At 65.2% G+C, this 111,679-nt stretch carries 105 protein-coding genes, 1 tRNA gene and 1 pseudogene (2 of these 107 cut by a window edge); 51 read left to right on the top strand and 56 right to left on the bottom strand.

Annotated features, from left to right (window positions below; genetic code table 11):
• The 4 genes in view from LV82_RS02575 to LV82_RS02590 are tightly spaced (at most 57 nt apart) and all read left to right on the top strand, a layout consistent with a single transcriptional unit that may run on beyond the window.
• Nucleotides 1-526, top strand: the end of a protein-coding gene (locus tag LV82_RS02575) for a M16 family metallopeptidase (protein WP_245873058.1). The gene continues 800 nt to the left of window position 1, outside the view; 526 of the gene's 1,326 nt are visible here — the last part of the coding sequence; its start codon lies off the left edge, out of view; its stop codon occupies nt 524-526.
• Nucleotides 523-1,845: a M16 family metallopeptidase gene (locus tag LV82_RS02580; RefSeq protein WP_104069111.1), complete on the top strand. Its 1,323-nt coding sequence runs from the start codon at nt 523-525 to the stop codon at nt 1,843-1,845. The genes LV82_RS02575 and LV82_RS02580 overlap by 4 nt, the downstream gene beginning before the upstream one ends.
• A gap of 57 nt (nt 1,846-1,902) precedes the next feature.
• The gene (gene mutL / locus LV82_RS02585) at nt 1,903-3,795 is read left to right on the top strand and encodes a DNA mismatch repair endonuclease MutL (protein ID WP_104069112.1); all 1,893 of its coding nucleotides are present in this window, start codon (nt 1,903-1,905) and stop codon (nt 3,793-3,795) included.
• On the top strand, nt 3,792-4,940 hold the full coding sequence (locus LV82_RS02590) for a DNA recombination protein RmuC (protein WP_104069113.1): 1,149 nt from the start codon (nt 3,792-3,794) through the stop codon (nt 4,938-4,940). Before mutL ends, LV82_RS02590 begins: the two co-directional genes overlap by 4 nt.
• Here the strand turns inward: LV82_RS02590 and LV82_RS02595 are convergent.
• From LV82_RS02595 to LV82_RS02605, 3 genes are all read right to left on the bottom strand, one after another.
• Nucleotides 4,925-6,067: a saccharopine dehydrogenase family protein gene (locus tag LV82_RS02595; RefSeq protein WP_104069114.1), complete on the bottom strand. Its 1,143-nt coding sequence runs from the start codon at nt 6,065-6,067 to the stop codon at nt 4,925-4,927. The two genes, LV82_RS02590 and LV82_RS02595, sit on opposite strands and share 16 nt — an antisense overlap.
• Nucleotides 6,068-6,133: 66 nt before the next feature.
• On the bottom strand, nt 6,134-6,868 hold the full coding sequence (locus LV82_RS02600) for a response regulator transcription factor (RefSeq protein ID WP_104069115.1): 735 nt from the start codon (nt 6,866-6,868) through the stop codon (nt 6,134-6,136).
• Nucleotides 6,865-8,793, bottom strand: a complete 1,929-nt coding sequence (locus LV82_RS02605) for a hybrid sensor histidine kinase/response regulator (protein ID WP_104069116.1) — start codon at nt 8,791-8,793, stop codon at nt 6,865-6,867. The genes LV82_RS02600 and LV82_RS02605 overlap by 4 nt, the downstream gene beginning before the upstream one ends.
• A gap of 227 nt (nt 8,794-9,020) precedes the next feature.
• Here LV82_RS02605 and LV82_RS02610 point away from each other — a divergent pair, with 227 nt between their 5' ends.
• The 8 genes from LV82_RS02610 to LV82_RS02645 all read left to right on the top strand — a co-directional run bounded on the left by LV82_RS02610 (nt 9,021) and on the right by LV82_RS02645 (nt 17,735).
• Nucleotides 9,021-10,988, top strand: a complete 1,968-nt coding sequence (locus LV82_RS02610; RefSeq protein ID WP_104069117.1) for an AMP-binding protein — start codon at nt 9,021-9,023, stop codon at nt 10,986-10,988.
• Nucleotides 10,989-11,043: 55 nt separating this feature from the next.
• Nucleotides 11,044-11,862: an ABC transporter ATP-binding protein gene (locus LV82_RS02615; RefSeq protein ID WP_104069118.1), complete on the top strand. Its 819-nt coding sequence runs from the start codon at nt 11,044-11,046 to the stop codon at nt 11,860-11,862.
• A gap of 38 nt (nt 11,863-11,900) precedes the next feature.
• Complete coding sequence (locus LV82_RS02620; protein ID WP_104069119.1) at nt 11,901-12,887, top strand: branched-chain amino acid ABC transporter permease; 987 nt, start codon at nt 11,901-11,903, stop codon at nt 12,885-12,887.
• A gap of 3 nt (nt 12,888-12,890) precedes the next feature.
• Nucleotides 12,891-13,151, top strand: a complete 261-nt coding sequence (locus tag LV82_RS02625; RefSeq protein WP_104069120.1) for a hypothetical protein — start codon at nt 12,891-12,893, stop codon at nt 13,149-13,151.
• Nucleotides 13,152-13,237: 86 nt separating this feature from the next.
• A complete protein-coding gene (locus LV82_RS02630) occupies nt 13,238-14,314 on the top strand; it encodes a branched-chain amino acid ABC transporter permease (protein WP_104069121.1) in 1,077 nt (358 codons plus the stop codon).
• A 70-nt stretch (nt 14,315-14,384) separates the two neighbouring features.
• Nucleotides 14,385-15,665: an ABC transporter substrate-binding protein gene (locus LV82_RS02635; protein ID WP_104069122.1), complete on the top strand. Its 1,281-nt coding sequence runs from the start codon at nt 14,385-14,387 to the stop codon at nt 15,663-15,665.
• 67 nt (nt 15,666-15,732) lie between these two features.
• Entirely contained in the window at nt 15,733-16,551 is an 819-nt protein-coding gene (locus tag LV82_RS02640) for an ABC transporter ATP-binding protein (protein WP_104069123.1), read from the top strand.
• A 14-nt stretch (nt 16,552-16,565) separates the two neighbouring features.
• Entirely contained in the window at nt 16,566-17,735 is a 1,170-nt protein-coding gene (locus tag LV82_RS02645; RefSeq protein ID WP_104069308.1) for a phenylacetate--CoA ligase family protein, read from the top strand.
• Nucleotides 17,736-17,765: 30 nt separating this feature from the next.
• Here the strand turns inward: LV82_RS02645 and ychF are convergent, their stop codons facing one another.
• Nucleotides 17,766-18,863, bottom strand: a complete 1,098-nt coding sequence (ychF, locus tag LV82_RS02650) for a redox-regulated ATPase YchF (protein WP_104069124.1) — start codon at nt 18,861-18,863, stop codon at nt 17,766-17,768.
• Nucleotides 18,864-19,039: 176 nt separating this feature from the next.
• On the opposite strand from ychF, the gene trpA reads away from it, so the two are divergent.
• The gene (trpA, locus tag LV82_RS02655) at nt 19,040-19,831 is read left to right on the top strand and encodes a tryptophan synthase subunit alpha (RefSeq protein WP_104069125.1); all 792 of its coding nucleotides are present in this window, start codon (nt 19,040-19,042) and stop codon (nt 19,829-19,831) included.
• Nucleotides 19,832-19,836: 5 nt separating this feature from the next.
• Here the strand turns inward: trpA and LV82_RS02660 are convergent, their stop codons facing one another.
• Nucleotides 19,837-20,613 (bottom strand): ZIP family metal transporter, encoded by a 777-nt coding sequence (locus tag LV82_RS02660; RefSeq protein WP_104069309.1) that lies wholly within the window; start codon nt 20,611-20,613, stop codon nt 19,837-19,839.
• Nucleotides 20,614-20,761: 148 nt separating this feature from the next.
• On the opposite strand from LV82_RS02660, the gene LV82_RS02665 reads away from it, so the two are divergent.
• Entirely contained in the window at nt 20,762-21,925 is a 1,164-nt protein-coding gene (locus LV82_RS02665) for an alpha-hydroxy acid oxidase (protein ID WP_104069126.1), read from the top strand.
• Nucleotides 21,926-21,952: 27 nt separating this feature from the next.
• On the opposite strand, the gene LV82_RS02670 is transcribed toward LV82_RS02665, so the two are convergent.
• The 3 genes from LV82_RS02670 to LV82_RS02680 all read right to left on the bottom strand — a co-directional run bounded on the left by LV82_RS02670 (nt 21,953) and on the right by LV82_RS02680 (nt 26,476).
• A complete protein-coding gene (locus LV82_RS02670) occupies nt 21,953-22,969 on the bottom strand; it encodes a dynamin family protein (RefSeq protein WP_104069127.1) in 1,017 nt (338 codons plus the stop codon).
• A gap of 20 nt (nt 22,970-22,989) precedes the next feature.
• Nucleotides 22,990-24,996 carry a dynamin family protein gene (locus LV82_RS02675; protein WP_104069128.1) on the bottom strand — a complete coding sequence of 669 codons (2,007 nt, stop codon included), beginning with the start codon at nt 24,994-24,996 and terminating at the stop codon, nt 22,990-22,992.
• Between the two features lie 589 nt (nt 24,997-25,585).
• Complete coding sequence (locus tag LV82_RS02680) at nt 25,586-26,476, bottom strand: AraC family transcriptional regulator (protein WP_104069129.1); 891 nt, start codon at nt 26,474-26,476, stop codon at nt 25,586-25,588.
• A gap of 163 nt (nt 26,477-26,639) precedes the next feature.
• Here LV82_RS02680 and LV82_RS02685 point away from each other — a divergent pair, with 163 nt between their 5' ends.
• The 4 genes from LV82_RS02685 to LV82_RS02700 all read left to right on the top strand — a co-directional run bounded on the left by LV82_RS02685 (nt 26,640) and on the right by LV82_RS02700 (nt 29,617).
• Nucleotides 26,640-27,590 carry an SDR family oxidoreductase gene (locus tag LV82_RS02685; RefSeq protein WP_104069310.1) on the top strand — a complete coding sequence of 317 codons (951 nt, stop codon included), beginning with the start codon at nt 26,640-26,642 and terminating at the stop codon, nt 27,588-27,590.
• A gap of 161 nt (nt 27,591-27,751) precedes the next feature.
• Nucleotides 27,752-28,321, top strand: a complete 570-nt coding sequence (locus LV82_RS02690) for a carboxymuconolactone decarboxylase family protein (protein WP_104069130.1) — start codon at nt 27,752-27,754, stop codon at nt 28,319-28,321.
• A gap of 48 nt (nt 28,322-28,369) precedes the next feature.
• The gene (locus LV82_RS02695) at nt 28,370-29,020 is read left to right on the top strand and encodes a DsbA family oxidoreductase (RefSeq protein ID WP_104069131.1); all 651 of its coding nucleotides are present in this window, start codon (nt 28,370-28,372) and stop codon (nt 29,018-29,020) included.
• A 3-nt stretch (nt 29,021-29,023) separates the two neighbouring features.
• A complete protein-coding gene (locus tag LV82_RS02700) occupies nt 29,024-29,617 on the top strand; it encodes a TetR/AcrR family transcriptional regulator (protein WP_104069132.1) in 594 nt (197 codons plus the stop codon).
• Nucleotides 29,618-29,718: 101 nt separating this feature from the next.
• Here the strand turns inward: LV82_RS02700 and LV82_RS15275 are convergent.
• The 3 genes and pseudogenes from LV82_RS15275 to LV82_RS02715 form a co-directional block, all read right to left on the bottom strand.
• Nucleotides 29,719-29,817: pseudogene (locus LV82_RS15275) on the bottom strand (SDR family NAD(P)-dependent oxidoreductase); the annotation flags it as partial.
• A gap of 323 nt (nt 29,818-30,140) precedes the next feature.
• A complete protein-coding gene (locus LV82_RS02710; RefSeq protein WP_104069133.1) occupies nt 30,141-31,067 on the bottom strand; it encodes a DUF2971 domain-containing protein in 927 nt (308 codons plus the stop codon).
• Between the two features lie 145 nt (nt 31,068-31,212).
• A tRNA-Ser gene (locus tag LV82_RS02715) sits at nt 31,213-31,302 on the bottom strand.
• Nucleotides 31,303-31,475: 173 nt separating this feature from the next.
• Between LV82_RS02715 and LV82_RS02720 the strand changes: the two genes are divergently transcribed.
• The 3 genes from LV82_RS02720 to LV82_RS02730 all read left to right on the top strand — a co-directional run bounded on the left by LV82_RS02720 (nt 31,476) and on the right by LV82_RS02730 (nt 33,333).
• Nucleotides 31,476-32,099, top strand: coding sequence for a 50S ribosomal protein L25/general stress protein Ctc (locus LV82_RS02720; protein ID WP_104069134.1), 624 nt, complete (start codon nt 31,476-31,478; stop codon nt 32,097-32,099).
• 117 nt (nt 32,100-32,216) lie between these two features.
• Nucleotides 32,217-32,903, top strand: coding sequence for an aminoacyl-tRNA hydrolase (pth, locus tag LV82_RS02725; protein WP_104069135.1), 687 nt, complete (start codon nt 32,217-32,219; stop codon nt 32,901-32,903).
• 58 nt (nt 32,904-32,961) lie between these two features.
• Nucleotides 32,962-33,333 (top strand): DUF2237 family protein, encoded by a 372-nt coding sequence (locus LV82_RS02730; protein WP_104069136.1) that lies wholly within the window; start codon nt 32,962-32,964, stop codon nt 33,331-33,333.
• A gap of 23 nt (nt 33,334-33,356) precedes the next feature.
• Here LV82_RS02730 and LV82_RS02735 read toward each other — a convergent pair whose 3' ends face one another.
• On the bottom strand, nt 33,357-33,548 hold the full coding sequence (locus LV82_RS02735; protein WP_104069137.1) for a hypothetical protein: 192 nt from the start codon (nt 33,546-33,548) through the stop codon (nt 33,357-33,359).
• A 179-nt stretch (nt 33,549-33,727) separates the two neighbouring features.
• Nucleotides 33,728-36,448 carry a preprotein translocase subunit SecA gene (gene secA / locus LV82_RS02740; RefSeq protein WP_104069138.1) on the bottom strand — a complete coding sequence of 907 codons (2,721 nt, stop codon included), beginning with the start codon at nt 36,446-36,448 and terminating at the stop codon, nt 33,728-33,730.
• Nucleotides 36,449-36,644: 196 nt separating this feature from the next.
• Here secA and LV82_RS02745 point away from each other — a divergent pair, with 196 nt between their 5' ends.
• Genes LV82_RS02745 through mutT form a run of 3 tightly spaced genes read left to right on the top strand, consistent with a single transcriptional unit; the run spans nt 36,645 to nt 39,293 of the window.
• On the top strand, nt 36,645-37,490 hold the full coding sequence (locus LV82_RS02745) for a peptidylprolyl isomerase (RefSeq protein ID WP_104069139.1): 846 nt from the start codon (nt 36,645-36,647) through the stop codon (nt 37,488-37,490).
• A 29-nt stretch (nt 37,491-37,519) separates the two neighbouring features.
• Nucleotides 37,520-38,890 (top strand): bifunctional glutamate N-acetyltransferase/amino-acid acetyltransferase ArgJ, encoded by a 1,371-nt coding sequence (gene argJ, locus LV82_RS02750; RefSeq protein ID WP_104069140.1) that lies wholly within the window; start codon nt 37,520-37,522, stop codon nt 38,888-38,890.
• Nucleotides 38,871-39,293 carry an 8-oxo-dGTP diphosphatase MutT gene (gene mutT, locus LV82_RS02755; protein ID WP_104069141.1) on the top strand — a complete coding sequence of 141 codons (423 nt, stop codon included), beginning with the start codon at nt 38,871-38,873 and terminating at the stop codon, nt 39,291-39,293. Before argJ ends, mutT begins: the two co-directional genes overlap by 20 nt.
• 255 nt (nt 39,294-39,548) lie before the next feature.
• On the opposite strand, the gene infB is transcribed toward mutT, so the two are convergent.
• The 6 genes from infB to pip all read right to left on the bottom strand — a co-directional run bounded on the left by infB (nt 39,549) and on the right by pip (nt 46,638).
• A complete protein-coding gene (gene infB / locus LV82_RS02760) occupies nt 39,549-42,080 on the bottom strand; it encodes a translation initiation factor IF-2 (RefSeq protein ID WP_104069142.1) in 2,532 nt (843 codons plus the stop codon).
• On the bottom strand, nt 42,077-42,706 hold the full coding sequence (locus LV82_RS02765; RefSeq protein ID WP_104069143.1) for an RNA-binding protein: 630 nt from the start codon (nt 42,704-42,706) through the stop codon (nt 42,077-42,079). The genes infB and LV82_RS02765 overlap by 4 nt, the downstream gene beginning before the upstream one ends.
• Nucleotides 42,707-42,729: 23 nt before the next feature.
• On the bottom strand, nt 42,730-44,412 hold the full coding sequence (gene nusA, locus LV82_RS02770; protein ID WP_104069144.1) for a transcription termination factor NusA: 1,683 nt from the start codon (nt 44,410-44,412) through the stop codon (nt 42,730-42,732).
• Complete coding sequence (rimP, locus tag LV82_RS02775; protein ID WP_104069145.1) at nt 44,413-44,985, bottom strand: ribosome maturation factor RimP; 573 nt, start codon at nt 44,983-44,985, stop codon at nt 44,413-44,415.
• 159 nt (nt 44,986-45,144) lie between these two features.
• A complete protein-coding gene (tspO, locus tag LV82_RS02780; protein ID WP_104069146.1) occupies nt 45,145-45,609 on the bottom strand; it encodes a tryptophan-rich sensory protein TspO in 465 nt (154 codons plus the stop codon).
• Nucleotides 45,610-45,669: 60 nt separating this feature from the next.
• Nucleotides 45,670-46,638 (bottom strand): prolyl aminopeptidase, encoded by a 969-nt coding sequence (pip, locus tag LV82_RS02785; RefSeq protein ID WP_104069147.1) that lies wholly within the window; start codon nt 46,636-46,638, stop codon nt 45,670-45,672.
• Nucleotides 46,639-46,700: 62 nt separating this feature from the next.
• Here pip and ubiG point away from each other — a divergent pair, with 62 nt between their 5' ends.
• Nucleotides 46,701-47,456 (top strand): bifunctional 2-polyprenyl-6-hydroxyphenol methylase/3-demethylubiquinol 3-O-methyltransferase UbiG, encoded by a 756-nt coding sequence (gene ubiG, locus LV82_RS02790; RefSeq protein ID WP_104069148.1) that lies wholly within the window; start codon nt 46,701-46,703, stop codon nt 47,454-47,456.
• Here the strand turns inward: ubiG and LV82_RS02795 are convergent, their stop codons facing one another.
• Genes LV82_RS02795 through LV82_RS02810 form a run of 4 tightly spaced genes read right to left on the bottom strand, consistent with a single transcriptional unit; the run spans nt 47,457 to nt 49,788 of the window.
• Complete coding sequence (locus LV82_RS02795) at nt 47,457-47,933, bottom strand: MarR family winged helix-turn-helix transcriptional regulator (protein ID WP_104069149.1); 477 nt, start codon at nt 47,931-47,933, stop codon at nt 47,457-47,459. It abuts the gene before it with no gap.
• Nucleotides 47,933-48,772: a carbon-nitrogen hydrolase family protein gene (locus LV82_RS02800; RefSeq protein ID WP_104069150.1), complete on the bottom strand. Its 840-nt coding sequence runs from the start codon at nt 48,770-48,772 to the stop codon at nt 47,933-47,935. Before LV82_RS02800 ends, LV82_RS02795 begins: the two co-directional genes overlap by 1 nt.
• A 3-nt stretch (nt 48,773-48,775) precedes the next feature.
• Nucleotides 48,776-49,033 (bottom strand): glutaredoxin 3, encoded by a 258-nt coding sequence (grxC, locus tag LV82_RS02805; protein ID WP_104069151.1) that lies wholly within the window; start codon nt 49,031-49,033, stop codon nt 48,776-48,778.
• 38 nt (nt 49,034-49,071) lie between these two features.
• On the bottom strand, nt 49,072-49,788 hold the full coding sequence (locus tag LV82_RS02810; RefSeq protein WP_104069152.1) for a ComF family protein: 717 nt from the start codon (nt 49,786-49,788) through the stop codon (nt 49,072-49,074).
• Nucleotides 49,789-49,819: 31 nt separating this feature from the next.
• Here LV82_RS02810 and LV82_RS02815 point away from each other — a divergent pair, with 31 nt between their 5' ends.
• Nucleotides 49,820-50,665 (top strand): methyltransferase domain-containing protein, encoded by an 846-nt coding sequence (locus tag LV82_RS02815; protein ID WP_104069153.1) that lies wholly within the window; start codon nt 49,820-49,822, stop codon nt 50,663-50,665.
• Nucleotides 50,666-50,715: 50 nt separating this feature from the next.
• Nucleotides 50,716-51,795: a ferrochelatase gene (gene hemH / locus LV82_RS02820; RefSeq protein ID WP_104069154.1), complete on the top strand. Its 1,080-nt coding sequence runs from the start codon at nt 50,716-50,718 to the stop codon at nt 51,793-51,795.
• A gap of 72 nt (nt 51,796-51,867) precedes the next feature.
• Here hemH and LV82_RS02825 read toward each other — a convergent pair whose 3' ends face one another.
• Both LV82_RS02825 and LV82_RS02830 read right to left on the bottom strand, forming a co-directional pair.
• Nucleotides 51,868-52,053, bottom strand: coding sequence for a hypothetical protein (locus tag LV82_RS02825; RefSeq protein ID WP_104069155.1), 186 nt, complete (start codon nt 52,051-52,053; stop codon nt 51,868-51,870).
• A gap of 137 nt (nt 52,054-52,190) precedes the next feature.
• Nucleotides 52,191-52,799 carry a L,D-transpeptidase family protein gene (locus LV82_RS02830; RefSeq protein WP_245873047.1) on the bottom strand — a complete coding sequence of 203 codons (609 nt, stop codon included), beginning with the start codon at nt 52,797-52,799 and terminating at the stop codon, nt 52,191-52,193.
• A 184-nt stretch (nt 52,800-52,983) separates the two neighbouring features.
• On the opposite strand from LV82_RS02830, the gene dalA reads away from it, so the two are divergent.
• Entirely contained in the window at nt 52,984-53,493 is a 510-nt protein-coding gene (gene dalA, locus LV82_RS02835) for a divisome-associated lipoprotein DalA (protein WP_104069156.1), read from the top strand.
• Nucleotides 53,494-53,515: 22 nt separating this feature from the next.
• Here dalA and LV82_RS02840 read toward each other — a convergent pair whose 3' ends face one another.
• From LV82_RS02840 to hslO, 7 genes are all read right to left on the bottom strand, one after another.
• A complete protein-coding gene (locus LV82_RS02840; protein WP_104069157.1) occupies nt 53,516-54,013 on the bottom strand; it encodes a L,D-transpeptidase family protein in 498 nt (165 codons plus the stop codon).
• A gap of 73 nt (nt 54,014-54,086) precedes the next feature.
• On the bottom strand, nt 54,087-55,313 hold the full coding sequence (locus LV82_RS02845; RefSeq protein WP_104069158.1) for a class I SAM-dependent RNA methyltransferase: 1,227 nt from the start codon (nt 55,311-55,313) through the stop codon (nt 54,087-54,089).
• Nucleotides 55,310-57,142, bottom strand: coding sequence for an ABC transporter ATP-binding protein (locus tag LV82_RS02850; protein ID WP_104069312.1), 1,833 nt, complete (start codon nt 57,140-57,142; stop codon nt 55,310-55,312). The genes LV82_RS02845 and LV82_RS02850 overlap by 4 nt, the downstream gene beginning before the upstream one ends.
• Nucleotides 57,143-57,239: 97 nt before the next feature.
• Nucleotides 57,240-57,836, bottom strand: a complete 597-nt coding sequence (locus LV82_RS02855; RefSeq protein ID WP_104069159.1) for a LysE family translocator — start codon at nt 57,834-57,836, stop codon at nt 57,240-57,242.
• Between the two features lie 50 nt (nt 57,837-57,886).
• On the bottom strand, nt 57,887-59,029 hold the full coding sequence (locus tag LV82_RS02860; RefSeq protein ID WP_104069160.1) for a CCA tRNA nucleotidyltransferase: 1,143 nt from the start codon (nt 59,027-59,029) through the stop codon (nt 57,887-57,889).
• Entirely contained in the window at nt 59,026-59,655 is a 630-nt protein-coding gene (locus tag LV82_RS02865; RefSeq protein WP_104069161.1) for a CoA pyrophosphatase, read from the bottom strand. The genes LV82_RS02860 and LV82_RS02865 overlap by 4 nt, the downstream gene beginning before the upstream one ends.
• Complete coding sequence (gene hslO / locus LV82_RS02870; protein WP_104069162.1) at nt 59,645-60,643, bottom strand: Hsp33 family molecular chaperone HslO; 999 nt, start codon at nt 60,641-60,643, stop codon at nt 59,645-59,647. The genes LV82_RS02865 and hslO overlap by 11 nt, the downstream gene beginning before the upstream one ends.
• A gap of 102 nt (nt 60,644-60,745) precedes the next feature.
• Here hslO and LV82_RS02875 point away from each other — a divergent pair, with 102 nt between their 5' ends.
• Nucleotides 60,746-61,204: an NUDIX domain-containing protein gene (locus LV82_RS02875; RefSeq protein ID WP_104069163.1), complete on the top strand. Its 459-nt coding sequence runs from the start codon at nt 60,746-60,748 to the stop codon at nt 61,202-61,204.
• Here LV82_RS02875 and LV82_RS02880 read toward each other — a convergent pair.
• Nucleotides 61,180-62,460 carry a PP2C family protein-serine/threonine phosphatase gene (locus LV82_RS02880; RefSeq protein WP_245873048.1) on the bottom strand — a complete coding sequence of 427 codons (1,281 nt, stop codon included), beginning with the start codon at nt 62,458-62,460 and terminating at the stop codon, nt 61,180-61,182. The two genes, LV82_RS02875 and LV82_RS02880, sit on opposite strands and share 25 nt — an antisense overlap.
• 159 nt (nt 62,461-62,619) lie before the next feature.
• Between LV82_RS02880 and LV82_RS02885 the strand changes: the two genes are divergently transcribed.
• Nucleotides 62,620-62,979, top strand: coding sequence for an Hpt domain-containing protein (locus tag LV82_RS02885; protein WP_104069164.1), 360 nt, complete (start codon nt 62,620-62,622; stop codon nt 62,977-62,979).
• 12 nt (nt 62,980-62,991) lie between these two features.
• Here the strand turns inward: LV82_RS02885 and ilvA are convergent, their stop codons facing one another.
• Nucleotides 62,992-64,239 (bottom strand): threonine ammonia-lyase IlvA, encoded by a 1,248-nt coding sequence (gene ilvA / locus LV82_RS02890; RefSeq protein WP_104069165.1) that lies wholly within the window; start codon nt 64,237-64,239, stop codon nt 62,992-62,994.
• A 159-nt stretch (nt 64,240-64,398) separates the two neighbouring features.
• Here ilvA and LV82_RS02895 point away from each other — a divergent pair, with 159 nt between their 5' ends.
• The gene (locus LV82_RS02895; RefSeq protein ID WP_104069166.1) at nt 64,399-65,625 is read left to right on the top strand and encodes an argininosuccinate synthase; all 1,227 of its coding nucleotides are present in this window, start codon (nt 64,399-64,401) and stop codon (nt 65,623-65,625) included.
• A 146-nt stretch (nt 65,626-65,771) separates the two neighbouring features.
• Nucleotides 65,772-66,398 carry a peptide-methionine (S)-S-oxide reductase MsrA gene (msrA, locus tag LV82_RS02900; RefSeq protein WP_104069167.1) on the top strand — a complete coding sequence of 209 codons (627 nt, stop codon included), beginning with the start codon at nt 65,772-65,774 and terminating at the stop codon, nt 66,396-66,398.
• Nucleotides 66,399-66,429: 31 nt separating this feature from the next.
• On the opposite strand, the gene LV82_RS02905 is transcribed toward msrA, so the two are convergent.
• A complete protein-coding gene (locus LV82_RS02905) occupies nt 66,430-68,691 on the bottom strand; it encodes an NADP-dependent malic enzyme (protein ID WP_104069314.1) in 2,262 nt (753 codons plus the stop codon).
• A gap of 154 nt (nt 68,692-68,845) precedes the next feature.
• On the opposite strand from LV82_RS02905, the gene mutS reads away from it, so the two are divergent.
• A complete protein-coding gene (gene mutS / locus LV82_RS02910) occupies nt 68,846-71,458 on the top strand; it encodes a DNA mismatch repair protein MutS (protein WP_104069315.1) in 2,613 nt (870 codons plus the stop codon).
• 45 nt (nt 71,459-71,503) lie between these two features.
• On the opposite strand, the gene LV82_RS02915 is transcribed toward mutS, so the two are convergent.
• Together LV82_RS02915 and hrcA are read right to left on the bottom strand one after the other, a co-directional pair.
• Entirely contained in the window at nt 71,504-72,091 is a 588-nt protein-coding gene (locus LV82_RS02915) for a nucleotide exchange factor GrpE (protein ID WP_104069168.1), read from the bottom strand.
• Nucleotides 72,088-73,161: a heat-inducible transcriptional repressor HrcA gene (gene hrcA / locus LV82_RS02920; protein WP_104069169.1), complete on the bottom strand. Its 1,074-nt coding sequence runs from the start codon at nt 73,159-73,161 to the stop codon at nt 72,088-72,090. The genes LV82_RS02915 and hrcA overlap by 4 nt, the downstream gene beginning before the upstream one ends.
• A gap of 118 nt (nt 73,162-73,279) precedes the next feature.
• Between hrcA and rph the strand changes: the two genes are divergently transcribed.
• Genes rph through LV82_RS02945 form a run of 5 tightly spaced genes read left to right on the top strand, consistent with a single transcriptional unit; the run spans nt 73,280 to nt 76,491 of the window.
• Complete coding sequence (rph, locus tag LV82_RS02925) at nt 73,280-73,990, top strand: ribonuclease PH (protein WP_104069170.1); 711 nt, start codon at nt 73,280-73,282, stop codon at nt 73,988-73,990.
• Complete coding sequence (gene rdgB, locus LV82_RS02930; RefSeq protein ID WP_104069171.1) at nt 73,987-74,607, top strand: RdgB/HAM1 family non-canonical purine NTP pyrophosphatase; 621 nt, start codon at nt 73,987-73,989, stop codon at nt 74,605-74,607. The genes rph and rdgB overlap by 4 nt, the downstream gene beginning before the upstream one ends.
• On the top strand, nt 74,604-74,984 hold the full coding sequence (locus LV82_RS02935) for a RidA family protein (protein WP_104069172.1): 381 nt from the start codon (nt 74,604-74,606) through the stop codon (nt 74,982-74,984). The genes rdgB and LV82_RS02935 overlap by 4 nt, the downstream gene beginning before the upstream one ends.
• Nucleotides 74,981-76,138, top strand: a complete 1,158-nt coding sequence (gene hemW / locus LV82_RS02940) for a radical SAM family heme chaperone HemW (protein WP_104069173.1) — start codon at nt 74,981-74,983, stop codon at nt 76,136-76,138. Before LV82_RS02935 ends, hemW begins: the two co-directional genes overlap by 4 nt.
• Nucleotides 76,138-76,491: a YbaN family protein gene (locus tag LV82_RS02945; RefSeq protein WP_104069174.1), complete on the top strand. Its 354-nt coding sequence runs from the start codon at nt 76,138-76,140 to the stop codon at nt 76,489-76,491. The genes hemW and LV82_RS02945 overlap by 1 nt, the downstream gene beginning before the upstream one ends.
• Here LV82_RS02945 and LV82_RS02950 read toward each other — a convergent pair.
• From LV82_RS02950 to hemJ, 7 genes are all read right to left on the bottom strand, one after another.
• Nucleotides 76,488-77,372: a ParB/RepB/Spo0J family partition protein gene (locus LV82_RS02950; protein ID WP_104069175.1), complete on the bottom strand. Its 885-nt coding sequence runs from the start codon at nt 77,370-77,372 to the stop codon at nt 76,488-76,490. The genes LV82_RS02945 and LV82_RS02950 overlap by 4 nt on opposite strands.
• 11 nt (nt 77,373-77,383) lie before the next feature.
• Complete coding sequence (locus tag LV82_RS02955; RefSeq protein ID WP_104069176.1) at nt 77,384-78,205, bottom strand: ParA family protein; 822 nt, start codon at nt 78,203-78,205, stop codon at nt 77,384-77,386.
• Nucleotides 78,198-78,821: a 16S rRNA (guanine(527)-N(7))-methyltransferase RsmG gene (rsmG, locus tag LV82_RS02960; protein WP_104069177.1), complete on the bottom strand. Its 624-nt coding sequence runs from the start codon at nt 78,819-78,821 to the stop codon at nt 78,198-78,200. The genes LV82_RS02955 and rsmG overlap by 8 nt, the downstream gene beginning before the upstream one ends.
• Nucleotides 78,818-80,683 (bottom strand): tRNA uridine-5-carboxymethylaminomethyl(34) synthesis enzyme MnmG, encoded by a 1,866-nt coding sequence (gene mnmG / locus LV82_RS02965; RefSeq protein ID WP_104069316.1) that lies wholly within the window; start codon nt 80,681-80,683, stop codon nt 78,818-78,820. The genes rsmG and mnmG overlap by 4 nt, the downstream gene beginning before the upstream one ends.
• A 12-nt stretch (nt 80,684-80,695) precedes the next feature.
• Entirely contained in the window at nt 80,696-81,985 is a 1,290-nt protein-coding gene (gene mnmE, locus LV82_RS02970) for a tRNA uridine-5-carboxymethylaminomethyl(34) synthesis GTPase MnmE (RefSeq protein ID WP_104069178.1), read from the bottom strand.
• A 28-nt stretch (nt 81,986-82,013) separates the two neighbouring features.
• Nucleotides 82,014-83,285 (bottom strand): transcription termination factor Rho, encoded by a 1,272-nt coding sequence (rho, locus tag LV82_RS02975; RefSeq protein ID WP_104069179.1) that lies wholly within the window; start codon nt 83,283-83,285, stop codon nt 82,014-82,016.
• Between the two features lie 124 nt (nt 83,286-83,409).
• Nucleotides 83,410-83,859, bottom strand: coding sequence for a protoporphyrinogen oxidase HemJ (gene hemJ, locus LV82_RS02980; protein WP_104069180.1), 450 nt, complete (start codon nt 83,857-83,859; stop codon nt 83,410-83,412).
• A 423-nt stretch (nt 83,860-84,282) separates the two neighbouring features.
• Here hemJ and LV82_RS02985 point away from each other — a divergent pair, with 423 nt between their 5' ends.
• Genes LV82_RS02985 through dnaQ form a run of 4 tightly spaced genes read left to right on the top strand, consistent with a single transcriptional unit; the run spans nt 84,283 to nt 87,026 of the window.
• Nucleotides 84,283-84,891 (top strand): Maf family protein, encoded by a 609-nt coding sequence (locus LV82_RS02985; protein WP_104069181.1) that lies wholly within the window; start codon nt 84,283-84,285, stop codon nt 84,889-84,891.
• Nucleotides 84,888-85,727 carry a shikimate dehydrogenase gene (locus LV82_RS02990; RefSeq protein ID WP_104069182.1) on the top strand — a complete coding sequence of 280 codons (840 nt, stop codon included), beginning with the start codon at nt 84,888-84,890 and terminating at the stop codon, nt 85,725-85,727. Before LV82_RS02985 ends, LV82_RS02990 begins: the two co-directional genes overlap by 4 nt.
• A complete protein-coding gene (gene coaE, locus LV82_RS02995) occupies nt 85,727-86,329 on the top strand; it encodes a dephospho-CoA kinase (RefSeq protein ID WP_104069183.1) in 603 nt (200 codons plus the stop codon). The genes LV82_RS02990 and coaE overlap by 1 nt, the downstream gene beginning before the upstream one ends.
• A complete protein-coding gene (dnaQ, locus tag LV82_RS03000) occupies nt 86,322-87,026 on the top strand; it encodes a DNA polymerase III subunit epsilon (RefSeq protein WP_104069184.1) in 705 nt (234 codons plus the stop codon). The genes coaE and dnaQ overlap by 8 nt, the downstream gene beginning before the upstream one ends.
• On the opposite strand, the gene LV82_RS03005 is transcribed toward dnaQ, so the two are convergent.
• The 6 genes from LV82_RS03005 to LV82_RS03030 all read right to left on the bottom strand — a co-directional run bounded on the left by LV82_RS03005 (nt 87,021) and on the right by LV82_RS03030 (nt 93,880).
• Nucleotides 87,021-87,698, bottom strand: coding sequence for a sugar transferase (locus LV82_RS03005; RefSeq protein ID WP_104069317.1), 678 nt, complete (start codon nt 87,696-87,698; stop codon nt 87,021-87,023). The genes dnaQ and LV82_RS03005 overlap by 6 nt on opposite strands.
• 191 nt (nt 87,699-87,889) lie before the next feature.
• On the bottom strand, nt 87,890-89,191 hold the full coding sequence (gene xylA, locus LV82_RS03010; protein WP_104069185.1) for a xylose isomerase: 1,302 nt from the start codon (nt 89,189-89,191) through the stop codon (nt 87,890-87,892).
• Nucleotides 89,188-90,624: a xylulokinase gene (gene xylB / locus LV82_RS03015; RefSeq protein WP_104069186.1), complete on the bottom strand. Its 1,437-nt coding sequence runs from the start codon at nt 90,622-90,624 to the stop codon at nt 89,188-89,190. The genes xylA and xylB overlap by 4 nt, the downstream gene beginning before the upstream one ends.
• The gene (locus LV82_RS03020) at nt 90,624-91,385 is read right to left on the bottom strand and encodes an ATP-binding cassette domain-containing protein (RefSeq protein ID WP_170063333.1); all 762 of its coding nucleotides are present in this window, start codon (nt 91,383-91,385) and stop codon (nt 90,624-90,626) included. Before LV82_RS03020 ends, xylB begins: the two co-directional genes overlap by 1 nt.
• A gap of 11 nt (nt 91,386-91,396) precedes the next feature.
• Nucleotides 91,397-92,716, bottom strand: a complete 1,320-nt coding sequence (locus LV82_RS03025) for a sugar ABC transporter permease (RefSeq protein WP_104069318.1) — start codon at nt 92,714-92,716, stop codon at nt 91,397-91,399.
• Between the two features lie 141 nt (nt 92,717-92,857).
• On the bottom strand, nt 92,858-93,880 hold the full coding sequence (locus LV82_RS03030; protein ID WP_104069188.1) for a D-xylose ABC transporter substrate-binding protein: 1,023 nt from the start codon (nt 93,878-93,880) through the stop codon (nt 92,858-92,860).
• Between the two features lie 217 nt (nt 93,881-94,097).
• On the opposite strand from LV82_RS03030, the gene LV82_RS03035 reads away from it, so the two are divergent.
• Entirely contained in the window at nt 94,098-95,378 is a 1,281-nt protein-coding gene (locus LV82_RS03035) for an ROK family transcriptional regulator (RefSeq protein ID WP_245873049.1), read from the top strand.
• Nucleotides 95,375-96,904, top strand: coding sequence for a CRTAC1 family protein (locus LV82_RS03040; RefSeq protein WP_104069189.1), 1,530 nt, complete (start codon nt 95,375-95,377; stop codon nt 96,902-96,904). Before LV82_RS03035 ends, LV82_RS03040 begins: the two co-directional genes overlap by 4 nt.
• Nucleotides 96,905-96,913: 9 nt before the next feature.
• Here the strand turns inward: LV82_RS03040 and LV82_RS03045 are convergent, their stop codons facing one another.
• Complete coding sequence (locus LV82_RS03045) at nt 96,914-98,260, bottom strand: cytochrome-c peroxidase (RefSeq protein ID WP_425427725.1); 1,347 nt, start codon at nt 98,258-98,260, stop codon at nt 96,914-96,916.
• A gap of 55 nt (nt 98,261-98,315) precedes the next feature.
• Between LV82_RS03045 and LV82_RS03050 the strand changes: the two genes are divergently transcribed.
• The gene (locus LV82_RS03050) at nt 98,316-99,167 is read left to right on the top strand and encodes a YihY/virulence factor BrkB family protein (RefSeq protein WP_170063334.1); all 852 of its coding nucleotides are present in this window, start codon (nt 98,316-98,318) and stop codon (nt 99,165-99,167) included.
• Here the strand turns inward: LV82_RS03050 and LV82_RS03055 are convergent.
• Both LV82_RS03055 and LV82_RS03060 read right to left on the bottom strand, forming a co-directional pair.
• Entirely contained in the window at nt 99,161-102,691 is a 3,531-nt protein-coding gene (locus LV82_RS03055) for a translocation/assembly module TamB domain-containing protein (protein WP_104069191.1), read from the bottom strand. The two genes, LV82_RS03050 and LV82_RS03055, sit on opposite strands and share 7 nt — an antisense overlap.
• Nucleotides 102,691-104,508 (bottom strand): autotransporter assembly complex protein TamA, encoded by a 1,818-nt coding sequence (locus tag LV82_RS03060; protein ID WP_104069192.1) that lies wholly within the window; start codon nt 104,506-104,508, stop codon nt 102,691-102,693. Before LV82_RS03060 ends, LV82_RS03055 begins: the two co-directional genes overlap by 1 nt.
• Before the next feature lie 272 nt (nt 104,509-104,780).
• On the opposite strand from LV82_RS03060, the gene LV82_RS03065 reads away from it, so the two are divergent.
• From LV82_RS03065 to LV82_RS03085, 5 genes are read left to right on the top strand one after another with little or no spacing between them, the layout of a single operon-like run.
• Nucleotides 104,781-105,749, top strand: coding sequence for a Bug family tripartite tricarboxylate transporter substrate binding protein (locus tag LV82_RS03065; protein WP_104069193.1), 969 nt, complete (start codon nt 104,781-104,783; stop codon nt 105,747-105,749).
• Entirely contained in the window at nt 105,746-106,189 is a 444-nt protein-coding gene (locus tag LV82_RS03070; protein WP_211289158.1) for a tripartite tricarboxylate transporter TctB family protein, read from the top strand. The genes LV82_RS03065 and LV82_RS03070 overlap by 4 nt, the downstream gene beginning before the upstream one ends.
• A gap of 12 nt (nt 106,190-106,201) precedes the next feature.
• Nucleotides 106,202-107,722 (top strand): tripartite tricarboxylate transporter permease, encoded by a 1,521-nt coding sequence (locus LV82_RS03075; protein WP_104069194.1) that lies wholly within the window; start codon nt 106,202-106,204, stop codon nt 107,720-107,722.
• Nucleotides 107,723-107,725: 3 nt separating this feature from the next.
• Entirely contained in the window at nt 107,726-109,090 is a 1,365-nt protein-coding gene (locus tag LV82_RS03080; protein WP_104069195.1) for an acyclic terpene utilization AtuA family protein, read from the top strand.
• The gene (locus LV82_RS03085; protein WP_104069196.1) at nt 109,083-109,385 is read left to right on the top strand and encodes a DUF4387 family protein; all 303 of its coding nucleotides are present in this window, start codon (nt 109,083-109,085) and stop codon (nt 109,383-109,385) included. The genes LV82_RS03080 and LV82_RS03085 overlap by 8 nt, the downstream gene beginning before the upstream one ends.
• 3 nt (nt 109,386-109,388) lie before the next feature.
• Here the strand turns inward: LV82_RS03085 and idi are convergent, their stop codons facing one another.
• The 3 genes from idi to LV82_RS03100 form a co-directional block, all read right to left on the bottom strand.
• Nucleotides 109,389-109,910: an isopentenyl-diphosphate Delta-isomerase gene (gene idi, locus LV82_RS03090; RefSeq protein WP_104069197.1), complete on the bottom strand. Its 522-nt coding sequence runs from the start codon at nt 109,908-109,910 to the stop codon at nt 109,389-109,391.
• Entirely contained in the window at nt 109,907-110,446 is a 540-nt protein-coding gene (secB, locus tag LV82_RS03095; protein WP_104069198.1) for a protein-export chaperone SecB, read from the bottom strand. The genes idi and secB overlap by 4 nt, the downstream gene beginning before the upstream one ends.
• Before the next feature lie 83 nt (nt 110,447-110,529).
• The gene (locus tag LV82_RS03100; protein WP_104069199.1) at nt 110,530-111,024 is read right to left on the bottom strand and encodes an FxsA family protein; all 495 of its coding nucleotides are present in this window, start codon (nt 111,022-111,024) and stop codon (nt 110,530-110,532) included.
• Nucleotides 111,025-111,187: 163 nt separating this feature from the next.
• On the opposite strand from LV82_RS03100, the gene LV82_RS03105 reads away from it, so the two are divergent.
• Nucleotides 111,188-111,679 carry the 5' portion of a Tim44/TimA family putative adaptor protein gene (locus LV82_RS03105; protein ID WP_104069200.1) on the top strand. 165 nt of this gene lie beyond the right edge of the window, so the window shows 492 of its 657 coding nt (coding positions 1-492); the start codon lies at nt 111,188-111,190; its stop codon lies off the right edge, out of view.

The raw sequence follows: 111,679 nt of genomic DNA on the forward strand, positions 1-111,679 counted from the left end.
CCCGGGCGATCAGCGCCAGGCCGCCGCGCTGACGATTCTCGCCGATCTTCTGGGCGGCGACGGCCAGACCTCGTATCTTGCGCGCAAGCTGCAATTCGAAAGGACGGTCGCCGTGCATTCCTCGGCCGGCTATGACGGCACCGCGCTGGACGACACGATGTTCACCCTGGCCGTCGTTCCCGCTCAGGGCATCAGTCTTGCCGAGGCCGAGGCCGCGCTGGATACCGCGCTGCAGGACTTCCTGGACGAAGGCATCGCCCCCGAGGACTTCGCGCGCGTCAAGACGCGCATCCATGCCGCGCAGATCTATGCCCGCGATGACGTGATGGGACTGGCGCGCCGCTATGGCGAGGCCCTGACGACCGGCCTGACCCTGCAGGACGTGCGCGACTGGCCCGCGATACTCGACGCCGTGACCGAAGAGGACGTGATGCAGGCCGCCCGGCAGGTTCTGGACCGCCGTCATGCCGTCACGGGCTGGCTGATGGCCCCGCAGGGCGCGACCCAGCAGGAGATGACGCAATGATCCGCCTTGCCCTTCGCCTGTGCGCGGCGCTGACGCTTGCGCTTTCCGCGGCCCTGCCCGCCCGCGCGATCGACATCCGCGAAGTGACCTCGCCCGGCGGCATCCGTGCCTGGCTGGTCGAGGAACATTCCATTCCCTTCACCGCGCTCGAGATCCGCTTTCGCGGCGGCACCAGCCTGGACCCGGCCGACAAGCGCGGCGTGACGCTGCTGATGGCCTCGCTGCTGGAGGAAGGCGCGGGCGACTTCGACAGCCAGGGCTTCGCGCGGGCGCGCGACGATCTGGCCGCCGAGTTCCGCTTTGACGCGGGACGCGATTCCGTCTCGGTCTCGGCCCGGATGCTCAGCGAGAACCGCGATCAGGCGGCCGAGCTCTTGCGCCTTGCCCTGACGCAGCCCCGTTTCGATCCCGACGCGATCGAACGTGTTCGCGGCCAGATGCTGTCGATCATCCGTTCCGAACAATCCGACCCGAATGCCATCGCATGGCGCGAATTCGACGCGCTGGCCTTTGGCGATCATCCCTATGGCAGTTCGCCGAACGGCACCGAGGACAGCGTCGCGGCAATCACGCGCGACGATCTGGTGGCGATCCATCGCGGGGCGCTGGCGCGCGACCGGCTGTATGTATCGGCCGTCGGCGACATCACGGCCGAAGAGCTGGGCCCGCTTCTGGACCGGATCCTGGGGGATCTGCCCGAAACCGGCGCGCCTCTGCCCCCACATGTCGAACCCGCGCTGAGCGGAGGCGTCAGCATCGTCGAATTTCCCGTTCCCCAATCGGTCGTCGTCTTCGGCCAGAAGGGGATCAGGCGCGACGATCCCGATTTCTTTGCTGCCTATGTGCTGAACCACATCCTTGGCGGATCGGGCTTTGGCGCCCGCCTGATGGAGGAAGTGCGTGAACGCCGCGGCCTGACCTATGGAATCTATACCTGGCTGGCCCCGATGGACCTGGCCGAATTGTGGCAGGGCCAGTTCGCCTCGGCCAACGAAAAGGTCGCCGAGGCGATCGGCGTGGTGCGCGAGGAATGGGCCCGCATCGCCGCAGAAGGCGTGAGCGAGGACGAATTGCAGGCCGCCAAGACCTATCTGACCGGCTCTTACCCTCTGCGCTTTGACGGCAACGGGCCGATCGCCGCGATCCTTGTCGGAATGCAGATGGAGGGGCTTCCGATCAGCTATGTCAACGAGCGCAATGGATACATCGAGTCCGTGACGGCCGAGGATATCCGCCGCGTGGCCGCGCGGCTGATGCAACCCGACGGCCTGCGCTTCGTCGTCGTCGGCCAGCCCCGGGGACTGGATGTTTCCAACTGACGGGACGGGCAGCGGGCATCTGGCCGAATCGGCGCACGGCATGCTAGGTCTGGTGGCATGACCGTGATCGACCCCAAGATAAGCCAGAACCGCCCGGTAATCCGCCAGCTGGACGAAGCCGCGATCAACCGCATCGCCGCGGGCGAGGTCGTCGAACGCCCTGCCTCGGCCGTCAAGGAACTGGTCGAGAACGCGCTGGATGCGGGCGCGCGACGGATCGAGATCGCGCAGGCCGATGGCGGCAAGACGCTGATCCGCGTCACCGACGATGGCTGCGGCATGACGGCTCAGGACCTGCCGCTTGCGCTGTCGCGTCATGCGACCTCGAAGATCGACGAGTCGGACCTGCTGAACATCCGCAGCTTCGGTTTTCGCGGCGAGGCTCTGCCGTCGCTGGGCGCGGTCGGGCGGCTGCGCATCACCTCGCGGGCCGAAGGCCACGACGCGGCGATGATCGAGGTCGATGGGGGCCGGATGGGGCCCGTCCGCCCTGCGGCGCTGTCGCGCGGCACGGTGGTGGAACTGCGCGATCTGTTCCACGCCACGCCCGCGCGACTGAAATTCCTGCGCTCGGACCGGGCCGAGGCGATGGCCATAAAGGATGTCGTCCTGCGGCTGGCCATGGCCGAACCGCGCGTGGGATTCGTGCTGCGCGACGTTTCGGGCGGGGGCGAAGGCCGCGTGATCCTGCGTGCCGATGCCGAGCAGGGAGAGCTGTTCGATGCGTTGTCGCGCAGGCTGCGGGTTCTTCTGGGCCGCGACTTCGTCGAAAACGCCATTCCGATCGAGGCCGAGCGCGAAGGCCTGCGCCTGACCGGGCTGGCGGCGCTGCCAACCTATTCGCGCGGGGCGGCGGTCGAACAATTCCTGTTCGTCAATGGCCGGCCCGTGCGCGACAAGCTGCTGACCGGTGCGTTGCGGGCGGCCTATTCCGACGTTCTGCCCCGCGACCGGCACCCCGCGGCGGCCCTGTTCATTGCCTGCCCGCCCGAATCCGTCGATGTCAATGTCCACCCCGCCAAGGCCGAGGTGCGGTTCCGCGATCCCGGACTTGCCCGGGGCCTGCTGGTATCGGCCCTGCGCCACGCGCTGGCCGAGGCCGGCCATCGCAGCGCGACCACGGTCGCGGGCATGACGCTGGGCGCGATGCGGCCCGAACCGGTGTCAGCCGACGCTCCGCCGCGCATCTACCAGATGGATCGCCCCTCGGCGCGGGCGCTTCAGGCCAGCCGTCTGGCCTTTGCCCCCGGCGCGGCGCCGTCCCAGCCGCCGACGACGCCGCATCTTGCCCCGGAACTGGCCGAGGCAAGTGCCCGGTTCGACGCCCCGCTACCCGACACCGACCAGGACGCGCCCGATCCCGCAACCGCCTGCCCGCTGGGCGCGGCGCGGGCGCAGATCCACGAAAACTATATCATCGCCCAGACGGCGACCGGCATGGTGATCGTCGACCAGCATGCCGCGCATGAACGGCTGGTTTATGAACGGCTGAAGCGCCAGCGCGCCGAACATGGCGTGGCCGCGCAGGCCCTGCTGATCCCCGAGGTGGTCGAGCTTGACCCCACCGATGCCGCGCTGATCCTTGATCACGCCGAAACGCTGGCCAGCCTGGGGCTGAATGTCGAACCCTTTGGCGGCGGCGCGATCGCGGTGCGTGAAACCCCCGCAATCCTTGGCGAGGTCGATGCCGCCGCCCTGATCCGCGACATCCTGGACGAACTGCGCGACGAAGGCGACAGCCGGACTTTGGAGGCGCGGATCGACGCGGTCCTGTCGCGCATGGCCTGCCACGGCTCGGTCCGTTCGGGCCGCCGGATGCGTGTCGAGGAAATGAACGCGCTGTTGCGCGAGATGGAGCGCACGCCGCTGTCGGGCCAGTGCAACCACGGCCGGCCGACCTATGTCGAGCTGCGCCTGTCCGATATCGAACGGCTGTTCGGACGCACATGATCCAGCCCGGCGACCTGTCGATCCTGCTTGACGATCCGCGCATCCTCTGGGCCGCCGCGGGCCTGGGGCTGATGCTGATCCTGCTGGTGATGGCAGTGCTGCGCGCGGCGCGGGCGGAACGCATGGCGCGACCCCTGATCGACATTCTGGGCCGGCTGGATTCGCAGATCGGCGCGCTGAATGCCGCGCAGGAGCGCCTGGCCGGCGGCCTGACCCATGTGGCCGAAGCCCAGGCCGCCCAGCAGGCACAGGTTCTGCAACTGATGGAAACCCGGCTGGCCGAGGCGACGCGCGCCATGACCGACAGCCTGCACGGCAATGCCGCGCGCACCGCCCGCAGCCTCGGCGCGCTGCAAGAGCGGCTGGAGGTGATCGACCGCGCCCAGTCCAAGCTCGAGAAACTGTCCAGCGAGGTGCTCAGCCTGCAGGACATCCTGTCGAACAAGCAGACGCGCGGCGCCTTTGGCGAGATCCAGCTGCACGACATCGTGCACAAGGCCCTGCCGCCCGATTCCTTCACCATGCAGGCGACCTTGTCGAACGGCCGGCGCGCCGATTGCCTGATCCACCTGCCCAATCCGCCGGGCCCGATCGTGGTGGACGCGAAATTCCCGCTCGAGGCCTATGAAAAGCTGCGCCGGGCCAGGAACGAATCCGAACGGATCGAGGCCCAGCGCGAGATGCGCATCAGCCTGCGCAACCATATCCGCGCGATTGCCGAACGCTATATCATCGAGGGCGAAACCGCCGACGGCGCGATCCTGTTCCTGCCATCCGAAGCCGTCTATGCCGAACTGCACGCCAATTTCCCCGAACTGGTGCGCGAAGGCTTTGCCGCGCGGGTCTGGATCGTCTCGCCCACGACCTGCATGGCCACGCTGAACACGATGCGCGCGGTGCTCAAGGATGCGCGAATGCGCGAACAGGCGGGCGCGATCCGCGCCGCCTTGCGGCAGCTGCATCGCGACATCGAACTTGTGGTCGAACGGGCGGGCAAGCTGTCCACCCATTTCGATCAGGCCCGCGCCGATCTGGACGGTATCGCCACCGCGGCCGAACGGGCCGGACGACGCGCCGCGCGGCTGGATGCCTTCGATTTCGAGGGCGAGGACGCGCCCGGCCGCCAGCTTCAGCGCACGCCCTGAAGGTGATCGACCCGGCGCATGACCTGGGCCTGGCTGCCCAGCCGGTCGAGCCATCGCAGATACAGCCGCGGGTCCGAGGGCGCGCCCTGCACCCCGGCTGGAAGGGCGCGTTCCGCCACGGCCTCGACCGCCAGCGCCACCGTGCCAGATACCAGCCTTGCCATGGCTGATCCGCGCAGATCGCCGCGCGCGTCCAGAACCCATGAGCGGTGCCAGACCGGCCTTCCGCCCGCTTCGGCTATCAGCTCGACCTGCATCACCACGCGGTCGGGCTCGTCCGGCCCAAGCGGATAAAGCTGCCAAAGCTGCCCGGCCAGTTCCTGAAGGCGCGCATCAGAGGGGTTTGCGCGCAGCTCTTCAAGGATCTCGGCCCAGGCCTCGGCCCAGCCCGTCAGGCGCAGCGTGCCGCGCTCGAATTCGCGGATCTCGCCCGCGCCGCGCAGCCCGTAGCTGTCCAGATAGGGCAGAGAATCGCGGTTGGGATAGACCTCGAAGCTTTCCGGCGGGGTCAGCGGCAGGGTGACCTGCCGCAGCGCGTCCCACGGGTGGGCAACGCTCAGCTCGACGCCCGCGCGGATCGACCGGGCCGGCGCCATCAGCGCGCGCAACACCCCCAGCGGCGACCATGAGAACTTGTAGCGGAACGCATTCGGGATCGCCGGGACGCCGCCGCAATACGACCGGAAGACCAGCCGGTTGTCGCGTGAATAGACCGGGGCGGCCCGATAGGCCGCGATCAGGTCATGCGCCATCAGATGATCGATCCCGGGATCGAGCCCGACCTCGCAGACGATGCGCAGCCCCTTCTCCAGCGCCGCCGCGTTCAGCCCGCGCAGGGCATCGGTCATGTAGCTTGAACAGACGAAATGCGCGCCCTGTTCCACGCATTGGCGGGCAAGCGGTTCATGCAGGGCGGCGGGCAGCATCGAGACCACGATGTCGCCGGGCTTCAGCGCCGCGGCAAAGCGTTCGGGCTGCATCGGATGGATGTCGTCGGTCAGATCCCCCACGGCCTCGCGCGCCGGATCGACGGGCAGGTTCCAGACCGTGACGGGATGACCGTCCTCGATCAGCCGCCGCAATCCGGGCCGCGAGGACAGTCCGGTGCCGCACCAGTGAATTCGCATGAGGCTGCTCCATCATCCTGAATCGCCGGCGATCTGACCGCAGCCGCGCCGCGCGGGCAAGCCCCCTCAGCCCCAGCGGACCTCGCCCAGAAAGACATAGCCCGCGCCATAGATCGTCTTGATCAGGCGCGGATTGCGCGGGTCCTCGCCCAGCTTCGTCCGCAGGCGCGAGATGCGCACATCCATCGCGCGGTCAAAGCTTTCGCCCGCCGCGCCGCCCAGGCTTTCCTGCATCTGGGCGCGCGAGATCACCCGCCGGGGGCTTTCCAGGAACAGGCGCAGAACCTCTCCCTCGGCATGGCTGAAGGGCACTTCGCGGCCCTGGTGGTCGATCAGCATGTAGCGGTCGAAATCGGCCGTCCATCCGGCAAAGCGCGCGATGCGGGCGCGGCCATGATCCTGTCTGGGGCGGCGCAGGCGGGCGCGGATTCGCGCCACGACCTCGGCCGGGTCAAAGGGCTTGATGATGTAGTCGTCCGCCCCCAGCTCGAGCCCCATCACCCGGTCCTGCACCTGCGCCCGGCCCGAGATGATGATGATCGCCGCGCCCGATTCCAGCGCGAGGCGATGCACCAGCGCCAGGCCGTCGCGGTCCGGCAGGCCAAGATCGACAAGACAGACATCGGGCGTCGTGCGTTTCAGCGCGGCCTCGAATTCACGCGCGCGGCCAAAGGCCATGATGCGGAACCCGGCCTCTTCCAGCGCATCGACCAGCATCCGGCGGATCTCGGGCTCGTCGTCCAGCAATGCGACCAGCGGACGGGTGTCGTCGTCCAGGCCGGTCCGGGCAGTGTCGCTCATGCGGCCATCTCCTGGCTGATCGCCGCCGCAAGCGCGGCAGCGTCGAAGGGTTTGGTCAGCACCGTGATCTCGCCCGCCTGCGCGCGAAGGGGATCGCCCGGCGGCAGCGCCGTCATCAGCACCACGCGGGCCGCGTGGCCGCGCTGCTTAAGCCTGCGGGCCAGATCGATCCCGCTGCCCCGGCCGGCAAGATTGATGTCGGACAGGACGAGGTCAAGACCCGGCAGGGCGGCCAGATCCTCGGCCTCGGCATGCGTCGCGGCCTCGACCACCGAATGGCCCTGCGCGCGCAGCATTTCTCGGATCGTGGCGCGGATGTCGTCGTCATCCTCGACCAGAAGGACCAGAAGCGGGCGCATGGCCTCGGCCGGCGCGCGGCGCAAGGGCAGGCGCAACGTGACCAGGGCGCCCCCTTCGGGCCGGTTCGCCAGCCGAACGGTTCCCCCCATCAGGCGCGCATGGTCATAGACCATCGACAGGCCCAGCCCCGATCCGCCGCCGCCCTTGGTGGTGAAGAACGGATCCAGACCGCGTTCCAGCGCCTCGGGCGAAAAGCCGGGGCCGGTATCGGCCACGGTGATCTCCAGCCAGGTCTCGCCCATGGCGCGCGCGGTGATGGTGATGCGGCCGCCGCCCGGTCCGACCGCGTCGCGCGCGTTCAGCACCAGGTTCAGCAGCGCATCCTGCAGGGACCCCGGATCCAGCATCAGCGCGCCCGGCGGCACGAAGCACAGGATGTCGAGACCCACGCCTTCGGGCAGCGAAGGTTCGGCCATGATGCGCAGTTCCTCGAGCAGGGCGGGCAGGTCGGTCGGCGCGGGGCGGATCTCGCGCGGGCCCGAGATCGCCGCGATCCTGTCCAGAAGCGCCCCGCCGCGCCGCGCCGCCGACAGCGTGGCCTGGGCAAGGTCCGACGCCTCCGGTGGCAGGTCGCGGACGCGCAGCAGCCGCCCCTGCAGGCCCAGGATGATCGTCAGCAGGTTCGCGAAGTCATGCGCCAGCCCCGAGGTCAGCTTGGCCGCCAGCTCGCGCTTGGCCGTCTGGGTCAGCGCGGCGCGGGCCTGCGCTTCCTCGGTCACGTCCATGGACAGGATATAGACGCCCTGCACGGCGCCCTGAACATCGCGATCGGGCGTCAGCGCGATGCGGATGCGGCGGCCCGATTCGTCATGCGTGATCTCGAAGACATTGGCCTGTCCGGCCAGCGCCCGCATCAGGCCCGGACGGATGCGTTCGAAAGTGGGCCGACCCAGCGCCTCGGCCACCGACAGCCCGATGATGTCGGATCGGCTGCCCGGCATCACGGCCGACAGGCGGCGGTTCGAATAGGTATAGCGCAGGTCGCGGCCCACATGCGCGATATGGGCCGGCATCATTTCGGTCACCAGCCGCGTGCGCGCCTCCATCTCGGTCAGTTCACGCTTGGCTTCCTCCAGCGCGGCATTCATCGCGGCAAGTTCCCGGTTCGCCTGGGCCAGCCGTTCGGCATGGGCCAGGACCTGTTCGGAAAGTTCGGCCGACCGGGCGCGCAACAGGGCCTCCTGGGCCTTGATCTCGGTGATGTCGGTATAGACGGTGACCCAGCCGCCCTGCTGCAACGGTGACCCTTCGACCGAGATGGTCCGCCCGTTGGGCCGGGTACGTTCCATGTAATGCGGTCGGAATGCGCGGGCCTGCTCGACGCGCATGCGGACCGCGGCCTCGACATCCTCGACCCTGCCATATTCACCGCGCTGGACCAGATAGCGGATCGTGTCCTCGAACCGCGCGCCGGGACTGGCGAATTCCTCGGGCAGGTCGAACATCTCGCGGAAGCGGCGATTGCACACCGCCAGACGCAGGTCGCGGTCATAGATCGACAGCGCCTGCTGGATCAGGTTCAGCCCCGCCTGGGTCAGGCGCGCGCGGCTGTCCTCTCGCTCCATGTCGGTTTCTCCTCCCCGAACATGGCTAGCACCGCCATGGGGCGGCGGAAAAGGGGCAAGCGGCCCGGTTACAATTCGTTACAATTGCGCAAAAGTCACGAAACCTTTGACGGCAAGCTGAAGCGGGCGGCAGTCTGACGCCCGATCCGCAGCACCCGGGACGGGGAATCCCGGGCCATGCGGGCAGACGCAGCCGCGATGGCGCGACCGCGCAGGGGGAGGAAACCTTGGCAGAACAGACCCGACCCGAGGATCTGCAGTCGATCCCGGCCTTGCTGGAACGTAATGCCCGACGCTGGGGGGCGCTGCCCGCCTATCGCGAGAAGGAATTCGGCATCTGGCAAAGCTGGACCTGGGCCGAAACCGCCGACGAGGTCCGCGCGCTGGCTCTGGGGCTTCTGGTTCTGGGTGTCGAACGTGGCGACCGCGTCGCGATCATCGGACGCAACCGCCCGGCGATGTACTGGTCGATGGTGGCGGCGCAGATGTGCGGCGCGATCCCCGTGCCCCTGTACCAGGACGCGGTTGCCGAGGAGATGGCCTATGTCCTGGACCATTGCGGCGCGCGCTTTGTCGTCGCGGGCGACCAGGAGCAGGTCGACAAGGTGCTGGAGATCCAGGACCGCGTGAAGGGCATTCGCCACATCGCCTATCTCGATGGGCGGGGCATGCGCAAATACGACCACACGCACATGACTTCGCTGGCCGACATCGCGCGCGAGGGGCGCGCGGCGGAAACGCGGCTGGGCGAGGAACTCGACCGGCGCAAGGCCGAGCTGACCTTCGACCATACATGCGTGATGCTGTATACCAGCGGCACGACGGGCAAGCCCAAGGGCGTGGTCCTGTCCAACCGCAACATCATCGTCACGTCGAAGAATTCCGCGGAATTCGACCATCTGACCCATAACGAGGAGATCCTTGCCTACCTGCCCATGGCCTGGGTTGGCGATTTCATCTTCTCGGTCGGGCAGGCCTACTGGACCGGGTTCACGGTGAACTGCCCCGAAAGCCCGGCAACCATGATGTCCGACCTGCGCGAGATCGGCCCTACCTACTTCTTTGCGCCGCCGCGCATCTTCGAAACCGTCCTGACCAACGTGATGATCCGCATGGAGGATGCGGGACGGATCAAGAAGTGGCTGTTCGATCACTTCATGGAAGTGGCCCGCAGGGTCGGCCCGGCGATCCTTGATGGCCGACCCGTCGGCCTTGGCGATCGGCTGCGCTATGCGCTTGGCGACATCCTGATCTATGGCCCGCTGAAGAACACGCTGGGCTTTTCGCGCATCCGCGTTGGCTATACCGCCGGCGAGGCGATCGGCCCCGAGATCTTCGACTTCTATCGCAGCCTGGGCATCAACCTGAAACAGCTCTACGGCCAGACCGAGGCATCGGTCTTCATCACCCAGCAGCCGGACGGACAGGTGCGTTCCGATACGGTCGGCGTACCCAGCCCCGGCGTCGAAATCCGCATCGCCGAGAATGGCGAGGTGTTCTATCGCTCGCCCGGCGTCTTTGTCGAATATTACAAGAACCCCGAATCCACGGCCTCGACCAAGGATGCCGAAGGCTGGGTGGCCACGGGCGATGCGGGCTTCTTCGATCCCGAGACGGGACAGCTGCGCATCATCGACCGGGCCAAGGACGTGGGCAAGATGGCCGACGGGTCACTGTTCGCGCCGAAATATGTCGAGAACAAGCTGAAATTCTATCCCAACATCCTTGAGGCCGTGGTCTTTGGCGCGGGTCGCGACAGGTGCTGTGCCTTCATCAACATCGACCTGACCGCCGTGGGCAACTGGGCCGAACGCAACAACATCGCCTATTCCAGCTATCAGGAGCTGAGCCAGCACCCCAAGGTCGGCGACATGATCCAAGCCCATGTCGAGGAGGTGAACCGCGCCCTGGCCGCGGATCCGATGCTGTCGGGCTGCCAGATCCATCGCTTCCTTGTGCTGCACAAGGAACTGGACGCCGATGACGGCGAGATGACGCGCACCCGCAAGGTCCGCCGGCGGATCGTCGAACAGAAATACGCCGACCTGATCGACGCGCTCTATGGCGGCAAGGACAGCGTCCATACCGAAACCGAGGTGACCTACGAAGACGGTCGCAAGGGCAAGATCAGCGCCACGCTGACGATCCGCGACGCCGCCGTGGTCCCGGTCAGCACGAAGGCGGCAGCGGAATGAGGTTTGCCCGGATGTCGAGCCCCGCAAGCCCCGCCCGCCTCAGGAGAATGCGCGCATGACGGACATGACCGAAGGCTACACCACCGCAGACGGCCGCCGGATCGGCCCGGTCCTGATGGACCTGCGCAACATCACGCTGCGCTTTGGCGGGGTCGAGGCGATCAAGAACATCTCCTTCGACATCCGCGAAGGCGAGATCCGCGCCATCATCGGGCCGAACGGTGCGGGCAAGAGCTCCATGCTGAACGTGATCTCGGGATTCTATCACCCGCAAGAGGGCGAGGTCTGGTTCCGCGGCCGCAAGCGCCCGCCGATGAAGCCCTACGAGGTCGCCCGTCAGGGCATCGCGCGCACCTTCCAGAACATCGCGCTGTTCGAAGGCATGAGCGTTCTGGACAACATCATGACCGGCCGGCTGACCCTGATGAAGACCGGCATGCTGTCGCAGGCCGTCTGGTGGGGCCGCGCCCAGCGCGAGGAGGTCGCCCATCGCGAGAAGGTCGAACGCATCATCGACTTTCTTGAAATCCAGTCGATCCGCAAGACGCCCGTCGGCCGCCTGCCCTATGGCCTGAAGAAGCGCGTCGAACTGGCGCGGGCGCTGGCCGCCGAACCAAAGCTTCTGCTGCTGGACGAACCGATGGCCGGCATGAATGTCGAGGAAAAGGAGGACATGTGCCGCTTCATCCTCGACGTGAACGACGAGTTCGGGACGACCATCGCGCTGATCGAACACGACATGGGCGTGGTCATGGACCTGTCCGACCGCGTGGTCGTGATGGATTACGGCAAGAAGATCGGCGACGGCACGCCCGACGAGATCCGCAACAACCAGGACGTCATCGACGCCTATCTGGGGGTAAGCCATGATTGAGCCGCGCGCCAAGCACCCCGCCCTGGAAAGGAGCCGCCATGCCTGAACAGATGTTGTTTGCCACCGAGGCCGCGCTGAACGGCCTGATGGCGGGGGTGATGTATTCGCTGGTCGCGCTGGGCTTCGTGCTGATCTTCAAGGCCAGCGGCATCTTCAATTATGCCCAGGGGGTGATGGCGCTTTTTGCCGCACTGACCCTGGTGGGTATCCAGACCGGGCAGATACCGTTTTCCCACCTGATCAACGCGATCTTCGGCACTGATCTGCACCATTTCGGATGGGAGCTGCCCGCGATCGTCGCGATCGTCCTGACCGGTCTGGTGATGATCCTGCTTGCGGTGCTGATCGAGCGCATCGTGCTGAAGCACCTGATCAATCAGGAACCGATCATCCTGTTCATGGCGACGATCGGTCTTGCCTATTTCCTCGAGGGCTTTGGCGACCTGATGTGGGGCTCGGACATCAAGAAGCTGGATGTCGGCCTGCCGCAGGGGATCAACGAAACCATCGACCGCGTCACCTATGACGCCTTCGGCTATGGCTTCTTCATCGACAATCTGGACATCGTGGCGACCGTGGTTGCCGGGCTGCTGGTGCTGACGCTGTCGCTGTTTTCGCAATATACCAAGTATGGACGCGCGCTGCGGGCGGTGGCCGACGACCACCAGGCCGCGCTTTCGGTCGGCATCAGCCTGCGCTTCATCTGGATCCTTGTCTGGTCGATCGCCGGCATCGTGGCGCTGGTCGCCGGCATCATGTGGGGCGCGAAATCGGGCGTGCAGTTCTCGCTGTCGCTGATCGCGCTGAAGGCCCTGCCCGTCCTGATGCTTGGGGGCTTTACCTCGATCCCCGGTGCCATCGTGGGCGGGTTGATCATCGGAATGGGCGAAAAGCTGTTCGAGTTCTTCGTAGGTCCCATGATCGGCGGCGCGACCGAGAACTGGTTCGCCTATGTGCTGGCGCTGGTCTTCCTTGTCTTCCGGCCGCAGGGCCTGTTCGGCGAACGCATCATCGAGAGGGTCTGATCAATGCCGAAACTGGTCGCCACGCTGAATGTCATCGCCTGGTCGGGGTTCTGGGCCTTCGGCTATCTTGCGCTGACCGGCCCGGCCGATTCCAGCACGCTGGTTGCCCTGATCCTGGCCGCCCTGGGCGCGGGCGCGGGCCTGCTTTGCTATCTCTGGCTGGCGCGCCATTGCGAGACCACGGGCTATGCCCGCCCGGCCCGGCGGGTCTTGCCCGAACATCTGCGCAACCGTCAGGACCAGTCCGGGGAGATGACGGAATGAACCGGTTTCGCCACGCCACATGCGGCCGGATGCGGACCACAGCCAGGACGGGCAGCGGACAGCTTTCGGTCAGAGAGGGGTAAGAGATGTTCTATCGCGAGGCAGGTGACTTCAAGACGTCCTATGTCGAGGACAGCCAGACCTTTCCCCTGCGGCTGGACAGGCGGGCCTATTATGTACTGCTGGCCGTGGCCTTCGGCGTGGTGCCGCTGTTCATCAACGATTATTGGGCGAACGCCGTTTTCGTGCCTTTCCTGATCTATGCGATCGCGGCGCTGGGGCTGAACATCCTGACGGGCTATTGCGGGCAGGTCAGCCTGGGGACCGGGGGCTTCATGGCGGTCGGGGCCTATTCGGTCTACAAGCTGATGACGGCCTTTCCGGATGTCTCGATCGTGATCCATATCCTGCTGGCCGGGCTGATCACGGCGGGCGTCGGGCTGCTGTTCGGGCTGCCGTCGCTGCGCATCAAGGGTTTCTATCTTGCCGTGGCGACGCTTGCCGCGCAGTTCTTCCTTGTCTGGCTGTTCAACAAGGTGCCGTGGTTCTACAATTACTCGGCCTCGGGCCAGATCTCGGCGCCCGAGCGCACGGTCCTTGGCCATGCGGTGACCGGGCCCAACACGACGGCCGCGGCGAAATACCTGATCTGCCTGACATTGCTGTTCGCGCTGGCCTGGCTGGCGCGCAACCTGACCCGCGGCGCCTTCGGACGCAAGTGGATGGCCATTCGCGACATGGACATCGCTGCCGAAATCATCGGCGTCAATCCCCTGACCGCCAAGCTGTCGGCCTTTGCGGTGTCGTCCTTCTATATCGGCGTGGCCGGGGCGCTGCTGTTCTCGGTCTATCTGGGCGCGGCCGAAGTGGGCGAGGCCTTCGGCATCCAGAAATCGTTCCTGGTGCTGTTCATGGTGATCATCGGCGGCCTTGGCTCGATCTTCGGCAGCTTTGCGGGGGCGGCCTTCATGGTGCTGCTGCCCGTCCTTCTCAAGAACGTGCTGGTGGGCCAGCTGGGCTGGGCGACGGACCTTGCCGCCCATATCGAGCTGATGATCGTCGGCGGCCTGATCGTCACCTTCCTGATCGTCGAGCCGCACGGCCTGGCCCAGCTGTGGCGCCTGACCAAGGAAAAACTCCGGCTGTGGCCCTTCCCGCACTAGGATGGCCCGGCCCAACGACAAGACCGGCCGACAAGCCGGCGCAAGGACTCAATTCATGGGAGGAAGACCAATGAAGAAGACCCTGACGGCGATCGCCCTGGCCATCGGCCTTGCGACGCCCGCCATGGCGGATCTGATGATCCCCAACCTCAGCTATCGGACCGGCCCCTATGCCGCGAATGGTGTGCCCTATGCAGATGGCTTCACCGACTATTTCACGCTTCTGAACGAACGTGACGGTGGCATCGGCGGCGAAAAGGTCGTCGTGACCGAATGCGAAACGGCTTACAACACCGAAAAGGGTGTCGAATGCTACGAGGCCACCAAGGGCCAGGGGGCGCTGGTCTACAACCCGCTGTCCACCGGCATTACCTATCAGCTGATTCCGAAGGTGACGGCCGACAACATCCCGCTGTACACGCCCGGCTATGGCCGGACCTCGGCCGCCAATGGCAAGGTCTTTGCCAATGTCTTCAACTATCCGGCCAATTACTGGGACGGGGCCTCGATCATCATCAAGGACATCCTGAACCGCAATGGCGGCGACATCTCGGGCAAGAAGATCGCGCTGGTCTATCACAACTCGGCCTATGGCAAGGAGCCGATCCGCACGCTCGAGGAGCTGGCCAAGAAGCATGGCTTCGAACTGACGCTGCTGCCCGTCGATCACCCGGGTCAGGAACAGAAGTCGCAATGGCTGCAGATCCGGCGCGAGCGGCCCGACTATGTCATCATGTATGGCTGGGGCGTGATGAACGCCGTCGCCATTCAGGAGGCCGTCAACATCCGCTATCCGATGGACCAGTTCTACGGCATCTGGTGGTCGGGGTCGGAAAACGACGTGCTGCCGGCAGGCGAGGGCGCGAATGGCTACCGGATGATCTCGTTCCATGGCACCGGGTCCGACTATCCGGTCTATCAGGACCTCAAGAAATACGTCTATGACGCCGGCAAGGCGGCGGGCGACGGATCGAACCCGGGCAACGTGCTGTATTCGCGCGGCATGTATGCCGCGATGGTGATTGCCGAGGCCATCCGCACCGCCCAGGAACTGGCCGGTCATTCGAACGTGACCCCGGCCGAGGTCCGCGACGGCTTCGAGGCCCTGAACCTGACCGAAGAGCGTCTGGCCGAGCTTGGCCTGCCGGGCTTCTCGCAGCCGATCCAGGCCTCGTGCGAGGATCACGGCGGCCCGGGCACGGCCATGATCTTCCAGTGGGATGCCGCGGCCAAGAAGTGGAACCCGGCTTCCGACTGGCTGGCATCGGATTCCGAAATCATCGACCCGCTGATTGCCGAAGACTCCGCCGCCTTCGCGGCCGAAAACGGCATCGCCGAGCGCTGCAACTGACCTGACCCGCCCCGGCCCGCATTGCCGGGCCGGGGTATCCGCACAACACAAGGCCCGGAGAACACCGATGCTGGACGCCGGACGGACCGAGACCCTGCTTGAGGTCAACAATATCGAGGTGATCTACAACCACGTGATCCTCGTGCTGAAGGGGGTCAGCCTGACCGTGCCCAAGGGCGGCATCACCGCGCTTCTGGGCGGAAACGGCGCGGGCAAGACGACGACGCTGAAGGCGATCTCCAGCCTGCTGCGATCGGAACGCGGCGAGGTGACGAAGGGCTCGATCCTGTATCGCGGGCAGCGCGTGCAGGACCTGGACCCGGCCGAACTGGTGCGCATGGGCGTCATCCAGGTGATGGAGGGCCGCCACTGCTTCGAGCACCTGACCATCGAGGAAAACCTGCTGACCGGCGCCTATACCCGCAGCGACAAGGGCCAGATCGCCGCCGATCTGGAGATGGTCTATTCCTATTTCCCGCGCCTGAAGGAACGCCGCCGCAGCCAGGCGGGCTACACTTCGGGCGGCGAACAGCAGATGTGCGCCATCGGCCGCGCCCTGATGAGCCGGCCCGAGACGATCCTTCTGGACGAACCCAGCATGGGCCTTGCCCCACAGCTGGTCGAGCAGATCTTCGAGATCGTCAGGGCCGTGAACGAGAACGAGGGCGTGACCTTCCTGCTGGCCGAACAGAACACCAATGTCGCGCTGCGCTACGCGCATTACGGCTACATCCTGGAATCGGGACGCGTCGTGATGGACGGCCCCGCGGCCGAGCTGCGCGAGAACCCCGACGTCAAGGAATTCTACCTTGGCATGTCCGACAAGGGCCGCAAGAGCTATCGCGAGGTGCGCAGCTATCGGCGCCGCAAACGGTGGCTGGGATGATGAAGGATCGCACCGTGACCCATTACGACGCATTGGAAACCCGTTCGACGGACGAACGCGCGGCAGATCAACTGGCGGCGCTGAACCGGCAGCTGGCCCTGCATGGGCTGGACCCGTTGTCGGATCTGTCGGAACTGGCCCGGCTGCCCGTCCTGCGCAAGTCCGAGCTGTCGGCCCGGCAGAAGGCCAATCCACCCTTCGGCGGCCTGCCCGTGTCGAACGTCGCACATGTCTTCCAGTCGCCCGGACCGATCTATGAACCCGGCGGGATCGGGCATGACTGGTGGCGCATGGGCCGCTTCCTGCATGCGGCGGGAATAGGGGCGGACGATATCGTCCAGAACTGCTTTGGCTATCATCTGACCCCGGCCGGGATGATCTTTGAGAATGGCTGCCGCGCGGTGGGCGCGACGGTCGTTCCCGCGGGAACCGGCCAGACCGATCTGCAGGTGCGCGCCGCGGCCGATATCGGCTCGACCGCCTATGCGGGCACGCCGGATTATCTGAAGGTGATCCTTGATCGGGCCGAGGAGATGGGCGAACGCCTGCGCATCACCAAGGCCGCCGTCGGCGGGGGCGCGTTGTTCCCCAGCCTGCGCCAGCATTACGCCGATCGCGGGATCACGTGCCTGCAATGCTATGCCACCGCCGATCTGGGCAATATCGCCTATGAAAGCCCCGCGATGGAGGGGATGATCGTGGACGAAGGCGTGATCGTCGAGATCGTCCGCCCCGGCACCGGCGATCCGGTGCCCGAAGGCGAGGTGGGCGAAGTCGTGGTGACCACGCTGAACCCGGATTATCCGCTGATCCGCTTTGCCACGGGCGATCTGTCGGCCGTCCTGCCGGGGCAAAGCCCCTGTGGGCGCACCAACATGCGCATCAAGGGCTGGATGGGCCGGGCCGACCAGACGACCAAGATCAAGGGCATGTTCGTGCGCCCCGAACAGGTCGCGGATCTGTGCGCCCGCCACCCCGAGATCCGGCGCGCCCGGATCATCGCCACGCGCGAGGGCGAAATGGACCAGATGACAGTCCAGATCGAGACCGAGAGCGGCGATCCGGCACGCTATGAATCGTCGGTCACCGCCATTCTGAAGCTGCGCGGCCGGGTCGAGATCGTTCCGCCCGGCAGCCTGCCCAATGATGGCAAGGTGATTGACGATCAGCGCCGCTACGAGTGACCACCCGCCCCCCGCGGGCGGGAACGGTCCTCAGGCATTGAACAGGAAGTGCAGGACGTCGCCGTCCTTGACCTCATAGCTCTTGCCCTCGACGCGCAGCTTGCCCGCCTCGCGCGCGCCGGCTTCGCCGCCGCAGGCGATATAATCGTCATAGGAAATCGTCTCGGCGCGAATGAAGCCGCGTTCGAAATCGCCATGGATGACACCCGCGGCCTGTGGCGCGAGCGTACCCTTGCGGATCGTCCAGGCGCGCGCCTCCTTGGGGCCCACGGTGAAATATGTCTGAAGGCCCAGAAGCTGATAGCCCGCGCGGATCAACCGGTCGAGACCCGGCTCGTCGAGCCCCATCTCGGCCAGGAACATCCTGGCGTCCTCGGGCTCCATCTGCGCCAGCTCTTCCTCGATCCGGGCCGAGATCACGACGACGCCCGCGCCCTCTTCGCGCGCCATCTGCGCGACCTTTTCGGACAACGCATTGCCGGTCGCGGCCGAGGCTTCCTCGACGTTGCAGACATACAGGACCGGCTTGGCGGTCAGAAGCTGCAGCATCTTCCATGCCTTGCGGTCTTCCTCGGGCACCTCGACCGTGCGGGCGGGACGTCCGGCCTCCAGCGCCTCGAGCGCGCGGCGCATCAGCCGTTCCTGCGCCTGCGCATCCTTGTCGCCCGACTTCAGCTTGCGCGCGATATTGGCCAGACGACGTTCCAGGCTTTCCATGTCGGCGATCATCAGCTCGGTATTGATCACCTCGGCGTCCGAGATCGGATCGATCCGGCCCTCGACATGGGTGATGTCGTCATCCTCGAAGCAGCGCAGGACATGGGCGATGGCATCGACCTCGCGGATATTGGCCAGGAACTGGTTGCCCAGACCCTCGCCCTTCGAGGCGCCACGGACCAGCCCCGCGATGTCGACAAAGGTCATGCGCGTGGGGATGATCTGTTTCGACCCCGCGATTTCGGCCAGACGGTTCAGGCGTTCGTCCGGAACGGCGACGTCGCCGACATTCGGTTCGATCGTGCAGAAGGGAAAGTTCGCCGCCTGCGCCGCGGCGGTGCGCGTCAGCGCGTTGAAAAGCGTCGACTTGCCGACATTCGGCAGTCCGACGATGCCCATGCGGAAACCCATGCTTGCCCTCCATTGATCGATCCGGGGCATGTATGGGCGCAACGGGGGCGCGGTCAAGGCCCGCGGGGCGGCCAGGCCGGGTATCGCACACCACATTTCCTGTTGCGCGGTTCTGGGGCATTGATTTTCCGTCCGCCATTCTGCAAGACCGGAATGCAGTTCAGGGAGCCCCGTTCATGACCAGGATCGACCGCACGTTCGCCGCGCTTCGCGAAAAGGGAAAGAAAGCCTTTGTCGCCTATATCATGGCGGGCGACCCGGACCGGCAGACATCCATGCAGATCATGCGCGGCCTGCCGCGCGCCGGCGTGGACATCATCGAACTGGGGATCCCCTTCACCGACCCGATGGCCGACGGCCCGACGATCCAGCTGGCCGGACAGCGCGCGCTGGAAGCGGGCCAGACGCTGAACAAGACGCTGGAGATGGTGGCCGAATTCCGCAAAGACGACAACACCACCCCGGTTGTCCTGATGGGGTATTACAACCCGATCTACAACCATGGCGTGGATCGTTTTCTGGAAGACGCCCGCGCGGCCGGGGTCGATGGGCTGATCGTCGTTGATCTGCCGCCCGAAGAGGACGAGGAATTGTGCATCCCCGCCCAGAAGGCCGGGCTGAACTTCATCCGTCTGGCGACGCCCACCACGGATGACTGCCGCCTGCCGAAGGTGCTGCAGAACACGTCCGGCTTCGTGTATTATGTCTCGATCACCGGGATCACGGGAGCCGCTGCGGCGCGGGCCGAGGATGTCGCCCCCGAAGTCGCGCGGATCAAGTCGCAGACCGATATTCCCGTCGTGGTCGGCTTTGGCATCCGCACGCCGGACACGGCCCGCGAGATCGCCTCGGTCGCCGATGGCGCGGTCGTGGGCTCGGCCATCGTCAAGCAGGTCGAAGAGGGTCGCTCGGTCGAGGAGATCCTTGAATTCGTGCGCAGCCTGGCCGAAGGCGCGCATCGGGCCTGAATGTCCTAGCCCAGGGAAACATCCAGCACCATCATCAGGACAAGCCCCGCGATCAGGCCGGCGGTCGCCCTGTTCTGGTGTCCGTTCCGGTGTGTCTCGGGCATGATCTCGTGGCTGATGATGTAGAGCATCGCTCCGGCGGCAAAGGTCAGGCCCCATGGCAGAAGACTGCCCGATACCGTGATCGCGGCGGCCCCGAGAAACGCGCCCACGGGTTCGACTGCGCCGGTCATGCTTGCGACAAGGAAAGCCCGCCGCCGGTCATAGCCGCGGCCGATCAGCGCGACGGCAACGGCCAGCCCTTCGGGCATGTCCTGCAGCGATATGCCCGTCATCACCGAGATCCCGTTGGTCAGGTCACCGCCACCAAAGGCCACGCCGATCGACAGGCCTTCGGGGAAATTGTGGATCGTGATCGCGATGACAAACAGCCAGATCCGCGCCAGCGCGGCCTGTTCGGCCCCGCCTTCGCTTCCGCTGTAGAAGTGTTCATGGGGCAGGGTCGCGTTCAGCCATGCAACGAATCCCGCGCCCAGCGCGATGCCCGCAGAGGCGATCAGCGAGGCCAGAACGACCGATCCGGTCTGCAGCTCGGCCGCATCGATCCCCGGAAGGATCAGCGAGAAGAACGACGCCGAAAGCATGACGCCCGCGGCAAATCCCAGCATCGTGTCGGCCGTGCGCGAGGACATGCCCCGCCCCACCAGCACCGGAGCCGCGCCCGCAGTCGTGGCGATCCACGCGACCAGTCCCCCCAGCGTGCCCCACAAGATTTCCTGCATCCTGCCCGTCCCCTGCCGCCAAATGCGCTTGCATTTCGAATTGTCCCTGGCCGCAGTCAATGGCGTCGCGGCCCGGTTCGCAATGGAAAATATTTGAAGCGCATGCGACAAATTGGTAAGAACTTCTGACCGCAGATCGAGGACATCCATGGCCACCATCACCTGTATCGACGATCTGAAGCAGCTCTACCGCCGACGCGTACCGCGCATGTTCTACGATTACGCGGAATCTGGCAGCTGGACCGAGCAGACCTTCCGCGAAAATGTCAGCGACTTTTCCCGGATCCACCTGCGCCAGCGCGTTGCTGTGGACATGACGAACCGGTCCACGGCAACGACAATGCTGGGGCAGGATGTGGCGATGCCAGTTGCATTGGCGCCGGTCGGCCTGACGGGGATGCAGAGCGCGGATGGCGAGATCAAGGCGGCGCGCGCTGCCGAACGGTTCGGCGTGCCCTTTACATTGTCCACCATGTCGATCTGTTCGATCGAGGACGTGGCCGAGCATGTCAGCAAGCCCTTCTGGTTCCAGATCTATGCGCTGAACGACGACGACTTCAACCGGCGCATCATCGACCGCGCAAAGGCGGCTGGCTGTTCGGCGCTGGTGATCACGGTCGACCTGCAGATCCTGGGTCAGCGGCACAAGGACCTGAAGAACGGCCTGTCCGCACCGCCGAAATTCACGCTGCCCGTATTGCTGGATCTGGCCACCAAATGGCGCTGGGGATTCGAGATGCTGGGCACGAAGCGGCGCTTCTTCGGCAATATCGTGGGCCATGTCGAAGGCGTGTCGGACCCCTCGTCGCTGTCGGCCTGGACGGCCGAGAAATTCGACCCCGCGCTGAACTGGGACCGTATCCGTCGCCTGATGGACATGTGGGGTGGCAAGGTCGTACTGAAGGGCGTCCTGGATGTCGAGGATGCCGAACGTGCCGCGGAAATCGGCGCCGATGCAATCGTCGTGTCAAACCATGGTGGGCGGCAGCTCGACGGGGCACCGTCGTCCATCCGCATGCTGCGCCCGATCGTCGATGCCGTCGGCAACAAGACCGAGGTCTGGATGGACAGCGGCATCCGCTCGGGCCAGGACGTGCTGAAGGCCGTGGCCATGGGTGCGCGGGGCGTGATGATCGGACGGGCCTATGTCTATGGCCTGGGCGCAATGGGCGAAGCGGGCGTGACGCGCGCCCTGGAAATCATCCACAAGGAGCTGGACACGACGATGGCCCTGTGCGGCGAACGGCGCGTGACCGAGCTTGGACGCCACAACCTGTTAGTGCCGCGCGGCTTCAGCGACGGGTGGGAATGACCCAAGCGCGGTTCGACACGACCGGCTTCAGCGGTCCAGTTCGGCCAGCAGGGACGCCAGATCGGCAAGCGTGACCGACCCCAGCGCCGCCGCGTGATGCGACAGCACGTCGCGCAGATCGGATAACAGCGCCCTGCGCGCCGCGTCCTGATCCGGACTCAGCGGCGTGGATACCGTCCCCGCGGCAGGATCGGAGGCGTCTGCGTTGTCTTCGACCGCGATCGCACCGCCTTCGGCCAGCTGCGGATCGGCGGTGCCGTTCTCGGCAAGATAACGCGACAGAAGCTGCTCTCGCCGCCTCGACACCCGCCGCAGGATCGATTCCAGCGTCGTTACAAGCTCGGCCGCGCCGCTTGCCTCCCATGCCAAGGGATTGTCGGCGCGTTGCGCGGCAAGCGCCGTCTTGAGCGAGGCAAAGATCCGCGCCGCGAACAGGCCGTTCGTTTCCCGCGCAAGGCGGGCTTCGATCTTGGCCACGTCCTCTTCGCTGCGCAGCTTGTCGGCCCGCGTGACCAGAAGGATCGAATTCTGCCTCAGCCTTGCGGGCATCTCGGCCCACATGGCGCGCTCGCTCTCGCGCCAGGCCTGGGCGGCATGGGTACACCAGATCACGCCCGAGGCCGCGGCCAGGATGTCCAGATGATCCTGCGCGGCCAGGTTCGGATCGGAAATGCCGGGCATGTCGATCAGGTCACAGCGGCCAAGGATGTCAGCCTGGGAAAACACCCGGATCACGCGGGTATCCTCGACCGGAACGTCGGACAGGCGGTTCAGATCCACGGGATGGCGGCGCCCCTTGCGATCGATCCTGTAGGGCTCGGCCGAACCGTAGCGCAGCCAGACCGGCGGCAGATGCGTCGCCGTGACCTTGACCGGCATCATGTCCTGCCCGACCAGCAGGTTCAGCAATGTTGACTTGCCCGACGAAAATTCGCCCATCAGGGCGATGACGGGCTTGCGCCGGCTCCACTGCCTGAGTCGCTCCAGCTTGTCCGGATCGACCGTACGGGGGGGCCTTGGCCGGATCACGTCTTCCTTGACCATCCTGCGTCCTCCGGCCGGTTTCAGGCAGCGCTACGCCCGGACTTCGCGTCCGAGGCGGCCAGAACCGAACCTGGCGGCGCGTCCATCGGCTGCAGGGTGATCTGCGGTTCCGTCTTGCCGCGGGCGACACGCAGGATCGTGGCGATCTGCTGGCGCGTGAAATCGTCAAGGATCGCACGCATCTCGATCATGACTTCGTTGAACTGCACGGTCTCGAGATCGCTTACAATGGTCGCGACTTCGGCCCGGATCAGATCGGCATAGTCCCGCGCCATCGCGTCTTCGTCCTTGCGGTGCAACCACCAGCGTTTCCACCACGGCACGCCCAGATCGACCGCGATGGTCTGGCCGATGGCGGTCGGGGCGGGGATTTCCGGCACCTGCGGAGGCTCGATCGTTAGCTCTCCCTCGGCAAGGCCCAGGTAATCGCGCCAGATGCCCGACAGGGTTTCCGCCGTCTCGCGATAGATCTCCTCGACCTCGATCGTGGCGGCATGGGAAAAGCGCATGTAGGTGGATTTCAGGACGAAACGCAGGCCCGAGGTCCCGAACGACCAGGTATCGTGGCGGCCGGTCCGGCGCACATGGTCGATCAGGGCGCGGGTCGCGCGTTCGACATAATTTTCCTGCACCCGATGCAGACGCTGGCGCAGCGTTGCGATCAACCGGTCCAGCGCGGTGTCCAGCCGCGCGCGCTGGGCATCGGCGGCGGCCTGCAGGCGGGCGCCCAGCTCGGCGATCTCTTCCTCGGTCGCCTGTTCGCGCGCGGCCTGCGCTGCGCGAATCTCTGCAAGGATGTTGCCAAGATCGGCATTGACCCCTTCGATCATGCGACGCGCCGGCCGATCCAGGATACGGCGGTAGACGGCCGCCATCAGCTCGGGCACGCCGGACAGGCGCCACGTGAAGCCCGAGGCGTCGCGCACGGCGCCCTGGCCCGCGACGCTGGCCCAGTCGTAAAGCGCGGCGCGCTCGGCCTCGTTCATCTGTCCAAGGCCGCCATTCAGCGCGATCTCGGCCCAGCGCGCGGAACCGAAGACCAGCTCGACCGATCGGCCACCATCCGTCTTCGCCAGGGTCGCGAGGATGCTGGCGCGGATTTCCGGCACCTGTTCGGACGGGCGCTCCAGCTCATCGATGCGGTTCACGAACAGGACGACCTGGCGATCCTCCAACGCCGAGATCATGCGCATCAGGGCCATGTCGGCCGTGGACAGGGCCTCGTGTGCGGACAGCACGACGATGCAGACATCGGTACGCGCCAGCGATCGCAATGTGATCTGTTCGCGCACCAGGAATGTGTCGTTCACGCCCGGCGTGTCGCGCAGGCTCATACGGCCCGGCAAATGGGGATGATCGACATACAGATCGGCCGAGCGCGTGATGTCGGCAAAGCGGCTGCGCCGGCCTTTCGAATCCGTCGCCGGATCGCCCATGCTGACATAGCGTTCGACAAGATCACGTTCGCAATAGCTGTATTTGTGGATCTTGCCCAACAGCGCTTCGAAGCCCGATCCGAACCGCGCCTGCGCTTGCCGTCGCATCTGGTCGACCTGGGCGCGCAGACGCGCGGCTTCATCCTCGGCGCCGGCGCGCATGGCCAGTTTGCCCAGATGGCCGCCATCACGGGTCAACGCGTCCCATTCCTTGCGATCGAAAAGGGTAAAGGCGGCCCGCGTGCGCCCGTCGGGGTGACGGCCGTTCAGATGCAGCGTGGTGACGACCGAGGTCAGCGGGTTCACGTCCGAAGGCAGCAGACCCGGCGTCCCGGACAGGACATTGGCCAACGCCGTCTTGCCGGCCTTGACCTGACCGACCAGCGCGACCGATGGCGAGAACGAGTCGATGCGCCGGATCAGCGCATTCAGCCGATCGGCGAGGGATGCATCAGTATTCTGCGCCAGTTCAGCCGCCTGGCTGCGGATATCATCCAGCTTTTCCTGGAACGGCGCATAGAGATCGGCACAAAGGGAAAAGGGATTGGCGTCCCCCGATGAAACCCCTGGATTGTCAATTCGTTCGTCCATACCCGACAGAAACCCCAATACCTTGCATCACATCACAAGTCATTGCCGCGTCAGCAAGAACGCGGATGTCCGAACCGGACGACCTGTTGAGAAACCTGCGCGGCCTGCGCCTGTGCGCGGACCGAGAACGGAACGGCGCGAGGAAATTTCGACGCCGAAAGATTTGAACACCACCATCGCACCCTTGCCGAACACCCAATCCGGCTACACAGAACTATAGCATTCGATATTTCATTGATTCTTGGCCAAACTGTGTCAGCGACAAGAAAATTTCTTCATACACCTGCCTTGGTTCGCAAATCTGTCAATCATTTTCAATCATGAATTGCGCGACGCGCAACAAAGACCAACGTGGCCGTGCATTTTTCAAACAATCGGGGCGTGTCTTTCTTGATTGTCTTCGTCCGCGTTGATCCCGGCGGGTCGCTTCTTCACGCGGTGGGGCCCGCCGGTGGCGCAAGGTGGAAAACGGCAGCTTTCCCGTCACCCGTGTCAGGATTGGGCCGCAGCACGAGCCGGGGCGCGTCTTGTCGGTCGGCGGCCAACGAAAACGGAGTTGTGCCGCCTGCATCGTTTCCCGGCGGCGCGCTCACCCCTGTCTGAGCGACATCTGCGCCTCGTCCCGCCATTGCCGTGGCGAGCGGCCATAGCTGCGCTTGAACTCGCGGCTGAACTGCGAGGCGCTGGCAAAGCCCGCCTGCCAGGCGGCTTCGCTGACCGTCTTGCCCTCGGCTATCTTCATTGCGGCGTGATTGAGCCGCATCGCCTTGACGAACTGGATCGGTGACATGCGCGTTGCCTCCTTGAACCTGCGGTGAAAGACGGGACGGCTCATGCCGGCCCGCGCCGCCAGCTCATCAACGCTGACCGGGGCATTCAGGTGGCTGGACAGATGGTCGATGACGCGCGCGATTGCGTTGTCCACGCCAAAGGCGCGTCGCGCCGCGTGGCCGGCCTCCCCCATCAGCACCGCATAGTGAAGCTCGCGCAGGCGCGCCGGTCCCAGCACGGCCGCATCGACAGGGTCGTCAAGCAGTTCAAGCAGCCGCAGCAGCGCATCTGCAAAGCGCGAATCCCAACGCGCCAGCGCAAGTGCCTGCGGACGCGTGCCGTCGGGCCTCGGGCGGACGCGCGACGCTGTTTCGACCTCGATGACCAGATCGCGCATCACCCGCGGCTCCAGCGCGATCATGACACCCAACAGGGGATCCTCGGGCGACGCCCGGGGCGAGCCGGCCTCGACCGGCAGGGTCATCGGGCACAGCAGGTAGTGGCTGCTGTCATAGACATGATGCTGACCATCCAGAACGGCGTCCTTGGTGCCACCGACGATGGCCACGATGGTCGGGTCATAGACCGCGGGAATGCAGGGCACGGGCTCGGTCACATGGAAAAGCTGCACGCCACGCAAGGCGGTATCCTTCAGCCCCGGGCCGGGCAGGTGGCGCTTGATGATCTCTTTGATCTGGGCTTGTGGCATGACGGAAGGCTGGCAGGGAAATTGGTGCGTTTCAAGCCAAACGATACGATTAGGCAAGAAATTGAGATCATTGCGCCTGTTTTGGTCCGATTATGAGATCTAAATGACAGCCCAAGCCGCCGGCCAAGGCGGTTTCATCAACCGGGCTGAAAGGAATTTGACGATGGCAGACACGACATTCGGACCAGCGGGCTGGACGCCCGAGCGTCTAGGCGATCTTTCGGGCAAGACCTATGTGATCACTGGCGCCAACTCGGGAACCGGATTCCAGGCGACGCGCATCCTGCTGTCCAAGGGGGCGCGGGTGGTGATGCTGAACCGCTCGCCCGGAAAATCCCAGGTGGCCATTGAAGCCCTGAAGAAGGAGTTCGGAGATCGCGCAGATATCGCCTTCATCCGCATGGACCTGGCCTCGCTTGCCAGCGTGCGCGCGGCAGCACAGGAGGTGCTGCGCACCGTGCCCCGGATCGATGCGCTGATCAACAACGCCGCCATCGCCCAGGTGCCGACGCGCCAACTGACCGAAGACGGTTTCGAAAGCCAGCTTGGCACCAACCATTTCGGCCATTTCCTGCTGAACGGCCTGCTGTTCGAACGGATCGAGGACTCGCTCGGCCGGATCGTCGTGGTCGCCAGCCTGGGCTACAATCTGGGGCTGAGGACGATCAATTTCGACGATCTGAACTGGGATCGCGGCTACCGCCCCAACACCGCCTATTCCCAAAGCAAGCTGGCGCAGATGATGTTCGCCTATGAACTGCAGGACCGGCTGGCTGCCGCCGGCAGGACCGGCGTGAAAGTCTATGTCTGTCACCCCGGATCATCGGCCACATCGCTGATCTCCGCCAGCGGCGGTCGGATGACGCGCCTTGCCTGGTGGCTGATGACCAAGACGCCGCTGGTGCAGAGCGCCGAGCGGGGCGCCTGGCCCGAGGTGATGTGCGCCACCGAGAACGGTCTGGAACAGCGCGCGCTTTACGGCCCCACCGGCTGCCTGCAGATGGTGGGCCCCGTCGGCCGCGGCACCCTGAATCCGCATGCCTACGACAAGCCGGTGATGCAGCGGCTGTGGGATGTCTCGGAAAAGGCGGTCGGCTTTCGCTGGACGCTCTGACGGCCCCGATGTCGCAACCCGGAAGCGGACGCGACCTCACGTTTGAGTGATTGCTCAAATTAATTGTTGAGCAATCACTCAAGTTTCATTACGTCCTCTTTTCGCAAGCCGGATGACCCCGGCCCGCCCAAGGAAAGCAACAGCGAAAAGAGGACGATCCCATGGTCGATTTCCCCATCCACACGATCGAAACCGCCCCCGAGGCCGCCAAGCCGCTGCTTGAAGCCTCGCTGAAGGCCAATGGCCGCATCCCCGGCCTGCACGGCACCATGGCCGACGCGCCCGGCCTGCTTGAGGCCTATCAGGTGGCGCACAAGGCGTTCCTGAACACCAGCCTGACCAAGGAAGAAAAGACCGTGGTCTGGCAGACGGTCAATGTCGAGCATGAATGCCACTACTGCGTGCCCGCTCATACCGGCATCGCCAAGATGATGGGCGTGGACGACGCGATCACCGAGGCGCTGCGCAACGAGACGCCGCTGCCCGACCCCAAGCTGGAGGCGCTGCGCGACTTCACGCTGAAGGTGGTGCGCAACCGCGGCTTCGTGGACGAGGCCGACACCCAGGCCTTCCTCGATGCGGGCTATACCACGACCAATATCCTGGAAGTCATCCTTGGCGTTGCACAGAAGGTGATGTCGAACTACGTCAATCACTTCGCCAAGACGCCCGTGGACAAGGTGTTCGAGAAATACGCCTGGGAACGCAAGAAACCCGCAGCTGCGGAATGATCCAGGGCGGGCGGCCGTGTCCGGCCGCCCCTTCTTTCGGAAAGTCGCATGAACAACGCCCCTACCCTTCGCATCGACATCGTCTCGGACGTGATGTGCCCCTGGTGCATCATCGGCTATCTGCAGCTTGCCCGCGCGCTGCAGCAGACCGGCACGGCGGCCGAAATCCACTGGCATCCGTTCGAGCTGAACCCCGACATGCCGCCCGAGGGCCAGAACCTGCGCGAGCATGTCGCCGAAAAATACGGCGCCACCGCCGCGCAGTCCGAGGCCAGCCGAAGGCAGATGGCCGCGCTGGGCGCCGATCTGGGCTTTGCGTTCCGGTTTGGGGAGGACAGCCGCATCTGGAACAGCTTTGCCGCGCATCAACTGCTGCACTGGGCCAATCTGCAGGGCCGCCAGCATGATCTGAAGATGGCGATGTTCCGGGCGCATTTCACGCAAGGCCGCAACATGGCTGACGCGCAGGTTCTGGCCGACATCGCGGGCGAGATCGGGCTTGATCGCGACGAGGCCCGGGCCGTGCTGCGCGACGGGCGCTTTGCCGAAGAGGTGCGCGCGCATGAGGCCTTCTGGCTGAAACAGGGCATTCGCGGCGTACCCTCGATGGTGTTCGACCGCCAATACCTTGTCACCGGCGCGCAGGGGGTGGAAAACTACGCGGACATTCTAAGGCAGATTGCGGCAAGGGGGGCCTGAGCGATGGCGCGCGCAGCCAGCTATGATCGGGACGCGGCGCTGGAAGCCGCCATGACGCTGTTCTGGCGCAAGGGCTATCATGCGACCTCGCTCAAGGATCTGGAAGCCGCGCTGAAGATGAAGCCCGGCAGCATCTATGCCGCATTCGACAGCAAGGAAAACCTGTATCTGCTGGCGCTCGAGCGGTATTTCCAGCGCTCGCGCGATGCCTTTCGGACGGCGCTGGCGCGTGCCGAATCTCCGCTTGGCGCGCTGGCCGCGCATCTGCGCGCCTATGCCGATCTGCCGCCCGAGGATGCCGCGCGCCAGGCCTGCATGCTGACGCGAACGCTGGTCGACACGCGCGCCACCGATCCCGCGATCGCGCAGGCAACGCAGGCCTATCTGGACGAGATGGCCGCCGAGTTCACCCGCGCCTTCCAGGCCGCCCGCGACCGGGGCGAGATCGCCCCTGACAGTGATCCCGCGCGACTTGCCCGCCGCTTTCAGGCCTATGTCACCGCGCTGCGTGTCGAATTGCATCGCGGCGCCCCCGACCGCGTGATCCGCGATCTGGCCGAGGACATGGCGCGCGAGATCGAGGCGCTGCGGGTCTGAACGCAAGGCAGATCGGCTGGGGGGGCTGCCGCCGGTCAGATGTCAAACCAGGGCGCGGCAAGCGACTCAATGGCCGCCATCACCCCGGCAACATGACGCGAATCGTTGCCGGCGATGCCGAAGCCTTCTTTCACCATCTTCGTGGCCAACAGCGAACCGGGATTCACGGCGATGAAGACGTGACCGCCAGGATGGGCGCGCACGAAATTGCCGTGCAGCTTTCCAGCGACCTGCGGCGGCACGCTCAAATCTTCGGGAAGAAGGCCAACGAACTCAAAGACGACGGGCATCACGTCGCCGTCGCAATCCATGAACGCGGCCCTTGCCGCCGAAGTTTTGGCGCTGAACTTGGCCGAAACCGCCGTCTTGTTCTGCCCCTTATATGCGGTCACGTCCAAGGACCGCAGCCGGGCGCAAGAGGTATGCCGCGCGTCCTACGCCGTCGCCGCCTGACGCAGGTTCCCTTAAGTGCCCAGGGCAACTGACCCCGGTTTGCGTTTACCGCCGCAGCCGGGGTTTCTTTTTACTCTGACACTTCGTCGTAGGTATGATTCGCACGGTTCGGCACGGCACGAACAAGCCGGGCATTCGGATACCTTGCGGCCAAAGCATTGCGTATTCTCTGCGCAGTTTCCTCGCGCGTCTTCGGCCCCAAGATCACGCGGTCAACGGCGTCAGGCGGAAAGTCCAGCAGATGAATTGGGTCGGCGGGATCACCAACCGTTCTATCGACCTGATCTTCCTTCACATATAGCCGCCACTCGCGCTCGTATTCCCATGCCGTAGTTTTCGAAATAAGAGCGGCTTGAATATCTGCCAAGGGCTCTTCAACCTTACTGTCGAAGTAAGTCACCTTTTGCAAACGGGTTTTCTGTCCGTCCTTTCGACGCTGAAACCATTCATGCTCGGTGTCAAAGGCGACTACAAAACCGCTGTTGTTGTCGGCGTAGTGTGCCCACATCGGAGCCACATCCATACGCTCGGACAGCGAAAAACAAAGCAATTCACGGCCCAACCTTTCGAGTAGACCTTCAATGTACTTGGGGTCGTTGAGCATTGGGACAAGCATAGTGTCAACGGCAGACTGCATCTCAGCGCGCAGCGTCGCAAGAAGGTTCTGCCCTGTCTGTTGTTCGACAAGTCTTATTGCAACGTCTGGGGGCAGGAAACCAAGCCCATATTTCTTTAGTTCCTCCGCAATCATCTTGCGCACGTTTGCCTCGGATAATGTAGTGTCCATCTGCTCCGATAGCATCGCAATGAACTTAGGGCCCGCCAGCTTCTCGAACGTCGAACGTACCTCAAAGGTATCGTTTGTGTTCATAAGAGGCGTAAACCGCACTGTGCCGCCCTCAAGAACGCTTCCGACACGCTCAGCGGACAGATACTTGTAAAGATAGCGCGGCGGTGGCGGCAGATTGTCGAAATCGTCTAAGCTAAAAGTATTCATGTTACGCACTTTCTACGCCATCTATCGCGGCATTCATACCGCAACAGATCGGGTAAAACAGCGCCTCAAAGCCCTGAAAATCGCATGGGTGGTTCATGGGCAGGATTGGCTATGCGACAATTTATCCAGTGAAATCAATGGGTAATGGCGGAGACGAAGGGATTCGAACCCTCGAGACGGTTTCCCGCCTACTCCCTTAGCAGGGGAGCGCCTTCGACCACTCGGCCACGTCTCCGCCTGCCCGTTTACAAGGGGAAAATCGGATGGGCAAGCGGAAAGCTGCGCCCGCGCCTTGCCGCGATCGCCTTGATGCAGAATCGTCTTTCCTTCCTGCGGATTCGGCGATATACGCCCGGGCTCATGGGCATGCACCCTTGGAGGATGCCCACAACATGATAGGAGAGACCAATGGCTGGTGAGATCCCGGATCTTATCGCCGAGGTGCGGACGGGGACAGGCAAGGGGGCCGCTCGTCAAGCTCGTCGTGAGGGCTACGTACCCGGCATCGTTTATGGCGGCAGCAAGGACCCGCTGCCCATTCAGATCAAGTACAACACGCTGCTGAAGCGCCTCAAGCAGGGCCGCTTCCTGTCGACCCTCTTCAACCTGAAGGTCGAGGGCCAGGACGACGTCCGCGTGATCTGCCGCGGCGTTCAGCGCGACAAGGTCAAGGACCTGCCCACGCATGTCGACTTCATGCGGCTGCGGGCCAACTCGCGCATCAACCTGTTCATCCACGTCGAATTCATCAACCATGACAAGGCGCCGGGCCTCAAGCGCGGCGGCACGCTGGTCGTGGTTCGCCCCGAGGTCGAGCTCGAGGTCAACGCCTCGAACATCCCCGACCACATCACCGTGGATCTTGCCGGCCGTCAGATCGGCGATGTCATTCACATCAACGATGTGGAACTGCCCAAGGGCGTGAAGCCGACGATCGACCGCAACTTCGTCATCGCCAACATCTCGGCGCCGTCGGGCCTGCTCTCGGCCGAAGCCGCAGAGGAAGAAGCCGAAGCCGAGACCGAGGAATAAGCCCGGTCCCGGGCACGGGAACAGACGCGGGGCCCTTGGGTCCCGCGTTTTCCGTTCCACCTGCCGGTTGCACCGGGCGGGCCCAGGGCCTAGCCTTTGCAACGGAAAGAGGTCGTCATGCGTCTTGTCGTAGGCTTGGGCAATCCCGGATCGAAATACGCCCGTAACAGGCACAATATCGGCTTCATGGCCGTCGATCGCATCGCTGCCGACCACGGATTTTCGCCCTGGAGATCGCGGTTCCAGGGCCAGATCGCGGAAGGCCGGCTGGGCGACGAAAAGGTCGTTCTGCTGAAGCCCGAAACCTTCATGAACCTCTCCGGCCAGTCCGTCGGCGAGGCGATGCGCTATTTCAAGCTGACCCCGCAGGACGTGATCGTCCTGCATGACGAACTGGATCTCGCGCCGGGCAAGTGCCGCGTGAAGACCGGCGGCGGCCATGCCGGCCATAACGGATTGCGCTCGATCCACCAGCATATCGGCGATGCCTATCATCGCGTTCGGCTGGGAATCGGCCATCCCGGCCACAAGGACCGTGTGGCTGCCTATGTGCTGTCGGATTTCTCCAAGGCCGACGAAGAATGGCTGGATGACCTGCTGCGCGGAATCTCGGATGGCGCGCCGGCCCTCGCGCAGGGCGATTTCGGGCGTTTCCAGAACGCCGTCGCGTTGCGCATGTCTCCATCTCGATCGTCCCGCAGCCCCCGGATGGCGCCAGAAAAGACCGATCCGAGGCCGTCCGAACACCGGAACGCGCAGAACGATCGGTCGCCATTGCAGAAGCTGATCGACCGCTTTCGCTGACAGGCCTGACGCCTGGCGCGCCCCGTGATAGGATCGTCTTGGCAGCAAGAGGTGGGGCATGGAAAAGGACCCGGCGATCAATGTCCTTGGTGGACCGCTCGAGCCTTGCTCGCGCGAGCCGCTGACGGGTTCCTTTCGTGACGGCCATTGCAATACCTGCGCGCAGGATCGCGGCAGCCACACGGTTTGCGCGATCATGACCGCCGAATTCCTGGCCTATTCGAAATATGTCGGCAACAACCTGACCACACCGCGGCCGGAATACCAGTTCCCCGGCCTCAAGCCCGGGGATAGCTGGTGCCTGTGCGCTGCCCGCTTCCTGCAAGCCCATGACGAGGGCTGCGCCCCGAAGTTGCGGCTTGCCGCGACCCATATCCGCGCGGCCGATATCGTGCCGCTGAAGGTCTTGCAGCTATATGCCGCCGATTGACCGTTCCTTGTCCAAGGCCCGGCCTATTTCGCGGTAACTTCTGCCGACGTCGTCTTCACGCTGATCAGCCGATATGACGGCGGGGCATCTTCACCCTTCAGCAAGGCTTCGTAGACGCCCCAATTCTGCATCACGTGGCCCGTGGCAAAGGCGATCGCCAGCACGCTGGCCACGTTCACCACGGCGCGACGGATCTTTCTGACCCTGTTCTGCATTGCCTATGCCTTTCGTCCCATCCCTGAGGGAAGGATAGCAATCAATCGGGGCAATGCCATGGCAAAACGCCATCACCATTTAGGTGGACGGGCAGGATCTGCCGCGAAATGTTCCGCCCCTGGCGCGATCCGCCACAATCCTGCCCCAAACTGCCCGCTGCGCGACCGCCGAGCGCGACTCAGGCCAGACGCCCGTGGCAATGCTTGAACTTCGAGCCCGAGCCGCAGGGACAAGGGTCATTCCGGCCGGGATCACCCCAGGTCGATGGGTCGTTTTCATCAAAACCCTCGACCAGCGGAACAGCGGCGGCGCCTGCGGTTTCCGGTACGCGCGCGGTTGCCGCGGGGCTGTCGGCCTGCGACGCCATCGCGGCGCGCTGCGCCTCCATCTGGGCCATCATCGCCTGCTGTTCTTCCTCGGTCAGCGGACGGATATGGGCCAGCTTCTGCGTCACATCGTTGCGCAGACCGTCCAGCATGTGCTCGAACAGGGTAAAGGCCTCGCTCTTGAACTCGTTCAGCGGGTCGCGCTGCGCATAGCCGCGGAAGCCCACGACCGAACGCAGATGCTCCAGCCGGACCAGATGTTCGCGCCACTTTTCGTCGATCGTCTGCAGCAGGATCTGACGCTCGATCTGCTGCATCGTGTCGCCGCCGAATGCGCGGGCCTTGTCCTCCATCTGCGTGTCCGAGGCCTGCTGGATACGCTCCAGCATGACTTCTTGATCCACGCCGTCTTCGGACGCCCAGTCGGCGATGGGCAGGTCCAGCGCCAGCTTCTCGCGCAGTGCCTGCGCAAGTCCCGCGCTGTCCCATTGGTCGGCATAGGTCTTTGGCGGCAGATGATGATCGACCAGGTCCTCGATGACCTGGTGGCGCATGTCCCGCACGATCTCGCCGATATCCTCGGCTTCCATGATCTCGCGCCGCTGCTTGAAGATGACCTTGCGCTGGTCATTCATCACGTCATCGTATTTCAGCAGCTGCTTGCGGATGTCGAAGTTGCGCGCCTCGACCTTGGCCTGCGCACGTTCCAGCGACTTGTTCACCCACGGGTGGATGATCGCCTCGCCTTCCTTCATCCCCAGCTTGGACAACACCGCCTCCAGCCTGTCCGACCCGAAGATGCGCATCAGGTCATCTTCCAGCGACAGGTAGAAGACCGAACGGCCCGGATCGCCTTGACGGCCCGAGCGGCCACGCAGCTGGTTGTCGATGCGGCGGCTTTCGTGCCGCTCGGTAGCAAGGACGAACAGGCCCCCGGCGGCCTTGACGGCCTCTTCATCGGCCTTGTGTTCGGCCTCGATCCGGGCGCGGACTTCGTCGGGATGGGCGTCGGGATCGGCGGCCAGCGCCTCCATCACCTTGAATTCGACATTTCCGCCCAGCTTGATGTCGGTACCCCGACCGGCCATGTTCGTCGCGATCGTCACCGCGCCCAGCCGTCCGGCCTCGGCCACGATCTGGGCCTCTTTCTCGTGCTGTCGCGCGTTCAGGACGTTGTGCGGGATGCCGGCCTTGGTCAGCATCTGGCTCAGCATCTCGGATTTCTCGATCGAGGTCGTGCCGACCAGCACCGGCTGGCCCTTCTCATGGGCCTCCTTGATGCGCTTGACGATGGCGTCGTATTTCTCGCGCGCCGTGCGATAGACCTGATCGTGTTCGTCGATGCGGGCAATGGGGCGGTTGGTTGGCACTTCGACCACGCCCAGCCCGTAGATTTCCATGAATTCCTCGGCCTCGGTCGCGGCGGTGCCGGTCATGCCGGCCAGCTTTTCGTAAAGCCGGAAGTAGTTCTGGAACGTGACGCTGGCCAGCGTCACGTTTTCGGGCTGGATCTTCACACCTTCCTTGGCCTCGATCGCCTGATGCAGGCCGTCCGACAGACGGCGCCCCGGCATCATTCGCCCGGTAAATTCGTCGATCAGGACGATCTCGTCATTGCGCACGATATAGTGCTGGTCACGGAAGAACAGCTTGTGCGCACGCAGCGCCTGTGCCGCATGATGCACGATCGTGGTCGATTCCGGGTCGTACAGCGTCTGGCCTTCGGGCAGGATGCCGGCCTCCCACAGCCGCTTTTCCAGGTATTCGTTGCCCTCGTCGGTGAAGGTCGCGTTGCGCGCCTTTTCGTCGATCTTGTAGTGTTCCTCGGTCAGTTCGGGAATGAACTTGTCCAGCGCGATATACAGATCGGACCGGTCCTGGCTGGGGCCCGAGATGATCAGCGGCGTGCGCGCCTCGTCGATCAGGATCGAGTCGACCTCGTCCACGATCGCATAGTGATGGCCGCGCTGCACCATTTCCTCGACGCTCATGCGCATGTTGTCGCGCAGGTAATCGAAGCCCAGCTCGTTGTTCGTGGCATAGGTGATGTCGGCCTGGTAGGCGGCGCGCTTTTCGGTGGTATCCTGGAACGGATACACAACGCCCGTCGTCATCCCCAGCGCGGCATAGACCTTGCCCATCCATTCGGCATCGCGCTTGGCCAGATAGTCGTTGACGGTGACGACATGCACGCCCTTGCCGGTCAGCGCGTTCAGATAGGCCGGAAAGGTCGCGACCAGGGTCTTGCCCTCACCGGTCTTCATCTCGGCGATGTTGCCCTGGTGCAGGAAGATGCCCCCCATCAGCTGGACGTCGAAGGCCCGCAGGCCCAGCGCCCGGCGCGCGGCCTCGCGGCAATTGGCAAAGGCCTCGGGCAGGACGCTGTCCAGGCTTTCGCCCTTCTGCACGCGCTCGCGCAGTTCGTTGGTCTTCTGCTTCAGGCCGTCGTCGGACAGCTTCTGGAATTCGGGCTCCAGCGCGTTGATCTTCTCGACCAGCGGGCGAACCGATTTGACCTTGCGGTCGTTCGGGGTCCCAAAGACCTTCTTGGCGAGTGTTCCGAGGCCCAGCATGTTTTCTCCGCTTGGGTACTGAATGAATGCGCGGCTTTCGCCTGCCGTTGTAATCGCGGCCTTGCCGCGAACCCTTGCTACGCCTAGAACGGCTGCGGAGTAAAGGCGCGGCGGGCCTTTCCACGCTCTGCGATGTAAGTCTCCGCCGCGCGATAGTCAACTTTGCCCGATTGGGGCAGAACAGGAGTCGCGTCTCATGCTGAAATCCGTCCATCTTGCCGCGGTCGTTGCGCTGTCGCTGGCCATGCCGGGCCTGGCGCGCGCCGAACAGCCCGCGCTGGACACGGTCGTTGCCACGGTCAACGGCAAGCCGATCACCCTGGGTCACATGATCGCGATGCGTGACGCCCTGCCGCCGCAATATCTGCAGCTGGACGATGAAACGCTGTTCAACGGCATCCTCGACCAGATCATCCAGCAGGAAGCGATCGCCTCGACGGTCGATGGCAAGCTGACCCGGCAGGACGAGCTGATGCTGGAAAACCAGCGGCGCGGTTACCTCGCCTCGATCGTGATCGACAGGGCCGCCCGCGCCGCCGTGACCGAAGAGGCCGTCCAGAAGCTGTTCGACGAACGCTATGGGTCGCAGGAACCGGGCAAGGAATACCACGCCGCCCACATCCTTGTGAAAACCGAGGACGAGGCAAAGGCGATCAAGGCCGAGCTCGACAAGGGCGCCGACTTCGCCACGCTGGCCCAGGAAAAGTCGATCGGCCCGTCGGGCCCGAATGGTGGCGATCTGGGCTGGTTCGGCGCCGGCATGATGGTCAAGCCCTTCGAGGACGCGGTCATGGCGCTGGAGCCGGGCCAGGTTTCCGACCCCGTGCAGACCCAGTTCGGCTGGCACGTCATCAAGCTGGAAGAGGTCCGCGACGCCAAGCCGGTGACGCTGGACGATGTGCGGCCCGAGCTGGAAAAGGAGCTGGAGCAGCAGGCGGTCGAAAAGGCGCTTGACGAACTGACCGCCGGCGCCACGATCGAGAAATCGGCCGACGGGATCGACCCGGCCGTGATCCGCAACGCCGAGTTCCCGAAAGACTGATCCAGACCCGCACAGGCAGGGGGCATGACATGGCGACCAAATCGGAACTGAAGGCCAAGACGAAACGGCTGAAGGAAAAGGTCCGGGCCTTGCGCGAGCGTCTCGACAACGCGGCGGGCGACCCGGTCGCGCCCCCACCAAAGGCCCCCAGGCCCGAAAAGAAGGTCTCGCCGCTGGCGCCCAGGGGTGGATTCCCGGCGCTGCCACGGATCGAGGGCGTCGAATTCGCCACGGTCGAGGCCAATGTGCGCTATCGCGGCCGCAAGGACGTGATGCTGGTCCGGCTGGCGCCCGGCACGGCGATTGCCGGGGCCTTCACCCGCTCGGCCACGCGGGCGGCCTGCGTGCTGGATTGCGAATCCAAGCTGAAACTGCCGCAGCCCGCGGATGCGGGCGCGGCGATCATCGTCAATTCGGGCAATGCCAATGCCTTTACCGGCCGACTGGGGGTCGAAGCGGTCGAGGCCGTGACCCAGGCCGTGGCGCGCGCGCTGTCCATTCCGGCGGAACGGGTCTTTTCGTCTTCGACCGGCGTGATCGGCGAACCGCTGCCGCATGAACGCATCACCGCGAAACTGCCCGAACTGGTGGCCCGTCTGGCGCCCGACGCGATCGAGGACGCCGCCCGCGCAATCATGACCACCGACACCTTCCCCAAGGGCGCGAGCGCCGAGATTTCGGGCGATGGCGGCCCGATCCGCATTGCCGGCATCGCCAAGGGTTCGGGCATGATCGCGCCCGACATGGCGACCATGCTGGTCTATGTCTTTACAGATGCGAAGATCCCTGCCCCGCTGCTGCAACAGATCGTCTCGCGCCACGTGGATGATACGTTCAACGCCATCACCGTGGACAGCGACACCTCGACCTCGGACGCGCTGATCGTTGCCGCCACCGGGCGGTCCCAGGCCGCGCCGATCACGGATCTCGACTCGGCCATGGGGCGCGCCTTCGCGGACGCGCTGCACGCCGTCATGCTGGACCTGGCCCAGCAGGTCGTGCGCGATGGCGAGGGCGCCACGAAATTCGTCGAGATCCAGGTCACCGGGGCCGCGGACCGGCAGGATGCGCATCGCGTCGCGATGGCGATTGCCAATTCGCCGCTGGTCAAGACCGCGATCGCGGGCGAAGACGCCAACTGGGGCCGCATCGTCATGGCGATCGGCAAGTCGGGTGCGCGCGTGGACCGCGATCGCATCTCGATCCGGTTCGGCGACATCCTTGTCGCCGAAAACGGCTGGCGGGTGCCCGACTATTCCGAAGAAGCGGCCTCGGCCTACATGAAGAACGACGAACTGGTGATCGGCGTCGATCTGGGTGTCGGCGACGGCGCGCGCACCGTCTGGACCTGTGATCTGACGCATGGATACATCGACATCAATGGCAGCTACCGTTCCTGATCCGCGCCGGCTGGTCCTTGTCGCGGCGGTTGCGCTGATCGACGTCGATGGACGCGTCCTGCTGACCCAGCGTCCGCCGGGCAAGTCGATGGCGGGCCTGTGGGAATTTCCCGGTGGCAAGATCGAACAGGGGGAAACGCCCGAAGCCGCCCTGATCCGCGAGCTGGAAGAGGAGCTGGGCATCCAGACCTGGTCCAGCTGTCTGGCGCCCCTGACTTTCGCCAGCCACGCCTATGACGACTTCCATCTGCTGATGCCGCTGTTCGCCTGCCGGAAATGGCAGGGGGTACCCGCGCCGCGCGAGGGCCAGCAGCTTGCCTGGGTCCGCGCGCGCGATCTGCGCAACTATCCCATGCCGCCGGCGGATCTGCCCCTGATCCCGATCCTGCGCGACTGGCTGTAGCAACGGGCGGCCTGCGCAAACAACGCACGGGCCTTCGATACTGCAGAACCGGGGCACATGGACCCGCGGGTCGGACGGTCAGCCAGACCTCCGCGTCCCTGTCTGCCGCCCGGGTCAGGGCGGCGTGTTGCCGCAGATCCATGACGCGTAACGCAACCTCCACGGCACCGAAGCCGCTTGGACGGCATACCAGCCGAAAAGGAAAAGGGCAGGGCCGTGAAGCCCTGCCCATTTGTCGTCATGCGTGACGGACGTTCAGTCCAGCGCGCGCTCGACTTCCTCGCGCTCGAAGATCTCGATGATGTCGCCCTTGCGGATGTCATCGTAATTCTCGAACGCCATGCCGCATTCCTGGCCGGACTGGACTTCCTTGACCTCGTCCTTGAAGCGCTTGAGCGTCTTGAGCGTGCCTTCGTGGATCACCACGTTGTCGCGCAGCAGACGCACGCCGGCGGAACGCCGCGCCACGCCCTCGGTGACCAGGCAGCCGGCAACCTTGCCCACGCCCGACACCTTGAAGACCTCGCGGATCTCGGCATAGCCGATGAAGTTCTCGCGCACCTCGGCCTTCAGCAGGCCCGATGCCGCCTTCTTCACGTCATCGACCAGGTCATAGATGACCGAGTAATACCGGATCTCGACGCCCTTCTGGTTCGCCGCCTGACGCGCGGGCGCATTGGCACGCACGTTGAAGCCCAGGATCGGCGCGCCCGATGCCTCGGCCAGGCCGACATCGGTTTCGGTGATCGCGCCGACCCCCGAATGCAGCACGCGCACACGCACCTCGTCATTGCCGATCTTCTCAAGCGCCTGGGCAATCGCCTCGGCCGAGCCCTGAACGTCGGCCTTCACCAGGACCGGCAGTTCGGCGACATTGGCATCGGCCTTGGCCTTGGCCATCAGCTGTTCCAGCGTCTTGGCCGCACCCGCGGCCGCGCGCTTGTCGCGGGCAGCTTCCTGGCGGTACTCGGCGATCTCGCGGGCCTGGGCCTCGGTCTCGACGACGTTCAGGATGTCGCCCGCCTCGGGCGTGCCGTGCAGACCCAGAACCTCGACCGGAACCGATGGCCCGGCCTCGTTCACGCGGTCGCCGTGATCGTTGATCAGGGCGCGCACCTTGCCCCATTGTTCGCCGACGACAAAGACATCACCGCGCCGCAGGGTACCGTTCTGTACCAGAACCGTGGCAACCGGGCCGCGGCCGACATCCAGCTTGGCCTCGATCACCGCGCCACGCGCACGGCGGTTCGGGTTGGCCTTCAGCTCCAGGATCTCTGCCTGCAGCGCGATGGCTTCCAGCAGCTCGTCCAGCCCCTTGCCGGTCTTGGCCGAAACCTCGACATCCTGCACGTCGCCGCCCATCTTCTCGACCACGACTTCGTGCTGCAGCAGTTCCGTGCGCACCTTCTGCGGGTTGGCATCGGGCTTGTCGCACTTGTTGATCGCCACGATCATCGGGACACCTGCGGCCTTGGCGTGATTGATCGCCTCGACCGTCTGCGGCATGACCGAGTCGTCGGCCGCCACGACCAGAACGACGATATCCGTCACCTGCGCACCGCGGGCGCGCATCGAGGTGAAGGCCGCGTGGCCGGGCGTATCCAGGAAGGTCAGCACCGCACCCGAATCCGTCTTCACCTGATAGGCGCCGATATGCTGCGTGATCCCGCCGGCCTCGCCCGAAACGACGTTGGTCTTGCGGATCGCATCCAGCAGCGAGGTCTTGCCGTGATCGACATGGCCCATGATCGTGATGACCGGCGGACGCGGACGCAGGTCCTCGGGCCGGTCCTCTTCCTGCTCGATCACCTGTTCGACATCGGCATCCGACACGCGCACGGCCTTGTGGCCGAATTCCTCGATGATGATCTCGGCGGTTTCGGCATCGATGGTCTGGTTGACATTGACCATCATGCCCATCTTCATCAGCGCCTTGATCACGTCGGCGGCACGCTCGGCCATGCGGTTGGCCAGTTCCGACACGACGATCTGGTCGGGCAGCTGCACCTCGCGCGAGACCTTTTCGGCACGAACCGTCTGGCCCATCGCCTTCTGCCGGGCCTTTTCCTGCTTGCGCTTCATCGCGGCAAGCGAACGCTGACGCCCGCCCTCGCCCGCAAGCGCTTCCGACAGGGTCAGCTTGCCCGAACGGCGGCCGTCCTCGCGCCCGCCCTTGCGCGTGTCGCGCTCGCGATCGGCGCGTTCGCGGTCGCTCTTGCGCGGGCCACCGACCGGCACGCCCTTGGTGGCGACGCGCGCCGCCGCGGCCTGGGCCGCAGCCTGGTCGTCCTCGGGCCGTGTGCGAGCGGCTTGCTTGTCCTTCTCCTTTGCCGGGGCAGGCTTTTCGGCCTCTTCCTTGGCAAGGCGTTCTTCCTCGGCCTTCTCGCGCAGGGCTTCCTCGCGCTCGCGCTCCTCGCGCTCACGCGCCTCGGCCTCGGCGCGGCGGCGTTCGCGCTCTTCCTCGCGCTTGCGCTCTTCTTCTTCACGCTTGCGCGCTTCTTCGGCCTCGTTGGCCTTGGCCGCCGCCAGCGCCTTCAGGCGACGCTCCATCTCTTCTTCAGAGATGCCCGCCGGACGCCGGGAAGGATCGCCAAGCCTTGCCGGCTTGGCCTTGTTGTCGGCCGCGGCCCCAGACGCGGCCGCCGCGCCGGGCTTCGGCACCACGACGCGCTTGCGCTTGGTCTCGACGACAACGCTCTTGGTCCGGCCATGGCTGAAGCTCTGCTTCACCTGACCCGGACGCGCGCCACCAAGACCCAGGGGTTTCTTACCGTCTTTGTCGCTCATGCCGATTTCGTTTCCTTCCCGGCGGATCGTCCGCCGTCAATACCTCTGAGGCCCGCCAGCCTCGTCGCTTCCTGTACAATACGCGGCGCAAGACCACCAGCGCCGACCGCGCCATGTACCACGAATTCACGCCCGAATGCCAGACCCAGCTCGGCCGCGCTGAGGCAGCCGAACCATCTGGCGCCCTCGGGCGTCCACAACTTGCCCTTGCCCCGTTCCGACCCATCTGTTGCCTGGAACAGGACCTTGACGCGGCCGGTCGCAAGCCAGTCCTTGACCTTCTCGAACCCGGCCACCGCCTCGCCGGCCTTTCGGGCCAGTGCGATCAGCTCGATCAGCCGGCGGACGAGCAGCCCTTCGACCATATCTTCAAGATTGTCCGGCACGTCCACCCGGGCCCGGGCGGCGCGCGCAAACAGGCCCTTGCGGGCGGCGGTCCGCAGCGCCTCGCGGTCCGCGCAGACCCAGATGCCGCGCCCGGGCAGCCGGCCCGCGACATCGGGGATCACCGCGCCGTCGGGAGAGACGACAAAGCGGATCAGCCCCGATTTCGGCTGCGATTCGCCCGTGACGATGCAGCGCCGCTCGGGCTCGGTCCTGTTCCTTTCGCGTCCGCCTCGGGCCATCGGCCTGTCTCCGCCGGACCCGGTCAGGCCTCGGCGGCCCCCTCGTCGTCGCCCTCGTCGCTCTCGTCCGCCTCAAGCTCGGCCGGATCGACCCAGCCAAGCTGGACGCGGGCATTCATGATCAGGTGCTGGGCCTCTTCAAGGCTCATGTCGAACTTCTCGAGAATGCCCTCATCCTTGACCCGCTCGCCATTCACGGTGGTCCAGCCGCCGGCCAGTTCCCAGTCTGCGCAGGTGGCGAAGTCCTCGATCGTCTTGATGCCTTCCTTGGCCAGCGCCTCGACCATCTGCGGGGTCAGCCCCTCGAACTCGATCAGGCTGTCCTCGGCACCAAGCGCCCGCGCATTCTCGATCGCCTTGCGGTTCTGCTCTTCCAGGACATCGCGGGCCCGGGCCTGCAATTCGCGAGCCGTATCATCGTCCACGCCTTCGATCGACATCAGCTCGTCGATGTCGATATAGGCGACCTCTTCAAGGCTGGTGAAGCCCTCGGACACCAGAAGCTGGGCAAAGAATTCGTCCAGGTCCAGCGTATCCATGAACAGCTTCGTGCGCTCGGCGAATTCGGCCTGGCGACGGCGGCTTTCCTCTTCCTCGGTCAGGATGTCGATGTCCAGACCCGTCAGCTGGCTGGCCAGGCGCACGTTCTGGCCGCGGCGGCCGATGGCCAGGCTCAGCTGGTCGTCGGGCACGACGACCTCGATCTTGCCGGCTTCCTCGTCGATGACGACCTTGGAAACTTCCGCGGGCTGCAGCGCGTTGACCAGGAAGGTCGCCTGATCCTCGTTCCACGGGATGATGTCGATCTTCTCGCCCTGCAGCTCGTTGACGACGGCCTGCACGCGGCTGCCGCGCATGCCGACGCAGGCGCCGACCGGGTCGATCGCGTTGTCATGGCTGATCACCGCGATCTTCGCGCGCGAACCGGGATCGCGGGCCACGGCCTTGATCTCGATGATGCCGTCATAGATCTCGGGCACTTCCATCTTGAACAGCTCGGCCATGAATTCCGGCGCGGTGCGCGACAGGAAGATCTGTGGCCCACGGGTCTCGCGGCGAACGTCCTTGATATAGGCGCGAATGCGGTCACCGGGGCGATAGCTCTCGCGTCCGATCTTCTCGTTGCGGCGCAGGATGGCCTCGCCACGGCCGACATCGACGATGATGTTGCCGTATTCCTCGCGCTTGACGATGCCGTTGATGATGGTGCCCTTGCGGTCCTTGAATTCCTCGTACTGGCGCTCGCGCTCGGCTTCGCGGACCTTCTGCAGGATCACCTGCTTGGCCGACTGGGCGGCGATGCGGCCCAGCTCGACCGGGGGGATGACCTCGTGGAATTCGTCGCCCGGCAGCGGACCTTCGGCGCTGGCCGGATCGATCCGCTGGCCGTCGCGCAGCCAGAATTCCTCGCGCCCGGCGCGTGGCGGGACGAACAGCGACCGGGCCTGGTCGACGGTCATCTGTGCCTGGTAGTTCTCCAGATCCTCATCGGCCACGACGGTGCGCACGCGGGTAAAGGTGGCTCTCCCGGTCTTGCGGTCGATCCGCACCCGGATGTCCATTTCAGATCCATAGCGCGACTTCGCCGCACGGGCGAGGCTTTCCTCCATGGCCTGCACGACCAGGTCAGGATCGATCATCTTTTCGCGTGCGACCGCCTCGGCGGTTTGCAGCAGCTCAAGCTGGTTGGCAGAGGTGATCGCCATTCATTCCTCCTCGGAACTGTCGTCTTCTTCGATATGGTCGAAAGCAGATTCGTCAACGGACTCGGTCGCCTTCTTCTGCCGCAGCATTTCGGCGATCAGTTCGTCGTTCAGGACCAGCTTGGCGTCTGCAAGCCAGTCAAATTTCAACCCGATCGTGCCTTCGTCGATCTCGATCAGGACCTCGTCGCCCTCGACGCCGGCAAGGCGGCCCTTGAAGCGCTTGCGGCCGTCGATCAGCTCGGCCGTTTCCAGCCGCGCCTCGAAGCCGGTCCACATCTCGAAATCCTTCAGCCGGGTCAGCGGCCGGTCGATGCCGGGCGAGGACACCTCGAGCGTGTAGGATTCCTCGATCGGGTCCTCGACATCCAGAACAGCCGAAACCGCAACCGAGATGCGCCCGCAATCCTCGACATCGATGCCGCCTTCGGGGCGGTCGGCCATGATCTGCAGGGTCTTGGTGTTGCCGCCCATCAGGCGGATCCGGACCAGCTCGAATCCCAGCCCCTCGATCGTGGGCGTCACGATCTCGGCCAGGCGGCGGTCGATGGGTGTCTTGGCGATGAGATCTGACATCGGTCCTTCAGGCATCAAAAAACGGGCCCAGCGGCCCGTCACGCGTTTCCGGTGGGGCGCGGGTTTGGACCCCGCGCACCGCGCTGTTGAATGCCATATAGGCCAGATCGCCCGCTTTCGCAAGCCCCGGCGTTCGGACAGGCGATGCGGGGCGAAAGCTCAGCCCGCCGGGTTGTTGCGCCAGATCTGGAAATTCAGCGCACCCGCAAGGCTCAGCCAGCCCAGATAGGGCAGCAGAAGCAGCCCCGCCAGCCGGTCCAGCCGCCAGAACACGGGCACCATGACCGCAACCACGATCCACAATGCGACCATCACGACCAGCGCCACGTCGATGCGATGGGCGCCGAAAAAGGTCGGCGTCCAAAAAGTGTTCAACGCGATCTGCAACGCCCACAGCGACAGCGCCAGCCCGACCCCCTGAATCGCCGGACCCGTCAGCGTGGCGATGCGTGCGCCGGACAGGGCGATCAGGACATAAAGCGTGGTCCATGCCACGGGAAAGGCCCAGCGCGGCGGGGTCCATGCCGGCCTGTTCAGCGCATCATACCAGGCGCCGGGCGAAAAGATCATGCCCGTCGTCGCCGCCGCCGCGCATGCCGCCAGAAGAACCAGAAACGCCGTCATGAGTTTATCCCTGCTTGTATCGAAACCCGGAAGCCCGGGCCACGCGAAGGTTCCGCCGGATCATCCGCGCAGGCGGTCCATCGTTCGCACCAGTTCGGCCGATATGCCGGGTTCGGACAGCGCATGCCCGGCCACCGGGATCATGCGCAGATCCGCGCGCGGCCCTGCCTGCGCCAGCGCCCAGGCCGAAATCGGCGGGCAGATCATGTCATAGCGGCCCTGAACGATCGTCGCCGGAATATGCCGTATGCGCGGCAGATCGCGCAGGATCTGACCATCGCATTCCAGAAAGCCGCGGTTGATGAAGTAATGGTTCTCGAGGCGCGCAAAGGCGCGGGCATAGTCCGGTGGCGCCTCGCCCGCGTGAAGATCCGCATCGACACTGGCCAGGGCGTTCTCCCACCCCGTCCAGGCCCGGGCAAAGCGCGTCTCGGTGCCCATGTCGCCACAGAACAGTCGCAGATTGTAGGCCGCGATCAGGTCATGCCGTTCGTCCTCGGGCACCATGCCGGCAAAGGCATGCCAGCGTTCGGGATAGAACGCCCCGGCACCGCCGCCATAGAACCAGTCCAGTTCGCCCTGGGTCATCAGGAACACGCCGCGCAGGACCAGATGCGTCACCCTTTCGGGATGGGCCTGCGCATACAGCAAGGCCAGCGTCGCGCCCCAACTGCCGCCGAAGACGATCCAGGATCTGATCCCCAGCAGGCTGCGGATGCGCTCGATATCGTCGATCAGATGCCAGGTCGTGTTGGCCTCGATGCTGGCATGCGGACGCGAGCGGCCACAGCCGCGCTGATCGAACAGGATGATGCGATAATGTGCCGGGTCGAAATAGCGCCGCATTGCGGGCGAACACCCCCCGCCCGGGCCGCCATGCAGCACGACCACCGGCTGCCCGTCGGGATGGCCCGATTGCTCGACATACAGGCGATGGCCGTCGCCCACGTCGATCATGCGCTGGTCGAAGGGTTCGACCTGCGGATAAAGCAGCTGACCTGCGCGTTTTTGCCCTGCGAAACGATCCATGATCCCATTATATAGCGCAAAGCGTCCCGCCCGCCATGGGCCACAAAGCCGGAGACACAGGAATGGCCGAAACCGCCAGCAGCGTTGAGCCCAACGAGATTGCCAAGTTCGAGGCCATGGCGGCCGAATGGTGGGATCCGAACGGAAAGTTCCGGCCGCTGCACATGATGAACCCCGTGCGCCTGGACTATATCACCCGGCAGATCGCGGCCCAGTTCGAACGCGACCTGTCGCGCAAATTGCCATTTTTCGGGCTGCGCATCCTGGATATCGGCTGCGGCGGCGGGCTCTTGTCGGAACCGATGGCGCGTCTTGGGGCCGAAGTCGTGGGCGTCGATGCGGCCGAACGCAATATCCCCGTGGCCCGGATCCATGCCCGGGAACAGGGTCTGGACATCGATTATCGCCATGGCACGGCCGAAGAGCTGGCCGCGGGGGGCGAAGTCTTCGACGTCGTCCTGGCGATGGAGATCATCGAACATGTCGCCAATCCCGGCCAGTTCGTCGCGACCTGCAAGTCGCTTCTGAAGCCCGGCGGGCTGATGATCGGATCGACCATCAACCGCAATCCGAAAAGCTTTGTCATGGCAATCGTCGGCGCGGAATGGGTCATGCGCTGGCTGCCCAGGGGCACGCATGAATGGTCGAAATTCATAACGCCCGACGAGTTCTTCGACTTCTACCGCGCTGCCGGCCTGCGCCCCGTCGACCGCAAGGGTTTCGTCTTCAACCCGATCGGCTGGAGCTGGTCGATCTCGGACCGGGACCTGTCGGTGAACTACGTGACCGCGGCCGTGAACGAAAACGGTGCGGCGTGATCAGACCCGGGGCGCGGCCTTGCGCGCGCCGGGCTTCGGCGTGTCGTCGAGCCGCGCGCGCAACTCGCGCAGCACCGGCAGGACCGAACGCACCTTCTCGGGGCCCAGCGCCCGAATGACATCGGCCACGACCGGCGCCATGGACGCCACGGCCGCATCGCGCGCGGCCCGGCCCGCGGGGCTGATCGTCACCTGCTTGCGCCGCGCATCATCCCAGTCGGGGAAGATGTGGACATAGCCCGCGCGCTCCAGCTTGGCCAGCGTGTTCGACATCGCCCCGCGCGTGACATGGAACGCCTCGGCAAGCTGCGCGGGTGTCCTTTCGGCATTGACATGGGCCAGGTGGTTGAGAACCGCGAAATGGCTGATCTCCATTCCCTTGGGCAAGGCACGGCCGATCAGGTTGCGCGCCAGCTGATCGGCCATGAAGACCTCGGAGAACAGCGCCACGGCCAGGTTTTCCGTCTCGGCTGTCATCACGGGCCCTCGAAGTCGCGGTCATGGAACAGGGCGGGCACGCGGGCGCGCGCGCGATCGACCGCCTGAAGGTCAAGATCGATCACGGATACCCCGATATCGGTCCCGGCGTCCAACAGCACCTCGCCCCACGGCCCGACGGCCATGGAATGGCCGTGGCTGCGCCGGTTGCGACCGGTGCGATCGGCGTGTAGCCCGCACTGGGCCGGGGCCAGCACGAAAGCGCCGCATTCGATCGCCCGCGCCCGCAACAGAATCTCCCAATGTGCGGCGCCGGTCGTGTCGTTGAAGGCCGCGGGCACGGTCAGGATCCGCGCGCCCGCCTGCGCCAGCCGGCGATAGAGATGGGGAAACCGCACGTCATAACAGATCGTCATCCCGATCCCCCCAAAGGGCGTGTTGGCCATGACCGCGCGATTGCCGGGCCGATATGCAGAGGATTCCCGATAAGTTTCGGTTTCCGAGATCTGCACATCGAACATGTGTATCTTGTCATAACGCGCATTGATCGCCCCGTCCGGTCCGATCAGGAACGACCGGTTGACGAACGGCGCGTCCCCCTGCGCGGTATCCTGTGCCTTCAGCGCCAGCGATCCGACCAGCAGCCAGATGCCCAGCTCTGCGGCCTGTCTGCACAGGGCGGCCAGCGTCGGATCGTCGTCTTCGTGCCGAAGGATCGCGGCCTGGTGCGCCCGGTCCGACGACAGGCAATTCGTTGCCTCGGGCGTCAGGACAAGTTCGGCCCCCTCCACCGCGGCCTGCGCGATCAGGCCCTGCGTGACGGGCAGGTTGACCGCCGGATCGTCGCCGACCGAAAGCTGGATCAGGCCCACCCGCATGGCCTAGCCCGCCAGCAGGGCGTCAAGCTTGCCCGCGCGTTCCAGCGCATGCAGATCGTCACTGCCACCCACATGGCGACCATTGATGAAGATCTGTGGCACGGTATGACGCCCGTTCGCCCGGCGCATCATCTCCTGACGCAGCTCGGACGCGCGCGATACGTCCACGTCTTCAAAGCTGACGCCCTTTTTCTGCAGCAGCCGCTTGGCGGCGATGCAATAGGGGCACCACGGGGTGGAATAGATCTCGACGCGCGGCATGCCTGGCCTCTGGCTGAAGTCGGAAAGACTATAGGCATCTAGGCATCCTTCGCAACGCGTGCCAGTACCAGAACGAAAACAGCCGACGCTCCGCCCTTCAGGCAGGCATGTGTCGCCACACCAAGGGTAGCCCCGGTCGTCATCACATCATCGATCAGCAAGACGGGGCGGCCGGCAACCAGATCGCGGCGCCGGACGTTGATGTCGATCGCGCCGCGAAGATTGGCAAAACGCTCTTCGCGGCCACGATGGTCCTGCGACGCGGTGCGCCGCACGCGGCGCAACAGGTCCGGACACTGGTCAAGCCCAAGCCCGCGCGCGACGGCGCGTGCCAGCAGCGCCGACTGGTTGTAGCGCCGCCGAATCAACCGGGTCCAGTGCAGCGGCACGGGCGCGACGATCATGCCGGGAACGACCAGCGGCTGCGCCGCCCGCGCCATCCACCCGGCCATCGGACGCACCAGGTCCAGCCGGTCGGCATGTTTCAGCGCCAGCACCATGTCACGCACGGCGCCGTCATAGACCATGGCCGCCCTGCCCCGTTGCCATGGCGGCGGGGCCGTCAGACACGCGTCGCAATATTCGGCGTCGCCCATCTGCCGCCCCGGAAGCGGCGCGCCACAAAGATCGCAGGCCAGGCCCGCGATGAAGGGCGTTCGCAGCCAGCAGGCCGCGCACAACGCATGAGCATCGGCCACGGCCGCGCCGCAACAGACGCATTGCGGCGGAAAAAGCAGGTCCAACACGCTTTGCATTCCCCGCCGAAGATGCCTAGTTTCCCCGATCATGACCGAACCGCCGAAGCTGACAGATACCGCCGCGCTGATGCGAAACCGCGCCAGGGCCATGCGCCAGGGGGCCGAACTGTTCCTGCACGAAGACGCCGCGGACGAGATTCAGGAAAGGCTTTCCGAGGTTAACAGGCGGTTTACGAAACCGGCCATCGTCACCGGAATGGCCGCACCCTGGGCCGAACGCTTTCCCGACGCACGTATCGTCGCCGACAGCGAGGTCCTGGACCTTGAACCGGGCGCGCACGATCTGGTGATCCACGCGCTTTGCCTGCACTGGTCGAACGATCCGGTCGGGCAACTTGTCCAGTGCCGGCACGCGCTGCGGCCCGACGGCCTGTTCCTGGGCGTCCTGTTCGGCGGCCGTACCCTGTGGGAACTGCGCGCCGCCCTGGCCGAGGCCGAATCGCGCCTGACCGGCGGGCTGTCGCCGCGGGTCCTGCCGATGGCGGAGATCCGCGATCTGGGCGCATTGCTGCAACGCGCGGGCTTTGCCCTGCCGGTGGCCGACGCGGTCAAGCGCACCGTGACCTATCGCACGGCCTTTCACCTGATCGCGGATCTGCGCGCGATGGGAGAGGGCAACGCCCTGGCCCAGCGCAACCGGCGCGTCCCGCGGCGTGATCTGTTCCCCGAGGCCGCCCGTATCTATGCCCGGAACTTCCCGGCGGCAGACGGCCGCATCGCCGCGACCTTCGAAATGATTTATCTGACCGGATGGGCGCCGGACGAAAGTCAGCCAAAGCCTCTGCGCCCCGGATCGGCCCAGGCCCGGCTGGCCGATGCGCTGGGGGCGCGGGAATTTCCGCTGAAACCGGATGGCGGGACGCCGGAAACGTGAAACGACATGGCAGCGCCAATGCTCGAAACGAAGGAACGCAAGGGAAACGGATGAACATCGAGATGGACAAGCCCGGAGAGGGCCGCCTGAAACACGCACCCGCAGATCACCCACCGGTCGCCCGGCCAAAGATCGGGATCCTGGTCGCCAATCTGGGCACGCCGGACCATTACAGCTATTGGCCCATGCGCCGCTATCTCAGTGAATTCCTCTCGGACCGGCGGGTGATCGACTATCCGGCGTGGAAGTGGCAGCCCATCCTGCAGCTGTTCGTGCTGACCAAGCGCCCCTTCAGTTCGGGTGCGAACTACAAGTCGATCTGGAACCACGAATTGAACGAAAGCCCGCTGATGACGATCACCAAGGCGCAGGTCGCCAAGCTGCGCGCGGAAGTGTCGCGGCGCCATGGCGACGGCATCATGGTCGATTACTGCATGCGCTATGGAAATCCTTCGACCGAAAGCGTGGTGCGGCGGATGGTCGAGGCCGGCTGCGAAAAGATCGTCTTCTTCCCGCTCTATCCTCAATATGCGGGTCCGACCTCGGCGACGGCGAACGATCAGTTCTTCCGCGCCCTGATGAAGGAAACGCGCCAGCCCGCCGTGCGCGTCGTGCCCGAATATTTCGAACACCCGCTGTATATCGAAGCCCTGGCGCAGTCGGTCGAACGCGCCTATGCGGGCCTCGAGCATCGCCCCGATGTGTTGGTCGCATCCTATCACGGGATGCCGAAGCGCTATCTGATGCAGGGCGACCCCTATCACTGCCAGTGCCAGAAGACCTCGCGCCTGCTGCGCGAGCGTCTGGGATGGGCCGAGGACAGCATCCACACCACCTTCCAGTCGGTCTTCGGCCCCGAGGAATGGCTGCGCCCCTATACGGTCGAACACGTGCAGGAACTGGCCCGCGCCGGAAAGAAGCGGATTGCGGTCATCTCGCCCGCCTTCTCGGCCGATTGCATCGAAACCCTCGAGGAGATCCAGGGCGAGATCCGCGAGGCCTTCGAACATGCCGGCGGCGAGGAGTTCACCTATATCCCGTGCCTGAACGACGACGATGCCCATATCGCCGCCCTGATGGCGGTCCTGGAACAGAACCTGGCCGGTTGGGTGGCGACGAACGGGGCGTGATAGCTGGGTTCGTCGGCAAGAAAAAAGGCGGTGGGAAACCCACCGCCTTTCGTCAATTCGGACAGACCCGAATCAGTTGCTGGCAGCAGCCGCGGCGACGACCAGCAGCGCCAGACCGGCAACGACCAGGCCCGGAGCCGACGAGGACGAAGCCTCTTCCACGATCGGGGCCGGTTCCATGATCGGTTCAGCCATGCCACCGGCAAAGGCCGAGGTCGCGGCAAGCGAAAGCGTGGCGGCGAGAGCGAATTTCTTCATGTCTTGTCTCCTCGTTGTCACGCGCCGAATCACTTTCGGCGCGCTGAATGGTGTTTGCGTTATGGCGCCATTGGGGCATATCGCACGCAATACGCAAGAGAAATTGCGCAGACCGCGGAAAAGTTCCCGGGAATTTGTCAGATCAGCAGCACCTGCGTTCCGACCCGGGTCAGCTCGTACAGTTCGGCGATGTGTTCGTTGTACAGGCCGATGCAACCGTTGGAGGATCGGCGGCCGATCTTGCGCGTGTCATGCGTGCCGTGGATCCGGTAATACTGCCACGACAGGTACAGCGCATGGGTGCCCAGCGGATTGTCCGGCCCCGGCGGCACATAATCAGGCCATTCCGGGTTGCGCTTCTTCATCTCGGGCGTCGGACGCCATTCCGGGCCCACGACCTTCCTGACGATCTCGGTCCGGCCGCGGCGGGTAAGATCCTCGGTCAATGGCACGCTGGTCGGATACAGGCGATAGATCGTCTCGTCCTCGGACCAGAAATGCAGCGCGCGCGAGGTGATGTCGACCAGGATCGCGCCGTTCTTCAGGCTGGCAAAATAGGGCTGCCATTGCAGCGACCGGAAACTCGAGATGTTGCGCCGCGTCACGCCGCCGATGGCGGATTCCATCTCGGTCGTGCCATCGCCGGTCTGCGCGATTGCCGGCGCCGCAAGCGTCACACCCAGCGCCGCGGCGCCCTTCATCAGGCCTCTGCGGCTCAGCCGGTCGGTCATCCTGTCGTCGTTCATGCTCGTAACCTCGGTCCGCGGGCGGGTCCCGCGCCCATCCTTTCCTCAGACAGCCGTTACCATAGGCGCAATCCGCGCGCGGCTCAATTGTACCGGGCAAGATGCCGCGGGCGAAGGCGGTATTTGATCGCATCGCCCCAAGCCGCTATTGAGACAGTCGGACCAATCCCGGGGAACGCCAAGAATGTCGATTTTCGCGCGCCTGTCGCTTGTCATACTGCTGGGGCTTGCCGCCTGCGCCCCGGCGCCCGTCCAGCTGGGGGCTGATGGCCGCCCCCTGCCAAAGGTCTATCGCATCGAACCCGGCGACGAGGCACGTGTCACCTATGCCATGGTGGACGGAATCAACACGCTGCGCCGCGCGCGTGGGTTGGCGCCCCTGACGCTGAATGCGCAGCTTACCGCGGCGGCCGCGACCCATTCGCGCGACATGGCCGTCCAGAACCGGCCGTGGCATTTCGGCTCTGACGGCTCCTCGCCCATATTGCGGGTCAAGCGCACCGGATATCCCGGACGGATGCTGGGCGAGAACATCTCTGAAACCTACGAGACCGAACTGGAAACGCTGGCCGCCTGGATGGCACAGCCCGACACCCGCGACGTGATCCTGGATCCGGCCGCGCGCGATGTGGGCTTTGCCTGGTATCAGGAGCCCAGCGGCAAGATCTGGTGGACCCTGGTCACGGGCGGCTGAGCGGGCCGGTTGAGCGGGCCGGTCACGGATAGATGTGAACCGGCGTGCCCAGGCGCACCATCGCGTAGATCTCCTCGATCTCGTCATCGGTGACGGCGATGCAGCCCGCGGTCCAGTCCGGCGACTTGCCGTTCTTCTGGCCAGCCTCGCCGTGAATGAAGATATCCCCGCCCGGGCTGCGGCCCTGCGCCCGCGCAAAGGCGATATCCCGCGCATTGGGATAGGATATGCCCAGCGACAGGTGATAGCGGCTGTTCGGATTGCGCCGGTCGATGAAATAGACGCCTTCGGGCGTGCGCATGTCGCCCTCGAACTGCTTGGGCCCCACCGGGTTGCCGCCCAGCCCGATCCGGTATTTCCGCAGCGCCTTGTTGCCATGCAGCAGATACATCACGCGCTTTTCCTTGAAGATCACGATGCGCGTCACTTCCGGCCCGTCATAGTGCCGGAACTTCGACTCGCCACACGCGCCCAGCGCCGCCAGCGCCGCCACCAGAAAGGCCCGTCGCCCGAAAATCATGCCTGTCATCCTGCCTGCCCGATCGTTCTGTTTTGCCCATGTCTAGCACGATCGGGGGTGTTGGAAAACGGCCTCAGTCGCGGACCAGACGCGCCACCAGCTCGACATGCGGCGACCAGCGGAACTGGTCCACGACCTGAACCCAGTCGATGCGGAAACCGGCATCGGCCAGGATGCGCGCGTCTCGGGCAAAGGTGACGGGATTGCATGACACCGCCGCGATGACGGCGATGCCAGAGCGCGCCAGCTCGCGACTCTGCGCCTCGGCCCCCGCGCGCGGCGGGTCGATGACGACGGCATCGAACCGGCCAAGTTCATCGGGCAGCAACGGGCGGCGGAACAGGTCGCGCGTCTCGACCCGCAGCTGGTGCAGACCGGGCGTGGCGCGCCATGCCGATTGCAGCGCGGCGATCATGTCCGCGTCGCCTTCGACCGCAAGGATATCGGCCCCGCGCGCAAGCGGCAGCGCAAAGGTCCCCACGCCACAGAACAGGTCGGCAACGCGCCGCGCGGGCCCCACGGCCTCGGTCACGGCCTGAACCAGCGCGGCCTCGGCCTCCGCGCTGGCCTGAAGAAACGCGCCCGGCGGCGGAACGACCACCGCATCGCCCATGCGGAAAGCGGCCGGGCGACGCGCGGCGACGGGCTCGCCGTTCCAGGACAGCCGCGCCAGGTCGGCCTGCTCGGCAAAGGCCGCCAGGCTGGCGAACAGATCGCGCTCCAGAGGCTTGCCGCCCCGCACCGACAGATCCACGCCCGCATCGCTGCGCGTCAGGGTCAGGTCCAGCTCGGCCTTGCGCGAGGCCCCCAGCACGACCAGTTCCTCCAGCCTGGGGATCAGCGCGACCAGGTCGGGATGCAGCAGGCGGCAGTCGGGCACCGGCACGATCGTGTCCGAGGCGCGCGCATGAAAGCCGATGATCGCGCCCTTTTTCGTGCGCCGTCCGGCCAGCGTCGCCCGCCTGCGGCTGTTGGCGGGAACGGTCACGGTCGGCCGCAAGGCAGCCTCCAGCCCCTGAGCTGCAAGCGCCGCGCGCACGACATCGGCCTTCCATTGCGCCACGAAACCGTCATCGGCATGCATCAGCGCGCAGCCGCCACAGGCGCGGTAATGCGGACAGTCCGGGCGGACGCGGTGCGGCGACGGGCGCAGGATCTTCGGCGCCTCGATCCGCCCGTCGCGACATTCGCCTTCGATCTCTTCGCCGGGCAGTGTCATCGGCACGAAGACCGGAGCGCCATCGGGGCCGCGTGCGATGCCCTCGCCGCGGTGCCCAAGACGTTCGATCGTGACCTTCATTCCGCCGCCTCGTCCATGCAGATGAACCCGCCCGATTGCCGCGCCCAATAGCGGGCGTACAGCCCGCCGCGCGCCAGCAATTCGGCATGTGTCCCTTCCTCGACGATCCGGCCGGCGTCAAGGACGACGATGCGGTCCATCTCGGCGATGGTGGACAGGCGGTGGGCGATGGCCAGCACGGTCTTGCCCTGCATCACGCGATGTAGCGCCTCCTGCACCTGGGCCTCGACCTCGGAATCCAGCGCCGAGGTCGCCTCGTCCAGCACCAGGATCGGCGCGTTCTTCAGAAAGGCGCGAGCAAGCGCGATGCGCTGGCGCTGACCTCCCGACAGCTTGACCCCGCGATCGCCCAGATGCGCGTCATAGCCCACCCGGCCCTTGTGGTCGCGCAGGGCGCGGATGAAGTCGTCCGCCTCGGCCGCGCGTGCGGCGGCGATCACCTCATCCTCGGTCGCGTCGGGCCGGCCATACAGGATGTTGTCGCGGGCCGAGCGGTTGAACATCGCGGTTTCCTGCGTGACCATCGCGATCTGACGGCGCAGGCTTTCCTGCGTCACGTCGCGCACATCGTGCCCGTCGATCAGGATGCGGCCTTCCTCGGCGTCATAGAGCCGCAGAAGCAGCGCGACCAGCGTCGATTTCCCCGCCCCCGAGGCGCCGACGATTCCGATCTTCTCGCCCGGGGCGACGTGCAGCGTGACATGCGACAGCCCGCCCGAGGCGCGTCCATAGGCAAAGCTGACATCCTCGAAACGGATATCGCCGCGCACGCGCTCCAGCGTGATCGCATCGGGCGCATCGGTCAGCTGGTGCGGCGGCGTCAGGGTGCGCATCCCGTCCTCGACCTCGCCGATCGAGGAATAGATGGACATCAGCGTGAAGCTGACCCAGCCGGTCATCTGGGCGATGCGGATCGACACCGCCCCGGCCGCGGCGATATCGCCCGGGCTGGCCGCGCCGCGGGTCCACAGCCACAGCGTTCCGCCGATCAGGGCAACCGGCAGCAGGCCCGAAAGCGTCATCAGCGAATAGCGGAACATCGCCGAAAGCACGCCGAAATCGACCGCCCGTTCGCGAAAGCCCGCCATGGCCCGCAGGGCGGCCTTGTCCTCGTGCTCGGCATGGGCAAACAGCTTGACGGTCTTGATGTTGGTGATCGTGTCCACGACCTGCCCCGTGACCAGCGCCCGCGCGCCCGCGCGCTCGGCCGAGCGCGCGCGGATTCGGGGCAGGAAGGCGCGGATCAGCAGGACATACAGCACCACCCAGACCGCCATGACCGCCGCCATGCGCGCGTCAATCGCGATCAGGAATGCCACCGAGCCGATCAGCGACGCCAGCGCGAATGAAATGGTATTGATCGTTTCGCTGGCCACATCCGTCACCGCGCGGGCGGTCTGCATCTGCTTTTGCGCGATCCGGCCGGCAAAGTCGTTGTCGAAGAAGGTCACCGCCTGGCCCATCGTCCAGCGATGCAGTCGCGACAGGACCAGCGGCAGGACATTGGGTTGCACGACGATCGAGTTCGATGCCGAGGACAGGCCGAACGCGACCGGCCGCACCAGCATCATGAACAGCACAAAGCCCAGAAGGAACGGCCAGTGATCGGTCACGATCCGCTCGGGCTGGTTCAGGCCCGCCAGATCGACGACCGCGCCCAGATACCAGGCCGTGACGACCTCCATGACACCGGCCAGGGCCGACAGAGCCGCCGCGCCGATCAGCGGCGCCCATGCCCCGGACAGGCACCACATGAAGAACGCGCCAAGGCTGCGCGGCGGCGGCCCATCGGCCGGGCGGAAGGCGTCGATCAGGTCGGCGATGCGCATGGGCAGGTCTCCGGGACGGGCGGTCGTGACACGCGCGCGGCGCGGGGGCCGCCCCAACAAGGTAACGCGTGTCGCCGGGGCGGCAAGGGCACGCCGATCAGTGGCGCAGGATCTCGACCACCGACAGGACGATCAGCAGGGCCATGACGATGTTGAACGCGCGCAGGCGGCGTTCGCTGGTCAGCCAGCGCGCGATGGCCTGGCCCGCCAGCGTCCAGACGGTTGCCGAACAGAAGCCAAGGCCCAGGAACACGACCGCCACGGTCACCGCCGACAGGACCGGCGCCTGGGGCAGCACGAATTGCGACGTCGCCGCGACCGCCATCGACCATGCCTTGGGATTGATCCATTGAAAGCCCAGCGCCTCGACCAGGCGCATCGGGCGCGCCGGCCCCTGCCCCGACCCCAGTCCGCCCGATGTCGCGATCTTCCACGCGATCCACAGCAACAGCGCCGCACCGCCCCAGCGCAGACCTTCGCGCAGCAGCACCGATGTCTGGAACAGCCCGGCCAGCGTCAGCCCGACGACCAGCATCATCAGCGGAAATCCGGCCGCAACCCCCACCAGATGCGGCAGCGTTCGGCGCAGGCCGAAATTCGCCCCGGAAGCGGCCAGCATGGCGTTGTTCGGCCCCGGCGTGAACAGGGTCGCAACGGCAAGCGCGAACAAGGCGGGCAGCATCTGGGCGGGCATGGTGGCGATATCCTCTCAGGCGCGCAGCAAAGCGGTTTGGCGCGCCGGACTCAAGGCAGCAATTGTTCCCGCGACAATGAAAATCCCGAACGGATCCAGCGTTCCTCGGCCTCTTTCAGCCGCGCGCCAAGTTCGGCGCCCTGATAGCGCGGCATCAGGTCCGCGGCGCGCAGTGGAAAGACCGCGGCCGCCCCGCGTGCGATCTCGTCTTCCCAGCCGGGGGGCAAGGGCGCACCCGTCATCGCCGATCGCAACAGAATGGCGTCGCGCGCGATCTGCGCCCCGTGACGATAGGCCAGCTCGGCCGGTCCGGCGCCGCTTTCGACGGCGGATTTCAGGCTGTGCAGGTGGCGCGCCTCGGCGCGCGAAAGGCGCAGGGCTTCCTCCTCGTCCGATCCGCCCAGGGCGGCCAGGCGGCGACGCCAGTCCGGCGCATAGGGTGGTTCGAGATGCACAAGCGGCGCAACGAAGCGGCTGGTCGCGCCGGGCAGGATGCGATGAAGAACGCCCGCACTCTCCATCCCGGCCAGGGCGGGGGCCGGGTCGGGCGCGTCCAGAAGCCGGCGCATCTCGTGCCCGATCCGTTCGCGCGACAGGCGCGTGATTCCGTCGGCATTGGCGGCACAGGCGGCCAGCGCATCGGGGTCCATGCCGGCCTGCGGGTCGCCATAATGGGCGTGAAAGCGAAAGAAGCGCAGGATGCGCAGGTAATCCTCGCGAATCCGCGCTTCGGGGTCACCGACGAACCGCACCCTTCGGGCCAGAAGGTCGGGCAGGCCGCCCAGCGGGTCGATCACCTGCCCGTCGGCATCGGCATAAAGCGCGTTCATCGTGAAATCGCGCCGCGCGGCGTCGTCCTCGATCCGGTACGAGAAAGCCACGACCGCGCGGCGGCCATCGGTGGTCACGTCGCGCCGAAAGGTCGTGACCTCGTGCGGGATGCCGTTGTGGATCACCGTCACGGTGCCGTGGTCGAGCCCCGTCGGCACCACCTTGAATCCCGCATCGCGGGCAAGCTCGGCCACGCGCTGGGGGCGGGCGTCGGTCGCGATGTCCACATCGGCGATGGGGACGCCCAGGATCGCGTTGCGCACGCATCCCCCGACGACATAGGCCTGATGCCCGGCGCCATTCAGCAGGCGCAGGATCCGCTGGGTGCCTTCTTCCTCGATCCAGTCGCCCGAAAGCTTCATCGCGTCCCCTGCCCGTCGACCATCGCCTCGGCCAATGCGCGCAGCATACGCGCGGTTGCGCCCCAGATGTAATAGGGCCCCCAGGGCACGACCCAGTAATGCCGCCGTTGCCCGCGCCAGCGCCTGCCCTCGACGCGATAACGCGCGGGATCGGCCAGGTGGGCCAGCGGGACAAGAAAGACCTCGTCAACCTCGCCGGCCTCGGGGACCGGGTCGAAGGGCCGCAGGACGCGCCCGAAGACGGGTGTCACGGCATAGCCGGTCACGGTCTCGTGCGCGGGCCATGTGCCCAGGATCTCGACCGCGTCTGCAGGCAGGCCGATTTCCTCGCGCGCCTCGCGCAGGGCGGCGGCGGCCGGACCGGCATCGCCCGCATCGATCTTGCCGCCCGGAAAGGCGATCTGGCCCGGGTGATGCTTCAGCCGCGATGACCGCTTGGTCAGCACGATCGCGGGCCCCCGCGCGGTGTCGGCCAGCGCGACCAGAACGGCCGCCGGCCGCAGCCGGCGGTTTTCGGGCAGGACGAAGCCCGGGTTCAGGTCATGGTCCGAAGTCGGCCCCGCAGGGCGGCCGACAGCCCGCAGAAAGGCCGCGACCAGGGCCTTGTCCGCGGTGTCATTCGCCATCGTCCGGCGTCCGCGTCGCCTCGAACCCCAGGGTCGCCGGGTCGAATTCGTAATGCGCGCCGCAGAATTGGCAATCCGCCGTGACGATGCCCTCATCGGTCGTCATGTGCGAGATGTCCTTGGCCGAATAGATCGACAGGCTGGTGCGCACCTTCTCGGGCGAACACGAGCAGCCAAAGCGCACGGACTGGGCGTCGAAGACGCGCGGGCCTTCCTCGTGGAACAGGCGCACCAGAAGATCGGTGGGCGAAACCTTCGGCCCGATCAGTTCGTCCTCCTGGATGGTGGACAGCAGGATGTTGGTGCGGTTCCAGTTCTCGCTCTCTTCGCCCTTGAGAATGTCGTTGGCGGTCATCAGACCCTGCTCGCCGCTGGCACCGCCGGACGCGCCCGACCCGGAGGACGCGGGCATCACCTGCAACATGACGCCACCCGCGCGCCAGATGTCGCGCCCCTCGGCCCTTTCGCGCCGCCAGGCCAGCATGAAGCGTGTCGGGAGCTGCTCGGACTGGGCGAAATAGCTTTCGGCGCAGGCCGCCAGAGAGCCGCCCGACAGCGGCGTGATCCCCTGATAGGGCAGCGTGCCCGCGCCCTGGTCGATCAGCACCGCGAAATAGCCCTGACCGATCTGATCGAAGGCCGGACCTTCGGGATCCAGCCGATCGGGGTCGTACGAGGCCCAGGCGCGAATCCGCGCCGGCTCGCCTTCGGCTGATGGCGCGTAATAATCCGTTGCGATGATGCGGATCGGCCCGTCGCCACGCACCTGCAGCGACAGCTTCCAGCGCAGCTTGATCGCCTGACCGATCAGCGCGGTCAGCAGCGCGGCTTCGGCCACCAGCGCCTCGACGGGGGCGGGATAGTCATGCTGGGACAGGATCTGGTCCAGTGTGCCGTCAAGCCGCGCGACGCGGCCGCGAATGTCCGAGCGGTCCAGCTGGAACGGCAATATCGTGTCGTCCCACGCGATCTGAGAAAGGGTCGTCATCGGGGTCTTCCTTTGCGGGCCTTGCCCTGCCATACAGGGCAAATATGGGAACGACAACCGACGGGCCAAGCCCCCGGCGGCAGATCGGGCGGGAATGACGGCGTGATACCCAGATTTGGCGAGCCAATCCGCCGCGACCGGCGCTATCGCATCCGGCACGGCGCCTATGCCGTCATCCTGCGTGGCCCGGAGGTTCTGCTGACCCGCCAGGACGGCCCAAGGCCCGAGTTCCAGCTGCCGGGCGGAGGACTGGACCCGGGCGAGCCGCCCCTGCGGGCGCTGCATCGCGAAGTCGCCGAGGAAACGGGCTGGCGCATCGCGGCGCCGCGGCGCCTGGGGGCGTTCCGACGCTTCGTCTACATGCCCGAATATGAAAGATGGGCCGAAAAGCTGTGTACGGTCTATCTGGCGCGTCCGCTGGCGCGTCTGGGCCCCCCTACCGAGGCGGGTCATGACGCGTTCTGGCTTCCCGCCCCGGTCGCGGTCGATCTTCTGGGCAATGACGGCGACCAGTTCTACCTGCGCCTGGCCATGCGTCAGCTGGGGCTGGGCCCACGATAATCGAACAGGATTGCCGAAACGTCGTCGGCGGGCTCGGCGCCGGCATGGCGCACCACGCCCCGCATCAGGGCGTCCAGCATGGCCTGCCCCTTCAGGCCGCGCGTATCCCGCATCAGCGCCGCAAGCCCATCATCGCTCAGCTGGACGTGTGACCGGTTCTCGGCCTCGGTGATCCCGTCGGACACGATCAAGAGACGATCATCGGGCTGCATCTGCAGTTCCACGTCCTGCCAGGCGCCATCCGGTATCAGCCCGATCGGCAGGCCGCCGGCCCCGATCGGGCGGACCGAGCCGTCCGGCCGCTGGATCATCGGATGCGGATGCCCCGCCTGCACAAGGCGGACCCGACCGCGTGACAGATCCACGATCGCATAGACCATCGTGAAATAGATGTCGGTGCGGATTTCCTCCAGCAGGATGGCGTTCAGCCGCGCGGCGACCTCGGCCGGAGGCCGGGGCTGGATCGTTCCATCCGGCATGCGGGTCATGGCGACATTCCCGTCCGACGCCACGCCGTGGAAAAACCCCGCCAGCCGCGCGGTCATCAGGGCCGAGGTAATGCCGTGCCCCGACACGTCGATCGAGAACAATCCGACCCGGTCTCTGTCGATCGTGAAAAAGCCGACCAGATCGCCCCCCACATGCCCCGCGGGCCGCAGCATCAGCGTCACCTCGCCCGCGTCGAAGTCGCGATGCGTTTCGCGCAGCAGGCTTTGCTGCAGCTTGCGTGCCTCGGCCAGGTCGCGGTTGATCATGTCGTGCATGCGGCGCAGCTCATCGAATGCCCTGGATACCAGGCGGTTCTTTTCGGTCAGCTCGCGTTCCATGCGCAGGATGCGATCACCGGCAAGGATACGGGCACGCAGCTCATCCCCGGTGATGGGCTTGATCAGGAAATCGTCGGCGCCTTTTTCGAGCCCCAGGACGATCTCTTCCTTTTCGGCCTTCGATGTCAGAAGGATGAAATAGACATAGCGATCGCTGACAAGCCGCCGAATGGCCTGGCACAGTTCGATCCCCGACATGCCGTCCATCATCCAGTCCGAGATCACCAGGTCGGGCGGTTCGGATTCGGCCAGCCGCAATGCCTGCTCGGCCGTTTCGGCCTGGATGACATGATGCCCGGACCGGACGAGCTGCGATTCAAGGATGCGCCGCTGGACGCGGCTGTCATCGACAACCAGAATCCGGCGGCCCTGCGGCTGCGAGGACCGGGCCATGGCCGGGATTTCGGAAATCTTCGAGGCGACCTGCACGACAAAAACCCATACGAAACACGGGCCAGAAAAGCGCAGGGAAATTAACATGTGCTGAATGCACGTCTTAACCGTTGCGCAAGACCCGCCGGGCTAGGTTTGCCACGAAGCCCCGGGGCGGCAGCAATCAGCCCCCCGAATGCACAACGGAAGGCATCGATGATCGATTGGGATCACATAGACCAGCTGCGGCAAGAGCTGGGGCGAAATGAATTCTTGCATGTCGTCACGCTTTTCCTGGACGAAGTGCAAGAGGCGTTCGACCGGCTGAAACGTGCAACCGATGCCGGACAATTGCGCAGCGACCTGCACTTTCTGAAGGGCGCGGCGCTGAACCTGGGATTTCGCGACCTCGCGGCGAAATGCCGAACGGACGAAGCCATGCTTGCGGCGGGTCGATCCGACGCGGTCGATCTTGCGTCGATCATCGACTGCTTCACGCGCTCGCGCAGCGCTTTCCTTTCGGGCCTGGACCAGCGGGGTGAAACGTTGCCGGGCGCGCCCGCGCCGGGCCGATAGCCGCGCCTGTCTTCAGATCAGGAACTCGGCCAGGGTCTCGTCCTCGGTGATGTCGCGCCAGGCGATGGCGGATTCGTCCAGTCTCTGGCGCAGGGCATCGAAATTGGCCGGATCCTTCGTCTCGATCCCGATCAGGACCGAGCCGAAATTGCGCGCCGACTTCTTGAGGTATTCGAATCGCGCGATGTCGTCATCGGGGCCCAGAAGGTTCAGGAATTCCCGCAGCGCGCCCGGCCGCTGCGGCATCCGCAGAATGAAATACTTCTTCAGCCCTGAATAGCGCTGTGCCCTTTCCTTGACCTCGGGCAGACGCTCGAAATCGAAATTGCCGCCAGAGGTGACGCAGACCACCGTCTTGCCCGCGATCTGGCTGGCCAGATCGGGCAGCGCGTCCACGGCAAGGGCGCCAGCAGGTTCCAGCACGATGCCCTCGACATTCAGCATGTCCAGCATCGTCACGCAGATCCGGTCTTCGGGCGCGGCCAGGACATGGGCGGGATCGACATGGCGCAGGCGCTCGAAAGGACGATCGCCGATGCGCGCAACCGCCGCCCCATCGACGAAGCTGTTCACGCGCGGCAGGGTCACGGGCTGGCCAGCCCGCAGCGCGGCGGCCAGACTTGCCCCGCCCGCCGGCTCGACATAGCGCAAGGCCGTCTGCGGCGCGGCCTCGCGCAGATAGGTCGTGACACCGGCGGCCAGCCCCCCGCCGCCCACCGGAACGACCACCATGTCCGGCGCGCGGCCCAGCTGTTCCAGGATCTCGACCGCGACCGAGGCCTGACCCTCGATCACGTCCGGATCGTCGAAGGGCGACAGGAAATGCGCGCCCGCCTCGGCACAGAAAGCCTGCGCCGCGGCCAGGGTCTGGTCGAAATAGTCACCGGTCAACCGGATCTCGATACAGTCGCCGCCAAAGATCCGGGTCTTGTCGATCTTCTGCTGAGGCGTCGTCACGGGCATGAAGATCGTGCCACGCACGCCGAAATGGCGGCAGGCATAGGCCATGCCCTGGGCGTGGTTGCCCGCGCTGGCGCAGACGAAATGGCCATGGCTGGGATCCTCGGCCAGGATGCGGCGCATGGCCGTGAACGCGCCGCGCAGCTTGTAGCTGCGCACGGGCGTCAGATCCTCGCGCTTCAGCCAGACATCGACGCCCAGACGCGCCGACAGGTGATCGTTGCGTTGCAGAGGCGTTGGCGGAAAGACATCCCGCAGGGCGCGGGTCGTGGCTTCGGCTGCATTTCGAAAATCGGTCATGTCCCGCTTGATGAACCAGCTTTCCCGCCCTTGCAAGCGTCACGGGGCCGGGCGCGACCGCGCGCCGCGCCGGAACCCGCGCAATCCTTGCCCAGCGCACGAAAAACGGCTATCGCGCATGGGATTGACCACTGCGTCCTCCATGCACAGGAAGGTTCCATGTCCGCGCCAAAGAAAGTCGTTCTGGCCTATTCCGGTGGCCTCGATACCTCGATCATCCTGAAATGGCTGCAAACCGAATATGGCTGCGAGGTGGTGACCTTCACCGCCGATCTGGGCCAGGGCGAAGAGCTGGAGCCCGCCCGCAAGAAGGCCGAGATGCTGGGGATCAAGCCCGAGAACATCTATATCGAGGACCTGCGCGAGGAATTCGTGCGCGACTTCGTCTTTCCGATGTTCCGCGCCAATGCGGTCTATGAGGGGCTGTATCTGCTGGGCACCTCGATCGCGCGGCCACTGATTTCCAAGAGGCTGGTCGAGATCGCGCATGAAACCGGGGCCGATGCCATCGCCCATGGCGCCACGGGCAAGGGCAACGACCAGGTGCGGTTCGAACTCAGCGCCTATGCGCTGGACCCGCATATCAAGGTCATCGCGCCGTGGCGGGAATGGGACCTGACCAGCCGAACGAAGCTGCTGGAATTTGCCGAGGCGCACCAGATCCCGATCGCCAGGGACAAGCGCGGCGAGGCGCCCTTCTCGGTCGATGCGAACCTTCTGCATACCTCGTCCGAGGGCAAGGTTCTGGAAAATCCCGCCGAAGAGGCGCCCGATTACGTGCTGCAGCGCACCACGCGGCCCGAGGACGCGCCGGATACGCCCGAATATGTCGAGATCACCTTCGAACGTGGCGACGCGGTCGCGATCGATGGCGAACGGATGAGCCCGGCAACGCTGCTGACTCGCCTGAACGAACTGGGTGGCAAGCATGGCGTCGGCATCCTGGACCTGGTGGAAAACCGCTTTGTCGGGATGAAGTCGCGCGGCGTCTATGAAACGCCCGGCGGAACCATCCTGCTGGAGGCGCATCGCGGGATCGAGCAGATCACGCTGGATGCGGGCGCGGGCCACCTGAAGGACAGCCTGATGCCGCGCTATGCGGAACTGATCTACAACGGCTTCTGGTTCAGCCCCGAACGCGAGATGCTGCAGGCCGCGATCGACAAGAGCCAGGAACATGTCACCGGCACCGTGCGCGTGAAGCTTTACAAGGGCTCGGCCCGCACCGTGGCACGCTGGTCGGATCATTCGCTGTATTCCGAAAAGCACGTCACCTTCGAGGAAGATGCCGGCGCCTATGACCAGAAGGATGCCGCGGGCTTCATCCGGCTGAACGCCTTGCGGCTGAAGCTGATCGCCGCGCGGAACGCCCGCGTGAAGGGCTGATCGACCGCCCGATCATTAGGCCGGGCCAGTCCCGGCCCCTTTTTCTGGCCGCGTCCGGAACGATTTCGTGATCTCACGCGGATGTCGGTTGTCCTTTCGATGCGTTTGCCCTCGTTCTGGTCGGGAAACCAGCATGAGGATGTCCGATGGTGCGTCTTGTCCTTTCCTGTCTGCTTCTGCTTGCCGCGGGCCCTGTACTGGCCCGGCAGGACACGGCCATCGTTGCGGGCGGTTGCTTCTGGTGCGTCGAAGCCGATTTCGAATCGGTCCCGGGGGTGATCGAGGTCGTCTCGGGCTATACCGGCGGGCGCGTCGAGAACCCCAGTTACAAACAGGTCAGCGCCGGCGGCACCGGACATTACGAAGCCGTCGAGATCGTCTTTGACCCCGGACGGATCAGCCTCGAGACGCTGTTCGACCTGTTCTTCCGCTCGATCGACCCGACGGATGACGGCGGACAATTCTGCGATCGCGGCGAAAGCTATCGTACGGCGATCTTCGTTCGAAACGAGACGCAGGCGCGGGCCGCGCGGGCCGCGAAGGCACGGGCCGAGGCCGCCCTTGGCCGAAAGGTCGTCACGCCAATCCTGCCCGCCGCGCGCTTCTGGCCAGCCGAGTCCTATCACCAGGATTACTACAAGGGACGGAATCTTGTCCTGACCCGGCGCGGACCGATGTCACAGGCCAAGGCCTACAAGTTCTACCGCGAATCCTGCGGCCGCGACGCACGGGTGCGCGCGCTTTGGGGCGATCAGGCGGTCTTCGCGCAGTAGGCCCGGAAAACCGCCCACCCGTCTGACCCGGTCACTGCCCCAGGCGACAGGCCGCGATTGCGGCCATGTTGACGATGTCGTTCACCGTCGATCCGGTCGAACAGATCTGGATCGGGCGATCGACGCCGGTCAGGATCGGGCCGATGATCGTGGCGCCCGCCATTTCCTGCAGCAGCTTGACCGAGATCGAGGCCGAATGCCGCGCCGGCACGACCAGAACATTGGCCGGGCCGGTCAGGCGGCAGAACGGATAATGCGCCATCTGATCCATGTTCAGCGCGACATCCACGGTCATCTCGCCGTCATACTCGAAATCGACGCCGCGCGCGTCCAGCACCTGCGGCGCGCGGTGCATCTTGGTCGCGCGTTCGGACACCGGATAGCCGAAGGTCGAAAACGACAGGAAGGCCACCCGTGGCTCGATCCCCATGCCGCGCGCCACGGCCGCGCCGCGTTCGGCGATATCGGCCAGATCCTCTTCGTCGGGCCATTCATGCACCAGCGTATCGCCTATGAAGACGATCCGCCCGCGCAGCAGGACCGCGGTAATGCCCACCGCGCCATCCTCGGCCGTGACGTCAAAGACATGGTTGATGAGGCTCAGAACATGGGCCGATTTGCGCGTCGCCCCCGTCACCATGGCATCGCCATGGCCATGGGCCAGCATCAGGGCCGAAAAGACATGCCGGTCACGCGCGGCCAGTCGGTGGATGTCGGCGCGGTCAAAGCCCTTGCGCTGCAGGCGGGCATAGAGAAAGTCCTTGTAGGTGGCCAGATGCGGGGTATTGGCCGCGTTGACGACTTCCAGTTCGTCCACCGCATCGGCCAGACCCTCGGCGGCCAGCTTCTCGGCCACGTCCGGCTCGCGCCCCACGACGATCGCGCGTCCCATGCCCGAACGCTGATAGGCAACGGCCGCGCGCAGGACGCGCGGATCGTCGCCTTCGGCAAAGATCATCGTGGCCTGTGCGGCGCGCGCCCGCGCATGGATGCCCTGCAGGATGGAAGCCGTCGGATCCATCCGCGACTTCAGGCTCAGCTCATAGGCCTCCATGTCGATGATGGGTCGACGCGCCACGCCGGTTTCCATTCCGGCGCGCGCTACTGCGGGCGGCACGACGTGGATCAGGCGCGGATCAAAGGGCGTGGGGATGATGTAGTCACGGCCAAAGGTCAGCTTGCGCCCATAGGCCAAAGCGACTTCCTCGGGCACGGGCTGGCGCGCAAGGCTGGCCAGGGCCTCGGCGCAGGCGATCTTCATTTCGTCATTGATGGCGCGCGCGTGAATGTCCAGCGCTCCGCGAAACAGATAGGGAAAGCCCAGGACATTGTTGACCTGGTTCGGATAGTCCGACCGCCCGGTCGCCACGATCGCGTCGGGGCGGATGGCATGGGCCTCTTCGGGCGTGATCTCGGGATCGGGATTGGCCATGGCGAAGATGATCGGATCGGGCGCCATGCTGGCGACCATTTCGGGCGTCACCGCCCCCTTGACCGAAACGCCAAGAAAGACGTCGGCACCGCGCATCGCCTCTTCCAGCGTGCGCAGGTCGGTCCTGACCGCATGGGCGGATTTCCACTGGTTCATGCCCTCGGACCGGCCCTGCCAGATCACGCCCTTGGTATCGCAGACGATGCAATTGTCGTGCCGCGCGCCCATCGCCTTGAGAAGCTCGATACAGGCGATGCCGGCCGCGCCCGCGCCGTTCAGGACGATCCGGACGTCCTCGATCTTCTTGCCCGTCAGGTGCAGGGCGTTGATCAGACCGGCCGCGCAGATCACCGCCGTGCCGTGCTGGTCGTCATGGAACACCGGGATGTCCATGATCTCCTTCAGGCGGCTTTCGATGATGAAGCATTCGGGGGCCTTGATGTCCTCGAGATTGATGCCGCCGAAGCTGGGCCCCATCAGGCGCACGGCATTGATGAATTCCTCGGGGTCTTCGGTGTCCAGCTCGATATCGATGGCATTGACGTCGGCAAAGCGCTTGAACAGCACCGCCTTGCCTTCCATCACGGGTTTCGATGCCAGCGCGCCGAGATTTCCCATGCCAAGGATCGCCGTGCCGTTCGACACGACGGCGACCATGTTGCCCTTGACCGTGTAGTCATAGGCCGTGCCGGGATCCTGCGCGATCGCCTCGACCGGAACCGCAACGCCGGGGCTGTAGGCCAGCGACAGGTCGCGCTGGGTGACCATCGGCTTGCTGGCGTTGATCTCGTATTTGCCGGGCGTGGGGCTGTGGTGATAGGCCAGCGCCTCTTCCCGGGTGATGCGGTTCCTGTTGGACATCGTCTTTCCCCTGTCTTTTCCGCCGTCATAGCGCCCCCCTTGCATCGTGCCAATCAAAAGGATTGCCCCCTTTTTCGCCGCGCCCCGCATTGCTAGGGTCCGCGCGCAGCCAATGGGGGAAAACGTGGGCGAAAAGGACGCAGGCGTCACGCCGATGATGGCGCAATATCTGGAGATCAAGGGGCGCTATCCGGATGCGCTTCTGTTCTACCGGATGGGCGACTTCTACGAGATGTTCTTCGAGGATGCCGAGCAGGCGGCCGTCGCGCTGGACATCGCGCTGACGAAGCGTGGCCAGCATATGGGGCGCGACATCCCGATGTGCGGCGTGCCCGTCCATTCGGCCGAGGGCTATCTGCTGACGCTGATCCGCAAGGGCTTTCGCGTGGCGATCGCCGAGCAGATGGAAGACCCCGCCGAGGCGAAGAAGCGCGGCTCGAAGGCCGTGGTGCGGCGCGACGTGGTGCGGCTGGTCACGCCCGGAACGCTGACCGAGGACTCCCTGCTGGAGGCGCGGCGCAACAACTTCCTGGCGGCCTGGGCGGAAATACGCGACTCGGGCGCGCTGGCCATCGCCGACATCTCGACCGGGGAATTTCACGTGATGCCCTGCCCGCGCGTGCGGCTCTTGCCGGAACTGGCGCGCCTCGCCCCGCGCGAGCTGCTGGTCAGCGAAAGCCACGAGGCCGAGATCGCGCCCCTGGCCGAGGAAATCGGCGCGGCGCTGACGCCGCTGGCGCGCGCCTCGTTCGACAGCACGGGGGCCGAACGGCGATTGTGCGACCTTTACGGCATAGCCACGCTTGACGCCTTTGGCAGCTTCGCGCGCGCCGAGATTTCGGCGATGGGCGCGATCGTCGAGTATCTGGACCTGACCCAGAGGGGCAAGCTGCCCCTGTTGCGGCAGCCCACGCGGGAAACGCCCGGGGGCGTGGTGCAGATCGACGCGGCGACGCGGCGGAACCTCGAAATCACCCAGGCCCTGTCGGGTGGGCGAGAAGGGTCGCTGGTGGCCGCCATCGACCGGACCGTCACGGCCGCGGGCGGGCGGCTTCTGGAACGGCGGCTGGCCGCGCCGTCGCGCGACCTGGACGAGATCCACGCGCGGCTGGCAGCGGTCCGGCACCTGGTCGAGGATCCGGGCCTGTGCGATGCGCTGCGCGAGGAGCTGCGCAAGGCCCCGGACATGGACCGGGCGCTGTCCCGGCTGGCGCTGGAACGCGGCGGCCCGCGCGATCTGGCGGCGATCCGCGCCGGGCTGGAGCGTGCGCGGGCGGTGGCCGATCTGTTGACGGGCGATGTGCCCGAACGGCTGTCCCTGGCCGCGCGGGATCTGGCCGGACATGACGCGCTGGTCGCGCGCCTGCGCGCCGCCCTGGTCGAGGAGCCGCCGCTTTCGGCCCGCGACGGCGGTTTCATCGCGCCGGGACTGGATGCCGAGCTGGACGAGGTTCGCCAGCTTCGCGACGAGGGCCGGGGCGTGATCGCCCGCCTTCAGGCGCGCTATGTCGAACAGACCGGCATCCAGAGCCTGAAGATCCGCCACAACAACGTTCTGGGCTATTTCGTCGAGACCACGGCAACCCATGCCGACAGGATGCTGGCTCCGCCGCTCAGCGAAACCTTCATTCACCGCCAGACGACCGCGAACCAGCTGCGCTTCACCACGCTGGAACTGTCCGAGCTGGAAACGCGCATCCTGAATGCCGGCAACCGCGCGATCGAGATCGAGCGTCGCCTGTTCGAGGATCTGCGTCAGGTTGTCCTGGACAATGCGGCAGCGATCTCGCAGGCGGCGCGGGCGCTGGCCGAGATCGACCTGTTCGCGGCCTTCGCGGACCTGGCGCGCGGCGAGGATTGGTGCGAGCCCAGGGTGGATGACAGCCGCGCCTTCGATGTCGAGGGCGGACGCCACCCGGTCGTCGAACGCGCCCTGCGACGCGCGGGCGAAAGCTTCGTGGCCAATGATTGCGCCCTCTCGCAGGGCGAGACACCCGCGATCTGGCTGATCACCGGGCCGAACATGGCGGGCAAGTCCACGTTTCTGCGGCAGAACGCGCTGATCGCGCTTCTGGCGCAGGCGGGCAGTTTCGTTCCGGCCCGGCGCGCGCATCTGGGGCTGGTCAGCCAGCTGTTCAGCCGGGTGGGCGCGGCCGATGACCTTGCCCGCGGGCGATCGACCTTCATGGTCGAGATGGTCGAGACCGCCGCCATCCTGAACCAGGCCGATGATCGCGCGCTGGTCATCCTGGACGAGATCGGACGGGGGACGGCGACCTGGGACGGATTGTCGATCGCATGGGCCGTCCTGGAGCACCTGCACGACGTGAATCGCTGCCGCGCATTGTTCGCGACGCATTACCACGAACTGACCTCGCTGGCGCACAAGCTGGAAGGGGTCGAGAACGCCACGGTCGCCGTGCGCGAATGGGAAGGCGAGGTCGTCTTCCTGCACGAGGTCGTGAAAGGCGCGGCGGACCGGTCCTATGGCGTGCAGGTCGCGCGGCTGGCGGGTCTGCCGCCGGCGGTCGTCGAGCGGGCCCGGGTCGTTCTGGAGGCGCTGGAGAAGGGCGAACGCGAAGGCGGGGCCCGGCGCACGGCGCTGATCGACGACCTGCCCCTGTTCAGCGCGGCCCCGGCCGCTTCGCCCCCCGCGCGCGGCCCGTCCGCCGTCGAGGCAAGACTTGCCGAACTGCATCCCGACGAGATGACGCCCCTGCAGGCGCTGACGGCGCTGTACGAGCTGAAGGCGCTCGTCCGGAAATGACGCGGGGGCCCGCGGGCCCCCGTTTCACGTGAAACGCTGTTCGGATTAGCCCTGATCCGGCTGGCCCTTCTGATCGGCCTGCTGGCCGTTCGCCGGGGTCGAGCTGACGCCCACCTGCGCCGGTCGCAACAGACGTTCGTGCATCACGAAGCCTTCGGTCATGACCTGGATGATCTCTCCGGCCCGGGTGCCGGGCACGGGCGCCTCGAACATGGCCTGGTGGACCTGCGGGTCGAACATGTCGCCCACCTGCGGCGTGATCCGTTCAATCCCGTGACGGCCAAGCACCGAGGCCAGCTCCTTCAGCGTCAGCTCGACTCCTTCGATCAGCGCCCGGGCCTGTTCGCGCACGCTGTCATCGGCCGCGTCAAGCGCCCGCTTGAGATTGTCATAGACCGGCAGGATGTCGCGGGCCAGCTTGGCACCGCCATACTGCTCGGCTTCGCGCCGGTCGCGTTCGCCGCGCTTGCGGATATTCTCGGCCTCGGCCAGCGCGCGCATGTAGCGGTCGCGGAATTCGTCGCGCTCGGCCCGCAATGCCTCGATCTCGTCGGCGACGGTTTCGGTCTCGATCGCCTCTTCGCCGATCTGTGCCTGATCTTCTGCCAATTCGTCTTTCTTCATCTCGCTCATGTCTGGTCCTTCCGCTCGCCGGACAATAGTCGCCCGACCAGCTGCGCCGTATAGTCAACGATGGGCACGATACGGCCATAGTTCAGCCGCGTCGGGCCAATGACGCCGACGGCGCCAATGATCTTCCGATCCGCGTTCATATATGGAGAAACGACCAAAGAGGAACCCGAAAGTGAGAACAACTTGTTCTCGCTGCCGATGAAGATGCGCACGCCTTCGCCTTGCTCGGCATGTTCAAGGAACTCGGCAATGTCGCGCTTGCGCTCCAGATCGTCGAACAGGGCGCGGATACGGTCCAGGTCGGCCTCGTCGGCATGATCCAGCAGGTTCGACTGACCGCGCACGATCAGACGCTCGCGGGTATCGCCGGCCCCCTCCCACATGGCGATTCCTGCCTCGATCAGGCCCTGCGCCGCCTGGTCGATCTCCTGCCGGCGGCGCGCGATCTCCTTGCGCATGTGATCGCGCAATTCCGACAGGGTGCGGCCCTCGGCCAGCGCATTGACGAAATTCGCAGCCTCGCGCATCGCCGACGGGGTCAGGCCGGGCGGTGGCGTGAAGATGCGGTTCTCGACATGCCCATCGGAAAAGACAAGGACGACCAGCGCCCGGTCGTGCGCCAGGCTGACGAAATCGATATGGCGCACCTCGGCGTCATGCTTTGGCGCCAGGACAAGGCTGGCGGAATGGGTGATACCCGACAGCGCCTGTCCCACGCGGTCAAGCAGGGAGTTCACGCCCGGTTCGTTGCCGCCGGTGGTCGCGTCGATCGCCTGCCGGTCCTCGACCGCAAGCGTCGAGACCTCCATCAAGCCGTCGACGAACATCCGCAGGCCCAGTTGCGTCGGCACCCGACCGGCCGAGGTATGCGGACTGTCCAGCAGCCCCAACATCTCGAGATCCTGCATGACATTACGGATCGTCGCGGGCGAGATCTTTTCGCTCATCGTACGCGAGACCGTGCGCGAGCCGACCGGATCGCCGGTGTCGAGATAGGTCTCGACCACGCGGCGAAAGACCTCGCGCGAACGGTCGTTCATTTCGGCCAGAATTCGTGCGGTGTCTTCCATGGCTCTGCCTCTCAGGGTCATGACAGATATGGAGCCCCGCGCGGAAACGTCAATCGGGCTTGCCCTATGGGGCTGCGCGACTGTAACTGACGTGGAACAATTCAAGCGAGGAAAAACAATGCGTCCTTCTGGCCGGAAACTGGACGAAATGCGTCCGATCTCGATCGAAACCGGGGTGACGAAACATGCCGAGGGTTCGTGCCTGATCAAGGTCGGCGATACGCATGTCCTGTGCACCGCGACGATCGAGGAAAAGGCGCCATCGTTCCTGAAGGGCTCGGGACTGGGCTGGGTCACGGCGGAATACGGGATGCTGCCCCGCGCCACGAATACGCGCAACCGGCGCGAGGCGGCGGCTGGGAAGCAATCGGGCCGCACGCAGGAGATCCAGCGCCTGATCGGTCGTGCCTTGCGCGCCGGTGTCGATCGGGTCGCGCTCGGCGAACGTCAGATCGTGGTCGATTGCGACGTGATCCAGGCCGATGGCGGAACGCGCTGTGCTGCGATTACCGGGGGCTGGGTTGCCCTGCGGCTGGCGGTGAACAAGCTGTTGAAGACCGGCGCGGTCACGTCGGACCCGATCGTCGATCACGTCGCAGCGGTGTCCTGCGGGATCTATGCCGGTCAGCCGATCCTGGATCTGGATTATGCCGAGGACAGCGAAGCTGGCACTGATGGCAATTTCGTTCTGACGGGCGCAAAGCGCCTGATCGAGGTGCAGATGTCGGCGGAAGGCGCGACCTTTTCGCGCGACGAGATGGGCCAGCTTCTGGACCTTGCCGAGGCGGGAATCGCGCAGCTCGTCGAGGCGCAGAAGGCAGCGATCTGATGCGACGCTTCACCGAAGACCGGTTGCTGATCGCGACGCACAATGCGGGCAAGCTGGAAGAGTTTCGTGCCCTTCTGGCGCCCTTTGGCATCACTTGCATCGGTGCGGCAGAGCTGAATCTGCCGGTCCCGGAGGAAACCGAGGACACGTTCGTCGGAAATGCCCGCATCAAGGCGCATGCGGCCGCTCGCGCGACTGGGATGCCGGCGCTTGCCGATGACAGCGGAATCGAGGTCGACGCCCTTGGCGGCGCCCCGGGCGTGCACACGGCGGACTGGGCGGAAACGCCGCATGGGCGCGATTTCATGATGGCGATGACCCGGACATGGCAGGAGCTGGAGAAGATCGGCGCCCCCTTCCCCCGGCGCGCGCGCTTTCGTGCCACCCTCGTCCTGGCTTGGCCGGACGGGCATGAGGAGATCTTTGAAGGCAAGGTCGAGGGGCAGCTTGTCTGGCCCGTTCGCGGCCGCCTGGGCCATGGCTATGACCCGATGTTCCAGCCCGACGGCCATGAGCAGACCTTTGCCGAGATGGTGCCCGAGGAGAAGAACCGGATCAGCCACCGCGCCGATGCACTGGGCAAGCTTGTCCGCATCTTCGAAAGCCCAAGGCGATGATCCGCAATCGGATCGCCGGTGGTTCGCCCTTCGAGGACCGTTTGGGATATTCCCGTGCGGTCGTGCAGGGCGATTGGTGTTTCGTTGCCGGGACGACGGGTGCGGACCCAGAGAGCGGGGATTTTCCCGCATCCGCGCGCGTGCAGGCACGCAACGCACTGGACCGGATTGCCAAGGCACTGACCGAGGCCGGTTTTGCGATGCAGGACGTGGTTCGAGCAACATATATCCTGTCCGATCGGTCCCATATTGACGACGTCGCGCCTGAACTTCGCGCAACATTCGGCGCGATCAGGCCCGCGGCAACGATGATCGTCGCGGGACTGATCGATCCGGCCATGAAGATCGAGATCGAGGTGACGGCATTTCAGGGATGAACGAAGATTGGCGTCACGGCGGTTTCGGTCTGTACCTGCACTGGCCGTTCTGCGCCTCGAAATGTCCGTATTGCGATTTCAACAGCCACGTCGCGGCGCACATCGATCAGTCGCGCTGGAAGGCGGCGTATCTTTCCGAGATCGATCGTCTTGCCGAGGAAACCGGACCGCGGGTTCTGAACACGGTGTTCCTTGGCGGTGGTACGCCGTCACTGATGGATCCGGAACTGGTTGATGCGATCCTTGGGCGCATTCGGGCGCGATGGCCCGTGGCGAACGATCTGGAAGTGACTCTGGAGGCCAATCCGGGATCGGTCGAAGCGGGGCGGTTCCGGGCCTATGCGCAGGCGGGCGTGAATCGGGTTTCGTTGGGAATCCAGGCGCTCAACGACGAGGATCTGCGGCGACTGGGCCGGCTTCACAGCGCAAGCGAGGCGCGCGGGGCGTTCGAGATCGCGAGGTCGGCCTTCGCGCGTGTGAGTTTCGATCTGATCTATGCGCGGCAATACCAGGATCTGGCCGCATGGGAGCAGGAACTGAGAGAAGCGGCCTTGATGGCGGTCGATCATCTGTCGGTCTATCAGCTGACGATCGAAGAGGGTACAGCCTTTGGGGCGCGTCATGCGGCCGGAGGGTTGAAAGGCTTGCCGGATGACGAGCTTTCGGCAGATATGTATCTGAAAACAAACGAACTTCTTGAAGAACTTGGCATGCCGGCCTACGAGATATCAAACCATGCCCGACCGGGCGCAGAGAGCCGGCACAACCTGATATACTGGCGCTATGGGGATTATGGCGGCATCGGCCCCGGGGCGCATGGGCGGTTGACGATCGATGGCACGCGGTATGGAACGGACACGCCGTTGCAGCCGGATCGATGGCTGAACCAGGTCGAGACGACCGGATCGGGTGAACGTTCCAGGCAGCCAATCCCGGATTTGGATCAGGCGGGCGAATATCTGATGATGGGCCTTCGCCTGATCGAGGGGATCGACATGGACCGCTTTGCGCGTCTTTCCGGACAGCCATTGTCCGGGTCCAAAATCGATCGTCTGGTCGATCTGGGCATGGTCGAAGTCGAAGGGTCGCGCCTGCGCGCAACCCGAAGTGGCAGGCCGGTTCTGAATGCATTGATACGGGAATTGCTGCCGTGATGCGCCCGGTCTGGACGGTCGGCGGCCTTGTGGCGCTCGCACTGGGTCTGGCCGGGATCGCCCTGCCCCTGCTGCCGACCGTGCCCTTCCTGCTGCTGGCGGCCCTTTGCTTTGCGCGGGGGTCAGAATATCTGCATGACTGGCTGCTGACGCACCCCCGTCTGGGCCCGCCGATCCACGACTGGCAAGAACGCGGGGCCGTTTCGCGGCGCGCCAAATGGGCTGCGACGCTGTTCATGTTGATCGCCATTGCAGTGCCCGCGGCGATTGGCGTCGCGCTGTGGATCACGATCGTGCAAGGCGCCACGCTTGGCGCCGTCGCGCTGTTTCTGTGGTCCCGGCCAGAGCCCTAGCGCGTCTGGCCCAGGATCTGGCAAAGCTGGTCCAGCTCATCCAGTGTGCGATAGGTGATCGTGACCTGTCCGCCCTGCTCTCCCTTGTGGTCGATGACGACCTTCATCCGGAGATTGGCCGAAAGATCCTGCTCGAGCATTCGGGTATCGGCATCTTTCTCGGGCCTGGGTCGAGCCGAACGATCGGGCGCGGGGCGTGTCTTGGCCAGCCGCTCGGTCTCGCGCACGGAAAGACCCTTGGCGATGACCTGACGCGCCAGGCCGACGGGATCGTCCGCGGTGATCAGGGCACGCGCATGACCCGCGGAGAGTTTGCCCTCTTTCAGCCAAGCCTGGACCTCTTCGGGAAGGTTCAGAAGGCGCAGAAGGTTGGCAATGTGGCTGCGGCTCTTCGACAGGGCTTCGGCCAGCTTTTCCTGCGTGTGACCAAAGCGATCCATCAGCTGCCGATACCCCAGAGCCTCTTCGATCGGGTTCAGGTCGGCCCGCTGGATGTTTTCGATGATCGCGACTTCCAGCACTTCGGTATCGCTGAAGTCGCGCACGATCGCGGGAACTTCGTGCAGCTGTGCCATCTGGGCGGCCCGCCACCGCCGCTCGCCCGCGACGATTTCGTAATTGTCCGGATTTCTGGGGCTCTTGCGAACGATCAGTGGCTGGATGATCCCCTTTTCACGGATCGACGCGGCCAATTCCTCAAGCGATTCAGGCGAAAAATGTCGCCGCGGCTGATCCGGGTTCGGCTCGAGCCGTTCGATCGGAATGCGCAGGTCGGCGCGACGGGAAGCGGATTTTCCCAAATCGTCGTCCCGATCGAGATTCACATCCGCCATCAGCGCCGACAGACCACGGCCCAATCCCCTGCGTTCGTTCTTTGCCATGTCGTCCCCAATCACTCCTGCAATTCCTTCAGCCGGGCCTTGTTCTGCTCGATCACTTCGCGCGCCAAGGCTCGGTAGGCCATGCTGCCTTTCGACATGCTGTCGTAGGTCAGCACCGGCATACCATATGATGGGGCTTCGGACAGGCGAACATTTCGTGGAATGACCGTTTTGTACACAAGTTCGCCCAGATTGGCGCGCGCATCGGCCTCGACCTGACTGGAAAGGTTGTTGCGGCCATCATACATCGTCAGGACAACTCCCTCGATCCGAAGGTCCGGGTTGACCGATTGACGCACCTGGCGAACCGTCAGCATGAGTTGCGACAGCCCTTCCAGCGCATAGAATTCCGATTGCAGCGGAACCAGGACCGAATCGGCGGCGACCATGGCGTTGACCGTCAGCAGGCTCAGCGATGGCGGACAGTCGATAAGGATGAAATCAAAATCCATCGCATCGATGGCCGGCTGGCGCAGGGCATCCCGCAGCATTGAACTGCGTTTTTCATTTGAAACCAACTGGATATCTGCCGAGGCCAGATCAGCATTGGCCGGAAATATCAGCAATCCCTCGACATCCGTCTGGTGTAGAACCTCGGCAGGATCCGCCCCTTCGATCAAAAGGTCATAGGTCGTCTTGTCACGATCTGCAGGATCAATACCGACACCGGTCGAGGCATTTCCCTGTGGGTCGAGATCGACCAGCAGAACCTTCAGCCCCTGCTCGGCCAAGGCCGCCGCAAGGTTGATCGCCGTCGTCGTCTTGCCGACGCCACCCTTCTGGTTGGCAATCGCAATGATGCGTGCTCGCGGCAGACTGGTCGGGTCAGACACGAGAAATACCTCCGATTTTCAGAATGGTGGCGTCCGGTTCGGTGACGCTGGGCTGGTTCTGATATGAAAACCGCCATTTTTCAAGCGCCTGCCTCAGCTCTTCCTGCCAGCGTGCGCCCTTGGGAAAAACAGCGACCCCGTCAGGTGCCATATGGCGTTGGGCAAATTCAAGTAGCTTGGGAAGAGGCGCCAGGGCCCGGGCGCTGAGCACGTCGGCCCCAAGGGGCGCGATATTCTCAATCCGCTGCGCTTCGATTCGCAGGTCCAGCCCAAGTTCGCGCGCCACTGTCGCGAGGAATGCTGACTTTCTGAGATCAGCCTCGACCAACGTCACTTTGAGATCAGGACGTTCGTCCACGGCCAGAATTGCAACGATCATGCCAGGCAATCCCGCGCCACTGCCCAGATCGACCCAGTTTCCGGTCGCGTCGGGAACACTATCGAAGACCTGAATCGAATCGCGAATGTGGCGCTCTTGAATCTCGGTGATGGTCGAACGGCCGATCAGGTTTATCCGAGAGGTCCACTTGCGCAAAAGATCTTCGTAACGACGAAGGCGTTCGAATGTTTCACGTGAAACATCCCGTCCCCTGATCTGACAATGGATCGCGGTCATCCCGCTGCCTGTCGTCTTTCAGCCTTGCGCAAGGCGGCAAGGATCAGCGTCAGTGCCGCCGGCGTCATGCCCTCGACCCGAGCCGCCTGGGCCAGGGTTTCGGGTCGAGCGCGTCCAAGCTTTTCTTTCAGCTCGTTTGAAAGCCCCGACAATGCGCCATAATCGAAATCGGCGGGAATTTCGTGGGATTCATCCCGCTGAAGAGCCTCGATATCCGCCCGCTGGCGCTCGATATAGGTTGCATAAGTCGCGTCGCGCTTCAGTTGAGCGGCAATCTGGGGGTCAATTTCCGAAAGTTCCGCCTTGGCTTGTTGCAATTGGACCATGTCGACATCCGGGAATCCAAGCAAAACATAGCCATTCCGACGCTGGCCATCCTGTGAGACGTTGATGCCGATCTGTGCAGCCTCGCGTGGCGTCAGGTTGAAACTCTCAAGCAGTTCGCGCCCGCGCTCCAGCGCCTCCATCTTTTGTTCGAAACGGCGTTTGCGTTCGTCCGATACGCCGCCAAGCGAGATCGCGATCGGGGTCAATCGCTGATCTGCATTATCCGCACGCAGCGAGAGCCGAAATTCCGCGCGCGAGGTAAACATGCGGTACGGCTCTGATACACCCCGTGTCACGAGATCGTCGATCATTACGCCGATATAGCTGTCCGATCTGGAGAAAATGACGGGCGCGCGTTCCAGCGCAGACAGTGCCGCGTTCATTCCCGCAACAAGGCCCTGTGCTGCGGCCTCTTCATATCCTGTGGTGCCATTGACCTGACCCGCAAGATACAGACCCGACTGGGCGCGCAACTCCAGCGTGGACCTCAGCGAACGGGGATCAACATAATCATATTCGATCGCATAACCAGGCTGCAGGATCCGCACGTCCTCCAGCCCCACGATCGAGCGGACGTAAGACTCCTGCACCTCCACGGGCAGCGAAGTGGAAATTCCGTTGGGATACACGGTGTCGTCGTCCAGGCCTTCGGGTTCAAGAAAGACCTGGTGCGATGTCTTGTCGGCGAACCGGACGATCTTGTCTTCTATGGATGGACAATATCGTGGGCCGACGCCTTCGATATGTCCCCCATACATCGCTGACCGCGAAAGGTTGGCGCGGATGATTTCGTGGGTTCTTTCATTCGTGTAGGTAATTCCGCAGGAAATCTGACGCTGAAACGGTCGGTCATGCAGAAACGAAAAAAGGACCGGGTCATCGTCCGCTGGCTGAAATTCCAGCCGATCCCAGTCGATCGTCCGCCCGTCCAGGCGCGGCGGCGTCCCCGTCTTCAGCCGACCCAATGTCAGCCCCATATCCGAGATACGCTCTGCCAGCCTGACCGACGGCTTGTCGCCCATCCGGCCTCCGGGACGCTTCTCGTCGCCAATATGAATGATGCCACGCAGGAAAGTGCCCGTGGTCAGGATAACCGCATGGGATTCAATTTCTGAACCATCCTGCAGGATGACGCCAGAAACGCGGCCCTCCCGGAACAGAAGGTCCGTGGTTTCGCCCTCGATGATCGTCAGATTGGGTTGTGCTTCGCTTATCGCAAGCATGGTTTCACGGTAAATCCGGCGGTCAGCCTGGGTCCGCGGCCCCTGAACTGCCGGCCCCTTTCGCCTGTTCAACAGACGGAACTGAATGCCAGCATGGTCAGCGACGCGGCCCATGACACCATCCATGGCGTCGATCTCGCGCACCAGGTGGCCCTTTCCCAGGCCACCGATAGCCGGATTGCAGGACATCACACCAATCGTGTCACGCCGTAGCGTCACAAGCGCAGTGCGCGCACCCAGACGCGCCGCAGCATGCGCCGCTTCGGTTCCGGCATGTCCGCCTCCGACGACGACGACATCGAAATGTTTCACGTGAAACACTCCTTACTTCCCTATGCAAAAGCTGGAGAAAATCTCATCCAGCAGATGCTCGACATCCACACGCCCGACAAGCGAATCCAACGCCCGTATTGCGCGACGCAATTCGTCTGCAGCCAGCTCTATCCGCTCAGAGCCCCTCACTACCTCAAATCGCGCCGATTCCATAGCCCCCAAAGCGGTCACGATTGCGCTTCTGTGACGTTCGCGCACAACAACACCGGCGCCGGCAATTCTCCGCCCAAGGCGCGCGGCAATCAGATCGACGAGTTCCGCAATACCCTGTCCGGTCTTGCCCGAAATCGCCAGATGCCCCTCGGGCGCAATGCCCAGATCCGCCTTTCCATAGGCCACGATGTCATCTGTAAGCGGCTCCAGCATCGGAAGATCGTCGCTATCAAGCAGGAAAACCCGCAGATCCGCCGCGCGCGCCCTCTGCAGGGCACGTTCGATACCGATGCCTTCAACTGCGTCGTCGGTTTCGCGCAATCCCGCCGTGTCCAGCAATGTGACCGCAAGCCCGCCGATTTCCATACGGACCTCGATCACGTCCCGTGTAGTGCCTGCGATCTCAGACGTAATTGCCGCCTCGCGGCCCGCCAACGCATTGAGAAGAGTAGATTTTCCGGAATTCGGCCGCCCAACGATCGCCACCTCGAAACCTTCGCGAATCCGCTCGGCGGCGCCGTAACCCGACAATTCCCGCCGAAGGTCCGTTTCGACGCGATCGATGAGCGCCAGAACCTCCGGCGTCACATCCTCGGGAACGTCCTCGTCGGCAAAATCGATCGTTGCTTCCAGCAACGCCGCCGCCCGCACCAGATCCCGGCGCCAGGCTTCCGCCCGCTCCCCCGTCGCGCCTGACAGAACCCGCAAGGCCTGCTTTCTCTGCGCTTCGGTTTCCGCATCGATCAGATCGGCAAGGCCTTCGACCTGGGCCAGATCAAGCCGCCCGTTTTCCAGCGCCCGCCGCGTGAACTCACCCGGTTCCGCCATGCGCAGGCCGGGAATTTCCGACAAGACCCGCAGAACGGCCGACACGGTCGCAACCGCGCCGTGCAGATGCAGCTCAGCCGCCTGTTCCCCGGTAAAGCTCTTGCCCTTCTCGAAGGTCAGAACCAACGCCTCATCCAGAACGTCGCCCTGCCATGTCAGACGCCGCAGGCTGGCACGGCGCGGCATTGGCACCGACCCCGCCAACCGTTCGACCGCCTGCCACGACGCGGGACCGGACAGACGAACTACGGCAACGCCTGCTCGTCCCCTGGCAGATGCCAGGGCAAAGATCGTGTCCATCCGCCTCTCCTCCGTCCCGGAAAGGATATCAGGTATTCATGGAGTCGAAGAACTCGGCGTTCGTCTTCGTCTGCTTCAGCTTCGACAGCAGGAACTCGATCGCATCCGTGGTGCCCATCGGGTTCAGGATACGACGCAGGACATACATCTTCTGCAGGTCGCCCTTCGGCACCAGCAGCTCTTCCTTGCGCGTGCCCGACTTCAGAATGTCGATCGCCGGGAAGACGCGCTTGTCGGCGACCTTGCGGTCAAGAACGATTTCGCTGTTACCCGTGCCCTTGAATTCCTCGAAGATGACCTCGTCCATCCGCGAGCCCGTGTCGATCAGCGCCGTCGCGATGATCGTCAGCGACCCGCCCTCTTCGATATTTCGCGCCGCGCCGAAGAACCGCTTTGGTCTTTGCAGCGCATTCGCATCGACACCACCGGTCAGAACCTTGCCTGAAGAGGGCACAACGGTGTTGTAGGCACGCCCAAGTCTTGTGATCGAATCAAGAAGAATCACAACATCTCGTTTATGCTCGACCAGGCGCTTTGCCTTTTCGATCACCATCTCGGCCACGGCAACGTGTCGGGTCGCAGGTTCGTCGAAGGTCGAGGAAATGACCTCGCCTTTCACGCTGCGCTGCATGTCGGTCACTTCTTCCGGACGCTCGTCGATCAGCAGGACGATCAGGTAGCATTCCGGATGATTGATCTCGATCGACCGCGCGATGTTCTGCAACAGCACGGTCTTGCCCGTCCGCGGTGGCGCCACGATCAGCGCCCGCTGCCCCTTGCCGATCGGAGCCACCAGGTCGATGATCCGGCCCGAGCGGTCCTTCAGCGTCGGATCCTCGATCTCCATGCGCAGCCGCTCATCGGGATATAGCGGCGTCAGGTTATCGAAGGCCACCTTGTGGCGCGCCTTGTCGGGATCCTCGAAGTTGATCTTGTTGACCTTGGTCAGCGCGAAATAGCGTTCGTTGTCGTCCGGCGCCCGGATCACGCCCTCGACCGTGTCCCCGGTGCGCAGAGAGTACTGCCGGATCATGTCCGGGCTGACATAAATGTCGTCCGGCCCTGGCAGATAGTTCGCCTCGGGCGAACGCAGGAAGCCGAACCCGTCCTGCAGGACTTCCAGCACGCCGTCTCCGCTGATCTCCCAGCCCTCCTCGGCGCGTTCCCGCAGGATCTGGAACATCATCTCGCCCTTGCGCATGGTCGAGGCGTTCTCGATCTCCAGCTCCTCGGCCATGGCCAGCAGGTCGGCGGGGCTCTTCGCCTTCAGTTCCGAAAGGTTCAGGCGTTCTTGGGTCATCGGGTCAACCACGGTCTATGCGCCCGAAGGCGGGTGTCAGATCTCGATCGGGGAGAAACCCTTGGCCGGACGGCCAGGATCAGAACCTCAATAAACCGCGCTCCGTGCCGAGTCAATTCGGCGGTCAGAACTTCACGATGACTGAGAACACGATCACCAGCAGGAAAAGCGTCGGCAATTCGTTCATGATGCGATAGGTCCGACCGCTGCGCGTGTTCGCGCCGCTTGCGAACTCCTTGCGCCGGTATCCCAGCCAGTGATGGAACCAGGTCATGCCCAGCACCCCGGCGGCCTTTGTCCATGGCCAGACCTCGGACCAGTCCACAATCCCCGGCGTAAAGACCAGCATCAGGCCAAAGACCCATGTGGCGATCATTGCCGGGTTCATGATCAGCCGCAGCAGCTTGCGTTCCATTTCCTGGAACAGCTTGTCTCCTTCCGACCCGACCGCGACCCGCTCGGCATGATAGACAAACAGCCGTGGCAGATAGAACAGCCCGGCCATCCAGGCGATCACCGACACGACATGCATCGCCTTTGTCCACGGATAAAGATTCGCCAGCAGATCGCCCATGCAGGTACCTCACATCACGGCCTCATCTAATTCAAATCCTTATAGAGAAAGAAGGATCTTGATGCAGTAGGCCCTGTGGGCAATGTGGATAACACATTTCCCCACATCCTTGTCCACAAGGGATCGATCTGTGGAAAAGTCTGGGGAAAGAGTCGCGAAAATACCCTGAAATCTTATTTTTATTATTTACTATCAATATCTTAACAAATAACGCGAATGTGGGTATTTGTTGATACTGAACCGCAGACACGTCCTGTGGATCAGCGAATTATCCACAGGACGGTGATTTCGGAATTCACAGAGGTACGAATCGTCCTGGAACTTTCCCGAAAGGCCCGACTTGCCCACAGCGCCCCGATCTGCGCATGTTTTGCACCGCATCAGACACAGGTTTCCGCCCCTTTTGTCCACAGGGCTATCCACATGACCGATACGAATGCTCAGCTGGTCCTTGCGTCGGGTTCGGCCATCCGTGCCCAGCTTCTGCGCAATGCCGGGCTTGCCATCGAAACGCATCCCGCCCACATCGACGAAGAGGCCATCCGCGCCGCGCTTCAGCATGAAAACGCCACGCCGCGCGACATCGCCGACGCCCTGGCGGAACTGAAGGCCCGCAAGATTTCGGACAAGTTTCCTGGCGCACTGGTTCTCGGCTGCGACCAGGTCCTGGATCTGGATGGACAGGTGCTGTCCAAGCCCGAAGATCCGGAAGATGCGCGGGCTCAACTGCTGGCCCTGCGCGGGCGCACCCATCGCCTGCTGTCGGCCGCCGTTGTCGCGCGCGACGGAACGCCGATATGGCGCCATGTCGGTCAGGTCCGACTGACGATGCGCGACTTCTCGGATGCCTATCTTGACGATTACCTGGCCCGCAACTGGCAAAGCATCCGCGACAGCGTCGGTTGCTACAAGCTCGAGGAAGAGGGAGTGCGGCTTTTTTCCCGCATTGACGGAGATTACTTCACCGTCCTTGGCCTGCCCTTGATCGAACTCTTGACCTGGCTGTCCGTTCGCGGCGACATCGCCTCATGACCGAGATCGATCGTATTCCCCTTGCTGGCGTCATCGGGTCCCCGATTGCCCATTCGCGTTCGCCCCGGCTGCATGCGCATTGGCTCAAACGCCTTGGCCTGCCCGGATATTATATTCCCATGGATGTCGCGCAGGCCGACCTGCGCCAGGTCATCCAGACGCTTCCCAAGGCCGGCTTCGTCGGTGCGAATGTCACCATTCCGCACAAGGAAAGCGTTCTGGCGCTTGCAGATTTCGTGACCGACCGCGCAGCGCTGATTGGCGCGGCGAACACCCTGATCTTCCGTCCCGACGGCAAGATCCATGCCGACAACACCGACGGCTACGGCTTCCTTGCCAATCTTCGTCAGAACGCCCCGAATTGGGATCCGGCATCGGGCCCTGCGGCGGTCTTTGGCGCGGGGGGTGCGGCGCGCGCGGTGATCGTTTCCTTGATCGAGGCTGGCGCGCCCGAGATCCGTATAGCAAACCGCACGCGGACGCGCGCCGAAACCCTGCGCCAGGAATTCGGCGCCAAGATCGTGATCGAGGATTGGGTCCGCGCGGGCGACATTCTGGAAGACGCCGTGACGGTGGTAAACACCACCGCCCTGGGGATGGCGGGCAAGCCCGACCTTTCGATACCGCTTGACGCGCTTTCTCCAAAGGCCGTGGTAAACGATCTGGTCTACACGCCGCTGAAGACCACGTTCCTGAAACAGGCCGAAGAGCGTGGCTGTACCGTGGTCGATGGCCTCGGCATGCTGCTGCACCAGGCCGTCCCGGGCTTTGAACGCTGGTTCGGCGAACGCCCCGAAGTGGACGAGGCCGCGCGCGCCGCCGTGCTGGAGGAGTGATGCCCCGCCCTTTCCTTCTGGGCCTGACGGGGTCCATCGGCATGGGCAAATCCACCACGGCACGCATGTTTGCCCAGATGGGCGTGCCGGTATGGGACGCCGACGCCGCGGTACATCGCCTGTATGCACGGGGCGGTGCGGCTGTCCCGGCAATTGCGGAAATCTGTCCCCAGGCCATCGTTGACGGCGCGGTCGATCGCAATATCCTGCGCGACTGGATCATGTCCCACCCCCATGGATTGGCCCGGATCGAGGCTGCCGTTCACCCGCTTGTCGCCCAGGACCGCAAGGAATTCATCGACCGTGCAGCGCGCGAAGGCGCCGATCTGGTGGTTCTGGATATTCCCCTTCTGTTTGAAACCGGCGCGGATGCCATGATGGATGCCACGCTTGTCGTGACAGCCCCGGCGGAGGAACAGCGCCGCCGCGTTCTGGCACGGCCCGGCATGACCCCAGAAAGGCTGGAAGCGATCCTTTCCCGGCAGATGCCCGATGCCGAGAAACGCGCCCGTGCAACCCATGTCATCGAGACGCGCAGCCTTGATCAGACCCGCGCTGCCGTGCAAGAGCTTGTCGAAAGCATCAGGGCCCGACATGCGTGAGATCGTTCTGGATACCGAAACCACCGGTTTCGAACCCGAGGAAGGTCATCGGATCGTCGAGATCGGCGCGATAGAGCTGCTCAACCACCTGCCCACCGGCCGGTTCTATCACCAGTACATCAACCCCGAACGTCCGATGCCGAAAGAGGCGTTCGAGGTTCACGGCCTTGGCGACGATTTCCTGCGCGACAAGCCGCGCTTTGCCGAGATCGCTCAGGATTTCCTGGACTTTATCGGCCCCGATTCCCGGCTGGTCATTCACAATGCCAGCTTCGACATGAAATTCATCAATGCCGAACTGTCCTGGGTCAATCTGCCGCCGATTCCGATGGATCGCGCGATCGATACCCTGACGATGGCCCGACGCAAGTTTCCCGGCGCGCCGGCCACGCTGGATGCCCTGTGCCGGCGCTTCGGGATCGACAACTCGGCGCGGGAAAAGCACGGCGCCCTGCTCGACTCCGAACTTCTTGCCGAAGTCTATCTGGAACTGATCGGCGGCCGGCAGCCCGATCTGGTCCTGGGCGTCGGGGTCCAGGCCGACGCCGGTCCGGTGCGGCAGGACACCTGGCGCCCGCGTCCGCGACCCAGACCCTTGCCCGAACGCCTGACCGAAGCCGAACGCCAGGCCCATCAGGCCTTTGTCGAAAGCCTTGGCGAAAACGCGATCTGGCGACGCTTTACTACGGCTTCATAGCCCTGTCGCGCGCAGAACGGCGAGGATCGTGCGCCAGATGATCCCCAGGTCGGTTCGCAGACTGACCCTGTCGGCATAAAGGCGATCCGCCCGGACACGCTTGGCAAAGATCGTGTCGTTGCGCGGTCCAACCTGCCACAGGCCCGTCAGGCCGGGCCGCATTGCATAATAGGCGGCGGCACCCGGCTGCGCATCATAAAGGTCGCGTTGTTCGGGCAGAAAGGGACGCGGTCCCACAAGGCTCATCTGCCCCAGCGCCACGTTCAGCAGCTGTGGAAGTTCATCCAGGCTGGTCCGCCGCAACAGGCCGCCGATCCGGGTGACACGCGGGTCATTGCGCAGCTTCTGATTGCGCTTCCATTCATCCGCCAAAACCGGATCGTCCTGCAATATGCGGGTCAACGAACGGTCCGCATCCCGGCGCATGGTCCGGATCTTCCACATCCTGAACAATCGGCCATTCTGACCGACACGCATCTGTCCATAGATGGGGTTGCCGACCGACAGGGCCGCAAGGCCAAGGCACAGCAGCATGACCGGCAGCGCCACCGGCAGCATTGCAAGGACCAACACCAGATCCAGCGCCCTCTTGCCCCATCTTTCATATTGCCCGCGGGGCGAATGGCTGCGGGATGCAAGACGGTCGGAAAATTCGAAGTACGGGGCAGCCATCTCAGACTCCATGCCGGTTGTGCCGGGCCCACCCCTTCCCGGATCACCGTCAAGCTGGCCAAGTTTGGTTACCGATTGGTTAAGCGTGACAGCGCGTAACAGTCTTTTCACCAAACCGAAACGATCGCACGGCATAAAAAAGGACGCCCGGGCCGACACCCGGGCGCTCCATCCTCGGCCTGCCGGATCGCTCAGACGAAGCGGTTCCACAGGTTCTCCAGCCGCTCCTGGCGGCCAGACCGCGGCTGCGGATCGATCCCTTCGGATTCCACCCGTGCGGCAATCTCGTCCAGCGAGGACTTCAGCATCGCCTGCGCTTCGGGCCGGTCCCAGCCGGCATAGCGATCGGCCCGCGCCCGTTCCAGCGACCCGTCCTCCAGCAGCGCAGCCGCCGCCTTCAGCGCCCGCGCGCAGACATCCATCGCGCCCACATGCGCCAGGATCAGGTCCTCGGGGTCCAGGCTTTGCCGCCGCAGCTTGGCGTCGAAATTCGTACCCCCGGTCGTGAACCCGCCTGCCTTCAGGATCTCGTAATAGGCGCGCGCCATTTCCGGAACGTTGTCGGGAAACTGATCGGTGTCCCAGCCCGACTGGTAATCATTGCGGTTCATGTCGATCGACCCGAAGATCCCCAGACTTGCCGCCGTGGCGATCTCGTGTTCGAAGGAATGGCCGGCCAGGATCGCGTGGCCCTGCTCGATATTCACCTTGACCTCGTTCTCGAGCCCGAATTCCTTGAGAAATCCATAGACCGTGGCGACGTCGTAATCGTACTGGTGCTTGCTGGGCTCCTGCGGCTTGGGCTCGATCAGGATCGTGCCCTTGAAGCCGATCCTGTGCTTGTATTCGACCACCATCGACAGGAAGCGGCCGTAATGCTGCCGTTCGCGCGCAAGATCGGTGTTCAGCAGGGTCTCATAGCCTTCGCGACCGCCCCAAAGGACATAGTTTTCACCACCCAATTTGTGGGTTGCGTCCATGCAGGTCTTCACCGTGGCCGCGGCATAGGCAAAGAGATCCGGATCGGGGTTCGTCGCCGCGCCGGCCATGAACCTGCGATGCGAGAACAGGTTCGCCGTTCCCCACAACAGCCGCGTGCGGCTGGTTTCCATCTTGCGGGCGAAGTAATCGACGATTTCTTCCAGATTCCGCCGGCTTTCGGCAAAGCTCGCCCCTTCGGGCCGCACATCCGCATCGTGGAAACAGAAGAACGGCACGTTCAGGATGTCGAACATCTCGAAGGCAACGTCCGCTTTCAGACGCGCCAGATCCATGCTGTCGCCGAACCATGGCCGTTCAAAGGTCTGGCCGCCGAACGGGTCATTGCCCGGCCACGCAAACGAATGCCAATAGGCCACGGCAAAGCGCAGATGGTCCTCCATCCGCTTGCCCAGGACGATTTCGTCCGGGTTGTAATGGCGAAAGGCGAATTCGTTGTCGCTGTCGGGCCCCTCGTGGCGGATGGCCGGGATACCCTTGAAAAAGTCGGTCATGTCAGTCCCCTGATGGCATCACGGGCCGCGCGGTAACGCGCATGGCCCTCGTCGAAAGCGGCTGAAAGGCTGGAGTTCGGCTCGATCACGCGCGCGATCCGGGGTGGTGTCGCGATTTCGGCCCCCGCGCCGGTCGCGGCCATGATGGCCAGCCGGGCTGCGCCGAAGGCGCCGCCATAATCACCCGCCACAGGAACCGAGACAGGCGTATCCAGCGCCGTCGCGATCGCAGCCAGCCAGTAGTCGGACCGCGACCCGCCACCGACCGCGATCAGCCGGTCGATGCGCGTGCCGGTTGCCGCCAGCGCGTCGCGGCAATCGCGCAGCGCAAAGGCCACGCCTTCCAGGACCGCGCGCGTCGCGGCCCTGCGGTCGGTGGCATGTTCCAGCCCGATGAAGGCGCCCCGGATCGCGGCGTCGTTCAGCGGGGTGCGCTCTCCGCCCAGATAGGGCAGGAAACGCGTCTTGCCCGGCGGCTGAAGCTCGCCCAGACCGGCGGTCAGTTCGGCCGCGTCCCTACCCGCCAGCCGCGCGAACCAGTTGAGCGCATCCGTCGCCGCAAGGATCACGCCCATCTGGTGCCAGGTCCCCGGAACGGCGTGACAGAAGGTATGCACCGCGGTTTCCGGTGCCGGGCGGTAGCCGTCATTTGCGGCAAACAGCACGCCCGAGGTGCCAAGGCTGACGAATGCCTGCCCCGCCCCCACCACGCCCACGCCGATGCCCGAGGCCGCGTTGTCCCCGGCCCCGCCAGCCACGATCACGTCGGGCCGCAGGCCAAAGCGATCGGCCAGTTCCCGGCGGATCTGGCCCGATGGCTCGGACCCTTCGACCAGCCGCGGCATCGCGGATCTGTCCAGACCCGTTTCGCGCAGCAACGTGTCCGACCAGTCGCGCGCGCCGGTATCCAGCCAGCTTGTCCCGGCCGCATCCGACATCTCGGCCACGTGGTCCCCCGTCAGCCACAGGCGCAGGTAATCCTTGGGCAACAGAACCTTCGCGACGCGGGCAAAGATGTCGGGTTCGTTTTCCCGGACCCAGACCAGTTTCGGCGCGGTGAAGCCGGGAAAGACGATATTGCCGGTGATCGCACGAAAGCGCGGATCCGCGTCCAGCCGCGCAGCCTGTTCATGGGCGCGGGTGTCGTTCCACAGGATGCAGGGCCGCAGAACATTGTCCGCGCCATCCAGCAAGGTGGCCCCGTGCATCTGGCCCGACAGGCCGATGGCGCGCAAAGCCGCGCGGATCGGGGCAGGGATTTCCCGGATGACCTGCTCGGCCGCGGCGATCCAGTCGGCCGGGGATTGCTCTGACCAGCCGTCATGGGGGCGCGAGACCGTCAGCGCGGCCGTGGCCTCGGCCTGGATCTGCTGATCCTCGTCGATGACCACGGCCTTCAGGCCCGAAGTACCCAGATCGAGCCCCAGAAACATCAGGCAACCTTTTCGGGCTTCTTGCCCAGGATGATCATACCCAGGATGTCTTCGTCGGTGACCTCGTTCACGTTCACCGTTCCGACAAGCTGGCCGTTCTTCATCACGCTGGCGCGGTCGCACAGATGCATCACGTTGTGGATGTCGTGCTCGATCAGGAAGATGCCCAGCCCCTGGGCCTTCAGTTCCTGGATCAGCTCGGCCACCATCTGCGTCTCGTGCGGGCCAAGCGCGGCGGTCGGTTCGTCCATGATCAGTATGCGCGCGTTGAAATAGACCGCCCGCGCGATCGCGACGGATTGCCTCTGACCGCCCGACAGGGCCGAAACCGGCACGTTGAACTTGCGGAAGTTCGGGTTCAGCCGTGCCATGATCTTGCGGGTCTCGGCCTCCATCCGGGCGTCGTCCAGCAGACCCGAAGGCGTCAGCAGCTCGCGACCCAGGAAGAGGTTCGCGGCCGCGTCCAGATTGTCGGCCAGGGCCAGCGTCTGATAGATCGTCTCGATATTGTAGCGCCGCGCGTCGCGGGGATTCTCGATCGTGGCCTTTTCGCCGTTGATCCAGATCTCGCCCGAATCCGGCTGGTAGGCGCCCGAAAGGCACTTGATCAGCGTGGACTTGCCGGCGCCGTTGTGGCCCAGAAGCCCGACGACCTCGCCCGGATACAGATCGACGGTCACATGATCGACGGCCTTGATGCCGCCGAAAGACACCGAGATGTCGCGCATCTCGACCAGCGGGGTTCCCCTGTTCGTCGTCATCTCTGCCCCCCTCATTTCGACTTGCTGCGATAGACCTTGTCCAGCCACACGGCCAGGACCAGGACAGAGCCCACGACGACCTGCTGAATCGCGGCATCAAAGCCGATCAGCACCATCCCCGTCTGCAGCGACTGCATGACCAGCGCGCCGATGATCGCGCCATAGATCGTGCCGACACCGCCGCCCAGCGAGGTGCCGCCGATGACCGCCGCGGCAATGACGTAAAGTTCGTCCAGCGTGCCCAGGGCGTTCGTCGCCGAATTCAGTCGCGCCGAGGCGACCGCCGCCGACAGGCCACACAGGAAGCCCATCAGCGCAAAGATCTTGACCGTCATCCATCGGGTGTTGATGCCCGCAAGCTCGGCCGCTTCGGGATTGCCACCGATGGCAAAGACATAGCGGCCAAAGCGGGTGCGCGTCATCAGGAAGGTCATCACGATGCCCACCGCGATCAGGATCAGCACCGGAATCGCGAAACCGTGGCTGATGAACAGGCCCTCGGCCGGGATCTCGATCCCGTTGCGTTCGGCATATTGCCGGACGATGCCGCGCGGCCAGGGATAGGCATTGACCAGCAACACCGCGCCGATGACCAGCGCGCAGCCCAGTGCGGCCAGGAACAGCTCGGCCCAGACCGGGCGCAGCGGAAATTCGAACTTGCGACGCTGGGCGCGGCCGTGAAGGATCAGCCAGATGATGCCGGCACAGGCCAGAAGGCCCACGATCCAGCTGCCCGTGGCGCCGATCGCGCCATAGGGTCCGCCACCCAGCAGCGCAAAGGTCGAATCGACCGGCGAGATCGTCTCGCCCCGCGCCACGAGGAACGCGGCGCCGCGCCACACCAGAAGGCCGCCCAGCGTCACGATGAAGGCCGGAATGCCGCCATAGGCGATCAGGAACCCATGCAGCGCGCCGATCGCGGTGCCGACGGCCATGCCGCACAGAACGGCGATGATCCAGATCGCGGGATGTCCCAGCCCCAGATATTTCGGCAGGAAATAGACCTGCACGACGCCCATCACGATGGCGCAGAAGCCCAGGATCGACCCGACCGACAGATCGATATGCCGTGTCACGATGACCAGGACCATGCCGCAGGCCATGATGCCCACGCTTGCGGTCTGCACCGAAAGGTTCCACAGGTTGCGCGGAGTCAGGAACGCGCCATAGCCGTTCACCAGCTGACCATAGAGGTGAAAGCCCACCCAGATCAGCACCAGGGCACCGACCATCCCCAGAAGCCGGGTGTCAAGCTCGGTCGCGCGTAGAAAGCGGGTCACCGGCCCCTCGGTCGCTTCGGGGCTGCGTTTCGTTGTCGTCGATTGGGTCATGTCCTCATCCACAAGGGCAGAGAGCGTGACGCGCCGCGCGCGTCTCACCATCGGGATTGAAGAGGGTCAGGGTCCGTCCCTGACCGGTTCGGTCGGGGCACCGCCCGAAAGGCGGCGCCCCTTGCCAGTGTCACGTGCCGATCAGCAGCCGTCGACGCCTTCCATCGCGCCTTCGCAGGCCTGCTCTTTCGAGATATGGCCGGCCTCGATGACGACGCTCAGGTTGTCCTTGGTGATCGGGGTCGGCGCAAGGAAGATGGCGTTCATCTCGACGCCCTTCTCGCCACCCGACCATTTCACGGCGCCTTCGATCTGGTCCATGGGCGTGCCCTTGGCCAGTTCCAGCGCGATCTCGGCCGCCTTCTTGCCCAGCTGACGCGAATCCTTCCAGACCGAAACGGTCTGCAGGCCGCGCGCCACGCGGTTCAGCGCGGCAAGGTCGCCATCCTGACCGCCCACCGGGACCGTGCCCGCCAGACCCTGCGCCTGCAGCGCGGCGATCACGCCGCCGGCCATGCCGTCGTTCTCGGCCAGGACCGCGTCGATCTGGTTGTTGTTGGCGGTCAGACACTGCTCCATGTTCTTCTGGGCATTGTCCGGCTTCCAGCCATCGGTGAAGGTTTCGCAGACGACCTTGATCTTGCCCGCCTCGACATCGGGACCGATCACCTCCATCATGCCTTCCAGCAGGAACAGGGCGTTCGGGTCACCCTTGTCGCCCTTGATGATGGCATAGTTGCCCTCGGGCTGGGCTTCCTTGACCTTCTCGGCGATGATCCGGCCCACGCCCTTGTTGTCGAAGGTCAGATAGAAGGCACGCGGATCCTCGATCAGGCGGTCGTAACCGATGACGGGAATGCCTTCGTTGGCGGCCATCTCGATGGCGGGCGCGATCGCGTCCTTGTCCATCGCCAGGATGATCAGCGCATCGGCACCCTGGGCGACCAGGGCCTCGATATCGGTCAGCTGCTTGGCGGCCGAGGCCTGGGCGTCAGCCGAGATATAGGTCGCGCCGGCCGCTTCCAGCGCCTCCTTGATGGCCTTTTCGTCGGTCTTCCAGCGCTCTTCCTGGAAGTTCGACCAGCTCACGCCCACGGTCTGGGCCATGACGGATGTGCTGAAACCGACCGTCAGGGCGACGGCCGCGAGAATGGATTTATGCATGTTCACCTCCCAAAGTCGGGCATGATGCCCGGCCGGCACTTTTGCCGAACGTCGAACAGGCTGGCGCGATTAATTTCACTTGTCAAATTAAAAAATGCCTTCCACACTGGCAAGAACACAAATTTCCTTCGCTGCAAAGCAGCAAATGGGAATGAACTGCACCGTCCACAGTCAATTTCGTACGTGACTACAGTGGTTTTGTTAGGCGGGCTAAATAATGGCGACGATCGAGAGCAGGTCGAACCTGAAGACGCGCATGGTCCAGCCGGGCTGCGGCCCGCTGATACCCCCCTTGACGATCGGCGCCCGTCCGCTGCGTCAGCAGGTATTCGAACGCGTGCGCGCGGCTGGCTCGATCCCCCGCGTCCAGGTGGCCAAGGAGCTGGGCATCAGCCCGGCGACGGTGACAACCCTGACATCCGAGCTGATCGAAATGGGGCTTTTGGAAGAGGTGGACGTGCCCCGCGAAAGCGATTCCGGCCGCGGCCGCCCCGCCGTGGCCCTGGGGGTGCGGCCGGGAACACGGCCGGTGGCCGGGCTGAAACTCTCGGACCGGGAAAACACCGCGGTCATTGTCGATTTCGCCGGTAACCTGATCGCCGACCTGGCGATTCCGCGCCGTCCGGGCGCATTGGGGATCGAAGACATCCTGCGAGACACGCGCCTGCTGCTCGAAGGTGTCTGCGCGCGCGCGGGAATATCGGTCCATGAGCTGCAGGCCGTCGGGCTGGGCGTTCCCGGCTTTGTCGATGCGACAGATGGCATTGTCTATTGGTCACCGATCCTTGCCGCGCGCCATGTTCCCCTGGCGCGACTGCTGAGCGATCACCTGAATGTCGCGGTGCATGTCGACAACGACGCCAACCTGGTGACGCTGGCCGAGCTGTGGTTCGGCGCGGGGCGGGCGCTTTCGGACTTCGCGGTGGTGACCATCGAACACGGCGTTGGCATGGGCTATGTCCTGAACCACCGCATCTATCGCGGCGCGCGGGGTCTGGGCATGGAGCTGGGCCATACCAAGGTGCAGATCGATGGCGCGCTGTGCCGCTGTGGCCAGCGCGGCTGTCTTGAGGCCTATGTCGCCGACTACGCGCTGGTGCGCGAGGCGACGACCGCGCTGAATTGGACCGATACCCAGATGCAGTCGGTGACCGTGCTGCTGGAAACGCTTTACGACCATGCCAAGGCCGGCAATGGCGCCGCGCGGTCGATCTTCCGGCGCGCCGGGCGGTTCCTTGCGCTGGGCCTTGCCAATGTCGTCAACCTGTTCGATCCCGAACTGATCATCCTGTCAGGCGAACGGATGCGCTACGATTATCTTTACGCAAAGGACACCCTGGCCGAGATCGAGGCATTGTCGCTGGACACAGGCCGCCCCGCCCCGCGGATCGAGATCCATGCCTGGGGCGATCTTCTCTGGGCGCATGGGGCCGCGGCGCTGGCCCTGTCGGCGGTCACCGATGCCCTGCTGGGCCCCGCGCGCGAGGCCGCGGCATGATCCGGGCCCTGCTTGTCCTCGCCGCCCTGTCCGGCGCCGCCCCGGCCCTTGCGGCCGATCCGGTGTTCATCGACCGGGCCGACGGCCTGCCGGTGCGCCATGTCTATGGCGGCGGTTGGGAACATTTCGTCGGCGGCGGCGTGGCGGTGCTTGACTGCAACCGAGACGCCCGTCCCGATCTTTTCGTCGCCGGGGGCGAAAACCCCGCGCGGCTGCTCATCAATGAAACCGATGGCCCCGGCGCGCCGATCCGCTTTCGCGACGGCCCGATCGCGGCCGTGACCGGCGTGACCGGCGCCTATCCTCTGGACATCGACTCGGACGGCTGGCTGGACCTGGCCGTCCTGCGAGTCGGCCCGGACCGATTGCTGCGCGGCGGGCCCGATTGCACCTTTTCCGACGCGACGGCCGAATGGGGCTTGGCCCCGCGCGACGCGTGGACGACGGCCTTTGCCGCAACCTGGGAGCGCGGACAGGACTGGCCCACGCTGGTCTTCGGCCATTACGTCGACCGCGCCAATCCCGAAGGCCCCTTCGGAGCTTGCGACAGCCATGACCTGTATCGCCCGCAAGGCCGCCGCTATGGCACGGCCCGGGAAATCCGTCCCGGATACTGCACCTTGTCGATGCTGATTTCGGACTGGCGCCGCGTGGGCGAGCCGGAGCTGCGGATCTCGAATGACCGTCACTACTATATACGCGGCGGTTACGAGCAGATGTTCCGGCTGAACCCCCTGGCCGAGCGGACCGAGGACTGGCCGCACATCTCGCTGTGGGGCATGGGGATTGCCAGCCAGGACATCACGGGCGATGGCCTGCCCGAGGTCATGATGACCTCGATGGGCGATCAGCTGTTGCAGATCAATACCGGCGCGGGCTTTGTCAATGCGCCCTATTCGATCGGGACCTATGCCTCGATCCCCTTCGTCGGCGACGACGGACGCCCCTCGACCGGCTGGCATGCCGAATTCGGCGATATCGACAATGACGGGCGGGCCGACCTGTTCATCGCCAAGGGCAATGTCGATCAGATGCCGTCCAATGCGATCCACGATCCCAACAACCTGCTGATGCAGAATGCCGATGGCACGTTCCGCGAGACCGCGCATCTTGCGGGCATCGCCACGGGCGAACGGTCGCGCGGGGCGGCGCTGACGGATCTTGACGGGGATGGACGGCTGGACATCGTGGTGGTCAATCGCCGCGCCCCGATGGAGATCTGGCAGAACGCGACGCCCGATACCGGCCACTGGCTGGCGGTCGCACCGGAATTCGGGGCCAATACCCATGCCGTGGGCGCCTGGATCGAGCTGCGGGCGAATGGCCGCGTGCAGACGCGCGAGGTGACCGTCGGCGGGGGCCATGCGGGCGGCCAGGCCGGGCCCGTTCATTTCGGTATTGGCCCCGCGACCGAGGCAGAGATCCGCGTCGTCTGGCCCGATGGCAGCGTCCTGGACTGGACCCGGGTGCCGGCCGACCGCGTCATTCGGGTCACGCCCGGCGGCGTGCGTCCCGATCCGGCCTGAACCGGGGCTTCAGCGTTCGACCGGCAACCCGCTTGGCACCGAGTCCGGCACGCCCAGCCGACCCTTCAGGGCGGTTTCGTCGCTCAGCGCGTCCAGAAAGGCGATCAGGTCGTCGATCTCGGCTTGCGACAGGCGCACCCCCGGACGTGCCGCCGCCTCGATCGCCGCGACCTCGGCGGGATCGTCCAGGATCGCCCAGTCGTCCTTTTCGCTTTGCATCGCGGGCAGGACCGCCTGGGCCCGGTCATAGCCGCCCAGACCCTGCGCGGGATCGGCGTGATGGGCCAGAAACTTGCGCATGTCCGACCATGCGCCCGCATGGCCCCATGGCCCGGTATGCATCACGTTGCGCAATGACGGCGTGCGGAAGGCATAGGCATCCTCGGGCCGGTTCGAAACCCGCATCCGGCCGATATCGCGTGAATGCCGTTCGAACCGTTCCGCCTTGCCGGGGCCAAGCTGCGGCTCGCCCATCGCGTGGAAGCCGTGATCGGTCTGGAACGGCCCCGCGTGGCAGGTGGCGCATCCCCCCCGGCCGTAGAACAGCTCCATCCCGCGCCGGGCCGCCTTGGGCAGGTCGCCTTGCCCGCGCAGATAGCGGTCAAAGGCGGAATCGTCGCTGCGCCATTCAAGGGCCATGAAGGCCGCGATCGCGTTCGAGATGTCGGTGAAGGCGATCGGCCGGCCTTCGCCGATGTCGGGATAGACCCGTGCGAACATCGCGGCATAGGCCGGGATCGAAGCGACCCGGGCCGAGATCAGGTCCCATGCGCCGCCCTTGCCGGTGATGCGCCCGCTGCGCACGGCCTTGGCGATCTCGTTTTCCTGGTAGTGTCCCGCCATCTCGTCCGGCGAAAGGACCGGGAACATCGTCTGGGCCGACAGCACGCTGTCGAAACCTGTCACCATCTCGTCTTCCAGCGGCGTGCGCAGGCCCGACGGCCGCATGGGATCCGCTTCGATCCGGCCGTCATGGAACAGGCGGGTAAATTCGCGTGCTCCCAGATTGAACAGGGCCGGCGCGTTGCGCGGGATGCGCAGCTCGGGCGGGTTCGCGGGATCGACATGCCGGTCGGGGCCAAGTCCGATGCCACCTTCGCCCATGCCCAGCGACAGCCCGTCCGACGTGCCGAATTTCGGGTGGTGGCAGGTCGCGCAAGAGATGTTGCGGTTGCCAGACAGGATCGGATCATAGAACAAGAGCTGACCCAGCCGTGCCTCGTCGGGATCGACGGGCACGTAATCGGCATCGGTTACCGGGCGCGGCAGGTTGCCTGGGTCGGCCATCACCGGCGTCAGGTGCAGCGCGGCAGCCAGGGTCGCGGCAAAGGGAACGTAACGCAGGGCATTCGCCATGAAGGAACCCGTATCAGGAAATTCGGCCCGCACAGCTAAGCCGATCCGGCCGGCCATGAAAAGCCGTCTTGGCCTTGCATTCGCGTGGCGAGTTGCCTGCGCCGTGATGCGCCTGTCGGACGAACGGCATCTGGGCCTGATCGCGGCCGGGGTGGCCTTCTACGCGATCCTTGCGCTGTTTCCGGCCATGGCCGCGACGATCTCGATCTGGTCGCTGTTTGCCGATCCGCTGATCGTGCGCGACACGGTCGATGCCGTTCACGAACTGATTCCCGACGAAGCCTATCGCATCATTCAGACACAGCTGAACACGCTGCTGGCCACGACGGGCACCAGCCTGACATGGACGACGGTGATCTCTCTTTCGATCGCGCTCTATTCGGTCCAGTCGGGCGTTTCGGCCCTGATCACCGGGCTGAACGCGATCCGCGGCACCAGGCGCCGGGCCGGGATTGCGCGCTATCTGGTTTCGATCGTGCTGACGGCCAGCGTCATCGCGATGTCCGTGATGGCGCTGGCGATGATCGTCGCGGTGCCGATCGCGCTGAACTTCCTGCCGCTGGGACCGATCATGGCGGTCATCCTGTCGATCCTGCCCTGGGCGGTCATGTTCGCGCTGCTCGTCCTGGTTCTGGGGTTGTTCTATCGCTGGGGGCCGAACGTGCCCGACCGGCACGGATGGTTCACGCCCGGCGCGATTCTCGCGGCATTCCTCTGGGCGGTCGCCTCGGTCGCATTCTCGGCCTACCTGGCCAATTTCGGTGCCTATAACCGGATCTATGGGTCGATCGGGGCGGTCGTGGCAATGATGATGTGGCTGTATATCTCGGCCTATATCGTGCTGCTTGGCGCGGCGGTGAATGCCGAAATCCGGCTGTTGCGCCGGCGGGACCGGGAAGGTCAGTAATCCCGTTCCCAGAAGACGCCGATACCGGTATTGCCTTCGGAATCCAGCCGCCCGCGCATCTTGACCCCGGGACGCACGTCCAGGTTCAGGTTGATCTCGGCCTTGCCGTCCGATCCGACCGAGACATCGGAATAGACACGGTCGGTCAGATACTTGCCCGCGCGCACCGATGCCGACCCGTCCTGGGCCGTCGTGATGTCAAGATCGTCCAGGCCCACGCTTTCCCGCAGGCGCGCGACGATCCCGCCGCCGCCGCGCCCCGCCAGTTCGGCCACCGCCGAGGCAAGCTGTGCGGCCTGCAGCGGCGAAAGATTCGTCAAACCGCGTCCGAACAGGATCTGAGAGACGACCTCTTCCTCGGGCAATTCGGGCGAGGACAGGAAGCTGATCTCGGGCGATGAGGCCGGCCCCTCGATCAGGATCGTGGCGGTGATCTCGTCGGTCTGCGTGGTCGCGGCAAACCGGATCCAGGGCTCCAGCGCGCCCTGCAGCTGGACCAGCCCTTCGTCGATGGTGAAGCGCTTGCCCAGAAGGTCCAGCCGTCCACGGATCAGGTTGAATTGTCCCGACGGAACGATATCGGCCGTGGTGCCCGAAACGCGCAGCGATCCGCCCAGCTCGGCATCCAGACCTCTGCCGCGCACGAAGATGCGGTCGGGGGCGGAAATGGCCAGGTCCAGGCCATAGGACACGCGGTTGCGCTCTTCGCCGTTGTCGCGGATCAGCCGCGCGCGCCTGCGCGTCTGCCGGACCTCGGGCGGTTCCGAGACATGAGCAATGCCGCGCAGGACCGGGTCCGTCGCGACCCCGGCCGAAGCGATCAGGATCTCGGTCCTTCCCAGCCGGACCTGACCGCCGATCGAGGCCCCGCCACGGAACGGCCCGGTGATCGAGACATCGCCCGTCACGGTGGTTTCATACAGGTCGGGATCGGCCAGGCGGGCATCGCGCAGGCTGATGGTCAGATCGCCCACGAACGGAGAGGTCAGCGCGATCGGACCGGTGATCGCCACCTCGCCCCCGCCGCGCACCTTCGCATTGCCCGCGATCCGCGCCTGCGCATCGGCCAGATCGGCGGTTGCCGACAATTGCCGCAATTCGATCCCGAACAGGGGCGCGACAAGGCGTGCATCGTTCAGCGCGACGCGACCGGTCAGCGCAGACAGGCTTGGCGCCCCGGACAGGCGCAGATCGAAGGACAGCGGCCCCTCGATGTTGCGCGGCTGGATGAAGGGATTCAGCATCGCCGATTGTGCCCCGCCCGCGATGGCCAGATCGGCGGTGCTGCCGTCTTCGGCAACCGTTCCCGAGATGCGCGCATCGGTTCCGCCCGGACCGGTTGCCGCGATATCCACGTCGTATCCGTCGCCCGGCAGGGCAGCCACGCGCCCCTCGGCGGTGACGGGCCCCGGAAAGCCCGGGGCGAACAGCGCAAGATCGGAAAGACGCGCAGACAGATCCAGGCTGCGCTGATCGCCCTCGCCCCGACCGGCCGCCTGCAGCCGGATCTGCGGGTTCGTCACGTCTAGGCGTTCGGGCCAGATCACCCGTCCCTCTTGCAGCACCGCGATGTCGAGTTCGGTTCGCCCGCGCAACAGCTTGTCGATCGCCTGCCGGCCCGCGGCCAGGTCCTGGGCCTGACCGTTCAGCGTGATCCGCCGTTTCGCGCCCGTCTCTGTCAGGCGTGCCGAGACCTGCATGGCCCCGCCATATTGCGGCCCCAGAACCGACAGGTCGCTGAACTCCATCCGGGCGGTCAGGTCGCTGGCGCCGGTGCGGATGACGCCCGAGCCCTGCATCGCGAGGCTGCCGGCAACGACATCCAGCGCCTTGACGGTGATCCCGGTTTCATCGCGCGACATGTCGGTTTCGATCACCGACTGGCCGGCCAGCAGCCGGTCGGCCTCGGGGATGCCGATGGTCAGGTCGCGTCCCTCGACCCGGGCCGTGGCGTCGAAGCTGCCCGCCAGAACGGCCGTGCGCCCCTGAAGGCTGACCTTCGCAGCCCCACCAAGTTCGCGCCCGGCAATGCCCGACAGACGTGCCATGTCGGCAAGATCGGCCGCGATGCGACCGGACAGTTCGGGCCCCGTTTCGGTCGCCGCGATCGAAACCCCGCCTGCGGCCGACAGGCCGTCGCCCGTGATCTCGATCACCGGGATGCGCAGTGGCGTACCCTTCAGCCAGTGGAACACGGCCTTGCCCGCGACCGCTTGGCCCAGCGCGCGGGCAAGGGCGGGATCCGTGGGCGCAACCCCGGTCGCGGCAAAGCGGATCGTCCCGCCCATGCGGGTCAGGCGCACGCCTTCGGTCCCGGCGGGGGCAATACGGCCCGACCCTGCCAGACGGATCTCGTCGATCGCGATTTCGGGGCGGCGCAGGCCCAGCATCTCGCCCTGCAGGCTCCAGCCGTCATCACGGCGCGCGGCATAGCGCACCACAAGATCGGCACCTTTCAGCCAGGTCCGGGGGCCCGAGATCGGCAACAGGATCTCGCCCCCTTCTGGCCGGCCCATGCGCAGGGTCAGAACCGCGCGTTCGGGTGCGCCGCCCGGTGCCAGGGCCAGGCTGCCCGTGACGTCGATCCCGCGCGAATCCAGAACCAGTCTGGACAGTTCGAAACGGCCCGTGTCTTCTCTCTTGCCTTCGGCCTCCAGCGTGATCTCGTTTCCGAAGAAGTCGCGATAATCCGGCAGGAACAGCGGCGCGATATCGCCCGACAGGCTGGCGGCAAAGGCCTGGGCGTGCCGTCCCTTTTCGTCTTCCTGACCGCGCAGGGTGATCGTTCCCGCCAGCCTTGGCTGGTTGTCCGACGACAGGCTGAGATCGGCCCGGAAATCGTCCGTGGGTCCCGTCCCGTGCAGGGCAAGTTCAAGGGCCGGCGCGCCGGGCAGACCAAGGGTCGTCGAGACAATGCCGCCCGCTCCCTCGCGCAGCAGAAGGTCGATCATCGCACGGCGGGTTTCGTTGGCATAAGAGGCATTCAGCGCCAGACGACCGGTTTCCCCGTCGATCCGTTCGACGACAAGTCTGGTCTCGCCCTCGCCGCCGCCCAGTTGCATCGACCCTTCGAGCCGCGCCACGACCCTGCGGCCAAGGATCGGTTCGCCCAGCGCGACCCGTTCGGCGCGCAAGGTTCCGATCTTCACGGAAACCGGAAGTTCGGGCAGGCTGAAGCCTTGGGCCTCGGGTGCCGGGCCGTCCGAAACCGGCTTGCGTGGCAGCAGGATCTCGGCCGCCGTCATTTCCTCGACCTCGATACGGCCGGAAAGAAGGGCGCTGCGATTCCACGAAATTGCGCCATCGCGAATCGTCAGCCATACGCCCTGGGCGTCGGCGATCGTCATTTCGCTGAACGTCGCGCGCGAGGACAGGGCGCCGGCAAAGCCCTCGATGCGGACCTGCCGGCCCGCGCCCGACAGATTGTCCTCGATCAGTCCGGTCAGGAAGCCGCGGTCGTCCTCTTGCGCCGCCAGCGCCAGCGGCGTCAGGACAAGGATCAGAAGTGCCACCAGCAGCCGCATCAGAATGCCTGCCCTATGCCGACATAGATCTGGACGCCATCGCCGGTATCGCCCGAAACCGGCAGACCCAGGTCCAGCCGGATCGGCCCGATCCCGGTATCGTAGCGCAGGCCAAGCCCGGCGCCGGCATGCCAGTCGCTGTTGCCGCCCCAAAGCGTGTCATCGCTGATCAGCCCCGCATCGTAGAAGGCGACCGCCCCGATACGCTCGGTCAGCCTGGCGCGCATCTCGCCCGAGATCCCGGCAAAGCTGAGTCCGCCCGACTGGATCGTGACGCTGGCCGACCGCTGACGCGTCACGCCAAGCGATTGATAGGGCTGGCCCCGGACCGTGCCGCCGCCGCCCGAAAAGAACAGGTAATCGGGCAGGGTATCGTCCAGCCCCGATCCAAGAATCGTGCCCAGCTGCAGCCGGGCGGCCAGCACGAAGCGATCCTCCTCGCCAAAGCCGCGATAGGCGCGCCCGTCGAGCATCATCTGCGCGCCCGAGCCCGTCGTCTGAAGCCCCAGATAGGGCGTGAGCCTGCCTGCAAGGTAGAAGCCCGTGGCAGGATCGGTGACGCTGTCGCGCCGATCCCATGTCAGCGACATGGGCAGCGCGACAAGGCTGTAATCGGTCGTGCCGGCTGCGTCGGTCGCGCGCGAGCGGATATAGGACAGCCCGGCCTCGGCCGACAGCGTGTCGGACAGCGGGCGCGTCAGCCCCAGCCCCAGCTCGAACGTATCCACGCGCTGATCGACGATATCGGTCCGTTCGGCGCGGGCCAGCGCAAAGGCACCGGCATCGGTCACGGGCGTCGCGGGCCGGTCGATGCGCGCCGAGACGCTGTATCCCGGATCGACCCCTTGCGTGCCGATCTGGTCGATCGCCGCTTCGATGCGCAGCCGTTCCGCCCCGCCCAGCAGGTTGCGATGCAGCCAGTATCCCGACAACGACACGCCATCCGAGGTCGAGGCTTCGGCCCCGATGCCGAACCGGCGCGGGGCTTCCTCGACCAGCGTCAGGCGAAAATCCAGCGTGCCGTCGGGATCGGGCTGTTCGGCCTCGGCCAGCGCAACCGAGCGGAACACGCCCGTCCGCCGCAGCCGCGCGGCGACCTTGTCGGCCTTTTCGGGGTCGAACACCTCTCCGGCCGGGAAACCGGCGATCTTGCGGATCCGGTCGATCCGCATCCGTTCCTGCCCCTCGATCGTCAACTGGCCAAAGCGCAGCCTTGGTCCGGGATCAAGGATGATGGTCGAGGCCAGCGTCCTGTCGCGGTGATCGGCAATGATCTTCTGATCGGCGACGCGGGCCTTGGCATGGCCCAGGTTGCGCCAGCCTTTGACACCGGCATCGGCGGCCTCGACGATCGCGGTGGAATAGGCCGGCAGCGTGTCGCGATAGGCGGGCGGCAGATCGGTGCCGGGCGCATAGGGTCGCATCCGCGCGGCCGAGAAGGTGAACAACGGCCCCGGCCGGACCGTGATCTCGATGCGGTCGATCCGATCAGGCGCCTCGAGCGGTGGAATGTCGGCCGCTTCGCGCCCGTCGATCAGGATCGAGATGACACCGCCGTAATGCCCGGCCGCATAGAGCACACCCAGAAGCCGGCCGTAATCGGCGCGTGTCGCGGCGATCAGGCTTTGGGCGTCGGTGCGCTTTTCGTTGACCATCTGCAACGTGACAGAGGCCGCGCGCAGCCTTTCGGCCAGCGCATCCTCGGCCCCCGGCGCCACCAGTTTCGCCGATTGCAGCGCGCGCAGGGGCGTGGGCGCGACCATGGCCGCACCGATGCCCAATGCCAGTCCAAGTGCAATTCCTGCCGTCCTGCGCATTCCCGTCCCCGTCGGTTGCGATCACAATGCAACTTTCCCCGGAAAGTTCCAGCACTGGAATTGGCCACAGGCATCAGCTTGCCGGTGAATGGCACAATCGTGATCGGATCACGGCGCGAAAGGCCCGCCCGGCCATGCCGCGCAAGGCGGGGACAAACATCTTGCACGGATGATCGCTTGCGTGACAGGCTCGGCAGGCCCCGACCGCGAATCGCGGCGGGTCGAAGAAGGGCTGTCTGGAACGCCCCGCAACATCGTCTGGGAGGACATACATGACTTTCGCATTTCCGAAGGTGCTGGTTGCCAGTGCCGTCATCGCCCTGGGGATCGGGACCCAGGCCATGGCCACCGAGTGCATCGCGCCGGCCAATCCGGGCGGTGGATGGGACTTCACCTGCCGTCAGGTCGGCAAGATCCTGTATGACCTGAAGCTGGTCGATCAGCCGGTGCAGGTGACCAACATGGCCGGTGGCGGCGGCGGGCTGGCGTTCAACTATGTCGTCAACGAACGTAACACCGACCCTGACCTGATCGTGGCGGCCTCGTCGGCCACGACCACGCGGCTTGCGCAAAAGGCCTATGGCGATGCACGGGCCGATCAGGTGCGTTTCGTCGGCGCGATCGGCGCCGATCCGGGGGTGATCGTGGTTGCCGCCGACAGCCCCTATCAGACGCTGACCGACCTGGTCGAGGCGATCAAGGCCGATCCCGGTTCGGTCGCCTTTGCGGGCGGCTCGGCCGCGGGCGGGTTCGACCACATGAAGCCCTTGCAGATCCTCAAGGCTGCCGGCTTCACCGACATTACCAAGGTGAAATATATCGGTGTCGATGGCGGGGCCGATGCCATCACCCAGACGGTCGGCGGCTTTACCCAGGCCATGACGGGCGACATGTCCGAGGTCGTGGGCTTCCTGAAATCGGGCGATATCCGCGTGCTTGCCGTTCTCAGCGAAGAGCGCGTCCCCGGCTTCGAGGACATCCCCACCGCCCGGGAACAGGGCTATGACGTCGTCGCGGTCAACTGGCGCGGCTTCTACGTGCCCGGCGGGATCACCGACGAGCAGTTCAACACCTGGGCGGACCGGCTGCGCGCCGTGGCCGACAGCGACGAATGGAAGAAGGCCATGGCCGACAACGGGCTGGCGCCCTTCACCAAGGTCGGACCCGACTTCCAGAACTGGGTGAACGACGTCATCGCCCAAACCGAGGAACTGTCCCGCGAGATCGGGGTGATCCAGTGATCCGAAGCGACCGGCTTTTCGGGCTGGTCGCGGTTCTGGCGGCGCTCGCGTATATCGCGAGCGCCTGGAACCTGCCCCCCGGCAACATGTTCGACGCGTTGGGGCCGCGCGCCTTTCCGATCATCGTCGGCTGCGGCGTGCTGATCTCGGCGCTGGCCATGATCCTGCGCCCCGATCCCGAGCCCGACTGGCCCGGCCTGCCGACGCTGGCCTCGCTGGCGCTGGCGACGGTCGTGCTTGTCGGCTATGCCTATGCGCTGAAGCCGCTGGGCTTCCTGCTGCCCACGGCGATCGCCGCCGGTATCCTCAGCTGGCAGATCTCGGGCCGGCCCGGCCTTGCCGCGGCGACCGGCATCGGCCTGTCGGTGGGGCTGTTCGTCATCTTCAGATACGCGCTGGGCCTGGGCCTGTTCGCCCTGCCGCGCGCGCTTGCGGGATAGGGGCGGACCTGAATGGACATCCTGTCGAACCTTGCTCTGGGCTTTTCCGTCGCGCTGTCGCCGTGGACGCTGTTCCTGGCGGTGATCGGCTGCTTTCTGGGCACGATCATCGGCGCCCTGCCGGGGCTTGGCCCGTCGAACGGCGTGGCGATCCTGATTCCGATCACCTTCTCGCTGGGCCTTGATGCGACGGCGGCGCTGGTGCTGCTGACCTCGGTCTATTACGGGGCGATGTATGGCGGGCGGATCAGCTCGATCCTGCTGAACATCCCCGGCGACGAGCCGGCGATGATGACCACGCTGGACGGCTATCCGATGGCCAGGGCCGGCCGCGCGGGCGAGGCGCTGGTGATCTCGGGCGTGGCCTCGTTCGTCGGCGCGTTTCTTGCCACGGTGGCGCTGGCGCTGGTGGCGCCCTATCTGGCGCGCATCGCCTATCGTTTCGGCCCGGCCGAGTATTTCGCGCTCTACGCTCTGGCCTTCGCGACGCTGGGGGGCATGACGTCGAACAACCAGGCCAAGGCGGCGCTGGCCTCGTTCATCGGGCTTGCGCTGGCGCTGATCGGGCTGGACAACAATTCGGGCTTCACCCGCTTCACCGGCGGCAACCTGCATCTGGCCGATGGGATCGACTTTCTGGTGGCGATCGTCGGCCTGTTTGCCGTGTCCGAGGTGTTCTTCTTCATCGAAAGCCACGGCCGCGAAAGCGCGCTGGGCGTGCGGCTGGGCAAGCTGGTGATCCCGTGGGGCGAGATCTGGTCCACCCGCTGGACGATGCTGCGATCCTCGGTGGTGGGTTTCATCGCCGGCGTGCTGCCCGGCGCGGGGGCGTCGCTGGGGTCGTTCATGACCTACATGATGGAAAAGGGCATCGCAGGCGAAAAGGGCGGCTTCGGCACGGGCGTGGCCAAGGGTGTGGCCGCGCCGGAAGCGGGCAACAATGCCGCGGCGGGCGGCGCGCTGGTTCCGATGCTGACGCTGGGCGTGCCGGGATCGGGCACGACGGCGGTGCTGCTGGCGGTGCTGATGACGCTGAACATCACCCCCGGTCCGACGCTGTTTGCCGACCGGCCCGAGGTCGTCTGGGGCCTGATCGCGGCGCTTCTGATCGCCAATTTCGTGCTGCTGTTGATGAACGTGCCCATGGTGCGGATCTTCGTGCGCGTGCTGACCGTGCCGCCGGCGATCCTGCTGCCGGGGGTGACGATGATTTCTTTCGTCGGGATCTATTCGCTGTCGGGCAGTTATTTCGACCTGCTGCTGATGGTCGGCTTTGGCGTGATGGGCTATGTCTTTCGCAAGATGGACATTCCCACCGTGCCGGTGATCCTGGGCATCCTTCTGGGCTATCAGATGGAAAACAACCTGCGTCATGCCATGACCCTGTCGGGCGGCGACTGGACCTATCTGTTCTCGTCCCCCATCGCCATCGGCCTGTGGGTGGCGGCGATCCTGGGCTTTGTCGCGCCGATGTTCCTGCGTCGCTTCCTGCGCCGTCCCAGCGTGGCCGAGGCCGACCGGATCGTGGACTGACACATGGCCCATGTCCGCGTCCTGATCCCGACCGGAGCGCTGGGCCTCGGCTATGACCGCGCGGCGCTGGCGCGCGGGGTCGCGGCCCGGCCCGACATCATTGCCGTCGATGGCGGTTCGACCGATTCCGGCCCGGCCTATCTGGGCCGGGGCGTGTCGAAATATTCCCGCGCCACGACGCGTGCCGAGTGGCGCGAACTGATGCTGGCGCGGGCCGAGGCCGGCGTGCCGCTGGTCATTGGCACGGCGGGCACTTGCGGGACGGACTCGACGGTGGATTGGCTCTTCGACATCACCGCGGAACTGGCCGCCGAGCTGGGCCAGAAGCTGAAGGTCGCGCGGCTCTATTCCGGCCAAGACCCCGCGCAGGTCGCCCGCGCCCTTGGCGCGGGGCGCGTGACCGCCCTGCCCGGCGCGCCCGAAATCGATACGGCGCTGATCGAATCCTGCACCAATATCGTCGCGCTGGCCGGGGTCGAGCAGATCGGCGCCGCGCTGCAAACCGGCGCCGATATCGTCATCGCGGGCCGGACGACGGATACCGCGATCATCGCGGCCCTGCCCATCCTGCGCGGCTGCCATGCCGGTGCGGCCTGGCATGGGGCCAAGATCGGCGAATGCGGGGCGCTGGCGACGACGCATCCGGCCTCGGGGTCGATCCTGGTCGATTTCGACGAGAGCGGCTTTACCATCACGCCCCTTGGGGCCGAGGCCCGGGCCACGCCGCAGACCGTGTCGGCCCACATGCTGTATGAGAATTCCGATCCATTCCTTCTGCACGAGCCGGGCGGCGTTCTGGACGTGCGCGATGCGCGCTATGCCGCGCTGGACGACCGGCGGGTGCGGGTCGAAGGCTCGGTCTGGCGTCCCGGCCCCTATACGGTCAAGCTCGAGGGCGCGCGGATCGCAGGACACCAGACGATCAGCCTGACCCTGTTGCGCGACCGCCGCTATGTCACCCATGCGCGCGAATGGGCTGCCGATATCGCCGCGCGCGCCAGCGACGATACCGAACAGCGGCTGGGCCTTGCCCGCGACGAATTCGACATCCAGATGCGTCTGATCGGGCTGGATGCCACGCTGGGCGAGCTGGAGCACCGCATCGGCGACCCGGTCGAGATCGGCGTGCTGGCCATCGTCACCGCGCCCGCGCCCGAACAGGCCGCCGAGATCGCCAAGATCCTGAACCCTTATCTGCTGCACCATGCGCTGAGCGCCGAAGAACCGATGCCGACCTTCGCCTTTCCCTTCTCTCCGGCCGAAGTGCCGCGCGGCCCGTTGTACGAGTTCTGCCTGCACCATGTCCTGGCGCTGGACGACCCGATGGCCGCCTTCCGGCTATGCATTGACGAGGTGGGACATGGCTGAAATCGGACAGATCGCCCGAAAGGTCCGGTCGAAGAATGCCGGCCCCTTCTGGCTGACGATCGACATCTTCTGTGGCGATCGTGCCGCCTATGACCGGATCCGGCTGGGGCTGGCGACCGAGGCCGTCGCGCGGGCCTTTCACATGCCGCACGACATGATCAAGCGGTTCGAGATCGCGGACCTGAATGTCGTCAAGTTTTCGCTGCCGCGCCCGTCGGTTCAGGGAACGCGCGCGGACCGCGACATGCACGGCGCCGCATGGGCGGTGCTGGTCGAGGAAATGGACATTCCTTGACGCTCAGCCCGCGATCACGTCGCGGTGGCGCGCCATGTAGATGCGCAGCCAGGGCGTGAAACGTTCGGGATTGGCGGCGATTTCGGCCTCGAGCTGATCCAGCGTCAGCCAGCGCAGCTCCATCACCTCGTCCGGGTCCGGCCTTGGCATGGCGCGCGGCGGAAGATCGGCGCGGAAGATCTCGACAACCTCGTGCTCGATCATGTCCGGGCCCACCTCGGCGCGATACTCGACCCGGCCAAGATGCTGTGGCGACAGACCGGCCAGGCCCAGTTCCTGGCCCATGCGGCGAATGGCGCAATCGCGGGGGTCTTCGCCCCAAAGCGGATGGGTGCAGCAGCTGTTCGCCCATAGGCCGGGCGTGTGGTACTTGGACATGGCGCGACGCTGGATCAGCGTGCGCGGCCCATCCATCACGAAGACCGAAACCGCCGGGTGCCGCAGGCCCCGGCGGTGGGCTTCCAGCTTGTCCACCGGGTGCAGACGCCCGTCGATCCAGGCGGGGATCGTCTGCGCCGGTGTCACGACGGCTGCTGACCCGGGGTCTGGCCGCCCTGGCCGGATTGCTGCGCCTGCGCGCGCCGCGCCAGTTCCTGACGGTACAGGGCCAGGAAATCGACGGTATCAATGTTCAGCGGCGCAAAGCCGCCATCGCGCGTGACGTCCGACACGATGCGGCGGATGAAGGGGAACAGCATCCGCGGGCATTCGATCAGCAGGAAGGGATGCAGCTGCGCCTCGGGCACGCCCTCGATATGGAAGACCCCGCCATATTCCAGCTCGAGCAGGAAGAGCGGCGAATTGTCGGTCTTGTTGTTCGAGGTGATCTTGAACTTCGTGATGACCTCGTACTGGTGCTCGGCCGCGCGCTTGCGGGCATCCAGGCTGACCTGAACCTTGACGTCGGGCTGGATCTCGGGGCTGGACGCGCCCTTTTGCGCCAGGATGTTTTCAAAGGACATGTCGCGGATGAACTGCGCCAGCACGTTCATCTTGACCTGGGGCGCCTGTTGTCCGCCCTGATCCTGCGGCGTTGCCGCGCCATTGCCGTTCTCGGCCATTTCTTCTCTCCCAAAAGTCGTTCTTGCCGGGTCTTAGCACCGCGCGGCCATGGCCTCAATGCCGCGCGGGGCCGCCATGGCGCTTAGCGCGGCCTGGTGGGGGCGCCGGGATGCCCGCCGGACCGGCCGTTGCCAGGGTCGATTTCCGTGAAATCGCCGTCGATCACGTCGGGACCGCCCGGATGGCGAAACGGATCGCGCGCGGCGCCCCCGCCCAGGGTGAAGCTTTCGACCTGCACATGGCGCGCAAGATAGCGCAGCACGGCGGTCCGCACCGCCGGGATCAGGAGCGCAAGCCCGACCGCGTCGGTGAAGAAGCCCGGTGTCAGCAGCAGCGCGCCCGCAAGCAGGATCAGCGCGCCATGCGCGATCGGCCGCGTCGGATCGTCCAGCTCGTTCAGCGACCGGCGCAGCTCGGCCAGCGCGATGCGGCCCTGCATCCGGACCAGGATGCTGCCCGCGATCGCCGTCAGCAGCACGATCGCCAGCGTCGGCCACAGCCCGATGAAGCCGCCCACCTTGATGAACAGGGCGATCTCGATCAACGGTACCGCGATGAAGGCGACAAGAAGCCACATGGTTCGTCCTTTCCTGGCCCAGCCTGCACGGCCCAGTCTGCACGGGCCCGGCCCGTGTGGACTTGACCCCGTCGCTGGCATACATAAGTGGGGAGATACGAATTACCAACCCGAAGACCCCAATTGCACGCGCGCAGCGCGCTGATCGGAAAGGCCCGACCGGATGAACAACAACGTGATCTCGATACTCGTTCTGGCCGGAATCGCGATCTTTCTGATCCTGAAGCTGCGTTCGGTGCTGGGGTCGCGCGAAGGGTTCGAAAAGCCCCCGCTGCCGCCTTCGGCCAATCCGGGCCGTCGCGCCCAGCTGGAGGTGATCGAGGGCGGCGTCGATCGCGATATCGTCGATCACGTGCCCGAAGGCAGCGATTCGGCACGCGCATTGGCGGCGATGAAGAAGGTCGAGCCGTCCTTTACCGTCGCCGAGTTCCTCTCGGGCGCGCGCGCGGCCTATGAAATGATCCTGATGGCCTTCGAACGCGGCACGCTGGAGGAAGTGCGCCCCTTCATGTCGCCCGAGGTTTACGAGGTGCTCGAAGAGGTCGTGGCCGCCCGCAACGCGCGCGGCCTGACGGTGACGGCCGAGTTTCTGGGCATCCGCGAGGTGACGTTGCTGCGGGCCGAGTTCGATCCCCAGACCCGGGATGCCGAGCTG

It is taken from the genome of Albidovulum inexpectatum, from assembly GCF_002927635.1.
GTDB classification, from domain to species: Bacteria; Pseudomonadota; Alphaproteobacteria; order Rhodobacterales; family Rhodobacteraceae; genus Albidovulum; species Albidovulum inexpectatum.

What these genes read in the sequence shown, in the direction of transcription:
- LV82_RS02580 (WP_104069111.1), top strand. Translation starts at nt 523, where the DNA reads ATGATCCGCCTTGCCCTTCGCCTGTGCGCGGCGCTGACGCTTGCGCTT.
- mutL (WP_104069112.1), top strand. Translation starts at nt 1,903, where the DNA reads ATGACCGTGATCGACCCCAAGATAAGCCAGAACCGCCCGGTAATCCGC.
- LV82_RS02590 (WP_104069113.1), top strand. Translation starts at nt 3,792, where the DNA reads ATGATCCAGCCCGGCGACCTGTCGATCCTGCTTGACGATCCGCGCATC.
- LV82_RS02595 (WP_104069114.1), bottom strand. Translation starts at nt 6,067, where the DNA reads ATGCGAATTCACTGGTGCGGCACCGGACTGTCCTCGCGGCCCGGATTG.
- LV82_RS02600 (WP_104069115.1), bottom strand. Translation starts at nt 6,868, where the DNA reads ATGAGCGACACTGCCCGGACCGGCCTGGACGACGACACCCGTCCGCTG.
- LV82_RS02605 (WP_104069116.1), bottom strand. Translation starts at nt 8,793, where the DNA reads ATGGAGCGAGAGGACAGCCGCGCGCGCCTGACCCAGGCGGGGCTGAAC.
- LV82_RS02615 (WP_104069118.1), top strand. Translation starts at nt 11,044, where the DNA reads ATGACGGACATGACCGAAGGCTACACCACCGCAGACGGCCGCCGGATC.
- LV82_RS02620 (WP_104069119.1), top strand. Translation starts at nt 11,901, where the DNA reads ATGCCTGAACAGATGTTGTTTGCCACCGAGGCCGCGCTGAACGGCCTG.
- LV82_RS02625 (WP_104069120.1), top strand. Translation starts at nt 12,891, where the DNA reads ATGCCGAAACTGGTCGCCACGCTGAATGTCATCGCCTGGTCGGGGTTC.
- LV82_RS02630 (WP_104069121.1), top strand. Translation starts at nt 13,238, where the DNA reads ATGTTCTATCGCGAGGCAGGTGACTTCAAGACGTCCTATGTCGAGGAC.
- LV82_RS02635 (WP_104069122.1), top strand. Translation starts at nt 14,385, where the DNA reads ATGAAGAAGACCCTGACGGCGATCGCCCTGGCCATCGGCCTTGCGACG.
- LV82_RS02640 (WP_104069123.1), top strand. Translation starts at nt 15,733, where the DNA reads ATGCTGGACGCCGGACGGACCGAGACCCTGCTTGAGGTCAACAATATC.
- ychF (WP_104069124.1), bottom strand. Translation starts at nt 18,863, where the DNA reads ATGGGTTTCCGCATGGGCATCGTCGGACTGCCGAATGTCGGCAAGTCG.
- trpA (WP_104069125.1), top strand. Translation starts at nt 19,040, where the DNA reads ATGACCAGGATCGACCGCACGTTCGCCGCGCTTCGCGAAAAGGGAAAG.
- LV82_RS02660 (WP_104069309.1), bottom strand. Translation starts at nt 20,613, where the DNA reads ATGCAGGAAATCTTGTGGGGCACGCTGGGGGGACTGGTCGCGTGGATC.
- LV82_RS02665 (WP_104069126.1), top strand. Translation starts at nt 20,762, where the DNA reads ATGGCCACCATCACCTGTATCGACGATCTGAAGCAGCTCTACCGCCGA.
- LV82_RS02670 (WP_104069127.1), bottom strand. Translation starts at nt 22,969, where the DNA reads ATGGTCAAGGAAGACGTGATCCGGCCAAGGCCCCCCCGTACGGTCGAT.
- LV82_RS02675 (WP_104069128.1), bottom strand. Translation starts at nt 24,996, where the DNA reads ATGGACGAACGAATTGACAATCCAGGGGTTTCATCGGGGGACGCCAAT.
- LV82_RS02680 (WP_104069129.1), bottom strand. Translation starts at nt 26,476, where the DNA reads ATGCCACAAGCCCAGATCAAAGAGATCATCAAGCGCCACCTGCCCGGC.
- LV82_RS02685 (WP_104069310.1), top strand. Translation starts at nt 26,640, where the DNA reads ATGGCAGACACGACATTCGGACCAGCGGGCTGGACGCCCGAGCGTCTA.
- LV82_RS02690 (WP_104069130.1), top strand. Translation starts at nt 27,752, where the DNA reads ATGGTCGATTTCCCCATCCACACGATCGAAACCGCCCCCGAGGCCGCC.
- LV82_RS02695 (WP_104069131.1), top strand. Translation starts at nt 28,370, where the DNA reads ATGAACAACGCCCCTACCCTTCGCATCGACATCGTCTCGGACGTGATG.
- LV82_RS02700 (WP_104069132.1), top strand. Translation starts at nt 29,024, where the DNA reads ATGGCGCGCGCAGCCAGCTATGATCGGGACGCGGCGCTGGAAGCCGCC.
- LV82_RS02710 (WP_104069133.1), bottom strand. Translation starts at nt 31,067, where the DNA reads ATGAATACTTTTAGCTTAGACGATTTCGACAATCTGCCGCCACCGCCG.
- LV82_RS02720 (WP_104069134.1), top strand. Translation starts at nt 31,476, where the DNA reads ATGGCTGGTGAGATCCCGGATCTTATCGCCGAGGTGCGGACGGGGACA.
- pth (WP_104069135.1), top strand. Translation starts at nt 32,217, where the DNA reads ATGCGTCTTGTCGTAGGCTTGGGCAATCCCGGATCGAAATACGCCCGT.
- LV82_RS02730 (WP_104069136.1), top strand. Translation starts at nt 32,962, where the DNA reads ATGGAAAAGGACCCGGCGATCAATGTCCTTGGTGGACCGCTCGAGCCT.
- LV82_RS02735 (WP_104069137.1), bottom strand. Translation starts at nt 33,548, where the DNA reads ATGCAGAACAGGGTCAGAAAGATCCGTCGCGCCGTGGTGAACGTGGCC.
- secA (WP_104069138.1), bottom strand. Translation starts at nt 36,448, where the DNA reads ATGCTGGGCCTCGGAACACTCGCCAAGAAGGTCTTTGGGACCCCGAAC.
- LV82_RS02745 (WP_104069139.1), top strand. Translation starts at nt 36,645, where the DNA reads ATGCTGAAATCCGTCCATCTTGCCGCGGTCGTTGCGCTGTCGCTGGCC.
- argJ (WP_104069140.1), top strand. Translation starts at nt 37,520, where the DNA reads ATGGCGACCAAATCGGAACTGAAGGCCAAGACGAAACGGCTGAAGGAA.
- mutT (WP_104069141.1), top strand. Translation starts at nt 38,871, where the DNA reads ATGGCAGCTACCGTTCCTGATCCGCGCCGGCTGGTCCTTGTCGCGGCG.
- infB (WP_104069142.1), bottom strand. Translation starts at nt 42,080, where the DNA reads ATGAGCGACAAAGACGGTAAGAAACCCCTGGGTCTTGGTGGCGCGCGT.
- LV82_RS02765 (WP_104069143.1), bottom strand. Translation starts at nt 42,706, where the DNA reads ATGGCCCGAGGCGGACGCGAAAGGAACAGGACCGAGCCCGAGCGGCGC.
- nusA (WP_104069144.1), bottom strand. Translation starts at nt 44,412, where the DNA reads ATGGCGATCACCTCTGCCAACCAGCTTGAGCTGCTGCAAACCGCCGAG.
- rimP (WP_104069145.1), bottom strand. Translation starts at nt 44,985, where the DNA reads ATGTCAGATCTCATCGCCAAGACACCCATCGACCGCCGCCTGGCCGAG.
- tspO (WP_104069146.1), bottom strand. Translation starts at nt 45,609, where the DNA reads ATGACGGCGTTTCTGGTTCTTCTGGCGGCATGCGCGGCGGCGGCGACG.
- pip (WP_104069147.1), bottom strand. Translation starts at nt 46,638, where the DNA reads ATGGATCGTTTCGCAGGGCAAAAACGCGCAGGTCAGCTGCTTTATCCG.
- ubiG (WP_104069148.1), top strand. Translation starts at nt 46,701, where the DNA reads ATGGCCGAAACCGCCAGCAGCGTTGAGCCCAACGAGATTGCCAAGTTC.
- LV82_RS02795 (WP_104069149.1), bottom strand. Translation starts at nt 47,933, where the DNA reads ATGACAGCCGAGACGGAAAACCTGGCCGTGGCGCTGTTCTCCGAGGTC.
- LV82_RS02800 (WP_104069150.1), bottom strand. Translation starts at nt 48,772, where the DNA reads ATGCGGGTGGGCCTGATCCAGCTTTCGGTCGGCGACGATCCGGCGGTC.
- grxC (WP_104069151.1), bottom strand. Translation starts at nt 49,033, where the DNA reads ATGCCGCGCGTCGAGATCTATTCCACCCCGTGGTGCCCCTATTGCATC.
- LV82_RS02810 (WP_104069152.1), bottom strand. Translation starts at nt 49,788, where the DNA reads ATGCAAAGCGTGTTGGACCTGCTTTTTCCGCCGCAATGCGTCTGTTGC.
- LV82_RS02815 (WP_104069153.1), top strand. Translation starts at nt 49,820, where the DNA reads ATGACCGAACCGCCGAAGCTGACAGATACCGCCGCGCTGATGCGAAAC.
- hemH (WP_104069154.1), top strand. Translation starts at nt 50,716, where the DNA reads ATGAACATCGAGATGGACAAGCCCGGAGAGGGCCGCCTGAAACACGCA.
- LV82_RS02825 (WP_104069155.1), bottom strand. Translation starts at nt 52,053, where the DNA reads ATGAAGAAATTCGCTCTCGCCGCCACGCTTTCGCTTGCCGCGACCTCG.
- LV82_RS02830 (WP_245873047.1), bottom strand. Translation starts at nt 52,799, where the DNA reads ATGAACGACGACAGGATGACCGACCGGCTGAGCCGCAGAGGCCTGATG.
- dalA (WP_104069156.1), top strand. Translation starts at nt 52,984, where the DNA reads ATGTCGATTTTCGCGCGCCTGTCGCTTGTCATACTGCTGGGGCTTGCC.
- LV82_RS02840 (WP_104069157.1), bottom strand. Translation starts at nt 54,013, where the DNA reads ATGATTTTCGGGCGACGGGCCTTTCTGGTGGCGGCGCTGGCGGCGCTG.
- LV82_RS02845 (WP_104069158.1), bottom strand. Translation starts at nt 55,313, where the DNA reads ATGAAGGTCACGATCGAACGTCTTGGGCACCGCGGCGAGGGCATCGCA.
- LV82_RS02850 (WP_104069312.1), bottom strand. Translation starts at nt 57,142, where the DNA reads ATGCGCATCGCCGACCTGATCGACGCCTTCCGCCCGGCCGATGGGCCG.
- LV82_RS02855 (WP_104069159.1), bottom strand. Translation starts at nt 57,836, where the DNA reads ATGCCCGCCCAGATGCTGCCCGCCTTGTTCGCGCTTGCCGTTGCGACC.
- LV82_RS02860 (WP_104069160.1), bottom strand. Translation starts at nt 59,029, where the DNA reads ATGAAGCTTTCGGGCGACTGGATCGAGGAAGAAGGCACCCAGCGGATC.
- LV82_RS02865 (WP_104069161.1), bottom strand. Translation starts at nt 59,655, where the DNA reads ATGGCGAATGACACCGCGGACAAGGCCCTGGTCGCGGCCTTTCTGCGG.
- hslO (WP_104069162.1), bottom strand. Translation starts at nt 60,643, where the DNA reads ATGACGACCCTTTCTCAGATCGCGTGGGACGACACGATATTGCCGTTC.
- LV82_RS02885 (WP_104069164.1), top strand. Translation starts at nt 62,620, where the DNA reads ATGATCGATTGGGATCACATAGACCAGCTGCGGCAAGAGCTGGGGCGA.
- ilvA (WP_104069165.1), bottom strand. Translation starts at nt 64,239, where the DNA reads ATGACCGATTTTCGAAATGCAGCCGAAGCCACGACCCGCGCCCTGCGG.
- LV82_RS02895 (WP_104069166.1), top strand. Translation starts at nt 64,399, where the DNA reads ATGTCCGCGCCAAAGAAAGTCGTTCTGGCCTATTCCGGTGGCCTCGAT.
- msrA (WP_104069167.1), top strand. Translation starts at nt 65,772, where the DNA reads ATGGTGCGTCTTGTCCTTTCCTGTCTGCTTCTGCTTGCCGCGGGCCCT.
- LV82_RS02905 (WP_104069314.1), bottom strand. Translation starts at nt 68,691, where the DNA reads ATGTCCAACAGGAACCGCATCACCCGGGAAGAGGCGCTGGCCTATCAC.
- mutS (WP_104069315.1), top strand. Translation starts at nt 68,846, where the DNA reads ATGATGGCGCAATATCTGGAGATCAAGGGGCGCTATCCGGATGCGCTT.
- LV82_RS02915 (WP_104069168.1), bottom strand. Translation starts at nt 72,091, where the DNA reads ATGAGCGAGATGAAGAAAGACGAATTGGCAGAAGATCAGGCACAGATC.
- hrcA (WP_104069169.1), bottom strand. Translation starts at nt 73,161, where the DNA reads ATGGAAGACACCGCACGAATTCTGGCCGAAATGAACGACCGTTCGCGC.
- rph (WP_104069170.1), top strand. Translation starts at nt 73,280, where the DNA reads ATGCGTCCTTCTGGCCGGAAACTGGACGAAATGCGTCCGATCTCGATC.
- LV82_RS02935 (WP_104069172.1), top strand. Translation starts at nt 74,604, where the DNA reads ATGATCCGCAATCGGATCGCCGGTGGTTCGCCCTTCGAGGACCGTTTG.
- hemW (WP_104069173.1), top strand. Translation starts at nt 74,981, where the DNA reads ATGAACGAAGATTGGCGTCACGGCGGTTTCGGTCTGTACCTGCACTGG.
- LV82_RS02945 (WP_104069174.1), top strand. Translation starts at nt 76,138, where the DNA reads ATGCGCCCGGTCTGGACGGTCGGCGGCCTTGTGGCGCTCGCACTGGGT.
- LV82_RS02950 (WP_104069175.1), bottom strand. Translation starts at nt 77,372, where the DNA reads ATGGCAAAGAACGAACGCAGGGGATTGGGCCGTGGTCTGTCGGCGCTG.
- rsmG (WP_104069177.1), bottom strand. Translation starts at nt 78,821, where the DNA reads ATGACCGCGATCCATTGTCAGATCAGGGGACGGGATGTTTCACGTGAA.
- mnmE (WP_104069178.1), bottom strand. Translation starts at nt 81,985, where the DNA reads ATGGACACGATCTTTGCCCTGGCATCTGCCAGGGGACGAGCAGGCGTT.
- rho (WP_104069179.1), bottom strand. Translation starts at nt 83,285, where the DNA reads ATGACCCAAGAACGCCTGAACCTTTCGGAACTGAAGGCGAAGAGCCCC.
- hemJ (WP_104069180.1), bottom strand. Translation starts at nt 83,859, where the DNA reads ATGGGCGATCTGCTGGCGAATCTTTATCCGTGGACAAAGGCGATGCAT.
- LV82_RS02985 (WP_104069181.1), top strand. Translation starts at nt 84,283, where the DNA reads ATGACCGATACGAATGCTCAGCTGGTCCTTGCGTCGGGTTCGGCCATC.
- LV82_RS02990 (WP_104069182.1), top strand. Translation starts at nt 84,888, where the DNA reads ATGACCGAGATCGATCGTATTCCCCTTGCTGGCGTCATCGGGTCCCCG.
- coaE (WP_104069183.1), top strand. Translation starts at nt 85,727, where the DNA reads ATGCCCCGCCCTTTCCTTCTGGGCCTGACGGGGTCCATCGGCATGGGC.
- dnaQ (WP_104069184.1), top strand. Translation starts at nt 86,322, where the DNA reads ATGCGTGAGATCGTTCTGGATACCGAAACCACCGGTTTCGAACCCGAG.
- LV82_RS03005 (WP_104069317.1), bottom strand. Translation starts at nt 87,698, where the DNA reads ATGGCTGCCCCGTACTTCGAATTTTCCGACCGTCTTGCATCCCGCAGC.
- xylA (WP_104069185.1), bottom strand. Translation starts at nt 89,191, where the DNA reads ATGACCGACTTTTTCAAGGGTATCCCGGCCATCCGCCACGAGGGGCCC.
- xylB (WP_104069186.1), bottom strand. Translation starts at nt 90,624, where the DNA reads ATGTTTCTGGGGCTCGATCTGGGTACTTCGGGCCTGAAGGCCGTGGTC.
- LV82_RS03020 (WP_170063333.1), bottom strand. Translation starts at nt 91,385, where the DNA reads ATGACGACGAACAGGGGAACCCCGCTGGTCGAGATGCGCGACATCTCG.
- LV82_RS03025 (WP_104069318.1), bottom strand. Translation starts at nt 92,716, where the DNA reads ATGACCCAATCGACGACAACGAAACGCAGCCCCGAAGCGACCGAGGGG.
- LV82_RS03030 (WP_104069188.1), bottom strand. Translation starts at nt 93,880, where the DNA reads ATGCATAAATCCATTCTCGCGGCCGTCGCCCTGACGGTCGGTTTCAGC.
- LV82_RS03035 (WP_245873049.1), top strand. Translation starts at nt 94,098, where the DNA reads ATGGCGACGATCGAGAGCAGGTCGAACCTGAAGACGCGCATGGTCCAG.
- LV82_RS03040 (WP_104069189.1), top strand. Translation starts at nt 95,375, where the DNA reads ATGATCCGGGCCCTGCTTGTCCTCGCCGCCCTGTCCGGCGCCGCCCCG.
- LV82_RS03045 (WP_425427725.1), bottom strand. Translation starts at nt 98,260, where the DNA reads ATGGCGAATGCCCTGCGTTACGTTCCCTTTGCCGCGACCCTGGCTGCC.
- LV82_RS03050 (WP_170063334.1), top strand. Translation starts at nt 98,316, where the DNA reads ATGAAAAGCCGTCTTGGCCTTGCATTCGCGTGGCGAGTTGCCTGCGCC.
- LV82_RS03055 (WP_104069191.1), bottom strand. Translation starts at nt 102,691, where the DNA reads ATGCGGCTGCTGGTGGCACTTCTGATCCTTGTCCTGACGCCGCTGGCG.
- LV82_RS03060 (WP_104069192.1), bottom strand. Translation starts at nt 104,508, where the DNA reads ATGCGCAGGACGGCAGGAATTGCACTTGGACTGGCATTGGGCATCGGT.
- LV82_RS03065 (WP_104069193.1), top strand. Translation starts at nt 104,781, where the DNA reads ATGACTTTCGCATTTCCGAAGGTGCTGGTTGCCAGTGCCGTCATCGCC.
- LV82_RS03075 (WP_104069194.1), top strand. Translation starts at nt 106,202, where the DNA reads ATGGACATCCTGTCGAACCTTGCTCTGGGCTTTTCCGTCGCGCTGTCG.
- LV82_RS03080 (WP_104069195.1), top strand. Translation starts at nt 107,726, where the DNA reads ATGGCCCATGTCCGCGTCCTGATCCCGACCGGAGCGCTGGGCCTCGGC.
- LV82_RS03085 (WP_104069196.1), top strand. Translation starts at nt 109,083, where the DNA reads ATGGCTGAAATCGGACAGATCGCCCGAAAGGTCCGGTCGAAGAATGCC.
- secB (WP_104069198.1), bottom strand. Translation starts at nt 110,446, where the DNA reads ATGGCCGAGAACGGCAATGGCGCGGCAACGCCGCAGGATCAGGGCGGA.
- LV82_RS03100 (WP_104069199.1), bottom strand. Translation starts at nt 111,024, where the DNA reads ATGTGGCTTCTTGTCGCCTTCATCGCGGTACCGTTGATCGAGATCGCC.